The following is an 86,593-nucleotide window of genomic DNA, read 5'->3' as shown; positions in this document are numbered from 1 at the left end:
TCGCTGTCCACCGGCCTCAGCTCGACCAACAGCACCGTCACGTCGTTGTCGACTTCCACGTCGACCGGCTTGTCATCGGCCAACAGCTCGGTTTCGTCGCTCTCCACGTCGACCTCGACCGGTATCGGTTCGCTGTCCACCGGCCTCAGCTCGACCAACAGCACCATCACGTCGTTGTCGACTTCCACGTCGACCGGCTTGTCGTCGGCCAACAGTGCGATCTCGTCGCTGTCGACCTCGACCTCGACCGGTATCAGCTCGCTGTCCACTGGCCTCAGCTCGACCAACAGCACCGTCACGTCGTTGTCGACTTCCACGTCGACCGGCCTGTCGTCGGCCAATAGCTCGATCACCTCGCTGTCCACGTCGACTTCGACCGGCATCAGTTCACTGTCCACCGGCCTGAGCTCGACTGACAGCACCGTGACGTCGCTGTCGACTTCCACGTCAACCGGCCTCTCCTCGGCCAATAGCTCGATCACCTCGCTGTCCACGTCGACTTCGACCGGCATCAGCTCGCTGTCCACCGGCCTGAGCTCGACTGACAGCACCGTGACGTCGCTGTCGACTTCCACGTCAACCGGCCTCTCCTCGGCCAACAGCTCGATCACCTCGCTGTCCACGTCGACTTCGACCGGCATCAGTTCGCTCTCCACCGGCCTCAGCTCGACCGACAGCAACGTGGCCTCGCTGTCGACGTCCACGTCGACCGGCCTGTCGTCGGCCAACAGCTCGGTTTCGTCTCTGTCGACCTCGACCTCGACCGGCATCAGTTCGCTCTCCACCGGCCTCAGCTCGACCGATAGCACCGTGACGTCGCTGTCGACCTCCACGTCGACCGGCCTCTCGTCGGCCAACAGCTCGATTACCTCACTGTCCACGTCGACTTCGACCGGCATCAGCTCGCTCTCCACTGGCCTCAGCTCGACCGATAGCACCGTGACCTCGCTGTCGACTTCCACGTCGACCGGCCTGTCGTCGGCCAACAGCGCGATCTCGTCGCTGTCCACGTCGACTTCGACGGGCATCAGCTCGCTGTCCACCGGCCTGAGCTCGACCGACAGCACCGTCACTTCGCTGTCGACCTCCACGTCGACTGGCCTCTCGTCGGCCACCAGCTCGATCACCTCGCTGTCGACTTCGACTTCGACCGGCATCAGCTCGCTCTCTACCGGCCTTAGCTCGACCGATAGCACCGTGACCTCACTGTCGACCTCCACGTCGACCGGCCTGTCGTCGGCCAACAGCTCGATCACCTCGCTGTCGACTTCGACCTCGACCGGCATCGGCTCGCTGTCCACTGGCCTCAGCTCGACCGATAGCACCGTCACTTCGCTGTCGACCTCCACGTCGACCGGCCTCTCGTCGGCCAACAGCTCGATCACCTCGCTGTCGACTTCGACTTCGACCGGCATCAGCTCGCTCTCTACCGGCCTTAGCTCGACCGATAGCACCGTGACCTCACTGTCGACCTCCACGTCGACCGGCCTGTCGTCGGCCAACAGCTCGATCACCTCGCTGTCGACTTCGACCTCGACCGGCATCGGCTCGCTGTCCACTGGCCTCAGCTCGACCGATAGCACCGTCACTTCGCTGTCGACCTCCACGTCGACCGGCCTCTCGTCGGCCAACAGCTCGATCACCTCGCTGTCGACTTCGACTTCGACCGGCATCAGCTCGCTCTCTACCGGCCTTAGCTCGACCGATAGCACCGTGACCTCACTGTCGACCTCCACGTCGACCGGCCTGTCGTCGGCCAACAGCTCGATCACCTCGCTGTCGACTTCGACCTCGACCGGCATCGGCTCGCTGTCCACTGGCCTCAGCTCGACCGATAGCAGCGTGACGTCGCTGTCGACCTCCACGTCGACCGGCTTGTCGTCGGCCAACAGCTCGATCTCGTCGCTGTCGACCTCGACCTCGACCGGCATCAGCTCGTTGTCCACCGGCCTGAGCTCGACCGACAGCACCGTCACTTCGCTGTCGACTTCCACGTCGACCGGCTTGTCGTCGGCCAATAGCTCGATCACCTCACTCTCCACATCGACCTCGACCAGCATCAATTCGCTGTCCACCGGCCTCAGCTCGACCGACAGCAGCGTCACTTCGCTGTCGACCTCCACGTCGACCGGCCTGTCGTCGGCCAGCAGCTCGCTCACCTCGTTGTCCACATCGACCTCGACCGGTATCAGCTCGCTGTCCACCGGTCTCAGCTCGACCGACAGCACCGTGACCTCGCTGTCGACCTCCACGTCGACCGGCCTCTCGTCCGCTAACAGCTCGCTCACCTCGCTGTCCACGTCGACCTCGACCGGCATCAGCTCGCTCTCCACTGGCCTCAGCTCGACCGATAGCAGCGTCACTTCGCTGTCGACCTCCACGTCGACCGGCTTGTCGTCGGCCAACAGCTCGATCACATCGTTGTCTACCTCGACCTCGACCGGCCTCTCGTCGGCCAACAGCTCGATCAGTTCGCTGTCGACTTCGACGTCGACCGGCCTGTCTTCCGCCACCAGCTCGATCACGTCGCTGTCGACCTCGGCCTCGACCGGCATCAGCTCGCTGTCCACCGGCCTGTCGTCGACCGACAGTACGATCCTGTCGCTGTCCACGTCGACGTCGACCGGCATCGGCTCGTTGTCCACCGGACTCAGCACGACGAACAGCAACGTGGCCTCGCTGTCCACGTCGACCTCGACCGCGATCAACGCCTCGAAGACGCACTACTACAGCGTCAACGACAACGGCACGCAGCAGGCCAACTACAACAACGACGGCGCAACCGGCATCAACGCTCTCGCGGCAGGTACGAACGCCAGCGCGGCAGGCGCCAGCAGCGTCGCGGTCGGCGACGGCTCGAACGCGCAGACGGCAGGCGCGGTCGCGATCGGCCAGAACGCCTCGGCTACGGGCGGCAACGCCGTGTCGATCGGCGCCGGCAACACCGCGAGCGGCGACGGCGCAGTCGCGATCGGCGACCCGAGCATCGCGACGGGCACCGGCGCGGTGGCGCTGGGCGCGAACGACACGGCGACCGGCAACGGCGCGGTGGCGCTCGGCAACGCGAACACCGCGAACGGCGCGAGCGCGCTCGCCCTCGGCAATTCGAGCCAGGCCATCGCGGACAACACGATCGCGCTGGGCAACGCCGCCACCGCGAACGCCACGGGCGCACTGGCCTTCGGCGCGGGCGCTACCGCGAACCTTGCCAACTCCGTTGCGCTGGGCGCGGGCTCGATCACCGGCGCGGCAAACCCGACGTCGAGCACCACGATCGGCGGCGTCACGTACTTCTTCGCGGGCAGCTCGCCGACGAGCGTCGTCAGCGTGGGCGCGCCGGGCCAGGAACGCCAGGTCACGAACGTCGCTGCCGGCCAGGTTTCGGCCACTAGCACGGACGCGGTCAACGGCAGCCAGCTCAACGCGACGAATCAGGCGGTGAACAGCCTGTCGACGTCGACCGCGGCGAATGTCTCGTCGCTGTCGACCGGCATCAGCTCGCTGTCCACCAGCCTGAATGCGACCAACAGCAACGTGGCCTCGCTGTCCACCTCGACCTCGACCGCGATCAGTTCGTTGTCGACCGGCGTCGGCTCGCTGTCTACCGGCCTGAGCACGACGAACAGCAACGTGGCCTCGCTGTCCACGTCGACCTCGACCGGCATCAGCTCGCTGTCCACCGGCCTCAGCTCGACGAACAGCAACGTGGCCTCGCTGTCGAGCGGCGTGTCGAACATCAGCACCACGGTGAACCAGTTGTCGACGACGATCAACAACAACACCATTCGTTCGGCGAACAACAACGGGATCGCGGCCGACATGAACGGCACCGGCAGCGACGTGCCGAAGGTCACCGCCGGCTCGAACTCGGTGGCGATCGGCGCAAACTCGAACGACGGCGGCCGTTCAAACGTGGTGTCGGTCGGCAGCGACACGCAGCAGCGCCAGATCACGAACGTCGCGCCGGGTACGCAAGGCACGGATGCGGTCAACCTGAACCAGCTCAACACGGTTCAGTCGACGATGTCGACGGCGTTGTCGGGTCAGCAGGCGCAGATCAACTCGCTGGGTTCGCAACTGCAGCAGACCAACCAGATGGCGATCGAAGGTATCGCGGCCGTCGGCGCGATGGCATCGATCCCGCAACTGGATCGCGACGCCAACTTCGGGATGGGCGTCGGCACATCGACCTTCCTCGGCCAGAAGGCGATGGCGGTCAACATGCAGGCGCGCATCACGGAGAACCTGAAGGCGTCGATCAACGGCGGCTTCAGCGGCGGTCAGCGGGTGATCGGCGCCGGCATGCTGTATCAGTGGAAATAATCTGCGCCACCAACCGGACACGCTCCCGCGTTCCGGTTCGTCGCGCCGGCTGGTTGCCAGTCGGCGCGACGGGCTCTCCCAAAGAATGCATTGAGGATACATCCATGAACAAACTCACCTGTCTGGCCGCGCTTTCGGTCATGTCTCTCGTCGCGTGCTCGACGACGTCCGGCCCGACCTTCAGCGCATCCGAACTGCAGCCGCGCGACGGCGTGCGCACGTTCGAAGTGAGCTGTCACGGCGTGCTGTCGGGCCCGCAGACCTGCATGAAGGCCGCTCGCAAGATTTGCGGCGACCAGCCGGTACGTATCGTCGATTCCGCAAACGCGATACGCCAGAACGCCGATCCCGCATCGCTGGTGTTTCAATGCGGCGCCGCGCCCGCCCCGGTCGCTCCGCCGCCCTCCGAACCGGCGCCCGTGCCACCCGCCCCGCCCGTCACGATCGAGCACATCAACCTGTCGACGGATGCGCTGTTCGCGACTGCTCAGGCGACGCTGGCACCCGCCGCCCGTGCGTCCCTCGACACGCTTCTGAACGAGCGGACCGCCCGCACGTACTCCCTGGTAACGGTCACCGGTTACACCGACTCCGTCGGCGGTAATGCGTACAACCTGGCGTTGTCGAAACGACGTGCCGATGCCGTCGCCAATTATCTGAGGGCACACGGACAGAAGACGGCAGCGTGGTCGGTTTCAGGTCGTGGCAAGGCCGATCCGATCGCCGTCAACACAACGGCCCAAGGCCGCGCCCGCAACCGCCGCGTCGAAATTTCGCTGCGCGCCGACTGACGGATCGATCCGCGAAAGCGTGCGTCGACGATTCGATGTCGGCACGCGCATCGTGCGAGCAACCAACACGGGAGTGATTGCCCATGCTGGTCGCTCGCGTCTCTTGAACGACATGCCATCGTCCAGATTATTTTTCCCTACGTGACCTGTTCATTGCAGCATCCTTTCGGCAGATCAGGATTGAACAATCATGCGATCGATGCTGCGGGACAGTCGCGCGCTGCGCAGCCTGGAATTGTCTGTTTTCATGAAAAACTCATCGAGCCCCAAGATCAATCAACTGGCCTTAATGGATACGTTCGCTCGGATCGTAGAGACGGGAAGCTTCACCGACGCCGCCAGGCAATTGAACTCGAGCCAGCCCACCGTCAGTCGTCAGCTTCAGATTCTGGAAGCGCATCTTGGCGTACCGCTCATCAATCGAACCACGCACGGAATGGATGTAACCGAAACCGGCCGGCGATATTACGAGTACGTTCGATATCTGATCAACGACTTGATGGATTTTGAAGAACTGGTGAGAAGCGAAAAAAATATCGCTCACGGGGTCTTGCGTGTATCGGCTCCGAGTGGATTCGAAAAGAATATCATCACTCAAATCTCTGCCAGGTACCTCGAAGCCTGCCCCAGGGTCACGCTCGAGTGGCAAACCAATGAAAATCCGGTCAGGTTCTACGAGAACGCCATCGACTGCGCAATTTCCACTTCCGCCCCTGAAAGCTTCAACGCCGTCTTTGAAACCATCGGATATGTCAAGCGATTCATCGTCGCCACGCCTGAGTTCATCGAACGGCAATCGGGGAATTTCGCCCAGAGCGACCACATCGCCGCGCCTCCCTGGATCGCCTGCTCACCGCACTACCGTAACGAAATCGAATTGTTCGGAAAGGATGGAAAGGCAATCGATATCAAGATAAATCCGATATGTACCGTCGATCATCCGATCGCCGCCAAAAAACTGGCCAAGTCGCATATCGGCATCGCTCTCCTGCCCGAGCTGATGATATGCGACGCCCTCGAAAGCGGGGAGTTGATCAGGATTTTTCCGGACTTCGAGGGATGCCCCATTCCGTTAAATATCATCTACAAGGAAGGAAGCCAGAATCTCGCGAAAATGAAGGAATTCATTTCGATTGCGAAGCGGATCATCCATGACATGATTACCCCGATCGATTGATGCTACGCAAGCCTCGATGCCGGTGATATCGCTCGGGGCTTGCTGCCTGCGGTGACCTCGTTGCACCTTCGAAGCCGTGCGGATTCAACGCGTCGATGCAACACACTTGAAGCCGCATAGCAGCGAGGGCACTGTCAAGTTGTCGGAGAGAACTGAACGCTTCTGCACGAACGGCGGACACGCGCTCGTCGAGTTCGGTGCGGAGATCAGCGAGCAGCTCGATGTCATCCCCGAGCAGCGTCGTGTGATCCAGCACCCGCGCGTCAAATACGCGTGGCATAAATCGCCCCAAGGCGGGCACTGAACCGCCGAAGCTGACCGGCCGGGAAGCGGTCGCTCGGGATCGACCTTGACCGCACCAAGCTGAGCGGACATGCGGTCGGTCCCGATTTCAGCGCTTGCGCTCTGGCGTTATGCCGCTGGAACGGCCGCTCCCACCTGCTGGTACACCGCCGTCTCGAAGCCAATGAGTGTCTCGACGACGGGCATGTCAAAGAAGGGCAGCAGTTGCGTCATTAGCACAGCACCGATGCCCTTCGAGTGGTCGATCCAATAGTAGGAATTGAAGACGCCGGCCCAGTCGGCCGTGCCGTTGCCGCGCATGCCCGGCACGTCGTCGAGCGTGAGGTGGAAGCCCAGACCCCAGCCCTGCGGCACCGGTGCCGCGGGCACGTCGTTCGACAGTCCGGGCAGCGTGGACTTCATCAGCTCGGGTAGCTTGATCGGCCCGAGGTGGTTCTGCAGCGCCATCTGCACGGTTGCCGGTTCGAGGGTGCCGGCACCGTCGTTGAGCCATGCCTGCAAGAAGCGGCCATAGTCCTGCACCGTACCGTACGACCCGTGGCCGGCAGCGTCCCATTCGGAGGTCGGCGGCAGATCGAGGGCTGAAGGCGCGAGCGTGCCGTCGGCCTGGCGCTGCATCACGCGCATCAGCCGGCCGCGCTGTTCGGCGCTAGGGGTAAATGTCGAGTCGTTCATTCCCAGCGGCCCGTACACATGCTCCTTGAGGTAGCTGCCCAAACTCTGCCCCGACAGCTTCTCGACAATGAGCCCGAGCCAATCGGTGCTGGCGCCGTACTCCCAGGCGGTGCCTGGGTCGTTCACGAGTGGCGCTGAAAGACTGCGCTTCAGCCCCGTGAGAGGGTGGGGCTCACCCGTCAGCTCGTGGTAGCGCAACAGCTTTTCGTTGAGGAAGAAGTAGCCGAGGCCGGCCGTGTGGGTCATCAGTTGGCGCACGGTGGCCCTGCTGGCAGGAGGGCGCAAGCAGGGCTTGCCGCCGTCGAAACCTTCCAGCACTTGCAACTGACCGAATTCCGGCAGAATCGATTCGACGGTGGCATCGAGGCTCAGCAACCCCTTCTCGACAAACTGCAGAGCCGCCGTGGTGGCAACGGCCTTCGTCATCGAGGCGTTGCGGAACATCGTCTGGCGGCCAGCCTCACCGACGGCGTGATGGAACAGCGGCCCGCTGCGGTCAACTACCACTGCTGCAATGCCGTGAACAACGCCCTTCGACACAGCGTCGTCCAGCAGCGCCTTGATGGCAGAACCGTCAAAAGTCATGTTGTCTCCTACGTTCGTGATTAGGAATCCGTACGCGAAACCACTTCTGGTACGGAGAGGTGGCCTCGCCCGTTCCGACAGGTTTTCGACATTTTTTAGAGGAATGTCCGCGGCAGTCATGCTGCCGATTTGATCGCAGGAAGCGTCGCGAGGTACTCCTCATCCGGCGTGCGATCCGCCAGGCTCGAATGGGGCCGTTTGCGGTTATACAGCTCGATGTATTCGCCGATGGAGCACCTGGCGCCTTTTCCATCCATCGACATCAGCCACTACCTGATGCACCGGTACAACTGGATACGGCCACACCAGTTCCATGACGGACTGGCGCCGGCGGTTGCGGAAGAAAAACATGACGCAGTGTCCGGGATTAGTTGACCACTACACTTCGGCATGCTGATAGTACAGCGCAAAGAGATTCGCACCCGCCGGCAACGGCGTATAGTCCCCCGCGTCGATACTGATTGCCGAAGCCAATGTCGGGAAAGCAGCCGCCATCGCAAGCGCAGCCAGCTTCCAGGCGCGTGGGCCGCGGAACAAGCGCGCAACGCGAAGCGCTCGAATACCTGCCTGGTTTTTCTTCAAGTTCGCCTCCTAGATAACCGTCGGCCCCATGAGTTATCCGCTCATGAAAGTCTAGGATTCTTTATTATTTTATTTCGTCGTTCAGTGCAGACGTTGCGTCAACGCGTGCAAATATTCCCTGCACCGCGCGCTTTCCGATTGCACATGACGGAGGCGTCGCATCACGCCGGTTCCGATGCATTTCGACAGCTCATCCGGTAAACGCCGGGGCTGCATCCGAAGCGCATCATGTCCGAAAAGCCGCACATGACTGCCAGCTCCAGCAGATTGCGGTTCGTGTCGGCCGGATCCAGAAGCGCCCGTCTGCTCGCCTGCAGTCGATATTCCTGGATCAACCTGAGGTGTCTGGCTAGTCGCCGCCAGTGCGCCATAAAGCGTACGTCTCGATACGTTCAGTGCATGGACAAGCCGGTCCGGCGTCAGGTCGGGATCGCTATAGTGATGCGCGAGATAGATTTCAGCGTTCATCCGCAGGGACGCACTTCGCGCGCCGGCCCGGTTGAGCGAGTCGCCGGCCTCGCGGCGAACGACGGAATCGAGCCACATCAACGTCGCCTGCTCGAAACCGAACAGGCTTTCCGGGTCGTCCGGCACCTGCCCGTCCATCAGATACTGGATGGACTGCAACGCGAGGTGCGCATTGCCGACCGTGCGGCGTACTTGCGTATCCGCCCGATCGACGAACCACCGCCACATCGTGCGGCTCCTCGCGGCGCCCGGCGTTCGACCATATTCATACGAAAATACATAATCCAGATAACAGATTTTCACCCAAGGAATTTAAGAAACAAAAATATTGGGACATCAGCTATTTATTGCCCACCAAGCTCTCTTGATGTACTTTAACCAGACACCCACTGAATCGAGAATACCAGTCACGCAAATAAGTTATTTGAATATCAGTCATTCAAATAATAATTGATCGAAACCGGCCACTGGCCCCGCAAGCGTCTGACAAATGTCATGTTTCGCCCGGACACCAGGACTACCCAAGGCGCGACCGCATCGACACCGAACGAATATCGGAAGATGAACATGAACATTCTTATCTTGAGCTCCCGCCCGGATATCTCCAGCGCCATAGCCGCTCAATTTCAATACGACTCCGCGCGAATCTTCACCGTGCCGTCCCTGAGCAAATCAAGGCCGATACTCAGAAGGACAAAAATCGACTGCGTCATCGTGACCGACTGGGTCGCCGATGTCATGCTCGAGGACTTCCGGCACAGTCTGACGGAAGCAATCGAGTACAAGCCGATGCTCGTGCATGCGCGATCGATTTCAAACCATGGCGGCGGTCATTGCTACTGCGGCCTCGACGATTGCATTCCGACCCCGGGTGAAGTATCCGCAAGAACCGCATTTTCAGACATCCCCCCGGAAGTCGTCGCCCGAAACATCATCTCGACCCACTCCGACTGGCGAAAGAAACGCATGCCGCTGAAAGTGAACGGTTATCATTTCATGCCGGATTGCAATCGTGTCGACTACAACCAGACCACCATCCGCTTGCGTCAAAAGGAATTTGATCTGGCCTACCTGATCTTCAAATTCCACACGGAAGTCGTGACTCACGATGAAATTCTGGAATTTCTGTGGCCGAATGACAAGACAAAAACATTGCGCAATATCGTACCTCACATGTCGACGATCAGACGCAAATTGCATCTAAACGCGGATCACGGGTTGGTCATAAGGTCGATTTATGGAGAAGGATATCGGCTCGAGGATTCTTCAGAAATAAATCTGGAAGAAGCTGTTCACCTCGATTAATCCGGCAAGGAGCGTCAACAAGCACAACCTCGGATCTTCATGTCGAGCGTGAGAATCTGCTTCCGGTGATCGGGCTTACCGCAACAGGAAAGTCGCTGGCCCGTTACAAGGCCTTGGCCTATTCCCACCTTCTGCCAGTTACGAACTACGTCGGCATTGTCACGTTGCCGGACGGGTATCGCAGGATGTTGGATGAAGAAGACCCGAGCGCCAGATCACGACCAACCGTTTCCGGCGGCAGTCATCAGCCTGGCTGTGCGTCGGCATTCCCGTCTCCGACCGGGTCTGCGCGATACCGAAGAACTGTTGGTCGACACGGAGCATGTGTTCGTCGAGGCCAGCGCCAAGAACCGGGCGGCAAGCAGCCATCAGCCCACCCGTGAACGCGCGCGGCACATGCAAGGATTTCCGCCCCGAAGCCCACTCGGGCTTTCCTCGCGAGCGTCGGATCGCCCCGTCAGCATTTCGCCCTGAAGCCGCATCTGCCGCGCGCCTGCCTCCATCGCAAACACCTTGCCGCGCGTTTGTCGACATGGCGTGGCCTCGGCAGCATGGAGCAGCCGGCTGCTTTCACGCTCCTTGCGAACAGACTCCGTTAACGTGACAGCGTCCTGTTTTGCACTCTTCTTGCAGGTGAATTTTGGCAAGCCGAAAATAACGCACTACCATTTCTCGAATGACATCACGGAAATCGACGGCGCTTTACCTTTTCTTCAATTGCCTCTTATCAGGAATTAATGCACGAACTGGTCGATCCACTCATTCGAACAGGATTGGATAATGAGCGACTCACGCTGTGCCTTGGGACTAACACTCGACTTCACGCTCGGAGACGAATCGGGTTGCCGTCGCGTCCGTCCTGCACCGACAAGCCATTTCGCAGATCGACAGGGACCAAGCGCGCTCGTTCCAGGCATCGTCATGCAACCACTGTAACTCTATCGTGGTCAAATCGGCGCCCTCGCCCCGCACGACAGCCTCTCGCGATTCGTTTTTGCAGATTCCGAGGTGAATGTGGATCCAACTGCCGACGTTCGACCTATCGAGGCGAAACCTGTATGTCGAACGACGATCTCTCGAGCGTCCTCACATCATTCCATCGACTCATGAAGATATTGATTGTCGACGATCATCCGATCTTGCGGGCGGGTGTCGCGAAGCTGCTTCAGCAGGCTGGTGAAAACATGGTTGTCATACAGTCGAGCAGCGCGGACGAAGCCATGCGGTTGCTCGATCAGCACCTGGATCTTGATGTCGTGCTCCTTGACCTGACACTGAAAGGGATAGACGGTCGCGAGGCGATTGCCGAGTTCGGGAAAATTCGCCCCGAATTGCCGATCGTCGTCCTTTCCGCGTCAGAGAGCCTGCGGGACGTGCGGGACGCATTCGCACACGGCGCACTGGGTTACGTGCCCAAGACGTCGGGCTTGCAAACGCTGCTGGCGGCGATAAAAATGGCGCTGGATGGAGAGCGCTATGTTCCCTCCGTCATTCTTGATCATCAAGTTTTGCAAGACTCCAGCATGGTTCGCGGCCAGCCATCGGCGCGCATGACCGTATCGCTGACGCAACGCCAGATCGAAGTATTGCGCTATGTGGCCGATGGCGTGCCCAACAAGGTCATCGCGGACAAGATGAGCCTCTCCGAAAAAACCGTCAAGGCGCACATCACATCGATCTTCAGGGCATTGAACGTGATCAATCGCACTCAGGCTGCGGCTGCGGGCCGGAAGGCCGGGCTCATTTGACACCGCGAGATTGCAAACTGGCTGCTGCGTCCGACCGGCAAGCATCGGACCCGGTGCTTCGGGCTGTATATCGACGCGCGGCGTCGTGCTCGCCGACGGTGCGCCACGACAGCCAAGGCTCGCCGTACGCGTCATGAACACTGCGTCGAGTAACGGAAATATCGGCGTACGGCCAGGAAACCGATGCTCGCGATCAAGCGATTGCGTCCTCTTCATCCCGACATCCTGCGATACCCGCGCGTCAACGTGACAACGCCGCAGCGATTTCAGCACAATGGCATCGCCATTCGATCGTTGCCCCTAGAACGCCTCGTCAGCCGGCTCCATCAGGCTGGCCGGACTTGCCTGCACGAGTGCCAGTTGATAGTCGATCTCCGGATGCATCCGGGCGAAGTAGTATCGTGCGGTGGCCAGCTTCGTGCGGTAGAAATCGTCGTCATGCCCGCATTTTGCAAGCGCGACCCTCGCCATCTGAGCCCAAAGGTAGGCAAAGAGCAGGTGACCGATGACGCGCGTGTAATGCACGGCGGCGGCACCGGCAAATTCCGGATCGCGCCGTTGACCGTCGAGAATCGCCGACGTGCCCCGCCGCGCCTTGTCGATTGCCGCAAGCAAGGGGGTGGAAAATTCGTTCATGGCCGGCGCGGCTCGACTGTTTTCCACGAAGCCTTCGATATCCGCCAGGAGCAGGTCGAGACTGGCTCCGCCATCCACGGCGATTTTGCGATTCACGAGATCAAGCGCCTGGATCGCATTGGTGCCTTCATAGATCGAACTGATGCGTGCGTCCCGGACATATTGCTCGATTCCGGTTTCGACGATATAGCCATGCCCGCCGAACACCTGCATCCCCAGGTTCGTGCTTTCGAACGCGTTGTCGCTCACGAATGCCTTGGCAATCGGCGTCAACAGCGGGATCAACCGCGCGGCCGCGGCACGGCGCGTCTCGTCGGCATCCGATTGTTCGTGGTCGGCCAGCACGGCCAGCCAGGCCGTCAGCGCGCGGCCGCCCTCGGTGTATGCGCGCTGGGTCAACAGCATGCGCCGCACGTCCGGATGAACGATGATCGGATCCGCTGCCGCGGCTGGCAGCCTGGGACCTGACGCACTGCGCGACTGGAGCCGCTCCTTCGCGTATCCGGATGCCTGCTGGTACACGAACTCGCTGAGGCCGACCGTCTGGGTGGCAACGACGAGTCGCGACGCGTTCATCATCACGAACATCGCATTCAATCCTCGGCCGCGCTCCCCGACCAGCCAGCCACGTGCGCCATCGAAGTTCATCACGCATGTCGCGTTGCCGTGGATGCCCATCTTCTCCTCGAGCGCGCCGCACTGTACCGCGTTTCGCTCGATCGGCTCGCCACGGTCGTTCACCAGGAATTTCGGCACGAGAAACAACGAGATCCCCCTCGATCCGGCCGGTGCATCGGGTAGCCGCGCGAGAACGAGATGCAGAATGTTGTCGGTCAGATCCTGGTCGCCGCCCGAAATGAAGATCTTCGTTCCGGTGATGCGATAAGACCCGTCCGCTGCAAGTTCCGCACGGGTTCCGAGCAACCCGAGATCGGAGCCGCAATGCGCTTCGGTCAGGCACATCGTGCCCGACCATGCTCCCGACACGAGTTTCGGCAAGTACAACCGCTTGAGTTCCGCATTGCCGTGCTCGAACAGACAACTGCCCGCGCCATGTGACAATATCGGGTAGGCGCCCCACGCCTGGTTGCACGCACAAATCATCTCGGTGACGGCATTGCCGACCACATGCGGCAGCGCCTGCCCGCCGAACTCGGCCGGGCCGGTGAGCGCCGGCCACCCGCCCTCGACATATTGCCGATACGCTTCCGGGTACCCTGCCGGTGTCCTGACGCTACCGTTCGCGTCCCGTGTACACCCTTCCCGATCGCCGGGCAGGTTCAGGGGCTGCAACACGTCGCGGCTGAATTTTCCGGCCGCCTCGATGACCTGGTCGACGGTGCCGGCATCCAGGTCGCTGTGCCGCGGCATTGCCGAGAAGCGGCTTTAGACATTCAGCAGTTCATGCAGCAGGAATTGCATATCACGGACTGGCGGTCTGTACTTGATCATTCTTTTTCCCGGATCGTTATCGATGACATGCCGCGTTCACGGGCGCAATGCGCGGCGCAGCACTTTGCCGACAGGCGACTTCGGCAACGCGTCGACGAACTGGAACTGCCGAGGCACCTTGTATGCCGTCAGGTGCTCGCGCGCGAAGCGCTCCAGAACCTCTCCGGTGAGCCCGCTGTCGCGCGATACCACGAACACCTTGAGCGCTTCGCCGGTTTTTTCGTCCGGAACACCGATGCATGCGCATTCGACGACCTCGTGGTGCAGGCTGATGACGGCCTCGATCTCGTTCGGGTAGACGTTGAAACCCGACACCAGCACGACATCCTTCTTGCGATCGACAATGGACAGGAATCCGGATTGATCAAGAACGCCGATATCGCCGGTCCGAAGATAGCCGTCTGCAGTAAACGCATCGCGGGTTTCATCCGGCCGATTCCAGTAACCGCTCATGACCTGCGGGCCTTGGACGGTGATTTCGCCCGGGGCACCGATCGGCACCTCTCTGTCCGCACCGTCCAGCAGTTTGATATCGGTCGACGGGAACGGCACGCCGACGCTGTCCCTGCGCTCGAATGCTTGCGGCGGTGTACCGCACACGCTGGGGGATGCCTCGGTCAATCCGTACGCGCCGAGCAGATGACAACCGGTCAATTCCTGCCATCTCTTTGCCACGGTGCTCTCGATCTGCGCACCCGCGCCGATCGTTTGCCGCAGGCAACTGAAGTCGAGGGCCCGAAACGGTTCGTATTCGAGCAACGCATTGAACAAGGTGTTCACACCGAGCAGATACGCGAAGCGGTACTCCCGAAATTCGCGCACGAGGTGCGCCAGATCACGCGGGTTCGGTATGTACACGTTCTTGCGCATCGTCGCGATCGAGAAAAAGCAGCCTACCGCCAGCCCCATGATGTGGTAGATCGGCAGGACGGTCACCACGCACTCGTCACCTCGGGTGAAGCCGATCCCGAACCAATCGCACATGATCAGGGTGTTGGCGACGATGTTCCGATGCGTCAGGACGGCCGCCTTGCTTTTCCCGGTCGTACCGCCCGTGTACTGCAGGAACGCATTCATGTCCAGATCGACGACGGCGTCGACATGGGCTGACGCGCCACCTTTCAGAAGCGCGTCGACGAACCGGCTCCCCACGCGCGCAGCCTGCGGCTCGGCTGCCGCGACGGACGGCGCGGCATGCCGCCCGATCTTGCTCAGCAACGGCATTTCATCGGCCGCCGCGACGACGACCTTGTACGGTCGACCTTCGATGTCGACCGGCAGCACGTCGAGCGCCGATTCGACGGCGACCAGCAGGCTCGCGCCACTGTCCTTCAGGTTGAAAAGCACCTCGCGAGCCGTATAGAACGGATTCAGGTTCACCAGTGTCAGGCCGGCCCGCAGCGCACCGAACACGGTGACAGGATAGTGAAGCAGGTTCGGCAGCATGACCGCGACGCGATCGCCGACGTGCAGCCCCTCGACATTCACCAGATAGCTGGCAAATGCGCGACTCAGCGTATCCAGCTCCCGATAGCTCAGTGTCGAGCCATGACATACCACCGCGGTTTCGTCCGGACGCGCGTCGACGGCCCGAACGAGAAAATCCACGGCCGAACGATAGCCTTCCAGGTCGATTTCGAAAGGGACACCTTCCTGGTAGTGCCGCTGCCAAATCCTCTCCATGCTTCTCGTCCCCTGACTGAGTTCATTCACTCGGGCCGCGAACCGGCGGCAACCCGTGGCGACTGCCTGCCATCCGGATGTCGGGCCGGTCGCGTGCCCGATATGCCGATGCGTCGGCGCCCGGACCGGGCGCGCGAGCGCGCGTCAATCGAAATTCAATGCATCGCGCACGAAGTCGAGCCGGTCCTGACCGAAGAACATCTGCGTACCGACGAACATCGTCGGTGTGCCGAACAGCCCTCGAGCGACGGCTGCCTCGGTTTCCGCCTTCAGCCTTTCCTTGACGGCCGGATCCTGGACGATCCCGGCGATCAGTCGATAATCGAGATCGCCATCCTGCAGCACCTTCTGCAACGTATCCGGGTCGCCAAGATTCTGCGGCTGCGCCCACATCGCGCGGAATATCACGTCGACATATCGCTGGAACAACGCTTCGTCGCGCATCTGCAAGCCGGTCGCGCCGCGCATGAGCGTCAGCGTGTTGATGGGAAAATGCGGATTGTGTTCATAGCGGACGCCGTACTTGCGTGCGAACCGCTGGAGATCCTCCAGCATCCATGCCGACTTGGCGGGGATCATCGCCGGCGACGCATTGTTCGTCGCCTTGTGGATGGCCCCCAGCAGAACCGGCTTGAATACGAGTTCTGCCTGATGGTCGGCGGCAATCGCGGGAAGCTGGGTCCACGCGAGATAGGCGGTCGGGCTGCCGAAATCGAAGTAGAATTCGATGCGCTTTTCCATTGAAATACCTTTAGTCATGCTGATTTATTGAAGGGAAGATTCACCACGTTTCGCGCCACGGCCGCAGATCCAGCTCGTGCGTCCACGCATCGCGCGGCTGCGTATGCAGATACCAGTAGTTCTCGGCGATGTGGTCCGGGTTGAGGATTCCGTCTTCCGCCTTCGTGGCGTAACGCTCCGGGAAGTTCTCCCGAATGAATTCGGTATCGATCGCACCGTCTACCACGACATGTGCAACGTGAATGTTCTTCGGCCCCAACTCGCGCGCCATGCTCTGGGCGAGTGCACGTAGTGCGTGCTTTGCGCCGGCGAATGCCGCGAAATTGGCGGATCCGCGCATCGCGGCAGTAGCGCCGGTGAAGATGATCGTGCCCCGCGCCCTTCCGACCATCCGCTTCGCCACTTCGCGACCGAACAGAAAGCCGCCGAAACAGGCCATTTCCCAGATCTTGTAATACTTGCGCGCCGTTTCCTCGAGGATACTGCACGGGACGTTTGCACCGATGTTGAAGACCATGACCTCGATCTGACCGATCTCCTGTTCGATCCTCGACACGACATCGATCACGTCTTCCTCCTTGCGCGCATCGGATCCGAATCCGACCGCGACGCCCCCTTCGGCCTCGATCTGCCGGATCAACGGCTCGAGCTTGTCGGCCTGGCGACGCACCACGCAGGCAACCAGGCCTTCGCGCGCAAAGCGCCGGGCGATTGCGCCACCGGTAGCGTCTCCGGCTCCGATGATGAGTGCCGCACGTCGGCCCTTGGTGCTCTCGTTGCTCATCTCTTCCTCCTATAAATAAACGACCGTTCATTTATAGGGCGGGACATTTGCTTTGCATAGTCCTTGATTACCCTGATGCGAACGGTTGCCTGTGACGAGGCCGTCAAGCGGCCCGAAAAGGGCTTCACCCGCGTGCTACCATCGGCCGGCCTGCAGCCGAGTCAGCTCCTGCATACCCGGTCCGCCGGCATCCGCTCTGACGCTCCGACGCGCTGTGATCCGGGTCGCTCGGGACTTGAATGGGCGATGGGTGACGGCTATCCTGATCTTGAAATCCCTTACCACCAGTGGACCCCGGCGACCATGCGCTACTCAAGTACCCACAAGGAAGAAACCCGCCGGAAGTTGCTCGCGCAAAGCCGCGCCATCGCGAAGCGCGGCGGCTTCGCGACAACGGGTATCGATGCGTTGATGGCGTCGATCGGGCTGAGCGGGGGCGCCTTCTACAACCACTTCGCGTCGAAGCAGGCGCTCTTCGAGGCACTGGTCAGCGAAGAGGTCGAGCAGAGCGCGGAGATGCTGGCGGGTGACGATTCATCTCCCCCCGATCATGTCGCACGCTGCCTGCGAAACTACCTGAGTTCCGTTCATGCGCTGCATCCGGAGAATGGCTGCGTTTTGCCTACGCTCGGACCGGAGATCGCGCGTGCAGAGCCGGCCGTTCGGGAAGTCGTGGAGGCGGCGCTCAAGCGCACGCAAAAGAGCTGGAGCAGTCGCACCGGCGATTCCGACGCAGCATGGGCCCTCATTGCGCAATGCGTCGGTGCGCTGGTGCTCGCACGCTCGGTGGAATCGGAACGTACGCGCAAGGAAATTCTCGCGGCCAGCCGGCGGTTCCTCGCCGAGGCGTTGTCGATCGATTCGTTGCGCTGACCGACAGCCATTCGTACCGAATCGCAGCGGCTCGCCGCTCATCCGATCATGCTTCCGAGGCGTCCCTGAATCAGGCGAACGCTGTCGCTCATGATGCGGTCGATCAGTTCCCTGACGGTTGGAATATCGTGGATCAGGCCGGCGACCATCCCGCAGCTCCACGCGCCGGCGTCCAGTTCGCCCTCGACCATCACTTTCGGGTAAATGCCGGCAACCTGGTCGAGAATGTCCTCGAATTTCAGCGCATCGCCCCGCTCCCGCTCGATCTCGATCAGCCGATCGACTCCCGCGTTTCTCAGCACGCGTTCCGTGTTCTTCAGGCTGCGCATGACCAGCCGGGTATCGCGCTCCGTCGCGGCCACGATGGCCTGCTTCACGTTCTCGTGAACCGGCGCTTCCTTCGTCGCAACGAATCGCGTCCCCATATTGATGCCGTCGGCGCCCATCGCGAGCGCCGCAACGAGGCTGCGGGCGTCGGCCATGCCGCCCGACGCGACGAACGGAATCGCAAGTTCGTCCGCAGCGCGCGGCAGCAGAATCATGTTCGGCACGTCGTCCTCGCCCGGATGGCCCCCGCATTCGAAGCCGTCGACGCTCACCGCGTCGCAACCGATCTTTTCCGCCTTCAACGCGTGACGGACGGACGTGCACTTGTGAATCACCTTGATACCGGCCGCCTTGAATGCCGGCATGTACTGCTCCGGGCTGCGCCCGGCGGTTTCGACGATCCGGACGCCGCCCTCCGCAATCGCCGCGATGTACTCCGGATACGGCGGCGACGAAAGCGTCGGCAGGAACGTGACATTCACGCCGAACGGTTTGTCGGTCATGTCGCGACACCGCGCAATTTCCTTCGCCAGCAGCTCCGGCGTCTTTTGCGTCAGCGCCGTGATGAACCCGAGCCCGCCCGCATTCGACACGGCGGCCACGAGTTCGGCCAATCCGACGTAATGCATCCCGCCCTGGATGATCGGGTGTTCGATGCCGAACAGCTCGGTAATACGCGTCTTCATAGATGTCTCCACGATGCCGAAAGGTGCGGCAGCTTCAAGCGACGACCAGCAGGCCGGTCGCGCGCACGCCGCCGCCGGCCCATGTCGTCATGCAACGGATCCTTTCGCCCTGATTCACCCGTTCGAATCATGCGCAACTCACGGGCGACAGGTCGGACGCAGTCCGGGCATCCGCTTTAATGAACGATCGTTCTTTTATCGGACGTTATGCGAAAGCAATCGTCGTGTCAAGCCGGACAGTCACCGGATCCGTGCGAAATCCGGCGAGGGCATTGGCACGTTGCCGAGGGGGTATCGCAGGACGTCGGGATGAAGAAGACGAAGTCGCTTTAACGCGCTCATCGGCTTCCGGCGGCGCTCGTCCGACTGACCGTGCGCGGGCATGTCCGTTTCCAGCCGAATCAGCGCGACATCGAGGAACCGCTGTTCGAGCGCGGTGTGGTCGTGAGCTGCGAGACGAGCCGGATCTTCCTAACGTGGCGCGGATGCGCGCGACGCGTCCCGTTCCACGCGAAGATGCTCAAGCTCGCCCGCGACGCGCTCGACCACATCGCTCCACTGCCCAGGTTCCGATTGCCGGAACAGGCGCGCGCCCGGATACCACGGCGAATCGTCCCGGTCCGCGAGCCAGCGCCAGCAGCCGTCGAAGCGCGACAGGATCCAGACCGGCTTGCCCAGCGCACCCGCCACATGGGCCACCGACGTGTCGACGGTAATCACGAGATCCAGATGGGAGATGATCGCCGCCGTGTCCGCGAAGTCGCGCACGAGCGCCATCGGATCGGCGGGACGCAGCGGCGGCGGCAGCGTGTCGAGCTGCCGGCGGGTCGTCTCGCCCTTCTGCAGGCTCACGAAACTCACGCCCGGCATCCGCAGCAGCGGCAGATACGCGCTCGCCGGCAGCGAGCGCCGGCGGTCCGTCGCGTGCGCCTGCGGCTGGTCGGGCCGCGGATCGCCGGCCCAGACCAGCCCGACCTTCAGGCCCGCCGCGGGCACGCTGTCGCGCCACCGCTCGGCGAGCGCCGCGGGCACGTGCAGATACGGCGTCGTCGCGGGTATCGTGTCGAGCGTCGTTCCGCAGCGCAACGGCAGGCTCATGATCAGGCAGGCGTAGTCGTGCGCCGGAAGCGCCGCCGCTTCGTCGAGCGCGACGCAACGATCCACCCCGTCGACCGTCGCGATCAGGCGCGTCAACGCGGCCGGACACACCACGGTCAGCGTCGACACGCCACGCCGCTTGAGCAGCGGCAGATAGCGCGCGAACTGCACGACGTCGCCCAGCCCCTGCTCGGGCCAGACGACCAGCGATTTTCCGTCGAGAGGCTCGCCCTGCCACAGCGGCGCCGGCAGGCTCGCGAGCACGCCGCTCGCCGCGGCGTCGCCCCAGTGCGCGGACGGCTGCAGGCGCGCTTCGTAATGCCGCCATCCGTCTTCGTACCGCCCCATCGCCAGCAGCACCAGGCTCAGGTTGAAGACGGTCGGCGCGCGATCGTGATCGATCGTCAGCGCGTGTCTCAGCGCGGCGGCGGCCTCGTCGAGCCGGCCGGCGTCATGCAGCAGGCGGCCCAGGTTGTTCCACACCTCCGCGAACGACGGATCGTTTGCGAGCACGTCGCGGTAACACGCTTCGGCTTCGCCGTATCGCTGCTGCTCGAACAGCACGTTGCCGAGATTGCCTCGCGCGTCGCGATAGCCCGGTTGCAGCGAAACCGCGCGCCGCAGGCAATGCTCGGCCTCCGGCAGCCGCCCGCGCCGCTGCAGCAATGCGCCGAGAAGATTGAGCGTCGCGGCGTCGTCCGGCGCGTGCACGAGCGCCTCCCGATAGTGCCGCTCCGCTTCGTCGGGTCGCCCAAGCTCCTGAAGCAGCGTCGCCAGATCGGCATGCGTCGCGGCATCGCCGGGGCGGGCGATCACGGCATCGTGAAACGCGCGTTCGGCTTCCGCGCGGCGGCCCGTCGCGTGCAGCAGCAAGCCGAGCCTGCGCAGCACCGGACCATGGCCGGGATCCAGCGCCAATACGCGGCGATAGCAGGCCTCCGCTTCGTCGAAGCGCTTGCCGTCGTGCAGCAGCAGGCCGAGATTGCAGCAGGCGTCCACGCTGTCCGGGCGAATCCCGACGGCCCGTCGGTAACAATGCTCGGCCTCGCCCGCCCGACCTTCCGCTTCGAGAATGACGCCGAGATTGCTCAGCGCTTCCGCGTGATCGGGGTGCAGCGCAAGCACTGCGCGGTAGTGCCGCGCGGCGTCCGCCGCCAGTCCGGCGTGATGCGCGGCGACGCCGGCTGAAAATTCCGCGTTGGCCGCGGCGATGCGTTGCGCGTCATCGCCCGTGACGTTGGGTTGGCTCATGTTCGGCTTGATGGGTGGCGCTTCGCGACGACTGCCGGTTCATCCAGTCCGGAAGCCCGTTCCGGAACCCGCGCGGCCTGCCGGAAACCGGCGGTGGCCGGAATTTCGTGCCGGAACGACGGCGCTGCCGCCCTGCCGGGCGCGCAGCCGCCTCGCCCGGCCACAAAGGCAGGATGCCCGATCATTATCCCGGCACGGCGCAAAAATGCCATCCCCCGGCGCCATTGTTAAATAGCTTGAATGACCGCCAACGGAGCAACAATTTGCCGTACCATCCGCCCGTCATCCTGCCTGATGCCGACCAAGGTCGACCGACCTCGGGCCACGGCCATGGCTTGTTACCGTCGGGCGTCCGAAGCGGGCACCGATTTCATCCGAACACCAGGACCGATCATGTTCCAGTCCCCGGGAGATTCATTCGTCAGCGGTTCGCTGCTGGGCCTGTGCGTCGAGGTGCCGCTCGCCGCGCTCGTATCGCTGGCGATGCACGGCGTCGACTGGAACGGGCAACGCATCGCGATGCTCGTCGCCACGCCGGTCCTGATCGCCTGCATCGCCCTGCTCACCCGGCCGGTGGCATTCAGCACGGTCTGGAAGCACAAGCGCTCGCCGTTCGTGCTCGACGACAACGTGCGCGCGTCGATCTACGGCCGGCTCTGCGGAATCGCGCTCGGGCTGGTATTCGGCATCATGGTCGCGACGACGTTCTCCTGAGCCGGTCGATCCCGCTTGCCCGGCGCGCCCCGCGCCGGGTATGACACGCTGCTCATGCACGGGCGCTTGAGCAAGTGCGAATGCACCCGCCCACCTCACCCGGCGATCGTCCCGCCGATCCCGGTCACGCGGCCACCAGCGCGTTGAACGACGTATCCCAGAACGGCGCGACCGTGGCCGGCCCATCCAGCACGCCGATCCGCGCGAACACGTCCGCGACCTGCTGATGTTGCGCCACCACGTCGGGCGTTACCGGCAACAGCGCATAGTCCTCGCTGCGCTGGTCGAACATCGCGACGAGATCGGCCACCGGCACGCGCGTTTCGCGATTCTGCGCGAGCGCATAGTCGCGGAAGTGCCCGTTCGCCCACGCATACGCGCGCCGGAACCGCAGCAGCAGATCGCCCGTCGCCGCCCGACGGCGCGCGTCGTCGAGCGTGCGCGGGTTCGCATACACCGGAAAATTGCCCGACAGATAGCCCTTGCCCGTCTTCAGCACGCGGGCGCCGTAGCGATTGCGCGCAAGCTGGCCGTTGTAGCCGTAGATCGCCCACGCATCGATATCGCCGCGATCGTACGCCGACAGCCCGTCGGTCGGCGACAGGTTGATCGGCTGGATGTCGTCGAAACCCAGACCGGCCTCCACGAGCTGGCGATACAGGAAATAGTGCGACGTCGTCGCACGCACATAGCCGACCCGCTTGCCCTTCAGGTCCGCAATGCTGCGGATCGGCGTGTCCTTGCGCGCAAGCGTGACCTGGTTGTTCAGATCCTCGCGCACGCGCGAGATGAACCGGACACTGGCTTTCTGGCGTGCGGCGAACACCGCCGGAATTTCGCTGCCCGAACCGATATCGAGCGCATCCGCGTTGAGCGCCTCGATGTGCAGCACGCCGTTGTTCAGCTCGCGCCAGTCGATCCGGTAAGGCGTGTCGGCCAGCCCGGCCGCCTGCAGCAGCGCGCGCCAGCCGCCCTTGTAGGTTGCGACGCGCAGCGTCGTGCCCGCGAGATCGGCGCTGACCGGCGGCGCGGCGGCAAACGCGGCGTTCACGGCGAGCGGGGCCGCCACGGCCGCGGCGCCGGCGAGCAGCAGGCGGCGGCGTGCCGCCGAAATTGACGACATCGGATACTCCTGTCGGTCGATCGGGTGGAAGACGGAAACCGTCGCGTCAGTGCAGCGCGGGAAACCCGTGGCGCTCGGTCAGCAGCTCGAGGATGCGGCGTGCGTCGGTCACGAAGCGCACGTCGCCAAGGGTCTGTGCATCGTCCGGCGCCGGCTGGTCGCGGCCGAGCACGAGGACCGGCAGCCCCTGGTGCGCGTCGTCGAGTGCGTCGATCACCGCGTGCCGCGGCCGCTCGAAGCCGACGCGCTTCACATCGATGCGGCCGGCGCGATCGGGCGCGCTCGCCAGCAGCCCTTCGATCGACAATCCATGCGGGCAGACGAAGCGTTGCCCCGGATGCTTCGGATCGGTAAAGCCCGGTTCCAGCAGAAACAGCACATCGCGACTCATGTCAAACGGCTCCCGTGTTCGTTGTTCAGCCGGGACGCATGCGCGCGGCGCGCCCTCGTGCTCCCGGATCAGGCCGGCCCGCGGCCGGATGCCCGACTGTACCGTCACGCCTCGCACGGCCCTACCAACGTTTTGCGGAATCGATATTCGGGCGCGCGTAGCGCATCGTCCGCCTGCCGCACAGCGGGCGTTGCATAAAAACATCGCGCGATGCATCGCGGATCGTGCGCATATCGAACGAATTCATCGAACGATATGACCACGCCAACACGTTTCAGGCGTCCGGCGTTCGCCGGGCGTGCGATGCGTTCGCCGCAGCATGCGTGCCGGACGCGATCGCGCCGCCCGCGCAAGGCCCGCGGCAACGCACATTACAAATCGTCCGCGCGACGATTTACAAACCACGGATCGGCCGTTCGCCGGCGCGTCCGTCGTCAATAGCATCGTGATCCTCGCAGACGTACCCATAAAAAACAGAGGATAGTGATGATCAAAAAATCGGTAGTCCTGGGTTTGGTTTCGGTCGCTTCGGTCGGCGCGCACGCGCAGAGTTCGGTCACGTTGTACGGCGTCGTCGACGCCGGCTTCGCCTATACGAACAATCAGGGCGGCGCGAGCAACATCCAGCAGACGAGCGGCAAGCTGAGCGGCAGCCGCTGGGGCCTGAAAGGCTCCGAGGATCTCGGCGGCGGCGTGAAGGCCGTGTTCACGCTCGAAAGCGGCTTCAAGCCGAGCGACGGCACGCTCGGCCAGGGCGGCCGGCTGTTCGGCCGTTCCGCGTATGTCGGGATCGGCCAGACGGGCGTGGGCACGCTGACCTTCGGCCGCCAGTACGAGCCGATCACCGATCTCGTCGCGCAATACTCGGGGTCGGGCTTCTGGTCGCCCGCCACGCACGTCGGCGACAACGACAACATGAACCAGAGCTTCCGCATCAACAACGCGGTGAAGTTCCGCAGCGACACGATCGCCGGTTTCACGGCCGACCTGCTCTATGCGTTCAGCAACCAGGCGAACGGCGGCGCGGGCACGGGCTTCTCGAACAACAACGCATGGGGCGTATCGGCGAACTACGTGAACGGCCCGCTGTCGGTCGGCGGCGGCTATGTGCGGCTCAACCAGCCGAACGCGACGTCGAATACGAGCGGCGCGGTGGGCGGCGCAACCAGCACGACCGGCAACGACTACAGCGGCGGGTTCTTCTACGGGCTGAACGGCGGCGTGCGCAAGCAGCAGATCGGGGTCGTCGGCGCGAACTACGCGATCGGCCTGGCAACGCTCGGCTTCGCGTGGAGCCATACGCAGCTCGACTACGTCGACGGCTCGTCGCGCAAATTCAACAACTACGACGTCAACGCCCGCTACCAGATCACGCCGGCGGCGACGCTGATCGGCGTCTACACGTTCACCGACGGCCGCGCGAGCGGCCTGCCGGGCACCGGCGGCCAGACGCTGAAGCCGCGCTGGCACCAGTTCACGCTCGGGTTCGACTACGCGTTGTCGAAACGCACCGACCTCTACCTGTCCGGCATCTACCAGCTCGCGGGCGGCGATCCGAGCACGGCGACGGCAGGCGGCTATCGCGCGATCGCGTCGATCGCGAACATCGGCAGCGCATCGTCGACGAACCGCCAGGTCGCGCTCGTCAGCGGGCTGCGCGTGAAGTTCTGACCGCGCGCAACCGGCGCGGCGCGATAAGCAAAGCGGGAATCGTTGTTTGCCGCACCGCGCCCGGTTGCCGAGAATGTCCGTTTCCCCACGCGCGGCGCCTGCGCGCGATCCGCGCCGACCATGACCGACTCGCGTTTGCCTTCCCGTGTACCGCGCACGGCGCCGCACCGGCCCGCCGCGGGATGGGCAGGCGCGCGCGCCCGTCGTGACCGCGCGATGCGCGCATCTCCCGCAAGGAAGCCCTCATGAGCGACACTTCCCTCGCCGCGCAGGTCGCGCCGTCGCCGTTCGTCGACGTCCGCTCGCCGGCCGAATTCCCTGACAGCCCCGTGTCCCGCGTGCTCGCGCAGCCGCTGATGCTCGGGCTGTTCCTGCCGATCCAGGCCGGCGGCTGGAGCGCATCGACGCTGCCGCGCTCGACCGACTGGACCTTCGACTACAACGCCGAACTGGTCGCGCACGCCGAGGCGCTCGGCTTCGACCTCGTGTTCGCGCTGTCGCAATGGCTGCCCAAGGGCGGCTACGGCGGCGTGTTCGACGGCCAGGCGCTCGACTCGTTCATGACGCTGGCCGCGCTGACCGCGCGCACCGAACGGATCATCCTCGTCGCGACGAGCCACGTGCTCTACGGGCCGTGGCATCCGCTGCATTTCGCGAAGTTCACGGCGACGCTCGATCACATCTCGCGCGGACGCTGGGGCATCAACGTCGTGACCGGCCACCGCGCGATCGAGCACGAGATGTTCGGCTGGAACCGGATCGAGCACGACCGGCGCTACGAAATGGCCGCCGAGTTCCTCGATGCGGTCCAGCAGTTGTGGGCGCAACCGGACAATTTCAGCTACACGCCGGCGCTGTCGGGCTGGCGGCTGGGCGGCGCATTCGTGACGCCCAAGCCACGCTACGGCCGCCCGCTGCTGATCAACGCGACCGGCTCCGACGCAGGCATCGATTTCGCGGCGCGCTATTCGGACATCGTGTTCGTCACGAGCCCGGCCGGGCCCGACGTCGCGCTCGCGCTCGACGCGCTGCCCGCGCATACGGCCCGCGTGAAAGCGGCCGCCGCGGCGCGCGGCCGGACGATCCGCACGTTGCTCAATCCGCTCGTCATCTGTCGCGAAACGGCGGCCGAAGCGCGCGCCTACCGCGACGCGATCGTCGCGCATGCGGACGAAGGCAGCTTCCACCGCTTCGACAGCGACGCACACGCGTGGCGCGGCGGCTTCGAGCAGCGTTCGCAGGCCGCCGCCCGCGCGATCGGCGGCAATATCTCGATCACGGGCTCGCCCGACGAAGTTGCCGACACCCTCGTGCGGCTGCACCGCGCGGGCATCGACGGCGTCCAGTTGAGCTTCTACGACTTCAAGCCCGATCTCGCCTTCTTCGGCGAGCGCGTGCTGCCGCTGCTGCGCGAGGCCGGCCTGCGGCGCTGACCTCAGGCCGCGGCGGCGGCATGCGCGGCGGCGTCGCCGCGCCCGGGCCGCCGCAGCCCGAGATGCTCGCGCAGCGTACGGCCCGCATAGTCGCTGCGAAACAGCCCCCGGCGACGCAACTCGGGCAGCACCAGCGCGATGAAATCGTCGAGCCCGCCGGGGAGCGTCGGCGCCATCACGTTGTAGCCGTCCGCGCCGTATCGCACGAAGCGCTCCTCCAGCTGGTCGACGATCTGTTCCGGCGTGCCGACGAGCTGCCAGTGGCCGCGCGCGCCCGCGACACGCAGGTAGAGTTCGCGGATCGTCAGGTTCTCGCGACGCGCGAGTTCGATCGTCAACGCCTGCCGGCTCTTGCTCGCATTGGTTTCCGGCAGCGGCGGAATCGGGCCGTCGAGCGGATAGGCGGACAGGTCGAAGCCGCCCGTGAGGCCCGATACGAGCGCGAGCCCGACGGTCGGATCGATCAGCGACTGCAGCGCGTCGAACTTCTCCTTCGCCTCGCTTTCGGTGCGGCCCACGACGGGAAACACGCCGGGCATGATCTTCAGCGTGTCGGGATCGCGGCCGAACGCGGCGAGCTGGCCCTTGACGTCCGCATAGAACGCGACCGCGTCGTCGAGCGTCTGCTGCGCGGTGAAGATCACCTCGGCCGTGCGCGCGGCGAGCCGCGTGCCGGCCGGCGACGAACCGGCCTGCACGACGACCGGATGCCCCTGCGGCGGCCGTGCGACGTTCAACGGCCCGCGCACCTGGAAGAAGCGGCCGCGATGATCGAGCACATGGCGCTTTTGCGGATCGAAGAAACGGCCCGACTCGCGATCGCGCACGAACGCATCGTCGTCCCAGCTATCCCACAGGCCGCGCACCACGTCGGCGAACTCCTCCGCCCGTGCATAGCGTTCGGCGTGGTCGAAATGCGCGTCCCGGTTGAAGTTGCGCGCCTCGTGCGCGCTCGACGACGTAACGAGGTTCCAGCCCGCGCGGCCGCCGCTGATGTGGTCGAGCGACGCGAACTTGCGCGCGATGTGGAACGGCTCGTTGAAGCTCGTCGACGCGGTGCCGACGAGGCCGATCCGCTCGGTGACGGCCGCAAGCGCCGACAGCAGCGTCAGCGGCTCGAACTGCGCGACGTAGCTGTGCGCGGTGCGGCTCAGGAACGCGACGTCGTCGCCGCGCGTGCCCGCGCCGTCGGCAAGAAACACGAGATCGAACTTCGCGGCCTCGGCCGCCTGCGCCAGCCGCACATAGTGGCGAAAATCCACGCCCGCGTCGGCCTGCGAACCGGGATGGCGCCATGCGGCGATGTGATGGCCGGTCGGGTACAGGAATGCGCCGAGATGCAGGTGTCCGGTGCGGGTCGTCATCGGGAAGGTTCCAGGAAAGCGGGCCGGGCGCGCGGCGGACGATTGCCGCCGCAGCCGGCCCGGCGTCGCGGGTTCAGAACACGCGGCCTTCGGTCAGGTGCGTCGTCACGCCGTTCAGCTCGTAGTCGCCGATCACGCGCGCCTTGTGCAGCAGCGGGTTGTGGCTGAAGATCGTGCGCAGGTTGCGCCAGTGCCGGTCGAGGTTGTGCCCGCGCGCCGTCGCCGACGCGCCGCCCACTTCGAACAGCCGCTCGGCCGCATGCAGCGCGAGCTTGCTGACGATCAGCTGCGTGCGTGCCGTGGCGAGCGCGCTGTCGAGCACGAGCGCATCCGCATCGGCGGCGCCGGCCGCGATCGCGTCGGCGGAGCGGTCGAGCGCGCGTGCGTTTTCGCGCACGAGACCGTCGATCGCGTGACTGTGGGCGGACAGTTCGCCGACGATCTGCTGGATGAAATGATCGTCGCGCGCGGTCGGCGCCGGGCTGTGCAGCACCGGACGCCCGTGCTCGAGCACGTAGCGGCGCGCATCGGCCACCACGTTGCGCACGATCCCCGCGCCCGTCGCGACGAGATGCAGTTGCCGCAGCGCGCCGCAATGACGGCCGACGAGCGTCGACCCGTCGCGCGCGGCCACTTCATCCGCGAACACCTGCACGTCGTCGAGCAGCAGGCTGCCGCTCGCGGTCATGCGCTGCCCCATGCCGTCCCAGTCGTCGAGCACCTGTACGCCGCCGCGCGAGACCGGAATGATCACGGCGACCGCGCCGCCCTGCTCGTCCTCCACGTTGACCCGCGCGAAATCGGCAAATGCGGTGCCGGTCGAATAGTATTTGCGGCCCGACACGCGATAGTGCTCGCCGTCCCGGCGCAATACGGTGGTGTTTTCGCCCGGCCGCGACGTTCCCCGCTCGGTCGACGCACCGCCGAAGATCGCGCCGGCCAGCGCGCGTTCGAGCTGCACGTCGTTGAACGGCGTGCGCGGCGACAGCCGCAGCGTCTCGATCTGGTCGTAGTGGATCCGCAGCGCGTGCGCGAGATTCGAATCGGCGGCGGCCAGCGTCGCGATCGTGTCGAACAGGTCGACCAGCGTACTGCCCAGGCCGCCGCGTTCGACGGGAATCCGCAGCACGCCCAGCGCCGAACGCCGGAAGATCGCGAAACCCTCGAACGGCAGCTCGCGCCGCGCCTCGCGTTGCGCGGCATCCTGCCCGATCGCGCTTGCGAGATCGGGCAGCGCGGCGAGCGCGTCGCGCAACGCGTCGCGCGGATCGACGGCATCACGGGCAGTCATTCGGCAGGTCCTTGTTCGAGAGAATCGGGCGCGGCGATCGCGGAATTCGCGAGCCGCCCGTGCGCAGCATCGCGAAAGTATAGGGACGCCCCCGGTACGCGTGAAAAACCGATTTCAGCTTTGGTTATGCGTACGCCGGGAATGGTCGCGCAGCGTCGCTCAAGGTGGACTTGCCCCGTGCCGCGCGATCGCGCGTGTCGAACCCGAACCCGGGCCCGGCCGCGATCCGCGCGCGGCGTTCGCCTGCCGCGGCCGTCACGACTCCGGCGACGGGTCGGGCACGTGCACCGCGCCTTCCGGATACCGGATCTCGATCAGCCCGTTCCGGTCGCGAATGCGCATCGGCGGCACGACCTCCACGCTCGCGCGGTCGACACCGTCGCACACGGCCAGGTTCGTGTTGGTCCGGTAGTAGACGCGCCGGTCGTCGACCGCGAACGCCCAGGTCAGAAAGCGCAGGCTGCGGGCGTCGATTCCCGGCAACGGCTTGCGGTAGTTCTTCCCCCACAGCACGTGGCCGTCGGCGTCGATCAGCATGTCGTGGAAGACGGCGCGCGCCGTTTCGACATCGACGCGCCCCGGCGTGGTCACGATCTTGCCGTCGTACAGGATCTGCGCGCCGAGCCGCGCATAGCGGTAGCCGAGGCCGACCACCCCGGCCGGATCGTCGATGCCGCGCTTGCGCACGCCGGCGCAGAACAGGTGCTTCGCATCGCGCGCGTATGCGCCGCCGATATGCGTCAGGCTGGCCACGTCGGCCTTGACGACGGTCAGACGACTTGGGCCGCGATCGGGATCGTACGGGTCGCGCTCGAAGTAGTAAGCCTGCCGCGCATCGCGATACCAGTCGCCGCCCAGCGCCTCGAGCGTCGCGGCGTCGCCGTCGGCGACGATCCCTTCCTCGCCCGCGTCGTCGTCGCCGAACGCGGTGCCGGCCGCGTAGTAACGCAGCCCCGACGCATCGACGGCAAAGTGGTCGACCAGATGCCGGAAGCTGCCGAGATCGAAGGTGTTCAGCGCGCGATACCGGTGCCCGCTGCCGATGCGCGCCCACACGCGTTCGCCGTCGCTGTGGAACGGCCCGCCGAGCGGCGCGAGCGGCTCGTCGCGCGTATCGCGCCGGCGCCGCGCGTCGGCCTCCTGCCGGCGCCGGGCCTCCTCGGCGTCGTCGATCGCCTGCTGCTCCGGCGTGACCGTCGACGCGCCCTCATACTGCTGCATGTGGCGCGCATGCAGCGACCGCACGGACGCGATGCAGTACACCGCATGCGGGATCGAGCGCAGATACAGCGCCCAGTCCTCGTCGTCGCATCGATAGAACGCGTTCCCGGCCTCGCCGTCCCATCCGGCCGGGTCCGTGCGCGCCAGCAGCGCGGCCTTGACGTCCCGGAGCTTGCCGGGCACGACGAAGGAAAGGCTGTAGCCGGTGTCGGCGAGGATTTCGAGGCGCTCGTCCTCGAACAGGCTTCGCATCAGTATTTCGAGTGCTTGCAGGGTCATGGGGTCGTGCCGGCCCGGCGACGGGCCGTAGGAGAAACGGATGGGAGGCGGTCATTCTAACCATGCCGTCACGTATCCGAGCGGTAACGAACGTGCGATGAATCGCAATTTCACGGCACCTGGTTCCCGATCGGGAACGAATCGGGCTTTTTCGCTGACTCTCCAGCTCATTCGTATCCGTCCGGATACGAATTGACGCCCGTACCGACGAGTTGTGCAATACTGTTCCCGATCAGATACGAAGTCCGGAGGACGTCATGCAGGAGATCCTGCCCGTGGGCACGATCCAGGCGCTCGCCAACCTTATCCGCGCGGCCCGGCTCCAGCAGGGGTTCACGCGGGACGAACTCGCGAACGCCACCGGGCTGTCGCCGAAATTCATCAGCCAGGTGGAAGCCGGGAAACCGACCGCGCAAATCGGCAAGGTGCTGCTGCTGCTCGGCGAACTCGGCGTCAGCCTGCTCGCGCAATCGTCCATCGAGATTTCGGCGGAAAACGCGCTCAAGGCCGCGCAACGCCGCAGGAGCCGCCATGGCGGCTAGAACGCTGATCGCATCCGCGAACGGGCTGCGCATGGGCCGGCTGACCGACGACAAGGGCGTCTGGTCGTTCACCTACGACGCAGGATGGCTGGCGTCGTCATACGCGTATCCGCTGTCGCCCGCCTTCCCGCTGCGCCCCGGCACCTTCGCCGACAACTCGACCGAGCGCCCGGTCCAGTGGTTCTTCGACAACCTGCTGCCCGAAGAAGGCATGCGGACGTCGCTTGCGCGCGAGGCGAAGGTCGATGCGGCCGACGCGTGGGGGCTGCTCGCGTACTTCGGGCGCGAATCGGCCGGCGCGCTCACGCTGCTGGCCGAAGGCGAGCAGGAAGCGGCCGGCAGCCTGCAACCGCTCCCGCTCGACGAACTCGAACGCCGCATTCAGGCGATGCCCGAGCGGGCGCTGACGGCAACCGCCCCCAAGCGCATGTCGGCGGCCGGCGCGCAGCAGAAGCTGTTGCTGATCCTGCGCGGCAACGCTCCCGACTACGCGCTGTTCGAACCGGTGGGCAGCGAACCGTCGATGCATCTGCTGAAACCGGACATGCGCGCCGCCGGCTACCCGCATTCGGCGATCAACGAGTTCTTCTGCATGAAGCTCGCGAAGCGGATGGGGCTCGACGTTCCCGACGTGCATTTCCTGCGCGCGCCGTCCGCGTGCTACGTGATCGACCGCTTCGACCGCGACACCACCGCGCAGCCTGCCGGGCGTCTGCATACGATCGATGCGATGCAGTTGCTCAACTACGATCGCGGCTTCAAATACCAGCGCGCGAACGCGCAGGAGCTGGGCCGCGCGATCGGCCGGACCAGCACGCGCGCGCTGGCGCGCCTGTCGGTGTTCCGCTGGACCATTTTCAACGTACTGGTGGGCAATGCCGATGCGCACCTGAAAAACCTGTCGTTCTTCGTCGACGCGCGCGGCTACCGGCTCGCGCCGTTCTACGACATCGTCAGTACGGTCGTCTATCACACGCCCACGCACCGGCCCGATCATCGCGGCGATCACTGGCCGCACTGCGAACTGACGATGCCGCTCGGCGCGGCGACGCGATTTTCCGACATCGACACGGGCGCCCTGATCGCGTTCGGCCACGCGCTCGGGCTCAAGGAGAAAGCCGCCGACAACGAACTGGTGCGCTTTCTCGAACCGCTCGATCGCAGCGTCGCGCAGACGCTCGACGAAGTGCGCACGGTCGCCCGCCCCGACGCCGGGGAAACCCGCCTGCTGAACTCGATTGCCGCAATGCCGATCGCGGAAATGAGCCGCGCGCTCCGGAAAGCGCGCGGGTAAGCGTGGCGCGGATTGCACGCCGCGCGCCTGTAGCCGTGACGTGACGTGAAGCGCGAGGCGGCGACGCGCGTCGTCGGCCTCACGGCGCTGCCGCCGGCCGCTTCCGTTGACCCTAGCAATCCGCCTCGACCTCGCACACGATGTTGCCGTGACGCTGATGACACTGATTCACATCAGTGGTATCGGGATAAGTATTCTTATCACAATACACCGATCATCCAATCAAACTCGCATCGACAAGAACGCCCCGCACTCAACGGGGCGTGCACCGCTCAACGTCCGATCGGCAACCCCGTCGGTTCGATCCAGCCCAGCTTGTACGCGATCAGCAACGACAGGAACAGCGTGACCGACAGCCCGACGCGCGCGGCGAGCGACCACGCCATCCGCTTCGACTTGCCGCGATCGTGATTCATGAAATACAGCGCGAAGATCAGGCTCGCGATGATCATCGCGAATGCCACGGAAACCAGCAGAGTTTTCATTGGTGATGACCTTGAAGATCGGAATCGGCCTGAATCAGTTCGGCCAGTTTTTGCCGCTCGGCGGCGAGATCGCCGACACCCGACGCCGGCCAGTCCAGCGCGACGCCGTTGCCCAGCGAATCGCGCACGAGCGTCTGATAGCGCCGATCGTTGATCCGGCCGTGCTCCATCGTTTCCGAGATTTCCCGCCGGAACGGCAACGGGAAACCCGCGTACTCGCGAGACAGCGCCGCATATTGTCGCGCATCGATCTCTTTCGACGAAGGGATGATCGCCCAGATCGCCACGACCACGATGGCCGTGAACGGGATCGCCGTGTAGCGAAGGATGAACTTGAGTGGAGTCATGACGCGGTGGGCAGAAGTGATCGCGCGCGGGCTGCGCGACGGCGAAGCCGCCGGCACCCGGCGCCGCAGGGCACGGGAGGCATTGTACTGAAAGCCCCATCCGGCCGACAGAGTATGATAATGTCATTATCATGTCCATCACATGATGCATGAGACCCGGCAGCCGGCGGCGGCAGCGCATCCGCCGTCGTCCGGCGCCGGTCGACCTGTCCGCGCCCGCGATTCGCGGCGATCGAGCGAAGCCCCTATGCCAGCGCAGTACTTTCGAAACCTGACGGGAAAACACCGCAGCGCGACGGCGAACCGCCAGCTCGGGTTTTCGCTGGCGTTCGTCGCCGGCGCGGCCAACGCCGGCGGCTTCCTCGCGGTCAGGCAATACACGTCGCACATGAGCGGCATCGTCTCGGCGATCGCCGACCAGACGGCGCTCGGCGACGTGCGGCTCGCGCTGGCCGGCATCAGCTCGCTCGGTTCGTTCCTGATCGGCGCCAGCTGCTCGGCGATCCTCGTCAACTGGGGCCGCCGCCGCGGCCTGCAGAGCCAGTTCATGCTGCCGCTGCTGCTCGAGGCCGCCCTGCTGCTGCTGTTCGGGCTGCTCGGCAGCCACCTCGCGCTGTGGGAAACCTTCTTCGTGCCGGTAACGGTCACGCTGCTCTGCTTCATCATGGGGCTGCAGAACGCGACGATCACGAAGCTGTCGGGCGCGGAGATCCGCACGACGCACATGACCGGCATCGTGACCGATCTCGGCATCGAACTCGGGAAGCTGTTCTACTGGAATCGGTCGGCAGCCGACGTCGATGCGCTCGCGGTCATCGCCAACCGCTCGAAACTGCGGATTCACGCGACGATGCTCGCGTCGTTCTTCGTCGGCGGCCTGGCCGGCGCGATCGGCTTCAAGCATGCCGGCTACGTGTCGACCGTGCCGCTCGCCGCGGTGCTCGTCACGCTCGCGATCGTGCCGGTGGCCGACGACCTGCTCGCGTTGCTGCGCGGCAGGCGCTGAGCGCGCACCCGCGCAACGTTTCCGGCTGTGGCCCGGAAAGCGGATCGATTATAATTTGATTAACATACCGACCAGCCTCGCCCCGCAATGGAAACGAAAACCGCCCGCCTGACCGTCCTGATCGACCCCGCGAAAAAGGAAGCCTTCGAGATGCTCTGCGCGGAGCAGGATCTCACGCCGTCGCAAGTCGTGCGGCAACTGATCCGCGAGTATCTCGACCGGCACGGCGTGACGTACAAGACCCGAAGCGCGCTCGGCAAGCGCGTGAAGTAAGCGCGGCCGCCCGGGCCGCACCCGCGGCGCCGCTTACGCGCCGAACTCCCATCTCCCGTGCGATTGCGCACGCCAGACCAGCCGCCGCGGCTCGATGCCCTCGCCGGCCTTCATGCGCCGCGCGGTAGCCGCCAGCTTGAGTTCGCCGGCCCGTTCGCACGCGAGCGCGCGCTCGAGCAGGATGCGCAGCGACGGCAGCTTGCCGCCGCCCTTCCATGCGAACGCGATGAAGTTGTTGTCATCGCCGCACGGCACCAGCGCACAGGACGCACCGAACACCGAGCGCAACTGTTCGAGATGGTGCGGCAGCGCCGGATCGTCGTCCATGAAGTTGATCGCCAGCACGCCGGTTTCGCTCAGGCGCTCGTGGCACGCGCCGAGGAAGGCCGCCCCCGTGCACCGGCCCGGCGTGCCGTCGGCGACGAATGCATCGTGCAGGATCACGTCCGCCCGGACGTCCGCCCGCCTCACATGATCCGCGCCGTCGGCGCACAGCACCGTCAAACGCGAATCATCGGCAGGAATCCTGAACACGTCGCGCAGCGCGATCACGTCCGGATTGATCTCGACCGCGTCGATCGCCGCGCCGGGCAGGTGCCGGTGGCAATACTTCGCGAGCGAGCCGCCGCCCAGCCCGAGCATGCAGATATGCGCAGGCGCCGGCTGCAGCAGCAGGAAGCCCATCATCACGCGCGTATAGCCGAGCTCGAGCCTGACCGGGTCCCTGAGCGACATGTAACTCTGCGTGCCGAAATGATCGAAGTGCAGCGAGACGGCGTGCTGCGTCTCCAGCACGAAAGGCCGGCCGTCGTTCAGGGGCGTCGCCAGGAACCGGACGAACGCGTCGTAGGAAGTTCGATCGTCGATCATGCGCGGGCAGGCGATGGCGGGCGGCGCCAGGCGCGCGCTCAGACTTTCTTCAGGTAGCAGGCCTTCAGCATGAACCCGCCCATGTCGGTCTTGCAATCGACCTCGTGATCGCCGCCGACGAGCCGGATGCTCTTGACCTTGGTGCCCATCTTCAGCGTGATCGACGAACCCTTCACGCGCAGATCCTTGATCAGCACGACCGAATCGCCGTCCGACAGCACATTGCCGTTCGCGTCCTTGACGACGTCGCCCGCCGGCTCGTCGCCCGCTTCGGCGCCGGCGCCGGCCGACCACTCATGGCCGCAGTCCGCGCAGACGGTCAGCGTGCCGTCCGGGTAAGTGTTTTCCATCGCGCATTGCGGGCAGGCGGGGGCAGCGTTCATTGCAGCGTCCATTCGGGAGAAGTTCAGGTCGGTCAATCATGCCCGGCGAGCAGGCTGCGCGCGGGCCCGTGCGGCCCGGACAAGCCCGCCGCCACGGCGGCAGGCGGATATCGGCGCACACGACATTATAATGCAATACACATATTCTGGACGATGCATTATAATCGCAGAACCTGCAACGTTCAGCGAACATGAAGGCAGCTTCAATGAGGATGCCGGCGTGTTCGCACCGGATGGCGCCTTGCACACGCCGGGCCGGCGCGGCGCGATTCCGCTGCGAAGCGCCGGAGCCCGGTCTCCCGCTGTACCCAACCCGCGTCGCGAAGCCGCGTTTCGCGCCCGCCCGGGGCCCTGGCCGCCCGGCGCCGCGCCCCGGCCCCGACCACCTGTCCGGAGGCTTTCTCCCATCGTGGCAACCGTTGTGTACATTCAGCTCGGCCCCGCGTGGAACCGCAACCGTGGCAGCGCCGCACGCGAGGCGGCCGTCGACGCGGCACGCCGCTTCGAAAGCGACATCCGGCTGATCGCGAACGGGCACGACGGAAACGCGAAGGACAGCGCCGCGATCGCGTCGCTGCAGGTACACGGCGGCACGTCCGCGCAAGTGCTGGCCACCGGGCCCGATGAAGAGGCGGCGCTGCAGGCGCTGCTCCCCCTGCTGCAGGCCCGCTGATTCGCGCGCCGCGCGACGCCACGGCCTTGCACCGTCCACCCGTATCCCCACTCCACGAGGAAGCGATGAGCGACACCTTCACGTCAAACGCCCCCAACCTGTCGGCCTCCGCGATCTGGGCGCTCGAGCGCCTCGCCGACGTCCGCTACGGCCGCGACGCACCGGCGCTCGGCTGGTCGATCGCACGGGAACTCGTCAACGCGGGCTTCGTCAGCCATTCCGCGCACGGCCGCTCCGGCGCGTCGATCACGCCTGCGGGACGAACCTTCCTGAAAAGCCGCAAGTAGGCCGCGCGCGCGGCCGCACGGCCGGCGGCTTTGCTATCATTTCGCGCCGCCCCTCCGGAATCCGCGATGCCGCCCGTCTCGTCTCCCCCCGTGCTCGACACGCCGCGCCTCATCCTCGAAGGCCATCCGCTCGGCGACTTCGACGCGCTCGCCACGATGTGGACCGAGCCCGACGTCGTCGCGCACATCTTCAACGGCAAGCCGTCCGCGCCGCGCGATTCGTGGATGCGCATGCTCGCGTATCGCGGGCTCTGGCCGCTGCTCGGGTACGGGTATTGGGCGATTCGCGAGAAGGCGTCGGGCCGCTACGTCGGCGATATCGGGTTCGCCGATTTCCACCGGCTCATCGAGCCGTCGATTCGCGGCGTGCCGGAGGCTGGATGGGCGCTCGCGACGTGGGCGCACGGCAAGGGCTATGCGAGCGAGGCGCTCGCCGCCGCGCTCGCGTGGCTCGACGGGCAGCGGCGGTTCGAGCGCAGCGTGTGCCTGATCGCGCCCGCGAATGTGGCGTCGATCCGCGTGGCGCGGAAGGCCGGGTATGGCGAACCGGCGCCGATCCGGTTCAACGACACCGATTCGCTGCTGTTATCGCGCGCGAGCCGGTAGGCGGGCCGGCCGGTTATCGAAGGCGTGCGGCATCGGGTTGCGATGCCGGCGCATTGTCCCGCTCACTCGGCAACGGGTTCATAGAGGCTCGCGAAGAGCATGTCGTCCATCGGCCAGCAATTGCCGCACTCGTCACGCAAGATCCAGTCGCCGGGCTTCACCATGCGCCAGCCCTCCGGCGTGGCGACCGCCTGTCCGCCCTGCCGGCTCTCCACCCGCTCGTGATCGCCGTCGACGAACCAGCGGGTTGCATCGACATAACTGACGCGCTTTCGAAATTGCATACCGCCACCGAAACATTAAGCCGCGGCAGGTACTTTCAGAAACCTGTCCGCGCATGGAACATGTGCATCGCCGGGGGCAATGAAACGCATGCGGCCAAGGAAGGAAATCAGGACGCCACGGTATCGGCCGTGGACGACAGCGACTGCATCGCCAGCGCCTGTGCCGCCTGCTGCGCCTCGTGCAACGCCTGCCGGCCCTCGGCAACGAGGGTTTCCAGCGTTTCCCGCGCGGCGGTGGTGATCCGGAGATCGGTTTCCCGCATTCTCCCGATCGCCGCCCGGACCTCGTCCGGCTGATCGGGCACCAGCGCCATCAGGAAACTCGAACGGGTTTCCGCGGCGCGTACGGCCTCGCTCCAGTCGGCGCGGACGATCGCGGCCTCGATCGCGTTCGTGAGTGAATCGAGACTCCGGACGATTTGAAGCGGCGTCATTTCGCATTCCTATCAGAGATTCATGCCGTCTGCCCGATTGCGCCGGCAGGCCGGTGCGACATTGCCGCCGGCCCGTGCGCGCTCGACATCGGCAAGATGTGCCGAACGGGCAACGACGGACCATCGTGCGCCATCGGTCACCGCCCTCGCATGCGCGATCCGTTCCAGGACCGCGCGGCAACCGGCGAACGCGTCGGCCGCCATGCAATTGCAGCGATTGTATGAAACCCTGTACCATCCGGTACGTAATATTTTGTAATGATATGTCGAGTAATCTTTACCGGCTTCGCACCGACGAGCGCCCGGGACAGGCGTATGCGCAAGCCGTGCGCGGATGGTACCCGACGACACCTCGTCCCGCATCCTGTCCGGCGACGCGCCGGATCTCGCGCCGGGCCGTCGCATCAGGATCCCGCGCCATTCGCCAACACCGCGATCCGGCCTCGCCACCCGTACGCGTTGTACGCGGCGGCGCCGGTTTGCACGCCGCACCGGCACGCCGGGCGATGCAGATTTCAGCACATTCCAACGGAATGTTTCGCAGTATCATGCGCCTCTCTTCGGTTACCCCCTGTTCGGACCGGGCCTGACCGCTCGCCATTGTCCCGTTTTGCCCCCTCGTTCAGAGATGCCCATCCGAATCCTGCTCGTCGAAGACGACGTTCATCTGTCCGCGCTGATCGCAGACTATCTGCGCAAGCATCAGTACGAGGTGGACACCCTGTTCGACGGCACCGACGCCGTATCCACGATCGTCACGCACCGCCCCGACCTGGTGCTGCTCGACATCAACCTGCCGGGCAAGGACGGCTTCGAGATCTGCCGCGACGCCCGCCTGCAGTACGACGGCGTCATCATCATGATGACGGCCCGCAACGAGCAGTTCGACGAGTTGCTCGGCCTGGAATTCGGCGCGGACGACTTCCTCCACAAGCCGGTCGAGCCGCGCATCCTGCTCGCGCGGATCAAGGCCCAGCTGAGACGGCTCCGGATTCGGCCGGCCGACTGCGCGCCCGCATCGCCGCAGCGCTTCGAGTTCGGCAAGTTTTCGATCGATCGCGCGGACCGCAAGGTTCGCCTTCCGGACGGCAGCGCGCCGCGCCTGACGTCGACCGAATTCGACCTGCTGTGGGCCCTGGCGTGCCGCGCCGGCGAGGTGGTCACCCGCGAAGACCTGACGCTGCTGTTGCGCGGCATCGAGTTCGACGGCCTCGACCGTTCGATCGACTGCCGCATCTCGAAGCTGCGCCGCAAGCTGTGCGACGACGTCATGGAACCGAGGCGAATCAAGACGATCCGCTCCAAGGGCTATCAATTCAGCAAGCACGCGTGGGAGTGACGCACCGCCTCGCAGGCGGCCCGGCGCGGCGCACGGCCGCCCGCGTCGAGCGGCCGTCGCGCCGGAAGATGCTCGCCGCGGCCTAGCGCATGTTTCCCGTATGGCCGAGCGAATAGCGGCCCGGTTGCGGCCACACCGTGAGGCCGTGCGGCTCCATGCCGACGGGAATCGACCGGACCGCGCCGCTCGCGGTGTCGATCGCATAGACGACGTCGTCGAAGCGGCCCGACAGCCACAGCGTCTTGCCGTCGGCGCTCACGTTGCCCATGTCGGGGCTGCCGCCGCCGGGAATCGGCCAGGTCGCGACCACCTTGCGCGTCGCGAAATCGAGAACCGAGACGCTGCCCTTGCCGTGGCGCGGCCCGTGCACGAGGTTGGAGCCGCGATTCGCGATATAGAGCCGGGCGCCGTCGCGGCTCGGATACAACCCGTGGGTGCCGACGCCGGTCCGGATGAAGCCGGTCTTCGCGAAGCGGTCGCCGTCGACCAGGTACACGCCGTCGGCCATCATGTCGGCGACATAGAACACCTTGCCGTCCGGCGACACGCGAATGTCCTGCGGCATCCCCTTCCGGTCGAGTTCGAGGTAGCCGACCACCTTGCGGTTCACGAGATCGATCTTGGCGAGCTTGCCGCCGAACTCGCACGTGAAAAGCGCATACCGGCCGTCGATCGAGAAATCGGCGTGGTTGATCCCCTTGCATTGCGGGACATCGAGGCTCGATTTCAGCGCCATCGTGTGCGGATCGCGGAAGTCGAGCCGCGCATGCGCCTCGGCCACCACGATCGCATCCTGACCGTCGGGCGTGAAATACATGTTGTACGGGTCGTCGACGCTCACTTCCGGGCCGGGCTTGCCCGTCTTCGGATCGATCGGCGTCAGGCTGCCGTCGGTCCGCCCTTCCGCATTGTTCGCCACCCACAGCGTCTGCAGATCCCACGCGGGCACGACGTGCTGCGGGCTGCGGCCGACGGCGAACCGGTCGACGACCTTGTAGGTGGCCGGGTCGATCACGTAGACGTCGTTCGATCTCAGGTTCGGCACGTAGACGCGCGGCAACGCCCCCGCCACCGCCGCGCTCATGTGACCGGCCTGCGCTTCGCTGTACAGGTTGCCGGGGTCGACGACGGGCGGCATGCCGGGTACGGTCGCGACGGCGGACGCCGCGAGCGCGGCGCGGACACCGAAGCCGGCAAGCGCCGCGGCGGCGGCGAACGCGAAACGGGAGAAGCGGATGTGACGGTGACGGCGAAGGCGCAGCTGCATGACGGTGCCCCTGGGCGATGGCTTGAACGGAACGGCGCTGGAACGGTAAAAAGCGGAACGGCGGAACTGTCGCGCGACGTGGCAGCGGCGTCAGCGGGCGGCGACGGCCTTCCGGATGGCGTCCACGGTGCGCGACACGATGGCGTCGGTCCCCAGCCGGCCGAGTTCGGCGCTGGCGTGACGCGGATCGCCGCCGTACACGCCGTCGACGGCGCCGGGCTTCGCGGCGTTGTGCAGCGCGTCGGCCCTGACCATGCCCGGCGCGACCGCCAGCAGCAGCGACGTATCGGCGAGCCCCGCATGGGTGCCGATATCCGCGGCCGGTACGCCGTGCTCGCGCAGGATCTGCGCGTAACCGTCCGAACTGGTGCCGTAGTATTCGGCCGGCACGAACGCGCGCGCGCCGGTGCCGGCCCACGACTTGTTGAGTCGGGCGACCGACTGCCGGATGTCGTTCTGGTAGCCGCCGTGATCGCCGAGGAACACGATGTTCGTGAAACCGTGAACCCGGAAACTGTTGGCCGTGGACTCGAGGGTCTTTTCGAAGACGTCGTCAGTCACGGTGATGGTGCCCGGGAAGCGCATGTGCGACGTCGGCGGCGCATAGCCGCCTTCCGGCACGTACGCAATGACGGGCGCGACGATCGCGTTGCCGAGGCCTTCCGCGATCCGCTCGGACAGGACCTTGACCCGCGCGTTGTGCTTGCCGAGCGCGACGTACGGCCCGCTTTGCTCGGTCCCGCCGATCGGAATCAGGATGGTGGTCTTTCCGGCGCGTACGCTGTCGCGCAGTTCGGTCCAGGTCATGTCCTCGAGACGGACCGTTCCCGGCGCCTGCGCGAACGCGGCTTGCGCGAGGGTGAGCACGAGGGCGGCGAACACGGCGCGTGGCGGACATTTCATCGCGGATTCTCGACGGAAGAAGGGAACGGCGCTGCAATTCCTCGCACCATAAACGAACTCGCGCGACTTGTCGCTGACCGCAGCGCGGCGCCTTGCGCAAACGCGGATCCGAAAGCGCTTCGTCAGGATGGCCCCGCGCAGTGCGGCCGGTCGTTACGCGTCGGGAGGACGCCGGCGTGCCGCCCCGCGGCGCGTCAGACAACCCGCCCGTCGACGCGCATCACGCCCGCAGCACGGCCACTGCCTTGATTTCGACGACATAACCCGGCGCGCCGCCCAGCATGTGCGCGCCGACCGCCGTCCACGCCGGCTTCGGGTGGGCATCGAGGTAGCGGTCGCGCACCTGCATGAACAGCGCCAGGTCGCGCAGGTCGGTGTGAAAGCTCATCAGGTCGACCACGTCGGCGAACGATGCGCCGGCCGCTTCCAGCACGCGCTTCAGGTTTTCGAACGCCTGCACGATCTGCGCCTCGCGCGCCTCGACCAGGCGCATTCCGGCATCGCGGCCGATCTGGCCGGACACGTACAGCGTATCGCCGACCAGCAGGCCGGGCGCGTAGCCGATCGTCTCGTACACCGCTTCCATTCCCGCCGGAACGACGGCCTTGCGTTCATGCATGAGGGTCTCCGTGGCCGGCGCCGGTGCGCCGGCCGTCTGGTTGTCGATGAATGACGGCAGGCGGCGCGCCGCTCAACCCGTATCGCCGCCCGCGACCGGCAGGACGGTACCGGTGATGTAGCTCGCCTCGTCGGACGCGAGGAACAGGATCGGCGCGATCTGCTCGTCGAGGCTGCCGTAGCGCTTGAGGAACGTCGAGTCGGTCACCTGCCGCACGGCCTCGGCCATCCACGCCTGCTCCTGCTCGCTGTCGCCGGCCGCGTTGCGCGGCACGCGGCGCGGCGGCGCGCTGGTGCCGCCCGGCGCGGTCGCGACGACGCGGATGTTGTGTTCCGCGTATTCCATCGCGAGTGCCTGCGTCAGCGCATTGACGCCGCCTTTCGCGGCCGAGTACGGCACGCGGCGGATGCCGCGCGTCGCGTTCGACGACACGTTGACGATCGTGCCGCCGCCGCGCGCGAGCAGGTGCGGCAGCGCCGCGTGGCACGTGTAGAGCGTCGGCATCAGCGAGCGGCGGATTTCCGCGTCGATCTGCGCCGGTTCGAATTCCGCGAACGGCCGCATCCGGATCGCGCCGCCGACCCCGTTGATCAGGATGTCGATACCGCCGAACGTCTGCACCGCGCACGCGATCGCCGCATGCGCGCCTTCGTAGGTTTCGAGATCCGCGACGCATCCCGCCGTATCGCCGTGCGCCGCTTCGGCGGCCACGTCGGCGACGAAATCCGCGCGATCGACGAACAGCACCCTGCCGCCCTCGGCCGCCGCGCGCAGCGCGACGCCGCGACCGATGCCCTGCGCCGCGCCGGTGACGACGACGACCTTGCCCGAGAATCGTTGCATGGTCATGCCGCCTTTGCCGTGACGTTGGGCGTGAACTTCTCGTAGTGGAAGCTGTTCGGCTTCACGCCTTCGTCGTCGAAGTACCGGCGCACCGCGTCGACCATCGGCGGCGGGCCGCACAGGTACACGTCGACGTCGCCGTCGTTCAGCGCATCGGCCGGAATGTGCTGCGTGACCCAGCCCTTGCGCGGGTGGTTCGATTCCGCATCGGCCACGACCGTCGCGAAACTGAAGTTCGGCAGCTTCGCCGCATACGCTTCGATCGCATCGACCAGCACGAGATCGAGGTCGCGCGTTACGCCGTAGATCAGGTGCACCTTCTGCTGCGACCCGCCGCGCGCCAGCACCTCGAGCATCGACAGGAACGGCGCGAGGCCCGTGCCGCCCGCGAGGAACAGCAGCGGCCGCTGCACGTCGCGCAGATAGAAGCTGCCGAGCGGCCCGTGCAGTTCCAGCGTGTCGCCGGGCCGCGCCGATTCGAGCCACGTGCTCATCACGCCGCCGGGGATCTTCTTGATCAGGAAGCTCACCCTTGCGTCGGCCGGCGCGGACGAGAACGAATACGAGCGATGCTGGCCGCTCGCGGGCACGTCGATGTTCACGTACTGGCCCGGCAGAAACACGGGCGCGGCCGCGCCGACGTCGAGTTCGAGCACGACGGCCGCGTCGTTGTGCGGCTCGACCTTCGTCACCGTCGCGGCAAAACCGCTTTGCCCGGTCTTGCACGCGACCGACGACGTCGGCACCGCGATCACGCAATCGCTGTGCGGCACCATCTGGCAGGTCAGCACGAGGCCGCCGTCCTTCTCGTCCTCGGTGAGCGCGTCGTCGATGTAGTCGTCGCCGAGGTCGTAGCGGCCGCTTTCGGCGCGGCACTTGCAGGTGCCGCACACGCCGTCGGAACAATCCATCGGCAGGTTGATCTTCGCGCGGAACGCGGCGTCGAGGACTTTCTCGCCGGCCCGGCAGTCGATGAAGCGGGTCACCCCGTCCTCGAAATTCAGTGCAATCGTGTAGCTGGACATGGCATCGCCTCCACTTCCTTTCATGACAAGACGGACGGGCGTCAGACGTGATAGACGTCGAGCACCTGCCGGATGTAGTCGTTCTTCAAGACGATCTTCTTGGACGAGATCAGCAGCGCATCTCCCGCCTTGCGCAACGTGACGAACATCGTGCCGAAGAAGTGGTCGGTGACGCGGTAACGATGGTTCAGCGTGTGGAAGTTGTAGCGCACGTCCACTTCGTCGTCGCGCTCGGCCAGCACTTCCACATTCGTCACGTTGTGGCTCGTGCGCGGCTCGGGCGTCGACGCGCCGCTGCGCTCGGTCTTGATCCGGAACACGCGATCCTCGAGGCCGCCCCGGTCCGCGTAATACATCAGCGAGATCTGGCTTTGCGGATCGTCGGTCGGCCGGTCGTCGTCGTCCCACGCGGGCATCCAGTACGTGACATCTTCCGTGTAGCAGGTCAGCCAGTCGTCCCACTGGCGATCGTCGAGCAGGCGCGCTTCGCGGTACAGCGCGGCGCAGACAGTCCGGTAATCGACGCTCATGCCGCCACCTCGCCGCGTTCCTGCTTCAGCGCGTCGCGCATCACGTTCACCCAGTGTTCGTGCTGGCTCACGAACAGCCCTTCGTCCTCGCTGCGCTCGCCCGAGATGCGCGGGTTCAGCCCCATCCTCCTCGCGTTCTCGTCCGGGCCGTCGACCCACAGCGGCGCGCCGCGCGACAGGTCGTTCCACATCGCCGTGATGCCCGCGTAGCCGGCCTGGCAGGCCCGGAACTCCTCCAGGTCGTCGGCCGTGCCCATGCCCGTCACGTTGAAGAAATCCTCGTACTGGCGAATGCGCGTCGTGCGGTCGGCCTCGCTCTCGCCCTTCGGCGCGAAACAGAAGATCGTGACCTCGGTCCTGTCGACGCCGAGCGGCCGCACCACGCGGATCTGCGTGCTGAACTGGTCCATCAGGAACACGTTCGGGTACACGCACAGGTTGCGCGTCTGGTTGACGATGAAGTCGGCCTGCACCTCGCCCACGCGCGCCCTGATCTCGTCGCGATGCCGATACACCGGCCGCACCTCCGGGTTCATCGTCTGCGTCCACAGCAGGATGTGGCCGTTGTCGAACCCGTACACGCCCGCGACCGACTTGCTCCAGCTGTTCGCATCGACGGCCTTGGTGCCGTCCTCCTTGCGGCGGCCCATCGTCGCCGCGTAGTTCCAGTGCACGGTGCTGACGTGGTAGCCGTCGCACCCGTTCTCCATCTGCATCTTCCAGTTGCCTTCGTAGATGTAGGACGAGTTGCCGCGCAGCACCTCGAGCCCGTCCGGCGCCTGGTCGACGATCTGGTCGATGATCACGCGCGTCTCGCCGAGATAGTCCTCGAGCGGCTGCACGTCAGCGCTGAGACTGCCGAACAGGAAGCCGCGATAGCTCTCGAAGCGCGCGACCTTCTTCAGGTCGTGCGACCCGTGCGTGTTGAACTGCACCGGATACTCGGTCGTCTTCTCGTCCTTCACCTTCAGCAGCTTGCCGGTGTTCGAGAACGTCCAGCCGTGGAACGGGCACGTAAAGCTGCCCTTGTTGCCGTGCTTGCGGCGGCACAGCATCGCCCCCTTGTGGGCGCACGCATTGACGACCGCGTGCAGCTCGCCGGTCTTGTCGCGCGTGATGACGATCGGCTGGCGGCCGATCCACGTCGTGTAGTAGTCGTTGTTGCCGGGAATCTGGCTTTCGTGCGCGAGGTACACCCAGTTGCGCTCGAAGATGTGCTTCATCTCCAGTTCGTACAGTTCCTCGTGGGTGAAGATGTCGCGGCGGCAGCGGAATACGCCGGCCTCCTTGTCATCCTGCACGGCAGTGGCAAGCAGGTGATCCAGTTCGTTGGCTCGTTCGAGAATGGCGGACATGTTGGCTCCTCCCATGCGCGTGCCGCGTCCTGCAAGCACGCTCGCATCGGTATCGGTTGAATCTCGCGGAAACCCGGCCGGCGGCGGCGCAGCCGCGCCGTCGGGCGGTTACGCCGTCGCGGCCGCGCGCAGGCGGTGGACGATCTGGTTGTCCTTGCCCTGTACCAGCGGCGTCAGCACGACGTTGAACTCGATGTCCCGGTACGCATCGGCCTTCATGCCGAGCGCCGTGCCGCCGGTCCTGTCGACGACGGGCGGAATCAGCGCCTCGCGCGTCGCATACGCGAAGTCATCCCAGATCAGCGGATCGCCGTCGATGTTGAATTGCGTCGTCAGCTTGCGGTGATCGTCGCTGCCGACGAAGAAGTGCACGTGCGCGGGACGGTTGCCGTGGCGGCCGAGGTCGTTCAGCAACTGCTGCGTCGCGCCCTGCGGCGGGCAGCCGTAGCCGACCGGCATCAGCGTGTGGAATGCGTACCGGCCGTCCGCGCCGGTCCTCACCGCGCCGCGCAGGTTGAAGTCGGTCTGCGCGCCGGTCGGGTCGAAGTGCGAATAGAAGCCCTTCGAGTTCGCGTGCCAGCATTCGACCAGCGCGCCCGCGACGGGCTCGCCGTCGAGGCCGGTCACCGTGCCGTGGATCGCGAGCGGGCCCGCGTCGTCGTCCGCGTCGAGGTCGATTCTCGACACGCCGTCGCGCACCGGCGCGCCCGCCACATACAGCGGCCCCTCGATCGTGCGCGGCGTGCCGCCGGCAAGGCCGTTCGCCTCGTCCTCGGCATCCATGCGGATGTCGAGATACTTCTCGAGACCGAGGCCCGCCGCGAGCAGCGCCGCCTCGCCGTCCTGGCCGAGCCGGTTCAGGTAGTTGACGCCCGCCCACACCTCGTCGGGCGTGATGTCGAGATCGTCGATCGCCTTGAACAGGTCGCCGAGCAGGCGCAGCACGATCTGCTGCGTGCGCGCGTGGCCGCCGCTGCCGTCCGCGTTCGACGCGGCCCTCAGCAGGTCCTGGACTTCCCTGGTATCGAAAACCTTGACGCTCATGATGGTGTCTCCACGTGTATTGGGGGAATGACGGTCTTTGCCGGGTTCGCGCTATCGGGCGACTTTCGTCAGCCCGTCGCCGGTGAAGCATCTGGCTTTCGCTTCGTCGGGTTCGATGCCGGGACCGGAACCGGCCAGTACGGTCGGTACGGTCGGCTCGAAGGCGCTGTTTTCGCGCGGCCGCGTCGGGATCGCTTCGATGATCGGCAGCGGCCCGAACGGTTCGCTGCGCCCCGGCCGGTTCGCGACACGCGCGAACCGGTGTGCGGATGCCGCCGTGCCGAACGCGCCTTCACGCCTCGTGGCGACCGGCAGCGAGTGCGGACCGATCGCCGGCCGGTCGACGAGGCGGATTTCGATGCGTTCGAGGGTGACGGAAGACATGGAGCACGCCGTGAGGTGAAGTTCTTGAGCCGATTTATACGTGTCGGCCAGATGGAGCGTCCAATACTTTTAGGCAGTCAATTCAATACCACTCAGGTATTGAAAATAAGAGATAGCCGGTAAATATCGTCATTTTCCATACCCGACATGACAGGCAATAACGCCTGGAAGCCATGCCGGATCAGGGGGAACGGCAAACCGGCATGCGCCGGCCGCCGACGGTCGGGAGGGAGGCTGCAGCAGCGTCGATCAGCGCGTGAAAGCGCTGCCGCATCGGGTCGCATCAGGGTTTTCCTGATGGATCGCCGGGGGTGCCCGACGGGAATGGCGACGCGTCCGCCCGCTCGCAACGACGCAAAAACGCGGGCGCGCAGTCGTGGTCGTGGTCGTGGTCGGCGGTCAGCGGCCGGCTGCCGCGATCGACGCCTGCCATTGCGCGGCCACGCCGGCGTAGTCCTCGATCCGGAAAGCCGAGCCGTCCTTGACGTGGATCCAGCCGAGCGTGCGTTCGGCGAGCGGCTTGTCGTGGTCGTCCGTTGCGATCTTGACGATCGCATGCGAACGGATATGCACGAGACCGTCCGGATAGTCGGACGACGGATTCGCCAGCGTCGCCGTCACGAACGGGCCAAGATCCTGCAGCAGTCGCGCGGCCGGCGGATCGTCGGCCATCAGCAACGCACCGCCCTTCACGCGGTCGTCCACGCGAATGGCCGTGCTGTCCGGACGCCGCTGCGCGGCGGTCGGCCGCGACATCCACAGCACGTGGTCCGGGTTGAGGTAGACCACATCGGGGTCGCCCATCGCGTCGCGGGTTTCAATCCGGGGTATCGGCATGCAGGGTCTCCAGTCGGATACGGGGCGCCGCTCGCGGGTGCGGCGGCACCATGATGATGTCGCAATGTGTCGGCATTTCGGATGTCTTCCGACCAAAGGCGCGACCACCCGCGGCAGGATAACCGCGCCGCGCGCATGTTGCCGTGCTTGCCGGCGCGCCGATGCCGTCGATATCGCTGGTCGTCCGCCCCGACGTCACGCCGCCCGCGCCGCAATCCCGGGGCCCGGGGTTGCAGTCGGGGCACCCGCTCTTGCCGGGCGCGCCTGGTCGCCCATGTTCGGCGCCCGTAGTCTTCCGGTGGCCAGGCACGCCGGTCAATGGAGAATGACGGTGATTGCGCGCCTCGGGTCGGACGGCTTCCCGGAGCATGCGCGCGTGGCCGACGGCGGCCAATCGGCCGCACGACGCGTGCGGCGCGGCCCGGCGAACGGCATCACGACGCCGCGGCCGCCGCTTCCCGTTTCGCGTGAAGCCGCAACGCGAGCCACGCGATCCCGACCGCGCACGCACCGACCACGCCGCCGAAGGTGCCGATCCACGGCAGCCCGAAATTGCCCGCGATATGGTTGCCGAGCAATGCGCCGGCGCCGATGCCCACGTTGTACAGCCCGGAGAAGATCGACACCGCGAGGTCGGTCCCCTCCGGCGCCAGCTTCAGCACCCACGCCTGCATCGCGAGGCCGAAACAGACGATCGCCCCGCCCCAGACCAGCGTATGCACCGACAGCGTGACGATGTTCAGCGCGCACGGGAACAGGATCAGCAGGCACCCCGACAACGTGACGATCGACGCGAGCAGGAACTTGTCCGGCTCGCGCGGATAGATGCGGTTGAAGCAGATCGCGGCCGGCATGCCGGCAACGCCGAACAGGATCAGCACGTAGGTGATCCGGCTGCCGCTCGCATGGTTGACGCTCTGGACGAACGGCTCGATGTACGTGTACGACGTGAAGTGCGCGGTGACGACGAGCACGGTGATCGCGTACAGCGCCACCAGCGCGGGCTTGCGCAGGAACACGCCGATGCTGCCGAGCGACCCGGCGCCCTGGCTCGGCAGCATCGGCAACGTCGCGCGCAGCAGCAGCAGCGCGACGGTCGCCGCGCCCGCGATGATCAGGAACGTGACGCGCCAGCCGAACGCCTCGCCGATCACGCGCCCGAGCGGAATGCCGGCGACCATCGCGATCGACGTGCCCATCGCCAGCATGCCGAGCGCGCGGCTTTTCCGGTCGACCGGCGCGAGCCGCACGGCCAGCGGCACGGAGATCGACCAGAACACCGCGTGCGCGCACGCGATGCCCAGGCGGCCGGCCATCAGCACCTCGAAATTCCAGGCGACGCCCGTCACGACATGGCTGGCGATGAACACCAGCAGCGCGCCGGTCAGCAGCCTGCGGCGCTCGACGTGGCGCGTGACCAGCGTCAGCGGCAGCGACACGATCGCGACGGCCCACGCGTAGATCGTCAGCATCAGGCCGACGTCGGTCGGCTGCATGTGCAGGCTGTCGCCGATCGCGCTGAGCAGCGCGACGGGCACGAACTCGGTGGTGTTGAAGATGAAGGCGGCCAGCGCCAGGGCGATGACGCCCCGCCACGCGTGCCTGGAGCCGACGGCGTCCGGTGTTGCCATACCTGGGATCGACGAGACGAGGATTGGAGGCGCGTCCGGCGCGGAAAATCCCGCCCGGCGCTTCGCGGCGATTGTACCAGCGGCATATGACACGTCGTCGCACGCCGGCGAGGCGGGACATCGCGATGACATCGCCGTGCGCCGATAATGTGCCGACAGCCATTTTTCCGAACCTTTCGAGCCAGGAGCCCGACATGCGCATTGAAACGTCCTTTCTGTTCGACCTCGACGGCACGCTCGTCGACAGCGTCTACCAGCACGTGCTCGCGTGGAAGGAGGCGCTCGACGCCGAAGGCATCGAGTTGTCGGTCTGGCGTATCCATCGCAAGATCGGCATGAGCGGCGGCCTGTTCCTGAATCAGTTGCTGCGCGAAACCTCGGGCAGCCTCGACGCCGAACGCGTCGAACGCCTGGCCCGGCTGCATGCGGCCGCGTACCAGCGGCTGCGCGCGCAGGTCCGGCCGCTGCCGGGCGCGCGCGAACTGCTGGCCGCGCTGTCGGCCGCGGGCATCCGCTGGGCGATCGCCACCAGTGGGCGGATGGAGACGGCCGCCATCAATCTCGAGGCGCTCGGCGTCGATCCCGCGAAGCAGGTCGTCGTCACGCGCGACCAGGTCAAGTACGCGAAGCCCGACCCCGACCTGTTCCTGACCGCGGCCGCGCAATTGAACGTGCCGATCGAGCACACGGTCGTCGTCGGCGACAGCATCTGGGACATGCTCGCCGCCAGCCGCTGCCGCTCGCTCGGCGTCGGGCTGCTGTCGGGCGGATACGGCAGCGACGAACTGGAGCGCGCCGGCGCGCTGCGCGTGTACGACGATCCGGCGGACCTGCTGTGGCACCTCGACGAGATCGCCGCCCGGCCCTGACGCATCGGGAAGCGCCGCGTCGGACGCCTGCGGGGCTGCGGTTGCGACCGCGGCCGTCGCGGCGCGGACTCAGCCGGCCGGTGTGCTGCCACCGCCGTCGCGCGCGGTCGAGATCGCTTCGACCAGTTTCAGTTCGTCGTCGATCGACAGCGTCGTGTCGGTCACGTCCCCGCCGATCGGCGCGAGCGCGGCGCTCAACGCATCGATGTCGAGTTGCGTCGCCGATAACCCGAGCGACACGGTGCCGGGGCGCGCCTTGCGCGCGACGCGGTCGATCAGCGCGTCGTCCACCGGCCGCTCGCGCCACGCGGCGAGCGACGATTCGATGTGCGCGACCGCGCTGTCGAGCAGCGATCCGGACGAAACCCGGCCGGGATCGACTGCATGCGCGCGCAACTGTCCGTCGGCCGCGCACTCGACCGTCACGACGCCCGACAGCGCGATCACGCGCCGGTCGCGCAGCGTGCCGAGTTCGGCGAGCGCGCGGCGCAGCGCGTCGAGGTCGGGATAGGACAACACGATCAGCGTATTCATCGGCACCTCCATGACATCGGGCGACCGGGAACGGGCGCACCGCGCTCAATGCGCGAGCCCGAACGCGGCCTTCAGGCTCGCGACGATCATCTGCATCGCGATCGCCGCGAGAATCATCCCCATCAGGCGCTGCGTGACCGCCGTCACGCGCGCCGACAGGTAGTGGCCGATCAGCGGGGCCGCCAGCAGCGACACGGCCAGCAGCACGAGGAACGCGGCCAGCCCGAGCGCGAACGCGAGTTCCTGCCCGCTCGAGAACGCGCTGTGACCGAGCACGATCATCGTCGCGATGGTGCCGGGGCCGACCAGCAGCGGGATCGTCAGCGGATAGATCGCGATGCTGTCGGCCGACGCCGGATCGGCGCCTTCGTCGCCGCCCGGCGCATGCTGGCGGCTCGGCGAACCGTGCAGCATCGACAGCGCGATCAGCAGCACCAGCAGCCCGCCCGCGAGCCGGAAATCGTCGATCGTCAGGCCGAACACGTGGAGGATCGCGCCGCCGGCGACCGCCGACACGATGCAGCCGACCGTCACGCCGATCGCGGCGGTCAGCGCGACCTTGCGGCGCACGCCGTCCGCCGCGCCTTCCGTCAGCGACAGGAACACCGGGATGTTCGCGATCGGGTTCATGATCGCGAACAGCGCCGCGAACACCTTGATGGAAAAGGTCAGGTCGAAAGCCACGGGTTCCCTCCCGGATCGTTCATCGAATCACCGGCCGGTTTCGCCGCGTTGCCGCTGCGTTGCCGGTGCGCGGTGCACGCCATGCTGCTACGATCGACGCACCGCGTTCAGCGGCGCCGCTGAATGCCCGTTCCCGACCGACGGAGAGCCCGAGCGATGCAAGCCACCGACACCTTCATGGATCACGAGATTCGCGTCGACGCGACGCGCAACGCCAACGGCGCCTGGGTCGCGCAGGTGCGGATCTTCCGCGACGGCGCGCCGGTCGACCTGCCCGCCCCCGAACTCGTCACGCCCGAATGGCTCACCTGCGACGAAGCGCTGCGCGGCGGCATCGACCAGGGGCGCGTCATCCTCAAGACGCTCGACCGCTGACGGCAACGCGGGCCGGAACGCGCGGCCCGGCCGCCCGCGCGACTTCGGCCGTTGCGTCGCCGGTTCGTCACCGGCCCGGTACGCGCACCGCGAGGCGCGGCGCGAACCCGGCCCGGAAACGCGCACGACCGCCGCGATTCGTCTTTCCGCGTCGCTCGCATCGCGCCGACGGGCCGCCGTCATGCGGCCTCGATCTGCCGCTCGAATGCCGCTTCCGCCTTCAGGCCGTCGAGATCGCGGCCGATCGTCACGACCGCGAGCCGCGTGTCGCCGCGCCAGTAGGAAATCGTGCAGTCGTGCGCGCCGAGGTCGCCGTCGATCTCGACGCGATCCCATTGCTCCGCGTGCCCGACATAGTTGACCGTGAGGTCGTAGTGCTGGCTCCAGAAGAACGGCACCGCGTCGAACGGCCACTGCGGCCCGAGCATGTTGCGCGCCGCGACGATGCCCTGCCGCTCGGCGACGACCCAGTGCTCGACGCGAATGCGCTCGCCCGTCAGCGGGTCGGGCCAGCGCGCGATGTCGCCGGCCGCGTAGACATCGGGCGCGCTCGTGCGCAGGAACCGGTCGACCGTCACGCCGCGCTCGATCGCGAGGCCCGCGTCCTGCGCGAGCCCGACGTTCGGACGCACACCGATGCCGACCACCACCACGTCGGCCGGCAGCACGTCGCCGGTCGACAGCGTCACGCTGTCCGGCGCAATCCGCGCGGGCGTCGCCCCCAGATGGAACACGACGCCATGCGCTTCGTGCAGCGCCCTGATCGTGCCGCCGAGCGCCTCGCCGAGCACGCGCGCCATCGGCTGTGCATCGGGCGCGACGACCTGCACGTCGAGCCCGCGCGTGCGCAACGCGGCGGCCGCTTCGAGCCCGATGAAGCTCGCGCCGACCACGACGCAACGGCGCGCCGTCTTCAGCTTGCCGATCAACGCCTCGCAATCGGCGCGCGAGCGCAGCACGCATACGTGCGGCAGGTCGGCGCCGGGCACGCTCAACCGGTTCGGCTCGGCGCCCGTTGCTAGCAGCAGCGCGCCGTAGCCCACGCGGCTGCCGTCGGCGAGCTCGACTTCGTGCCGCGCGGGGTCGAGCCGTGCGACCCGCGTGCCGCACCGCACGTCGATGCCGTGGTCGGTATAGAACGACGGCGCGCGCAGCGGCAGCCAGTCGGCGTCGGCCGTGCCGGCGAGATAGTCCTTCGACAGGTTCGGCCGGTCGTAGGGCGGATCGCTGTCGGCGCTCAGCAGCGTGACCGGATGCGGATAGCCTTCCTGCCGCAGCGTCACGGCCGCAGCGATCGCGGCGGCCCCGCCGCCGACGATCACCACCGATGCGGGCAACCCGGCGGCGGCCGGTGCGGGCGGCGCGACGGCCGGCCGCGCATCGCGCACGACCGCGCGGCCGTCGCGCCGCTCGACGCGCCAGCACGGCAGCCCGTCGAGCGCCGGCGCCCGCAGCATCGCGCCGGTGCGCAGGCTGAATGCCGCGTGGTGCCACGGGCAGCGGATCGTGTCGCCGACCACCAGCCCGTCGGCCAGCGGCGCGCCGTAGTGCGTGCAGTGCGCGCCCACCGCGAACAGTTCGTCGGCGCGGCGCACGAGCAGCACCGCCGCATCGCCGACATGGCCCTCGATCATCGCGCCGTCGGCGATGTCGTCGAGCGCAACACCCTGCGCGAGATCGGGGCCTGCAGACGAGGAATCGCTTCCGGACATGACGTCGCTCCCGCAAAGTGAGGTAACGAAGCCATTATCGACGTCCGCCATGAAAAGAACAGGTACAGACGCCCCGCGGCGCACGCAAACGGCGACTGTAGCTTGTACGCGATCCACCGCAGGCGTAGAACGTCATCAACGCTGCGGCGCAACACGCGCCGCGTGCGGGCCCCGTGTTCATTCGTCCATGAGGAGCGCTCCCGATGGCCACCGTCCTGTGCGTGCTCTACCCCGATCCCGTCGACGGCTATCCGCCGCGCTACGTGCGCGACGCGATTCCGGTCGTCACGCAGTACGCGGACGGACAAACCGCGCCGACGCCGGCCGGCCCTCCCGGCTTCCGTCCCGGCGAGCTCGTCGGCTCGGTATCCGGCGCGCTCGGGCTGCGCGGCTACCTCGAAGCGCACGGTCACACGCTGATCGTGACGAGCGACAAGGACGGCCCCGATTCCGAATTCGAGCGCCGGCTGCCGGAAGCGGACGTGGTGATTTCGCAGCCGTTCTGGCCCGCGTACCTGAGCGCCGAGCGGATCGCCCGCGCACCGAAGCTGAAGCTCGCGCTGACGGCCGGCATCGGCTCCGATCACGTCGATCTCGACGCCGCGGCGCGCGCGCACGTCACCGTCGCCGAGGTCACGGGCTCGAACAGCATCAGCGTCGCCGAACACGTGGTGATGACGACGCTCGCGCTGGTGCGCAACTATCTGCCGTCGCACGCGATCGCGCGGCAGGGCGGCTGGAACATCGCCGATTGCGTATCGCGCAGCTACGACGTCGAGGGCATGCACTTCGGCACGGTCGGCGCGGGGCGCATCGGCCTCGCGGTGCTGCGCCGGCTCGAGCCGTTCGGCCTGCATCTGCATTACACGCAGCGGCACCGGCTCGACGCCGCGATCGAGCAGGAACTCGCGCTCACCTATCACGCCGATCCGGCGTCGCTCGCAAGCGCCGTCGATATCGTCAACCTGCAGATTCCGCTGTATTCGTCGACCGAGCACCTGTTCGACGCGGCGATGATCGCGCGGATGAAGCGCGGCGCGTACCTGATCAACACCGCGCGCGCGAAGCTGGTGGACCGCGACGCGGTCGTGCAGGCCCTGACGTCCGGGCATCTTGCCGGCTACGGCGGCGACGTGTGGTTTCCGCAGCCGGCGCCTCCCGACCATCCGTGGCGGACGATGCCGTTCAACGGCATGACGCCGCACATCTCGGGCACGTCGCTGTCCGCGCAGGCGCGCTATGCGGCCGGCACGCTGGAGATCCTGCAATGCTGGTTCGACGGCAAGCCGATCCGGAATGAATACCTGATCGTCGACGGCGGCGCGCTCGCGGGAACGGGCGCGCGGTCGTACCGGCTGAACTGACGCGATACGGTGCGCGGTTGCATGCGATCGCGTGCCGCGGCACGCGGCCGCGTGGTCAGCCGAGGCGGGAGGCGGCGCGCTTGCCGACAGCGATCGCAGCCTGCCCGATGGCGCGGCCCAATCAATCGTGCACGGGTACGTTCCTCGGTCGCGACCACCGGCCGGGCAGAATCGCGGCGGCATGTACTGCCCGGCATCACGGCGACGCGCCGGGGAAAAGCGCGTAGACGTCTCACCTACCCATCGTTTATCCCAGCCTGGGATCGATCAGGAATTTCTCGCCGGTCGCCTTGCGCTCGATCGCGCGCAGCACGTCGGGCTGCAGCACATCGGCCAGGCCGATGGTGCGTGTGTAGTGGCTGGCGAAGGTGGTGGTCAGTTCGTCGGTCACGCGCTGTCGAAGATGCTGCGCGGCGTCCGGGCCGATCCTGGGCAGGAAATTGAAGAGCAGCCACGCCGACACGCCCCAGGCATAGCCGAATGCGGCGCGATTCAGCACGGTCGGCGCCGTGTCGAGGCTGCCATAGATGTAGAGCTGCTTGAAAACGGCCGAGCCATAGCGGCTATAGGCGCCCGGCGTGCGCGCCGCGGCACGCTCCATGGCCTGCAGGATATCGCTGCCGAGTTGTCCGCCGCCGATCGCGTCAAACGCAAGGGTAGCGCCCGTCTCGGCCACGGCGTCGGTCAGGCGCGCGACGAAGTCCTCGTCCTTGCTGTTCAGCACATGGGTGGCGCCGATGCCCCGCAACAGGGCGACCTGCTCGTCGGAGCGCACGATATTGACCAGCGGGATGCCGTCGGCGAGGCAGATCCGCTGCAACATCTGGCCGAGATTGGAGGCGGCCGCCGTGTGGACGATAGCCTTGTGCCCCTCGCGGCGGGCGGTTTCAACGAAGCCCAACGCGGTGAGCGGATTGATGAACATCGACGCGCCGTCAGCGGCGCTGGCGTCGTCGGGCAGGACCATCACGTTATCCACGCCGATCTTGCGATAGTCGGCATACATGGCGCCGCCGTACATGCCGATGCGCTTGCCCTGCAGCGCGGCCGCGTTCTTGCCGGCCGCCACGACCGTACCCGCCCCCTCGTTGCCCACGGGCAGCGACTGGCCGATCCGGCCCGCGACACCTGACAGGCGCGTCGGAGGGACGGTCAGCGTGGTTCCTGGCCCGGTAGCGCTGCCGCCCGACTCGATACGGGAGATATCTGCCGGCCCCAATAGCAGGCCGATGTCACTGGGGTTGACTGGCGTCGCTTCGACGCGGACGATGACCTCGTCGTCACCCGGTTCCGCCAGTTCGACGTGTTCCAGAGACAACGTAAGCGTGCCGTTCTGATCGATCGTGGATCGCAATTCGCGTCCGGCCCAGGCCATGTTTCACCTCCGAAGGTTGAAGTTCGGGCGCGCGTCCTCGCGACGAAAGCCCGGAAAATGAATCGTCCATGACGTTCAGCTTCGAAGATGGTAGCAAGCCTGCCCGATGCTTGCCTTGTCGCGGTGGCGGGATTCCCTCGTCGTCGGCGGAGTTGGCGCGATCGGTTCCGTTTCATGACAAACCAACTCCCGGCTCGGCGCGAAGCTTGCCGCAGAATCCGTGCCCGGATCGGTCCGCGCTTCCTGAAGCGGATCGGTCGCCATCGCCTGTCAGGCGCTACACACCCGGGTCGACAGCGAACAGATGCTTGTCCTGTGCGATCTGCCCGACCGCGATCACCGATTGTTCGATCTCCGGCGACCACGGGCTGCTGTAGTTCAGCCGGATGAAGTTCCGGAAGCTGTCCGTGATCGAGAACATGTAGCCGGGACCGATCGTGATCCCCTGTTCCAGCGCGAGCTGGTACAGGCGCATCGCGTCGACCTGCGCGGGCAGCTCGACCCACAGCACGTATCCGCCCGCCGGACTCGAAATGCGCGTGCCCTCCGGGAAGAACCGCGACACCATCGCCCGCATCAGGTTCGCCTGCTGTGCATACGCCTTGCGCAGGCGTCGCAGGTGATGCTCGTAGCCGTCGCGTTCGAGAAACTCCGCGATCGCGAGCTGCGGCAACGACGGCGTCGCCAGCGTGTTCAGGAATTTCAGCTTCTCGACTTGTTCGCGATAGCGGCCCGGCAATGCCCAGCCGATCCGGTACGCGGCCGTCAGGCTCTTCGAGAACGACGAACAATGCAGCACGATGTCGTGGCGGTCGAACGACTTCAGCGTGCTCGGATGCGTGTTGCCGAAATACAGTTCGTTGTACACGCCGTTCTCGATGATCGGCATGTCCGCTCTCGTCGCGAACTCGACCAGCTCGCGCTTGCGCTCGTCCGGCATCTGGAACCCCATCGGGTTCTGGAAGTTCGGCATCACCATGCACGCGGCGATCGGCTGCGATTTCGCGATCGTCGCCAGCGCCGCGATGTCGATCCCGTATTCCGGATGCGTCGCCACCTCGATCGCCTTCATCCCCATCCGCTCGATCGCGTGCAGCATCGCGTAAAACGTCGGCGATTCCACCGCGATCGTGTCGCCCGGTTTCGCCACCGCCTGCAGGCACAGGTTGATCGCCTCCGTCGCGCCGACCGTCACGATGATCTCGTTCGGGTCCACCGACATCCCGTTTTCCAGGTAGCGCCGCGCGATCTGCCGGATCAGCCGCGGATGGCCCGGCGGCAACCCCTCCGTCACGCCCCACAGCGACTTGTCGCGGCCGGCCGCATACGCATAGCGGTTCAGCTTCTCGAACGGAAACAGGCTCGGGTCCGGATACGGCGAGCCGAGCGGCACCGCATCGTCGGTGCCGATCGAGCGCAGCGTCGACAGCACGAGCCGGCTCACGTCGACCGACGACGAGATCGCGATCGGCTTCGACGGCCGCAGCTCGCGCACCGGCGCATGCCCCTCGTCGTTCCGCAGGTTCACGAAATAGCCCGACTGCGGCCGGCTTTCCAGCAGCCCGCGGCTCTCCAGCAACAGGTACGCATGCAGCACCGTCGTGATGCTGATCCGGTGCTGCTGGCTCGCCTGCCGTACCGACGGCACGCGATCGCCGTGTCGGTATACGCGTTGCCGGATGAGTCTCTCTACGTCGTTCGCAAATTTCTCGTAGAGTTTCATCCGCCTCGCCCCGCCAGCGGTAAGCCGGCCCGGGACGCGCGGGCATCCCGGCCGCGCGCGCGGCGATGCGGGCCGGGTCCGTTACCGAAATTGAAGGCGGTTAGCAATGCGAATCCCATCGAGACAAGGATCGGCATGCTACTGCGTCGTTTCGACGAATGTAAGTGACAGTTTGACGGTGAAACCTCAAATCCGGCCGGCGTGGTGAACAGATTCGAACGTCGCGGCGCGGCCCCGCGCGCTCACGCGTTATCCACGTTGTCCGCGTAGTGGTCGATCGCAACCTTGCATTCGTCGAACACCACCGTCAGGCATGCGGCGTCGTTCGACTCGACCCACTTGCGGATCTGCAGGAACTGGCCGGTGCCGAGATCGGCGACGCGGGCCGGATCGGCGGTCGTCACGTCGACGGTCGCGATCGCGCGATTGCCGGGCAGCGGCGACAGCGTCGCCGCGATGTCGAAGCGACGGTACGATCGATCGATACGCATGCGGTGCTCCCTCGGCAAGTGGACAATGGCGCGCTCAATCGAGCGCCTGGCGGAACACCTTGCCGCCGAATCCCGTCACGACGTTGTCGACCGAGAACGGCGTGGCCTCCTTCGCCTCGACGACAACCGCGACGCTGCCGGGCGCGAGCCGCGCGGCCACGGCCTCGACGAACCGGCCGTCGAGCAGTGCGTTGCCGGCCGCGTCCGCGAGAACGCCGGCGCCCGCGCCGGCCGCCATGCCGGTGACCACGCCGAGCGGCCCCGCGAGGATCCCGAGCAGGCCGCCCGCGATCGCGCCGATCACGCCGCCCTTGAACACCCGCGACTCGGCGGCGAGCACCGCGAGTTTGCCGGCCGCATCCTTTTCGACGACGACGCCGTTCTCGATGTCGAATCCCTCATGCTTCTCCGACAGCGACTCGAAATCCGCCACGGCGCGATGGGCCGCGTCGACGCTGCCGAACACCGCGACGATCAGTTGCTTGCTCATGCGACACCTCTCTCGTATGGATCGACATGCACGGCCGCGTCGCGCGGCGCGCCGGCAACCCGGTTTCGATTCAGACGCCCGCTGCCGCTTCGCGCGCGCGGGCCGCATCGACATAGGCTTGCGCGGCCGCCCGCTGCAGCGCGACGACGCGCGGTGCAGCGGCGCGCGACGAATCCGCGTCACGTGCGTCACGGGCATGCCCGTACGCATCCGACGACGCCTGCTGCAGTTCGATCGCGTGTTTCGTTTCAACGGAATGCGTGCGCATCCGGCACCCTCCTGGCAAGAAACGGCATGTACGGCGACACGCATGCCGTTCGTTGGTCATCCGCGCACATGCGCGTCCTCCTGGACATCGTCGACATCGGCCGGAAAGCGATGCTGGCCGAAACTGAGAATCAGCACGCCCACCGCGAGCAGCACGATCCCGAACGTCGTCATCAGCATCCGCTCGGGGCTGTCGGTCGCGCCGCGCAGGATCAGGTCGCGCGCGAGCGACGTCATCGCGATGAACAACGGAAACCGCACGGGCAGCCGGCCGAGCCGCAGGTAGCGCACGTTCATCGCGAGCACTTCGAGATACAGGAACATCAGCAGCAGGTCGGTCAGCGACACCTCGCCCGCCTGCACCACCTTCCAGGCCTCCTGCGTCATCGCGAACGCGGTCGCGAGGCCGATCACGATCAGCCCGGCCAGTTCGGCCGCATGCAGGAAGTGACCGAAGCGGCGGCGGATGCGCTCGCCCGGCGAACAGGAAATGGTGGAGGTATTCAAGGTGACAGTCGGTGTGAGGATGCGTGAGCGGCGCCGGGCGGCGGAAAATCGGTGCAGGGCGCGACGTCGTGCACGGCATCGCGTGCATCCGGCGCGTGCGGGCCGGCCGCGCCGGTCGCCTGCTCGACCGCGGACAGCGTCCGGCGGCAGCACACGTGGAACGCGACGCCCGCATCGGTGCACGCGACGTCGTCGCGCCCGCAGCGCAGCAGCAGGCGGCAGCCGAGATAAGCTTCGAGGCAACCGATCCGGCCGCGCACCTGCGCTTCGCCCAGCTTCAGCTCGAGCGCCGCGCCGGACAGGCCGCCGTGCTCGACCACCGCGACATAGACACGCATCGCTTCCAGCAGGTTCATGATGACGCTCCTCGTCGGCGGGCACGGCGGAGCCTAATCTACTGCACGCGGCACGCACGCTCAAGAGCACAGCGCCGCACGCCGCAGGAGTACAGCCGCGCCGGCGCCGCCCGAAATCCGGCCCCGTTTGACGCATTCGGATGACAGATCGACGATACGTGTTCCAAAGACCCGCCGAAGCTGCTAGATTGCTTGCTCGACGACGTTACGCGGCGCGGGCAGGTCGCGCGCCGTGCGGCCGGCCGCCACTGCCGCGGCCCGTTGCGCGATGCCGCGCAACGTCCTTCATCCGCATGTCACAAAGAGAACAGTCGCATGACACCATTGAACCGTTCGCGTTCGCGCGCCGCGGCCCGCCCGCCCCGGCATGACTGACCGGCAGCCCGCGATGCAGACATCTCCCCCGCTCTCCCAGGCCGTTCACAGCCCGATCACGCGCAGCGCGATCTTTCTCGTGGCGACGATCAATCCCGGCGCCGATCACGCCGACACGATCCGTTCGTGGTGCGGCGACATCGCCGCGCTCGTGCGCTCGGTCGGCAAGCGCGTGCCGGCCGGCAACCTCTCGTGCGTGTGCGGCTTCGGCGCGGACGCATGGGATGCGCTGTTCGGCGCCCCGCGCCCCGCATCGCTGCACCCGTTCCGCGAATTCGGCGCGGGGCAGCGCGTCGCGGTCGCGACGCCGGGCGACATCCTGCTGCACATCCGCGCGGAAGCGATGGACCTGTGCTTCGAACTCGCGACGCAACTGCTCGGCGCGCTCGGCGACGCCGTCACGGTCGTCGACGAGGTGCACGGCTTCCGCAATTTCGACCAGCGCGCGATGATCGGCTTCGTCGACGGCACCGAGAACCCGGAAGGCCGCGAGGCGGTCGACTTCACGGTGATCGGCGAGGAAGACGCGGCATTCACGGGCGGCAGCTACGTGATCGTGCAGAAGTACCTGCACGACATGCCCGGCTGGAACGCGCTCGCGGTCGAGACGCAGGAGCGCATCATCGGCCGCACCAAGCTGTCCGACATCGAGCTCGCGCCGGACGTGAAGCCGTCGTGCTCGCACAGCTCGCTGACCACGCTCGACGAAGACGGCCAGGAAGTGAAGATCCTGCGCGACAACATGCCGTTCGGGCGCCCGGGCGCCGGCGAATTCGGCACTTATTTCATCGGCTATGCGCGCTCGCCCGCGCCGATCGAGCAGATGCTCGAGAACATGTTCGTCGGCCGCCCGCCCGGCAACTACGACCGCCTGCTCGACTACAGCCGCGCCGTCACCGGCTCGCTGTTCTTCGTGCCGTCGGCCGACCTGCTCGAGGCGCTCGCCGATCGCGCGGCGCCGGCCGCCGACGCGGCGCAGCCCGACGCCTCGCCGGCCGCGCCGCATCGCGACGGCTCGCTGAAGATCGGCTCGCTGAAAGGCATCCCGTCGTAATCCGGTGGGCAAGCGGCAACCCGGCGCGCAGCCACGCGCCGGGTGTGTCCGGAGCGGCCGCCAGTCGCCCGATGCGAGCGTTCCCGCCAAACGGGCGTGCAACCCCGCGCCGGGCAGCACCGCCGGGCGCAGGCCGGTCTGTGCGCCGCTCCGTCCGCGCGAATCAGCCAACGAGGATACAAAGCCGGTTCTTCGGCAGCGCGCCGCCCGGTCCGTTGCTGCAAGCCAGCAGCGTTTCATGGGTCCGCGGATGCGCGATGCCGCCGCGGAAGGTCTCGATGGCCTTGCGCTCGAGACGATCGACGGCATTCCCGACGAGGTTGTGCGCTTCCGGATAGATCGGACACATCCACTTGCAATCGGGCTTGCCGGCCCGGTGTGCAGCCAGCCTGGCGGTCAGGTCGCGGGTGATGCCGATATGGAACTTGCGGTACGCCGGTTTCGCGGCGAACGCATCCGACACCTGCCGCAAATGCCCGATGACGGCCTCGTGACTGATGACGCCCGTCTTCGGCATGTATGTGTCTTCGGGCGAGACGAGTGGCAATGCCATGGATGACCTCCACGCGTCGTGAGCCTTCGATAGACTGCGTTTATCCATGATTCGCCCGCCGAGGAACGCGGCCGGACGAATGTTCACAACAATGCGCGACTGGCGATGGCCCGTCGACCGGACAGGGCTACGGACATCGCATCGATCGCGACCCGCGCCGGACCGGCGCCAACGCGCGTCGATCGCGGATGCCGGGCCGCGCGTCCCTGCCCGGTCGCACCGGCGCCGCATCATGCATCGCGGCGCGCCGCCCGCCCGGCACGCGCGTTGCATGACAGTTGCGGCACCGCAAGGTGTCGTTTCCATCTGTGCCTCAGCGATGTCCATCGCGCCTGCTACTATGTATTTTCGCCCGCGATCGGCGCGCCTGGCGTCAGGCGCGGCGCGTCAGCCGATCGGCCAACCATGAAGCGTTTTCACCGACCACCTACGTGAGCCAGCCCAAGTCCATGAATAACCTGCATCGCGAACTCGCCCCGATCTCCGCCTCCGCCTGGGAACAAATCGAGGAGGAAGTGGCACGCACCTTCAAACGATCGGTGGCCGGCCGCCGTGTCGTCGACGTCGACGGCCCCGAAGGCCCCGAGTTGTCGGCCGTCGGCACCGGGCACCTGCTGGACGTCGCCGCGCCGACCGAGCACGTGAATGCGCGGTTGCGGGAAGTCCGCACGATCGTCGAGCTGACGGTGCCGTTCGAGTTGAGCCGCGATGCGATCGACAGCGTCGAGCGCGGTGCGCGCGACGCCGACTGGCAACCGGCGAAGGAAGCCGCGCAGCGGCTCGCGTTCGCCGAGGACAACGCGATTTTCGACGGCTATCGCGCGGCCGGCATCGTCGGCATCCGCGAAGGCACGTCGAACCGCAAGCTCACGCTGCCGGCGGACGTCGGCGCGTATCCCGATGCGATCAGCGACGCGCTCGAGGCGCTGCGGCTCGCGGGCGTCGACGGCCCGTACTCGGTGGTGCTCGGCTCGGACGCCTATACGGCGCTGAGCGAGGCGCGCGACCAGGGCTATCCGGTCCTCGGCCACATCAAGCGGATCGTCAGCGGCGAGATCATCTGGGCGCCGGCGCTCAGCGGCGGCTGCGTGCTGTCCACGCGCGGCGGCGATTACGAACTGCATCTCGGAGAAGACGTATCGATCGGCTACACGAGCCATACCGACCGGGCCGTCCGCCTGTACCTGCGCGAAACGTTCACGTTCCTGATGCTGACGAGCGAGGCATCGGTGGCCGTCGCGCCGCAGGGCACATCGGCGGCCTGAGCGCGGTTGCCCGCGCGCGATGCCCGCCCGGCACCGCGCGCAACCGGCCGCACCGCCGGCCGCATGTTCGTCGCCGATCGAACCCATTCTGCATGGAGTGTGTGATGAGCGATACGAATGAGGCATTGCAGGCGCTGCAAGCGTCGGTCGACACGCTGAAGAAAGCGGTCGACGCGAACGCGGGCAGCCAGGCCGGCGACACCGCCGTGCTGTTCACCGTCCTGTCGCTGGTCCTGGCCGAACTGCCGCCCGACACGCGCAACCTGATCGAGGATTCGTTCTCCGTGTGGGCCAACGGCCTGCCAAATCCGGCGCTGTCGGCCGACGTGAAGCAGATCGCCCGCCAACGGCTCGCGATGACGCTCCCGGCGTAACCGCCGCTCGCCGCGGTCACGCCGGATGCGGTGCGGATCGTGCAACCCGCCCTCTCCTTCGACCGCCGCGCACGCACCGGCTGCGGCGCGTGCACGGCCGGACCTGAGCGCCCGGCATACGCCGCGGGCGCCCGCGCCCGCATGGCGGCACGTCCGTCGCCTATCTCCCTCCGCACCGGCCATCCGCCGGCAAGCGGCGCCCTGCGCGCCGGTGTCGCACCGCCCGCCGCCCGCATCGCGCGCCTCCCCGCTTCCCGCCGCCGCACGCTGCGCGCGCCGCACATGCCCGCGCCACCGCGTCCGCTCGCATCTGTACTCCCCGTCATTCGGGCGCGCGCCCGCGCCGGAGTGCAATTCGCGGCCGGCCCGGCGCGGAACTGTGTCTTGGATGGCCCGCGTCGATTCGCTATTTTGAACGCAGTCGCAGCGATGTCGCGGGCAGCTCGCGGCACGCCGGCCCGCCGCCCCGGCCACGACCTTGCGCCACGCCGGCGCGCGATGCGCGACCGCACGGATGCGGCCCGTGCGCCGCCGCGCCGCGCGTCGTGCATGCGCGGTCCGGGCGCGCGAGCGCCGCACCGCATCGGGACGTCCCCCTTCGACCCACCCTCACAGTCAGGAGCCAGACCACCATGCCCGCACTTTGCGATATCTGCCATGCCCGGCCTGCCGTCGCGCGCGCAACCGTGATGCAGGACGGCGAGCGCAAGACGATCTCGATCTGCGATTACCATTTCCGTCAACTGATGCGGCATCAGAGCATGCTGAATCCGTTCGATTCGCTGCTGGGGGGTGGCGGCCCGTCGTCGCTGTTCGGCGGGCTCGGCGACGAATCGCCGCTCGCCGCCGAGATTCCTCGCGAATCGGTCGACCCGACCGACGCGTTCAGCGAACAGACGCTGGAACTGCTGCAGCGCGCGGCCGAAAAGGCGCACGAATTGCACCGCAGCGAACTCGATTCCGAACACCTGCTCTACGCGCTCGCCGACACCGACGTGTGCGCGGCGCTGCTGAAGGAACTGAAGCTGTCGCCGCAGGACATCCGGTCGTATATCGACGCGCATGCGCACACCGGCACGGCCGACCCCGACGCGCCGCTCGACAAGCTGTCGATCTCGCCGCGCGTGAAGAAGGCCGTGCAGTACGCGTTCCAGGCGTCGCGCGATCTCGGCCACTCCTATATCGGCCCCGAGCACCTGCTGATCGGGCTCGCGTCGGTGCCGGACAGCGTCGCCGGCACGCTGCTGAAGAAATACGGCGTGACGCCCGAAGCGCTGCGCCAGAAGGTCGTGAAGGTGGTCGGCAAAGGCGCCGAGGACGGCCGCGTGGATGCGCCGACCGGCACCCCGAACCTCGACAAGTTCGGCCGCGACCTCACCGCGATCGCGCGCCAGGGCAAGCTCGACCCGGTGCTCGGCCGCGCGCAGGAAATCGAGAGCACGATCGAGGTGCTCGCGCGCCGCAAGAAGAACAACCCGGTGCTGATCGGCGAGCCGGGCGTCGGCAAGACGGCGATCGTCGAGGGGCTCGCGCAGCGGATCGTCAACGGCGACGTGCCCGAGGTGCTGCGCGACAAGCGGCTCGTCGAGGTCAACATCAACTCGATGGTGGCCGGCGCGAAGTATCGCGGCGAATTCGAGGAGCGCGCGAAGCAGCTGATCGACGAGGTGACGGCGAAGCAGGACGAGCTGATCCTGTTCATCGACGAGCTGCACACGATCGTCGGCGCGGGCCAGGGCGGCGGCGAAGGCGGCCTGGACATCGCCAACGTGCTGAAGCCCGCGCTCGCGCGCGGCGAGCTGAGCCTGATCGGCGCGACCACGCTCAACGAATACCAGAAGTACATCGAGAAGGACGCCGCGCTCGAGCGGCGCTTCCAGCCCGTGTTCGTGCCGGAGCCGAGCGTCGAGCAGACCATCGTGATCCTGCGCGGGCTGCGCGACAGCCTCGAGGCGCATCACCAGGTGACGTTCGCCGACGACGCATTCGTCGCGGCCGCCGAATTCGCCGACCGCTACATCACGTCGCGCTTCCTGCCCGACAAGGCGATCGACCTGATCGACCAGGCCGCCGCGCGCGTGCGGATCGGCGCGACGTCGCGCCCGGTCGACATCCAGGAAGGCGAGGCGCAGATCGCGCAACTGAAGCGCGAACAGGACTACGCGACCTCGCGCAAGCGCTTCGACGAAGCGAAGCAGTTCGAGGAGCAGATCAACGCGAAGCAGAAGTCGGTCGACGAGATGATGGAGGCGTGGCAGCGCAAGACGGGCTCGGAAACGCTCGAGGTGACCGTCGAATCGGTGGCCGAGGTCGTGTCGCGGCTGACCGGCATTCCCGTGTCCGAACTCACGCAGGAAGAACGCCAGAAGCTGCTGCAGATGGAAGAACAGCTGCGCGAGCGCGTGGTCGGCCAGAGCGACGCGGTGGTCGCGGTCAGCGACGCGGTGCGGCTGTCGCGCGCGGGGCTCGGCCAGACCCACCGGCCGATCGCGACGTTCCTGTTCCTCGGGCCGACCGGCGTCGGCAAGACCGAGCTCGCGAAGGCGCTGGCCGAGACCGTGTTCGGCGACGAGCAGGCGATCATCCGCATCGACATGTCCGAGTACATGGAGCGGCACGCGGTCGCGCGGCTGATCGGCGCGCCGCCGGGCTACGTCGGCTACGACGAAGGCGGCCAGCTCACCGAGCGCGTGCGGCGCCGCCCGTACAGCGTGATCCTGCTCGACGAGATCGAGAAGGCGCATCCGGACGTCTACAACGTGCTGCTGCAGGTGTTCGACGACGGCCGCCTGACCGACGGCAAGGGCCGCGTGGTCGACTTCAGCAACACGATCATCATCGCGACGAGCAACCTCGGCGCCGCGATCATCATGGACAACCTCACGCAGCCGGAAGCCGCGCGCAAGACCGACAAGGCGATCCGCGAGGAACTGATGCAGGTGCTGAAGGGCCATTTCCGTCCCGAGTTCCTGAACCGGATCGACGAGGTGATCGTCTTCCACGCGCTGTCGAAGGAGAACATCCGCGCGATCGTGAAGATCCAGCTCGACCGCGTGGTGCGCACGGCCGCCGCGCAGGACATCGCGCTCACGATGGGCGACGCGCTCGTCGAGCACCTGACCGAGGCCGGCTACCAGCCCGAGTTCGGCGCGCGCGAGCTGAAGCGCCAGATCCGCCAGACCATCGAGACCCGGCTCGCGAAGGAGATCCTCGCCGACCGGCTGAAGTCGGGCGACCGGTGCGAGATCGACTACGACAAGGCCGGCGACGACGTGACGTTCAACACGCTCGCCGCGCCCGACGCGAAGGAAACCCGGGAAGCGAAGCAGGACGCCGACGGCAAGCGCAAGCCGAACGGCAAGGCGGCCGGCGCAGCCGGCGACGCGAAGGCGGACGACGTGCCCGCCGCCGCGCCGCCCGCCGCGAAGCCGTCCGGCAAGAAATCGTCGGGCGCGAAGAAAGACGCGCACTGACGCCCGCATGCCCCGTTCTGCGGGGCGTGCACGACCGGCTCCGCCCACCGGGCGGAGCCGCCCCACGCCGCGATACGGCACAAACCGAGCCGCCCGCGACGGGCCAGGCTGATGGAGAATCACATGACAAATCGACGCGAAGTGCCAGGCATCAGGAAGTACGACGGGCCCGCCGGCGGTTGGGGCGCGCTTCGCGCGACAGCCGACGCGGTGCGCACGCAGATGGAAACCATCGAGGCGCCGATCGTGCTGATGCGGACCAACCAGCCGGACGGCTTCGACTGCCCCGGCTGCGCATGGCCCGACAAGGAACACAAGTCGACGTTCCAGTTCTGCGAGAACGGCGCGAAGGCCGTCACGTGGGAAGCGACGACCAAGCGCGTGACGCCCGAGTTCTTCGCGGCGAACACCGTGTCGTCGCTGCTGCGCATGTCGGACTACGAGCTGGAGAACATGGGCCGGCTCACGCATCCGCTCGTCTACGATCGCGCCACCGACACGTTCCGCGCGATCGAGTGGGACGCCGCGTTCGCGCGCATCGGCGAGGTGCTGCGCGCGCTGCCGCCCGAGCAGGTCGAGTTCTACACGTCGGGGCGCGCCTCGAACGAAGCCGCGTACCTGTACCAGCTGTTCGCGCGCGAGCTCGGCACCAACAACTTCCCCGACTGCTCGAACATGTGCCACGAGCCGACCAGCGTCGGCCTGCCGCAGTCGATCGGCATCGGCAAGGGCACCGTGTCGCTGGACGATTTCGAGCACTGCGAACTGATCATCTCGATCGGCCACAACCCCGGCACCAACCACCCGCGGATGATGGGCACGCTGCACGAGTGCTCGCGGCGCAACGTGCCGATCATCGTGTTCAACCCGCTGCGCGAGCGCGCGCTCGAACGCTTCGCGGATCCGCAGGACATGATCGAGATGGCGTCGTTCGGCTCGACGCGCATCGCGTCGACGTACTACCAGGTCGACGCGGGCGGCGACGCCGCCGCGCTGAAGGGCATCATGAAGGCGCTGCTGCAGCTCGAGGCCGAGCGCGGCGACGTGCTCGACCGCGACTTCATCGCGCAGCACACCAACGGCTTCGACACGTTCTCGGCGGACCTGGAAGCGACGTCGTGGAACGACATCGAGCGCGCGAGCGGCCTGAGCCAGGCGCAGCTCGAACAGGTCGCGCTCGCGTACGCGAAGTCGAACGCGACCATCGTGACCTACGGGATGGGCGTCACGCAGCACAACAAGGGCACGGCCACCGTGCGCCTGATCGCCGACCTGCTGCTGATGCGCGGCAACATCGGCAAGCCCGGCGCCGGCGTGTGCCCGCTGCGCGGCCATTCGAACGTGCAGGGCAACCGCACGGTCGGCATCACCGAGAAGCCGTCGGCCGAGTTCCTGAAGAAGATCGAGGACGTGTGCGGCTTCACGCCGCCCGCGCATCACGGTCACGACGCCGTGCAGGCGATGCAGGCGATGATCGACGGCACCGCGAAGGCGCTGCTGTGCCTCGGCGGCAACTTTGCGGTCGCGCTGCCCGATCCCGAGCTGTCGTTCCCCGCGATGGAGAAACTCGACCTGAGCGTGCATCTCGGCACGAAGCTGAACCGCTCGCACCTGCTGGTCGGCAAGGAAACCTTCATCCTGCCCGTGCTCGGCCGCACCGAGCTCGACATGCAGGCAAGCGGCCGGCAGTCGATCACCGTCGAGGATTCGATGTCGATGGTCCACGCGTCGGCCGGCAAGCTCAAGCCGGCGTCCGACCAGTTGCGCTCGGAGCCCGCGATCGTCGCGGGGATCGCACATGCGACGCTGCCGGGCAGCAAGGTCGCGTGGCTCGACCTGGTCGACGACTACGACCGCATTCGCGACCTGATCGATCGCACGGTCGCCGGCTTCGAGGCGTTCAACGAGCGCATCCGCACGCCGGGCGGCTTCCGCCTGCCGCTGCCGCCCACCGAGCGCGTGTGGCCCACGGCGACCGGCAAGGCGATGTTCTCGGTGTACAAGGGCGTGAAGGAAGACGCCGACGTGCTCGGCGGCGAGCAGGTGCTGCGCCTGATCACGCTGCGCAGCCACGACCAGTACAACACGACGATCTACGGGCTCGACGACCGCTACCGCGGCGTGTTCGGGCGGCGCGACGTGCTGTTCATGAACGCCGCCGATCTCGCGAAGTACGGGCTCGAGCACGGCGACCTCGTCGACATCGAGACGATCTCCGCATCCGGACGGAAGCTGCGTCTCGAGAAGATCACCGCGATCGAGTACGACATCGCGCCGGGATCGGTCGGCGCGTATTACCCGGAAGCGAACGTGCTGGTGCCGCTCGACTACATCGACAAGGAAAGCGGCACGCCGTCGTACAAGTCGGTGCCGGTGCGCGTCGCGCGCTCGGCAGTGGTCTGATCCGGCGGGCGCGCGGGCGCGGCGCAATGCGCGCCGCGCCCGCCGCCGGCTGACGACGCCGCACCGCGTGCGGCCCGGCCGCGTTCGCACGCGACGCGGCCGGCCGCGCGTCATTGCGCTTCATTGCGCGTCATTGCGCCTGACGCACGCCGTCGGAACGCCCCCTTGCCGAGCAGCAGAACGACCAGCAGCGCCGTCGCGGCCGCCGCAGCCGCCAGCACGAACAGCTGAAACCCGAACGCACTCTCGTACGCGCGCAGCAGCGTGGCGCGCGCCGTCTCGGGCACGCCGGCCATCGCGTTCCGCAGATCGCTCATCGCGAGCCGGTTCGCCACCTCGACGAGACGGCCGCCGGGCGCGAGCCCCGCCACGCCGTCGCGGGCGGACGTCGCCAGCGCCGCGCCGATCCGCGCCGACAGCATCACGCTCACCGCCGCGAGCGCCAGCCCGTCTCCCGCCAAGCGCACCGCGTTGAAGATGCCGGCCGCCATCCCGGCCCGCTCCTTCGGCACCACGCTCACCGCGAGACCGTCCATCAGCCCCCAGGGCAGGCCGATCCCCGCGCCGATCACCAGCATCGCGAACAGCCGCCCGTCATGGGCGCCGTCGTGCACGCTGACGCCGAGCCACGCGAGGCCCGCCGCCGCAATGACGAGCCCGATCCCGGACAGCACGCCGACGTTGATCCAGCGCGCGAGCTGCCCCGCCAGGAACGGCACCACCAGCAGCGGCGCGGACAGCGCAATCATCATCCGGCCGGCCTCCAGCGCGCCGTGGCCCTCCACGCCGATGAAGCGCGCCGGCAGCACGATGAGCAGGACGACGTAGGTATAGGCCGGCGCCACCGCCAGCACCTGCACGCCGACGAAGCGCACGTTCGCGAACAGCGACAGGTCGAGCAGCGGCTTGTCCCGCCGCCGTTCGACGAACACGAATACGCCCAGCAGCACGGCGGCGCCCGCGAGCGCCGACAGCACCGACGCATGGCCCCAGCCCTTCTCGGGCACGAGCACGATGCCGTAGGTGAACACCGCGAGGCCGGCCGTGAAACTGAGCGCGCCTGGCCAGTCCAGGCCGGTGGCGGCCGGATCGCGCGATTCGCTCGCGTACAGCGCGACCATCACCGACACCAGCGCGGCGATCGCCGCCGGCAGCAGGAATACCCAGTGCCAGCCCGCGCTGTCGATCAGCACGCCCGCCAGGAACGGCCCGAACGCCGCGCCCGCGCCAAAGGTCGTGCCGATCAGGCTGAACACGCGCGTGCGGGCATGGCCGTCGAACGCCTGCGTCAGCGCCGCCATCGCGCCGGCGAACGCGGCCGCGGCCCCCAGCCCCTGGATCAGGCGCAGGATGTCGAGCCACAGCACCGACGGCATGAACGGAATCGCCGCCGTGACCAGCGCGAACACGAGCATGCCGCCCAGCCAGGTCCGCTTGCGTCCGTAGGTGTCCGCCAGGCTTCCCGCGGCCGGCGTCGCGCTGCCGTAGGTGACGAGGTATGCGTTGATGATCCAGGTCAGCTCGGCCGTGCTGCCGCCCAGCGCGTGATTGATCGACGGAACGGCGACCGCGGGGCCGGCGATGCTCAGCGGAATGACCGCCGCCGTCAGGCAGCCGGTCAGGATCAACGGCACGCGGCGGGCGGCGACATGCGTCGTGGCGGCCGGAGTGGCCGGGGTGGTCGTGGTCGTCATCGGACGGCTCCTGCAAGTCACGGGGACCATCCGCGCCCGCCCGGCATCGAGAATCGCGCGGCGGCGGTTGCATGATGGCGCTGGCGATTGATTCTAGCGAGGAACCATTCGACGATAATCAGCGGAGAATTCAGGACTAAGATGACGGATCTGTCATGAATTGAGGTATCGAATGGACAGCATCAACGGCATGACGGTCTTCGTGCAGGTGGCCGACGCGCGCAGCTTCGCGACGGCCGGGCGCCAGCTCGGCATCTCGGCGTCGGCGGTCAGCAAGGCCATCGCCCGGCTGGAAGAAAAGCTCGGCGTCCGGCTGTTCCAGCGCAGCACCCGAAGCGTCAGCGTGACGGCGGAAGGCGCGCTGTTCCTCGATCGCTGCCGCCGGATCCTCGCCGAGGTCGCCGCCGCGGAGAACGAACTGGCCAGCACCCGCGCCAGCCCGCAAGGACGCCTGCGCGTCAGCCTGCCGCTCGTCAGCGGACTGATGCTGCCCGTGCTGTCGGCCTTCGCCGAACGCCATCCGCGGATCGAACTCGATCTGGATTTCAGCGACCGCCTGGTGGACGTGGTCGACGAGGGTTTCGACGCGGTGGTGCGGACCGGCGAGCTGAGCGATTCCCGGCTGATGAGCCGGCGCCTGGGCGCGAGCCGCTTCCTGTGCGTCGGCTCGCCCGCGTATTTCCGGCGGCATGCGCCCCCCGACGCGCCGGAGCAGCTCGCGCAGCATGCCTGCCTGCTGCACCGCTTCCCCACCACCGGCCTGCTGGAGAAGTGGCCGTTGCGCCGGCAGCCCGGCGACCCCGGCTTCCTGCCGCCGGCCAGCATGACGAGCAATCACGTCGAGACCCTGCTGCACATGGCCGTCGACGGTCACGGCATCGCGTGCCTGCCGGATTTCGCGGTGCAGCGCGCCGTCGACGACGGCACGCTGACGACGGTGCTCGACGCCTGGACGAACGCATCGAGCACGTTCTGGGTGTTGTGGCCGTCCAGTCGCCAGCTGCTGCCCAGGGTGCGGGCCTTCGTCGACTTCATGGCCGGGCACCTGTTTCCGGCGACGCCGTGATCGCGGCGAACGTCAGGCGGGGTGCGGCCGGGACGCGGCGTCGGCGGCGGTCGGTGCGATCCGGCGCGTACGGCGGCAGTGCGCGCAGTCGCGCCGATGCCCACCGCGCAGCCACCTGACCGGACGCCGCGCTCGATCGCATCGACGGCCTGCCCGTTTCGCCGCGAACGTGGGGATGCCCGGCACGGAAAGCCGGCCCGCGGCACGCGCCGTCACGACCGTGACGCCGGCGCCAGGTCCCCGCGCCGGCGTGCACGCCGTTCAGCGCGCCGCCGTCGGCGGCATCGTCGCGCCCGCCTGCCGGCGCCGGTACGCGCTGTCGCGCGTCGCGAGCCAGTAGTACAGCGGCGACGTGAGCGCGAGCCCCACGAGCCACGACAGGTCCGCGCCGCCGAGATGCGCGGGAATCGGGCCCGCGTACATCGGCGTGTTCATGAACGGAATCTGCACGAGGATGCCGATCGCATACGCGAGCAGCGCCTGCGGATTGAAGCGGCCGTAGATCCCGCCGTCGGCCATGAAGATCGACTTGATGTCGTACTTGCCCTTGTGGATCACGTAGAAGTCGATCAGGTTGATCGCCGTCCACGGCACCAGCACGACCAGCAGCGCCAGCACGAGATCGACGAGGTTGCCGACGAAGTTCGTCGACGCGCCGATCGCCGCGTAGCAGCACGCGACGAAGATCACGACCGACACCGCGGCGCGCGCCTTCGCGGTCGGAATCCACTTGTACGCGAAGGTCTGCACCGACGTGATCACCGCCAGCACCGCGCCGTACAGGTTCAACGCGTTGTGGCTGATCACGCTCAGCAGGAACAGCACGAGCATCAGCGGGCCGAGCGGGCCCGTCGCCTGCTTGACCGCGTCCATCGTGTCCACGCCGGCCGGCACCGCGAGCACCGCGACCGCGCCGAAGATGAACGCGAGCGTCGAGCCGATCGTGCAGCCGAGATAGGTCGCCCAGAACGTCGACGCCACGCCGACGTTTTCCGGCAGATAGCGCGAATAGTCCGACACGTACGGCGCGAACGCGATCTGCCACAACGCCGACAGCGACACCGTCGCGAGCCAGCCCGCGAAGTCGAAGCCGCCGCGCGTCAGGAAATCGTCGGTCGTCACGTGCGCGAGGATCATCCAGAAGCCGACCAGGATCCCGATGCCGAGCACCCATGTGCCGATGCGGTTCAGGATGTGGATGAAGCGGTAGCCGACGATGCCGATCAGCCCCGAGCCCACCGCGCCGATCACGATGCCGACGGGCACCGGCACCGACGACGCGATGCCGTGCACCGACTTGCCGGCGAGCACGATGTTCGACGCGAAGAAGCCGACGTACATCACCGCCGCGATCACCGTGACGAGCAGCGCGCCCCACGAGCCGAACTGCGCGCGGCTCTGGATCATCTGCGGAATGCCCATCTGCGGCCCCTGCGCGGAATGCAGCGCCATCAGCACGCCGCCGACCGCCTGGCCGACGACGATCGCGACGATGCCCCACATCAGGTTCAGGTGGAACATCTGCACGCCGAGCGCGCCGGTCACGATCGGCAGCGGCGCGATGTTGCCGCCGAACCAGAGCGTGAACAGGTCGCGCACCTTGCCGTGGCGCTCCGCGGGCGGCACGTAGCCGATCGTGTGCTTCTCTATCATCGGGGACGCGTTGCGGTCCACGTTCGTCATGGTGATGTCTCCTGTCCTGCGCGGCGATGCGCGCGTGCCGTGTCGGCCGGCGCGCGTCGGGGTGCGCGCCGGCAATCGGGTCCGGATACGCGATCGACGCCCCGCCGCGCGCCTGCGCGGCGGTGTCGAACGAAGCGGACGATGCGCTGGACGGGAATGGATGCCATGTCCCGCCGGCGCGTGCGCGGCCGCTTCGCGATCGTTGCGATCGTCGTGATCCAGGTTGGAGACGATGGTGCGCCACGTGCATCGGGGCCGGAAAATACTAAAAATATTTCCGGGACATACGAAAAAGCTCTGCAGCCGACATTCCGGCACCGCGGGTCTTTCGGGTAAGGTGCCAGGGTCCGTTTCCATAGGGAAACAGACCCTGACCATGGACAGATTGCGCCCGCGGCGGCACGCCGGGGCCATGCATCAGAGGTGCGTGTGGCTCACTACACTTTGCGGCAACTGAAATATTTCGTGACGACGGTGGAATCCGGCAGCGTCGCCGAGGCATCGCGCCAGCTCTTCATCGCGCAGCCGTCGATCTCCAGCGCGATCAAGGGGCTGGAGGAAAGCTTCGGCGTGAAGCTGTTCATTCGCCATCACGCGCAGGGCGTGTCGCTGACGCCGGGCGGCACGCGCTTCTACCGCAAAGCGCAGGAGTTGCTGCGCATCGCGCACGAATTCGAACAGAACGCGCTCGCCGACAACGACGTGATCACCGGGCAGATCGACATCGGCTGCTTCGAGACGGTCGCGCCGCTTTATCTGCCGCAACTGATCGCGGGTTTTCGCGAGCGCTACCCGGGCGTGAACATCCGGCTGCGCGACGGCGACCAGCAGGAACTCGTGCAGGGCCTGACGTCCGGCACGTTCGATCTCGCGCTCATGTACGACCACGATCTCGACGGCACGATCGAGACCGAGCCGCTGATGCCGCCGCAGCAGCCGTACGTGCTGCTGCCGGAGAACCACCGGTTCGCGGGCCAGACGCACGTGTCGTTGCGCGACCTCTGCGTCGAGCCGATGATCCTGCTCGACGTGCAGCCGAGCCGCACCTATTTCGTCAGCCTGTTTCACGAACTCGGGCTGACGCCGAACATCGTGTTCGGGTCGCCTTCGATCGAGATGGTGCGCGGGATGGTCGGTCAGGGGTTCGGGTTTTCGCTGCTCGTGACGCGCCCGCATTCCGACTACACGTACGACGGCCAGCGGGTCGTGACGATCGGCCTCAGCGAAACGGTGAGCCCGTCGGGACTCGTGAGCGCGCGCCTGAAGCGCGGTCAACTTACGAAGCAGGCGCAGTCGTTCGTCGATTTCTGCCGCGAACGGCTCGCGCGGATCGTCGCGGAAACGGCGCGATAAGAAGCGGAAACACGCACGCACCGCGGGAGGCAGTGCGTGCGTGTCGGCGGCGACGGTTTCAGGCGGCCGACGAAAGATGCGCGGCCAGCCGGCCCAGCATCGCGTCGCAGCCGTGAAGCTGGTCGAGCGTGACGAACTCGTCGGGCTTGTGCCCCTGGTCCATGCTGCCGGGCCCGCACACCACGGCCGGAATGCCGGCCTGCCCGAACAACCCGCCCTCGGTGCCGAACGACACCGTCCCGAACGCATCGGAGCCGCTCAGCATCGCGAGCAGGCGTGCGGCCTCGCTGTCCGGCGCGGTCGCGAGCCCCGGATACGCGCCCAGCGGCTGCAGCCGGATGTCGGTATCGGGCCCTACCGCACGCATGCCGGGCAACAGTTCGGATTCCGCATAATCTTGCAGCGTTCTCGGCACGTCGTGCGCATCGAAATCCGGCAGCGCACGCACCTCGAAGTCGAACTCGCATTCGGCCGGCACGATGTTCAGCGCGCGGCCGCCCTTGATCAGCCCCGTCTGCACGGTCGAGAACGGCGGATCGAAACGGCCGTCGCGCCGTTCGGGCCGCGCGAGCGCCGCGCCGATCTCGCCGAGCCGGCCGATCAGCTTCGCCGCATAGTCGATCGCGTTGACGCCCGACGGCGCGTACGCCGAATGGCACGCGGCCCCCTTCACGTGGCAGCGCATCGCGAGCTTGCCCTTGTGACCGAGCACCGGTTTCAGTTCGGTCGGCTCGCCGATCAGGCACAGGCGCGGACGGTGCTCGCGCGCGGCCAGTGCGTCCAGCATCGGCCGCACGCCGAGACAGCCGACCTCCTCGTCGTACGAGAACGCGAGATGCACGGGCATGCCCAGCGGCCGTGCGACGAACGCCGGCACGGCCGCGAGCACCGACGCGATGAAGCCCTTCATGTCGGCCGTGCCGCGGCCGTACAGGCGGCCGTCGCGCTCGGTCAGCCGGAACGGCTCGACCGTCCACGCCTGCCCGTCGACCGGCACCACGTCGGTATGGCCCGACAGCGCGATGCCGCCGCGATCGCGCGGCCCGATCGTCGCGTAGAGGCTCGCCTTGGTGCGCTCCGCGTTGTGGAAGAGTTCGCTCTCGACGCCGAAGCCCGCGAGATAGTCGCGGATGAAACCGATCATCTCGAGATTCGAATCGCGGCTGACCGTCGCAAACCCGATCAGCCGTTCGAGCAACGCGCGGCTCGACGTGTCATTCATCGCCCGGCACTCCGTAGCTCGGCGCGGCGGTCGGATTCAGCGCGCGTGTCTGGTAGTCCTGCATCTGCGGCCGATACGCACGCCACAGTGCATCGAGCTGCCCGACCGGATCGGCATCGGCCCAGTCGACGCGCAGGTCGACGATCGGCCAGGTCACGTCGCCGGCCACCTTCAGCGCGGCCGAATGCACCGGCCCCGCCTCGCCGCCGGCCGCCATCGCCGCACGCATCGCGGCCAGCAGCCTGTCGGCGAGCAGGCCGGGCGCCTGCTCGAACGTGCGCACCATCGCGTCGATCACGTCCGGCGCGGCCAGCAGGTTGCCGGCCGCCACGCACTGTTCGCCGCGCACCGCGCGATGCGTGCCGAGCGCTTCCTTGCCGGTGAAGCACGCCGTCTGCCCCTGCCCGTCGATCACCGTGACCTGCCGGTACTGGCTCCAGCCGTTCGCGCTGAGCGCGCGGTCGAGCGCCGCGGCCGGCCCGAGCTGCTCGTGCTCGATCAGGTCGAGGATCTGCGGGCCGAGCGCCGGCAGCGTGATGTTCTGCGTCGCGACGGCGCCCACGCCCGCGCGCACCCACGGGCAGCGCGCGCCCACCGCGATGCTCGACGAGCTGATCGCGATGCCGAGCTGGCCTGTTTCCGGGCAACGCCCGGCGATCGAGAAAGTCATGTCGCCTCCTGCGCGCGGTTCGGCTGCCAGTTGTCCGGGATCACCGCGATCACGTCGATCTCCATCAACCACTGCGGCTGGCCGAGCGCGGATACGACGAGCCCCGTCGAGATCGGATACACGCCCTTCAGCCACTTGCCGACTTCCTGGTACACCGGCTCGCGATAACGCGGGTCGATCAGGTAGGTCGTCGTCTTCACGATGTGCGTGAGGTCGCTGCCGGCTTCCTCCAGCAACTGTTCGACGTTCTTCATCGCCTGCTCGGCCTGTGCGCGCGGATCGCCGAGGCCGATCAGGCAGCCGTCGAAATCGGTGCCGACCTGGCCGCGCACGTAGACGGTGTTGCCGGCCCGCACGGCCTGGCACAGGTCGTTGTCGAGCGTCTGGTTCGGGTAGGTATCCTTCGTGTTGAACATGCGGATACGGGTATGGGTGGGTTGGCTCATCGAAATCCTTCAGTCGTCAATGGTCACGCCGCCGCACCGGACGCGAACGCGAACGCGGTGCGGCAGGCTGGCGGCATGGGTCCGGTCCGGTCAGTTCACCGCGTCGGCAAGCGGCTGCGCGTCGGCGTGCGACGCGGCGCCGTCCTGCTCCGGGCGCGAGATCGAGCGGCGCTGCGATGCGTCGTGGTAGTCGAGGTAGGTGCGCTGCGTCGCGATGTGATCGGCGATGTGCCGCGCGTCGTGCCACACGCCCCAGATGAAGCTGGAGCCACGCCGCGACAGCCACGGCAGCCCGAGGAAATAGATGCCCGGCTCCTTCGACACGCCGCGCTGGTGCTGCGGCTTGCCGGTGTCGGTGAACGCATCGACCTTCAGCCAGCCGTAATCGACCGCATAACCCGTCGCCCAGATGATCGACGTGACGCCCGCGCCGGCGAGGTCGAGCGCGAGGATCGGGTGCGCGACGCAGTCGGGGTTCGGCAGGATGCGGCGGGCTTCGGGTTCGTCCGGCAGGTCGAGGCCGTTGCGCGCCGCATAGGCGTCGGCCGCGTCGAGCAGCGACAGGTAGTTCTCGTCGCCGCGCGCGAGATTGATCGCGAGATCGCGCTCGAATGTGACCGCCCCGCCATCGAACGACTTCGTCAGCCCCACGAGCGTCACACCCTGGTTCGCGAGCTTGCGGAAATCGACCGTATGGCCGCCGCGCGCGCCGCTCACCGCGATCGTCACGTGTTCGCGGCCGGGCGTCGCCACTTCCTTGTCCCATTCGCCGAGCACGCCGAGCCACCAGCAGAAGTCACGGCCGCGATACGCGCGCGGCGGGCGATCGTGCGGGCCGACCGACAGGTAGACCTGGCGGCCCGCGCGCTGCAGTTCGTCGGCGATCTGCACGCCCGACGAACCCGCGCCGACCACCAGCACCGCGCCCTCCGGGAGCTGGCCCGGGTTGCGATAGTCGGCGGAATGGAGCTGCACGAGGCGCGCGTCGTCCGGCGCGATCGGCGGAATCACCGGGCGCTGGAACGGACCGGTCGCGACGACCACGCGGTTCGCCTCGATCGTGCCGCCGGACGTCTCGACGATAAAACCCGGCTTGCCCGTATTGCGCACGACCCGCTTCACCTCGACGCCGGTGCGGATCGGCGCGTTGAACTTGCGCGCATACGCTTCGAAGTAGTCCGCGACCTGGTCTTTCGACGCGAATGCGTCGGGATCGAGGCCGTCGAATTCGAGCCCCGGGAAGCGGTCGTGCCACGCGGGGCCGTTCGCGACCAGCGAATCCCAGCGCCCCGTGCGCCAGCGTTCGGCGATGCGGCTGCGCTCCAGCACGAGATGCGGCACGCCCAGCTTGCCCAGGTGCTCGCTCATGGCCACGCCGGCCTGACCGGCACCGACGACGAGCGTATCGATTGAGGTTGTTTCGACTGCCACGGCTGTCTCCTTCTGAGGTGCGGCTCGGTGCGACGCGTGTGCTGTCGCATGAGTTGGAATGGAGACATTCTGCTGACGCACCGCCGGCGGCGAAATGATGATTTTTGTTGGTGTTGATGAGCAAAAAGCTGGGGGTGGCGCGGGCGGCGAACGTCACGGGACGACGCCCCCGTGTTGCAGTGGCGCCCGCCCGGATGGCGGGCGCCAGCTTCGACCGGTCGCACCGGCTACGCGTGGGCCCATGGGCCGGCGCCCTGCCGATACTCGATCACGCCGCCGTTGATCCGCACCCGCAGGTTGCCGTCCGGCAACTGCACCCAGTTCTGCATGTCGAGGCTCAGCATCAGCGCGGCGAAGAAATCCCGCAGTTGTTGCGACTGGCTGGCCTGCCAGAGATCGATGCGCCCGAGGCAGGTACGCAGGTCGCCGCTCTGCTGCATGATCGTCTCGACCTGCCCGGCCACGTTCGCCGACGGGTCGTACACCTGCGTGCCGTCGGCGCTGACGATCGACAGATGGATCGCGCGCACCGACGCCGGCTGGCCCGGCACCTGCTCGACGAGCGCGATGCAGCTCGTCATCGCGCCGAAATCGATTTCCGTCGCATCTCCCCAGATGCGCTCGCCAACCGCCAGCGGCGCGGGACCTTGTACGTTCTGAATGTCGTAGGGCATGGGTTCCTCACTTGACTCGATGGGACTGCCGGTGACGGGGCCGCGACGTGCTCGAAATGAAGAACGTGCGCCGGCCCTGCCGCTCACATCCCGCATCGCGCCTGACGGCCCGGCGGGTCGTGTCGATCGATTGCCTGTCGCTGCGTGCGGTCGTACGCTACGCGCCCTTCTTGTCCAGCAGCGCCTGATACCGCTGCAGGCTCTCGTCGATCTTGTCGAGCGCGACGCTCGCGGCCTCCCCTTCGATCGCCTCCGCGGCACCCGCGACGATCGCCGCGGTCGCGACGAACAGGTCCGTCAACAGCAGGCCCACCGCATCCATCGCCATCCCGGGCACGTTCTCGTCGACGGTCTTCTGCGCCAGATCCTTCATCAGCACGCTCTTGCCCGCGATCGCCAGCGACGTCGTCGCCTCGAAGTAGTTGGCCGCCGCCTGCGCGACCATCCCGCCCGCCTGCGTGATCATCATGTTCGGGCCGACGGCGATCTGCGTCGTCGCGTAGGACGCAGCCTCCGCGTTGATCGCCTGCACGGTCTGCAGCGCCGAGCCGCCGGCCCCGGCCGGATCGGCGACCTGGTTCGGTGCCTTCAGCGCATCGGTGAGCCTGCGCAGCCGGTTGACCGGCCACGCGCGCGCGCCGGCCTTCGACGTCACGACCTGCGGCGCGACCTCGGCGGGTGTTGCGGCGTCGGCCGGCGTGGTTGCTCCTGCCGCGGCGTCCGCTGCATCGTGCGGCGCCTGCGGCGCACCGTCGCCGCGTCCGCCCAAAAGGCCTTTCATGTTCATGATTCAGGTATCCCGAGAGTCGTCGCATCAATGCGTGGAACCCGTCTGCGGCCCGGCCGTCGGGGCTTGCGCCGCGCCGCCCGATGCCGGCTTCGGCGACGCTTCGACGGACAGGATCATCGCCACCGCCTTCGACACGACGGCGTTCGAAATCTGGTTCAGCGCCGCCTGCTGCTGCGTCATGTTCTGCGCCGAGATGCCGACGGCCTGGCTGAACATCTGGTAGAGCGTGCCCAGTGCCTGGGCCGGCGATCCCGCGACGACGCTGACATTGGTCTGCGTCACCGCGTCGGTAACCTGCTCATTGACTTTGTCTGCCACGAGGCCTCCTCGGATCTCGGCTCCGGCATGCGATTGAAGGAACGGCGGGCCGGCAGGCCATCGACGCCGCGCATGCCGTTAGGAACGCTGTACGGATGCGTTCGTGAACGCGCTCACGCGAGTTCCTCGCGCAATTTCCTGCGCAGCAGCTCGACACGCTTTCTGGCCAGCGGCTCGTTGATCCCGAGCGTCGCCGCGATGTGCAGATAGGGGCGGTCCTCCTCGAACTTCAGCGTGAACAGCATCTGCTGCTGCGACGGGAGCGTGGCCAGCACCTGTTCGAGACGCAGCAGCTGTTGCCGGAGCAGCAGTTGCTGCTCCACCGACGGCGCATGGCCGGCCAGCTCGACGGTGTGATCGTCGTCCCAGCCCGGGTCGAACTCGAGCATGCCGCTTTCGCGCAGACGACGGCGCGCGCCGTCGAGGAACGCGTGGTTCAGCGCCAGAAAGAGAAAGCCGGCGAGGTTCCGGACGCGCTCGGGCGAACGTTGCAGGTAAATGTGGACCTTGAGCGCGGTATCGGAGAGCAGTTCGTCGGCACGGTGAATATCGCCCTTGCACAGCAGGCGCGCGCGGCGCCGCAGTTTCCCCTGCATTTCCCGCCACGTGTGATCGAGCTGTTGCGCCGGTGACTCAGGCGTCGAAACAGCGTGCTGGTTCGAGGTTGTCATCCCGTGCCTTCCTTTTTCTGGAAAACACAGAATCGATTCGATGCCGAGAATGGCGCTGTTACCCGCGTAACACCGTTATCAAGATAATCGGACCGTGTAAATTTTCTTGATTATTATTGACGGAAATTTTAATTCCCTCGCGTCTCCTCATCCGTCGTTTCGGGCGCGCCGTCGAGCGTGACGATTGGCATTCGATGAAAAATGGTGACTGCCGCCTCGATGCGCCTACGCCTTCATGCTGCCGCCGATGTCGGTCGACCAAACGTCCCTGGCGCCGAAGCAAAGCCATATCGGGACCACTTTCCCATTACCTGGTTATTTTCATCATTCATTTTTCACGCAGTGCCAAAGGCAACGTTTTTCGCTAGGTGGCCGCATCGTCAAACAACCTTGCACGGAAAACATGCCTGCCCTTATCAACGGTCGAACGCTGTGCAATATACCGATACTCGCCGATCTTCCGGCGAGCCTGCTCGCCCACATCGAGCGGCATCTCTCGCCCTGGCCCGAACACGGCAATCGCCTGTTGTTCTTCAAGGGCGATCCGGGCGATTTCGTCGCCTTCGTGCACTGCGGCCGGGTCTACAAGACGCTGCACGAACCCGGCGGACGCGAACTCATTCTCGGCCACTCGTTGCCGGGCGAACTCATCGGAGAAAACACGCTGGTTCGCGCCCACCGGCGCAGCTTCACCGCGCAGTTGAGCCCCGATTGCCGCGTGTCGCTGCTGCATCGCCAGTACTTCGCGCCGCTGTTGGCCAACGCGGATTTCATGGAGCGCATCCACGAGCAGCTGTGCCGGAACGTCCACCAGTTGAGCGACTTCATCGAATCGGCGTGCCTGTACCGGCTCGAAGCAAGGCTCGCGCGCCATCTGCTGAACCGCATGCAAGGGAACGATCTGGAAGTGCGGCTACCGGAGAACCAGAGCATCCTCGCGGCCATGCTCAACGTCAGCCGGCCGCGACTGAACAGCAGCCTGCAGAAGATGCAGCGCGACGGCCTGATCCGGCTTCACGAGCACGGCGTGACGATCGAGAAACCCGAGCAGCTCCGGACCATCGTCAACGCCAATTGACGCGCCGCGCCACGGCGGCAGGCGGGCGCGCGCGCCGGGTTGCGCGGCGCGCGGTGAAGATCAGCCGCGCCAGTGGCCGATGGCGTTCATCAACTGCGCGACGGCGCTCAGCTGCGACGCAAAGTTGTCGTTCGCCGAGCGCGCCGCGGCAGCCGCCGCCACCGGAGAGCCGGCATAGAGCTGCATGATGCCGACGGTCGTGGCGGCGAGGTTGGACATCGCCTGGTTCGCCTGCATCTGCACCGCGTTGTGAAGCAGGATCGAGGACGCATGGCTGTTCGACTGCATGAGCGTGCCCAAGGCCACGGCGGGCGCTTCGCCCACCACCTTGACGTTGGCTTGCGTGACCGCATCGGTCACCGCGGCGGAAACCTGTTCCGGCATGTCGTTGCTCCTGGTTTGCCCGCCGCTGCGGTGCAGTCACGGCGAAAGCATGAATGGGTCGGTCGGCGGCGTGCGCCGGGCGATAGTAGCGGTGCGGCCGGGCGCTCGCCGTCGCGAACGCCGGCATGTCGACAGGCGCCGGGCGGCCGCCGCGGGGATCGGGGCCGCCGCCCGGCGTCGACGCCGGGTTACGCGTCAGACCAGCGCCTTGCCGAGCGCGAGCACATCGGCCAGCACGGACAGCACACCGTTCGAGCCGATTTCCGTCGCGGCGGCGCCGGCGCTCGCCGGCCCGAGCGTGTAGAGCTGCATCGTGCCCACGTTCGTCGAGGTCGGCAGTTGTACCGCGGCCTGCGACTGCTGCTGCACGGCGTTCTCGAACAGCACGCTGAGCGAATGGCTCTGGGCCTGGTACAGCGAGCCCGTCGCCATCGCGGGCGCTTCGCCCACCACCTTGACGTTGGTCTGCGTGACGGCGTCGGTGATCGCGGCATTGACCGCACACGTCTTGCAGTTGCAGGGGTCTTTCGGATCCGTCGGGTCCGTCGGGGCGCCCGTGTTCGTATCATTTGACATCGTATTTCTCCAGGTTTGCGAACGGACGCCGCATCGAATCGGCGCTACCCGTCCTGTCGTTTGCTCCGGAACACCGCGCGGCACCGCTGTTCAGGCGCCGGCGGCCGTGCTGCGGTTCGGCGGCGGCATCGGCGGCCCGTGCCGCTTGCGCCGCCGCTCAACCACGGCGTTGCGACCGCGCCTTACGGGCGCATCGCCTTCCCGATCGCGATCACGTCGGCCAGAATGGAGATGATCCCGTTCGCGCCGATTTCCGTGGCGGCCGCCCCCGCGCTTTCCGGTCCGATCGTGTAGAGCTGCATCGTCCCCACGTTCGTCGACGTCTGCGACTGGATCGCGGCCTGCGACTGCTGCTGCACCGCGTTCTCGAACAGGATGCTGAGCGAATGGCTCTGGGCCTGGTACAGCGAGCCCATCGCCATTGCCGGCGCCTCGGCGACCACCTTGACGTTGACCTGCGTGACGGCATCGGTAATCGCGGGATTGACCTGGCACACCTGACACGTATCACTCATTTTTTGCTCCTTGATTCACGTAGTTGAGAGATCGCACGCAGGGGCCGGCCGGTTTCGCGTCCAGTTGCCTGACTTCGGCCGCCTGACTTCAACCGCATGCCCCGCGTGCTACTCCATGGACGCTGGCCCGGGGGTATCGTGAACAGAAGTGGTGGTGGTGCCGCTGGCAGCCGGTTCGTGCAGTTCGGCCGGACAGGCGCCGATGCGTTGCAGCCGCGCGTCTATCGCGTCGAGCCGCACGGCGAGCCGTTCGGCGAGCGGATCGACGTACTGCCGGAAGCAGGCTTCGATTTCCTGCCGGATGAGGCCTGTCAGTTGTTCGCCGATCACCGCCAGCGCCTCGCGGGTACTGTCCTGGATGTCGGCCGCGCCGGATGTCTGCGCGTCGCCCGGCGGCGCGTGCGCGTCGAGTACGCCGGACACCTTCTGCTGTTCCGATGCCAGCATGCCGAGGGTCGTCTCGTTCTGCGCGTCGATCGTCTGCAGGATGCCGCGCATCTTCTCGTACGCCTTCTGCTGGTTGAGCTGCAGAAAATGCTTGACCTGCTCGCGCGCCTCCTGCCGGGTCTTCAATCGCGGCAATGGCGGGTTCGCGGCGCTCGCCTGCGCGGCCGTGCCGGCGGCCGGCGCCGGCCGAGTCCCGTGACTACCCGGCAGCCGCTCGAGCAGCGCCCGTTCTTCGCCCGGCTCCAGGGGCCGTCCCAATCGCTTCTCCGCGAACTGCCGCAGCAAGGGGTCGAGTGCGTCGTTGCTCATGGCTCACACCTCCTCGATGGCCGCCCGCGGTGCCGGAGCGTGCGGTTCGGGTGCGGATGGACGCAGCGCCGAGGCGCCTCGGCCGGCGGACTGCATTGGATATCGCATGGTGTTCTCCGGGAAATGGAAATGCGGCGGCCCTGCCGGAAATTCCGGCAGCGCCGCTGCAGGGACGAACCGTGCGACGGGTCTGTGAAGTCAGTCGGCGCCGGCATCGGGCGTTCCGCCGCAGATGTCGGGAATGGCCTCGAGGGGCGAGCGCATTGCATCGCGCGTCAATCCCGCGCGGATGGCGGCCATGCGAACGCGTTCGGATCGCCGGGCGGCCATTCCTCGATGCCTTTCCACCCGCGCATCACGTCTTCCTGCGGCTTCTTGTTGCCTTTCCGATATCCGACCTGCAACGATTGGATCGACGGACGAACCCTGATTCCAGGTGCGCTATTCATGCAATCGACCGACGGATACCTTGCGATCGCCGGCTGTCGCATGTACGGGTGAATGTTCGCGAAGGACAAGAAAGGTTGCCTCGCGAGATCCGGGCGACGCGATCCCGGGCGGGGGGCGTCAGGGCCATTCGACGTTTCCCCTGCCCCCGGTCCCCGACAATTCTTGACTGTTCCCGCACCGCCGAACTGGTACGATGCCGGTCGACTCGGTGTGGACGGCAGCCTGGAGACGTTCAACCGTCCCCCTTTTTATGCCCCCAACCGGCCAATCGCGTCGCCCCGTCCAGGCGACACGGTGCCCCGACCGCACCGCGTCCCCCGTCGAACCCCGCAACAC

The 86,593-nt window shown here is 66.8% G+C and carries 85 protein-coding genes and 3 pseudogenes; 30 read left to right on the top strand and 58 right to left on the bottom strand.

Features of this window, described 5'->3' with window-relative positions; genetic code table 11:
* On the bottom strand, positions 1 to 1,544 hold a 1,544-nt coding region (locus GQ56_RS47250), incomplete at its 3' end, for a hypothetical protein (RefSeq protein WP_407638603.1).
* A gap of 40 nt (positions 1,545 to 1,584) precedes the next feature.
* Between GQ56_RS47250 and GQ56_RS47245 the strand changes: the two are divergent.
* From GQ56_RS47245 to GQ56_RS41835, 4 genes and pseudogenes are all read left to right on the top strand, one after another.
* A pseudogene (locus tag GQ56_RS47245) lies at positions 1,585 to 4,323 on the top strand (YadA family autotransporter adhesin); the annotation flags it as partial.
* A gap of 104 nt (positions 4,324 to 4,427) precedes the next feature.
* Positions 4,428 to 5,114 (top strand): OmpA family protein, encoded by a 687-nt coding sequence (locus GQ56_RS0124860; RefSeq protein ID WP_031401214.1) that lies wholly within the window; start codon positions 4,428 to 4,430, stop codon positions 5,112 to 5,114.
* Between the two features lie 190 nt (positions 5,115 to 5,304).
* A complete protein-coding gene (locus GQ56_RS0124855; RefSeq protein WP_081894967.1) occupies positions 5,305 to 6,291 on the top strand; it encodes a LysR family transcriptional regulator in 987 nt (328 codons plus the stop codon).
* A 151-nt stretch (positions 6,292 to 6,442) separates the two neighbouring features.
* A pseudogene (locus tag GQ56_RS41835) lies at positions 6,443 to 6,565 on the top strand (IS66 family transposase zinc-finger binding domain-containing protein); the annotation flags it as partial.
* A gap of 137 nt (positions 6,566 to 6,702) precedes the next feature.
* Here GQ56_RS41835 and GQ56_RS0124845 read toward each other — a convergent pair.
* From GQ56_RS0124845 to GQ56_RS41820, 4 genes are all read right to left on the bottom strand, one after another.
* Entirely contained in the window at positions 6,703 to 7,854 is a 1,152-nt protein-coding gene (locus tag GQ56_RS0124845) for a serine hydrolase domain-containing protein (protein ID WP_031401211.1), read from the bottom strand.
* A gap of 116 nt (positions 7,855 to 7,970) precedes the next feature.
* Entirely contained in the window at positions 7,971 to 8,111 is a 141-nt protein-coding gene (locus GQ56_RS47240) for an integrase core domain-containing protein (RefSeq protein WP_160257577.1), read from the bottom strand.
* A 121-nt stretch (positions 8,112 to 8,232) separates the two neighbouring features.
* Positions 8,233 to 8,436, bottom strand: a complete 204-nt coding sequence (locus tag GQ56_RS46655) for a hypothetical protein (RefSeq protein ID WP_235212756.1) — start codon at positions 8,434 to 8,436, stop codon at positions 8,233 to 8,235.
* Positions 8,437 to 8,517: 81 nt separating this feature from the next.
* Positions 8,518 to 9,132, bottom strand: a complete 615-nt coding sequence (locus GQ56_RS41820; RefSeq protein WP_235212755.1) for a hypothetical protein — start codon at positions 9,130 to 9,132, stop codon at positions 8,518 to 8,520.
* A gap of 339 nt (positions 9,133 to 9,471) precedes the next feature.
* Between GQ56_RS41820 and GQ56_RS40230 the strand changes: the two genes are divergently transcribed.
* The 3 genes from GQ56_RS40230 (at position 9,472) to GQ56_RS0124820 (ending at position 11,957) form a co-directional block, all read left to right on the top strand.
* A complete protein-coding gene (locus GQ56_RS40230) occupies positions 9,472 to 10,209 on the top strand; it encodes a winged helix-turn-helix domain-containing protein (protein ID WP_161788575.1) in 738 nt (245 codons plus the stop codon).
* 192 nt (positions 10,210 to 10,401) lie between these two features.
* A complete protein-coding gene (locus GQ56_RS47235; protein ID WP_152601844.1) occupies positions 10,402 to 10,683 on the top strand; it encodes a hypothetical protein in 282 nt (93 codons plus the stop codon).
* Positions 10,684 to 11,267: 584 nt separating this feature from the next.
* Positions 11,268 to 11,957, top strand: a complete 690-nt coding sequence (locus GQ56_RS0124820; protein ID WP_235212754.1) for a response regulator — start codon at positions 11,268 to 11,270, stop codon at positions 11,955 to 11,957.
* A gap of 300 nt (positions 11,958 to 12,257) precedes the next feature.
* On the opposite strand, the pseudogene GQ56_RS39540 reads toward GQ56_RS0124820, so the two are convergent.
* The 4 genes and pseudogenes from GQ56_RS39540 to GQ56_RS0124800 all read right to left on the bottom strand — a co-directional run bounded on the left by GQ56_RS39540 (position 12,258) and on the right by GQ56_RS0124800 (position 17,253).
* Positions 12,258 to 14,045, bottom strand: a pseudogene (locus GQ56_RS39540) (acyl-CoA dehydrogenase C-terminal domain-containing protein).
* A gap of 36 nt (positions 14,046 to 14,081) precedes the next feature.
* Positions 14,082 to 15,728 carry an AMP-binding protein gene (locus GQ56_RS0124810; RefSeq protein ID WP_031401207.1) on the bottom strand — a complete coding sequence of 549 codons (1,647 nt, stop codon included), beginning with the start codon at positions 15,726 to 15,728 and terminating at the stop codon, positions 14,082 to 14,084.
* Between the two features lie 144 nt (positions 15,729 to 15,872).
* On the bottom strand, positions 15,873 to 16,469 hold the full coding sequence (locus GQ56_RS0124805; protein WP_031401206.1) for a 2-hydroxychromene-2-carboxylate isomerase: 597 nt from the start codon (positions 16,467 to 16,469) through the stop codon (positions 15,873 to 15,875).
* Positions 16,470 to 16,509: 40 nt separating this feature from the next.
* Positions 16,510 to 17,253, bottom strand: a complete 744-nt coding sequence (locus GQ56_RS0124800) for an SDR family oxidoreductase (RefSeq protein WP_031401205.1) — start codon at positions 17,251 to 17,253, stop codon at positions 16,510 to 16,512.
* Positions 17,254 to 17,316: 63 nt separating this feature from the next.
* Here GQ56_RS0124800 and GQ56_RS0124795 point away from each other — a divergent pair, with 63 nt between their 5' ends.
* Positions 17,317 to 18,126, top strand: a complete 810-nt coding sequence (locus GQ56_RS0124795; protein ID WP_235212753.1) for a TetR/AcrR family transcriptional regulator — start codon at positions 17,317 to 17,319, stop codon at positions 18,124 to 18,126.
* 38 nt (positions 18,127 to 18,164) lie between these two features.
* Here GQ56_RS0124795 and GQ56_RS0124790 read toward each other — a convergent pair whose 3' ends face one another.
* Together GQ56_RS0124790 and GQ56_RS0124780 are read right to left on the bottom strand one after the other, a co-directional pair.
* Positions 18,165 to 19,139: an NAD(P)H-dependent flavin oxidoreductase gene (locus GQ56_RS0124790; protein WP_031401203.1), complete on the bottom strand. Its 975-nt coding sequence runs from the start codon at positions 19,137 to 19,139 to the stop codon at positions 18,165 to 18,167.
* Positions 19,140 to 19,610: 471 nt separating this feature from the next.
* A complete protein-coding gene (locus GQ56_RS0124780) occupies positions 19,611 to 21,488 on the bottom strand; it encodes a tetratricopeptide repeat protein (protein WP_052007325.1) in 1,878 nt (625 codons plus the stop codon).
* A gap of 393 nt (positions 21,489 to 21,881) precedes the next feature.
* Between GQ56_RS0124780 and GQ56_RS0124775 the strand changes: the two genes are divergently transcribed.
* The gene (locus GQ56_RS0124775; protein WP_031401201.1) at positions 21,882 to 22,202 is read left to right on the top strand and encodes a hypothetical protein; all 321 of its coding nucleotides are present in this window, start codon (positions 21,882 to 21,884) and stop codon (positions 22,200 to 22,202) included.
* 124 nt (positions 22,203 to 22,326) lie between these two features.
* Here GQ56_RS0124775 and GQ56_RS0124770 read toward each other — a convergent pair whose 3' ends face one another.
* Both GQ56_RS0124770 and GQ56_RS0124765 read right to left on the bottom strand, forming a co-directional pair.
* Positions 22,327 to 23,325, bottom strand: coding sequence for an ABC transporter substrate-binding protein (locus GQ56_RS0124770; protein ID WP_031401200.1), 999 nt, complete (start codon positions 23,323 to 23,325; stop codon positions 22,327 to 22,329).
* Between the two features lie 46 nt (positions 23,326 to 23,371).
* Complete coding sequence (locus GQ56_RS0124765) at positions 23,372 to 23,716, bottom strand: DUF3088 domain-containing protein (protein WP_031401199.1); 345 nt, start codon at positions 23,714 to 23,716, stop codon at positions 23,372 to 23,374.
* A 486-nt stretch (positions 23,717 to 24,202) separates the two neighbouring features.
* On the opposite strand from GQ56_RS0124765, the gene GQ56_RS0124755 reads away from it, so the two are divergent.
* Both GQ56_RS0124755 and GQ56_RS0124750 read left to right on the top strand, forming a co-directional pair.
* Positions 24,203 to 25,387 carry a porin gene (locus GQ56_RS0124755; protein ID WP_031401198.1) on the top strand — a complete coding sequence of 395 codons (1,185 nt, stop codon included), beginning with the start codon at positions 24,203 to 24,205 and terminating at the stop codon, positions 25,385 to 25,387.
* 245 nt (positions 25,388 to 25,632) lie between these two features.
* Complete coding sequence (locus tag GQ56_RS0124750) at positions 25,633 to 26,820, top strand: LLM class flavin-dependent oxidoreductase (RefSeq protein WP_031401197.1); 1,188 nt, start codon at positions 25,633 to 25,635, stop codon at positions 26,818 to 26,820.
* A gap of 2 nt (positions 26,821 to 26,822) precedes the next feature.
* Here GQ56_RS0124750 and GQ56_RS0124745 read toward each other — a convergent pair whose 3' ends face one another.
* From GQ56_RS0124745 to GQ56_RS40225, 3 genes are all read right to left on the bottom strand, one after another.
* Entirely contained in the window at positions 26,823 to 28,184 is a 1,362-nt protein-coding gene (locus tag GQ56_RS0124745; protein WP_031401196.1) for an LLM class flavin-dependent oxidoreductase, read from the bottom strand.
* Positions 28,185 to 28,257: 73 nt separating this feature from the next.
* Positions 28,258 to 29,475 (bottom strand): acyl-CoA dehydrogenase family protein, encoded by a 1,218-nt coding sequence (locus tag GQ56_RS0124740; RefSeq protein ID WP_031401195.1) that lies wholly within the window; start codon positions 29,473 to 29,475, stop codon positions 28,258 to 28,260.
* A gap of 255 nt (positions 29,476 to 29,730) precedes the next feature.
* Positions 29,731 to 30,975, bottom strand: a complete 1,245-nt coding sequence (locus GQ56_RS40225) for a hypothetical protein (protein ID WP_031401194.1) — start codon at positions 30,973 to 30,975, stop codon at positions 29,731 to 29,733.
* A gap of 257 nt (positions 30,976 to 31,232) precedes the next feature.
* Here GQ56_RS40225 and GQ56_RS0124730 point away from each other — a divergent pair, with 257 nt between their 5' ends.
* Positions 31,233 to 31,517, top strand: coding sequence for a helix-turn-helix domain-containing protein (locus GQ56_RS0124730; RefSeq protein ID WP_031401193.1), 285 nt, complete (start codon positions 31,233 to 31,235; stop codon positions 31,515 to 31,517).
* On the top strand, positions 31,507 to 32,811 hold the full coding sequence (locus GQ56_RS0124725; protein WP_031401192.1) for a HipA domain-containing protein: 1,305 nt from the start codon (positions 31,507 to 31,509) through the stop codon (positions 32,809 to 32,811). Before GQ56_RS0124730 ends, GQ56_RS0124725 begins: the two co-directional genes overlap by 11 nt.
* Positions 32,812 to 33,083: 272 nt before the next feature.
* Here GQ56_RS0124725 and GQ56_RS0124720 read toward each other — a convergent pair whose 3' ends face one another.
* Together GQ56_RS0124720 and GQ56_RS0124715 are read right to left on the bottom strand one after the other, a co-directional pair.
* Entirely contained in the window at positions 33,084 to 33,296 is a 213-nt protein-coding gene (locus tag GQ56_RS0124720) for a twin transmembrane helix small protein (RefSeq protein WP_006489184.1), read from the bottom strand.
* On the bottom strand, positions 33,293 to 33,643 hold the full coding sequence (locus GQ56_RS0124715) for a hypothetical protein (protein ID WP_031401191.1): 351 nt from the start codon (positions 33,641 to 33,643) through the stop codon (positions 33,293 to 33,295). The genes GQ56_RS0124720 and GQ56_RS0124715 overlap by 4 nt, the downstream gene beginning before the upstream one ends.
* A gap of 247 nt (positions 33,644 to 33,890) precedes the next feature.
* Here GQ56_RS0124715 and GQ56_RS0124710 point away from each other — a divergent pair, with 247 nt between their 5' ends.
* Together GQ56_RS0124710 and GQ56_RS0124705 are read left to right on the top strand one after the other, a co-directional pair.
* A complete protein-coding gene (locus GQ56_RS0124710; protein WP_031401190.1) occupies positions 33,891 to 34,649 on the top strand; it encodes a YoaK family protein in 759 nt (252 codons plus the stop codon).
* A gap of 87 nt (positions 34,650 to 34,736) precedes the next feature.
* A complete protein-coding gene (locus tag GQ56_RS0124705; protein ID WP_031401189.1) occupies positions 34,737 to 34,922 on the top strand; it encodes a ribbon-helix-helix protein, CopG family in 186 nt (61 codons plus the stop codon).
* A 33-nt stretch (positions 34,923 to 34,955) separates the two neighbouring features.
* Here GQ56_RS0124705 and GQ56_RS0124700 read toward each other — a convergent pair whose 3' ends face one another.
* Together GQ56_RS0124700 and GQ56_RS0124695 are read right to left on the bottom strand one after the other, a co-directional pair.
* A complete protein-coding gene (locus tag GQ56_RS0124700; protein WP_031401188.1) occupies positions 34,956 to 35,792 on the bottom strand; it encodes a class I SAM-dependent methyltransferase in 837 nt (278 codons plus the stop codon).
* Positions 35,793 to 35,830: 38 nt separating this feature from the next.
* Positions 35,831 to 36,175, bottom strand: a complete 345-nt coding sequence (locus GQ56_RS0124695; RefSeq protein ID WP_031401187.1) for a zinc ribbon domain-containing protein YjdM — start codon at positions 36,173 to 36,175, stop codon at positions 35,831 to 35,833.
* 409 nt (positions 36,176 to 36,584) lie between these two features.
* Here GQ56_RS0124695 and GQ56_RS0124690 point away from each other — a divergent pair, with 409 nt between their 5' ends.
* From GQ56_RS0124690 to GQ56_RS0124680, 3 genes are all read left to right on the top strand, one after another.
* Positions 36,585 to 36,848: an HPr family phosphocarrier protein gene (locus GQ56_RS0124690; protein ID WP_031401186.1), complete on the top strand. Its 264-nt coding sequence runs from the start codon at positions 36,585 to 36,587 to the stop codon at positions 36,846 to 36,848.
* Positions 36,849 to 36,913: 65 nt separating this feature from the next.
* Positions 36,914 to 37,135 carry a hypothetical protein gene (locus GQ56_RS0124685; protein ID WP_031401185.1) on the top strand — a complete coding sequence of 74 codons (222 nt, stop codon included), beginning with the start codon at positions 36,914 to 36,916 and terminating at the stop codon, positions 37,133 to 37,135.
* A 66-nt stretch (positions 37,136 to 37,201) separates the two neighbouring features.
* The gene (locus GQ56_RS0124680; protein ID WP_031401184.1) at positions 37,202 to 37,741 is read left to right on the top strand and encodes a GNAT family N-acetyltransferase; all 540 of its coding nucleotides are present in this window, start codon (positions 37,202 to 37,204) and stop codon (positions 37,739 to 37,741) included.
* 62 nt (positions 37,742 to 37,803) lie between these two features.
* Here the strand turns inward: GQ56_RS0124680 and GQ56_RS0124675 are convergent, their stop codons facing one another.
* Positions 37,804 to 38,025: a hypothetical protein gene (locus tag GQ56_RS0124675; protein ID WP_031401183.1), complete on the bottom strand. Its 222-nt coding sequence runs from the start codon at positions 38,023 to 38,025 to the stop codon at positions 37,804 to 37,806.
* Between the two features lie 107 nt (positions 38,026 to 38,132).
* A complete protein-coding gene (locus tag GQ56_RS0124670; RefSeq protein ID WP_052007324.1) occupies positions 38,133 to 38,459 on the bottom strand; it encodes a hypothetical protein in 327 nt (108 codons plus the stop codon).
* A gap of 628 nt (positions 38,460 to 39,087) precedes the next feature.
* Here GQ56_RS0124670 and GQ56_RS0124660 point away from each other — a divergent pair.
* Positions 39,088 to 39,798: a response regulator gene (locus GQ56_RS0124660; protein ID WP_031401180.1), complete on the top strand. Its 711-nt coding sequence runs from the start codon at positions 39,088 to 39,090 to the stop codon at positions 39,796 to 39,798.
* Positions 39,799 to 39,880: 82 nt separating this feature from the next.
* Here the strand turns inward: GQ56_RS0124660 and GQ56_RS0124650 are convergent, their stop codons facing one another.
* The 11 genes from GQ56_RS0124650 to GQ56_RS0124600 form a co-directional block, all read right to left on the bottom strand.
* Positions 39,881 to 41,065, bottom strand: coding sequence for a YncE family protein (locus GQ56_RS0124650; protein ID WP_031401179.1), 1,185 nt, complete (start codon positions 41,063 to 41,065; stop codon positions 39,881 to 39,883).
* 90 nt (positions 41,066 to 41,155) lie between these two features.
* Positions 41,156 to 41,968 (bottom strand): creatininase family protein, encoded by an 813-nt coding sequence (locus GQ56_RS0124645; protein WP_031401178.1) that lies wholly within the window; start codon positions 41,966 to 41,968, stop codon positions 41,156 to 41,158.
* 220 nt (positions 41,969 to 42,188) lie between these two features.
* Positions 42,189 to 42,587, bottom strand: a complete 399-nt coding sequence (locus GQ56_RS0124640) for a RidA family protein (RefSeq protein WP_031401177.1) — start codon at positions 42,585 to 42,587, stop codon at positions 42,189 to 42,191.
* 72 nt (positions 42,588 to 42,659) lie between these two features.
* Positions 42,660 to 43,436: a benzoate diol dehydrogenase BenD gene (gene benD / locus GQ56_RS0124635; protein ID WP_031401176.1), complete on the bottom strand. Its 777-nt coding sequence runs from the start codon at positions 43,434 to 43,436 to the stop codon at positions 42,660 to 42,662.
* Positions 43,433 to 44,455, bottom strand: coding sequence for a benzoate 1,2-dioxygenase electron transfer component BenC (benC, locus tag GQ56_RS0124630; RefSeq protein ID WP_031401175.1), 1,023 nt, complete (start codon positions 44,453 to 44,455; stop codon positions 43,433 to 43,435). The genes benD and benC overlap by 4 nt, the downstream gene beginning before the upstream one ends.
* A gap of 41 nt (positions 44,456 to 44,496) precedes the next feature.
* Entirely contained in the window at positions 44,497 to 44,985 is a 489-nt protein-coding gene (gene benB / locus GQ56_RS0124625; RefSeq protein ID WP_031401174.1) for a benzoate 1,2-dioxygenase small subunit, read from the bottom strand.
* Positions 44,982 to 46,340 (bottom strand): Rieske 2Fe-2S domain-containing protein, encoded by a 1,359-nt coding sequence (locus tag GQ56_RS0124620; protein WP_031401173.1) that lies wholly within the window; start codon positions 46,338 to 46,340, stop codon positions 44,982 to 44,984. Before GQ56_RS0124620 ends, benB begins: the two co-directional genes overlap by 4 nt.
* A gap of 108 nt (positions 46,341 to 46,448) precedes the next feature.
* Positions 46,449 to 47,384 (bottom strand): catechol 1,2-dioxygenase, encoded by a 936-nt coding sequence (catA, locus tag GQ56_RS0124615; protein WP_031401172.1) that lies wholly within the window; start codon positions 47,382 to 47,384, stop codon positions 46,449 to 46,451.
* Positions 47,385 to 47,435: 51 nt separating this feature from the next.
* Complete coding sequence (locus GQ56_RS0124610; RefSeq protein WP_031401171.1) at positions 47,436 to 47,768, bottom strand: hypothetical protein; 333 nt, start codon at positions 47,766 to 47,768, stop codon at positions 47,436 to 47,438.
* A 399-nt stretch (positions 47,769 to 48,167) separates the two neighbouring features.
* Complete coding sequence (locus tag GQ56_RS0124605; RefSeq protein ID WP_152601843.1) at positions 48,168 to 48,605, bottom strand: hypothetical protein; 438 nt, start codon at positions 48,603 to 48,605, stop codon at positions 48,168 to 48,170.
* 434 nt (positions 48,606 to 49,039) lie between these two features.
* Positions 49,040 to 50,236 (bottom strand): sugar transporter, encoded by a 1,197-nt coding sequence (locus GQ56_RS0124600; protein WP_031401169.1) that lies wholly within the window; start codon positions 50,234 to 50,236, stop codon positions 49,040 to 49,042.
* A gap of 194 nt (positions 50,237 to 50,430) precedes the next feature.
* On the opposite strand from GQ56_RS0124600, the gene GQ56_RS0124595 reads away from it, so the two are divergent.
* Entirely contained in the window at positions 50,431 to 51,105 is a 675-nt protein-coding gene (locus GQ56_RS0124595) for an HAD family hydrolase (protein ID WP_031401168.1), read from the top strand.
* Between the two features lie 69 nt (positions 51,106 to 51,174).
* Here the strand turns inward: GQ56_RS0124595 and GQ56_RS0124590 are convergent, their stop codons facing one another.
* Both GQ56_RS0124590 and GQ56_RS0124585 read right to left on the bottom strand, forming a co-directional pair.
* On the bottom strand, positions 51,175 to 51,639 hold the full coding sequence (locus GQ56_RS0124590; protein ID WP_031401167.1) for a DUF1269 domain-containing protein: 465 nt from the start codon (positions 51,637 to 51,639) through the stop codon (positions 51,175 to 51,177).
* Positions 51,640 to 51,684: 45 nt separating this feature from the next.
* Positions 51,685 to 52,323: a MarC family protein gene (locus GQ56_RS0124585; RefSeq protein WP_031401166.1), complete on the bottom strand. Its 639-nt coding sequence runs from the start codon at positions 52,321 to 52,323 to the stop codon at positions 51,685 to 51,687.
* Positions 52,324 to 52,479: 156 nt separating this feature from the next.
* Between GQ56_RS0124585 and GQ56_RS0124580 the strand changes: the two genes are divergently transcribed.
* Positions 52,480 to 52,698, top strand: a complete 219-nt coding sequence (locus GQ56_RS0124580) for a DUF6566 family protein (RefSeq protein WP_031401165.1) — start codon at positions 52,480 to 52,482, stop codon at positions 52,696 to 52,698.
* A 179-nt stretch (positions 52,699 to 52,877) separates the two neighbouring features.
* Here the strand turns inward: GQ56_RS0124580 and GQ56_RS0124575 are convergent, their stop codons facing one another.
* Positions 52,878 to 54,410: an FAD-dependent oxidoreductase gene (locus GQ56_RS0124575; protein ID WP_031401164.1), complete on the bottom strand. Its 1,533-nt coding sequence runs from the start codon at positions 54,408 to 54,410 to the stop codon at positions 52,878 to 52,880.
* Between the two features lie 203 nt (positions 54,411 to 54,613).
* On the opposite strand from GQ56_RS0124575, the gene GQ56_RS0124570 reads away from it, so the two are divergent.
* Positions 54,614 to 55,774: an NAD-dependent formate dehydrogenase gene (locus tag GQ56_RS0124570; protein WP_031401163.1), complete on the top strand. Its 1,161-nt coding sequence runs from the start codon at positions 54,614 to 54,616 to the stop codon at positions 55,772 to 55,774.
* Positions 55,775 to 56,021: 247 nt separating this feature from the next.
* Here GQ56_RS0124570 and GQ56_RS0124565 read toward each other — a convergent pair whose 3' ends face one another.
* The 7 genes from GQ56_RS0124565 to GQ56_RS39530 form a co-directional block, all read right to left on the bottom strand.
* Complete coding sequence (locus GQ56_RS0124565; RefSeq protein ID WP_031401162.1) at positions 56,022 to 57,149, bottom strand: zinc-binding dehydrogenase; 1,128 nt, start codon at positions 57,147 to 57,149, stop codon at positions 56,022 to 56,024.
* A 277-nt stretch (positions 57,150 to 57,426) separates the two neighbouring features.
* Complete coding sequence (locus GQ56_RS0124560; RefSeq protein ID WP_052007323.1) at positions 57,427 to 58,872, bottom strand: aminotransferase-like domain-containing protein; 1,446 nt, start codon at positions 58,870 to 58,872, stop codon at positions 57,427 to 57,429.
* Positions 58,873 to 59,114: 242 nt separating this feature from the next.
* Entirely contained in the window at positions 59,115 to 59,363 is a 249-nt protein-coding gene (locus tag GQ56_RS0124555; RefSeq protein ID WP_031401160.1) for a hypothetical protein, read from the bottom strand.
* Between the two features lie 34 nt (positions 59,364 to 59,397).
* A complete protein-coding gene (locus GQ56_RS0124550) occupies positions 59,398 to 59,853 on the bottom strand; it encodes a DUF1269 domain-containing protein (RefSeq protein WP_031401159.1) in 456 nt (151 codons plus the stop codon).
* 70 nt (positions 59,854 to 59,923) lie between these two features.
* Positions 59,924 to 60,121 (bottom strand): hypothetical protein, encoded by a 198-nt coding sequence (locus tag GQ56_RS0124545; RefSeq protein WP_031401158.1) that lies wholly within the window; start codon positions 60,119 to 60,121, stop codon positions 59,924 to 59,926.
* 56 nt (positions 60,122 to 60,177) lie between these two features.
* The gene (locus GQ56_RS0124540; RefSeq protein ID WP_031401215.1) at positions 60,178 to 60,627 is read right to left on the bottom strand and encodes a phosphate-starvation-inducible protein PsiE; all 450 of its coding nucleotides are present in this window, start codon (positions 60,625 to 60,627) and stop codon (positions 60,178 to 60,180) included.
* The gene (locus GQ56_RS39530; RefSeq protein WP_152601842.1) at positions 60,624 to 60,983 is read right to left on the bottom strand and encodes a LysR family transcriptional regulator; all 360 of its coding nucleotides are present in this window, start codon (positions 60,981 to 60,983) and stop codon (positions 60,624 to 60,626) included. The genes GQ56_RS0124540 and GQ56_RS39530 overlap by 4 nt, the downstream gene beginning before the upstream one ends.
* Before the next feature lie 367 nt (positions 60,984 to 61,350).
* Between GQ56_RS39530 and GQ56_RS0124525 the strand changes: the two genes are divergently transcribed.
* Positions 61,351 to 62,412, top strand: a complete 1,062-nt coding sequence (locus GQ56_RS0124525; protein ID WP_031401157.1) for a Dyp-type peroxidase — start codon at positions 61,351 to 61,353, stop codon at positions 62,410 to 62,412.
* A gap of 163 nt (positions 62,413 to 62,575) precedes the next feature.
* On the opposite strand, the gene GQ56_RS46645 is transcribed toward GQ56_RS0124525, so the two are convergent.
* Positions 62,576 to 63,292 (bottom strand): hypothetical protein, encoded by a 717-nt coding sequence (locus GQ56_RS46645; RefSeq protein WP_235212752.1) that lies wholly within the window; start codon positions 63,290 to 63,292, stop codon positions 62,576 to 62,578.
* A gap of 122 nt (positions 63,293 to 63,414) precedes the next feature.
* Between GQ56_RS46645 and GQ56_RS0124515 the strand changes: the two genes are divergently transcribed.
* From GQ56_RS0124515 to GQ56_RS0124500, 4 genes are all read left to right on the top strand, one after another.
* The gene (locus tag GQ56_RS0124515) at positions 63,415 to 64,230 is read left to right on the top strand and encodes a family 1 encapsulin nanocompartment shell protein (RefSeq protein ID WP_031401155.1); all 816 of its coding nucleotides are present in this window, start codon (positions 63,415 to 63,417) and stop codon (positions 64,228 to 64,230) included.
* Between the two features lie 104 nt (positions 64,231 to 64,334).
* A complete protein-coding gene (locus GQ56_RS0124510) occupies positions 64,335 to 64,604 on the top strand; it encodes a hypothetical protein (RefSeq protein WP_031401154.1) in 270 nt (89 codons plus the stop codon).
* Between the two features lie 632 nt (positions 64,605 to 65,236).
* The gene (locus tag GQ56_RS0124505) at positions 65,237 to 68,077 is read left to right on the top strand and encodes an ATP-dependent Clp protease ATP-binding subunit (RefSeq protein ID WP_031401153.1); all 2,841 of its coding nucleotides are present in this window, start codon (positions 65,237 to 65,239) and stop codon (positions 68,075 to 68,077) included.
* A 123-nt stretch (positions 68,078 to 68,200) separates the two neighbouring features.
* Positions 68,201 to 70,480, top strand: coding sequence for an FdhF/YdeP family oxidoreductase (locus GQ56_RS0124500; protein ID WP_031401152.1), 2,280 nt, complete (start codon positions 68,201 to 68,203; stop codon positions 70,478 to 70,480).
* Positions 70,481 to 70,590: 110 nt separating this feature from the next.
* Here GQ56_RS0124500 and GQ56_RS0124495 read toward each other — a convergent pair whose 3' ends face one another.
* Positions 70,591 to 72,174 carry an MFS transporter gene (locus tag GQ56_RS0124495; RefSeq protein ID WP_081894964.1) on the bottom strand — a complete coding sequence of 528 codons (1,584 nt, stop codon included), beginning with the start codon at positions 72,172 to 72,174 and terminating at the stop codon, positions 70,591 to 70,593.
* Between the two features lie 172 nt (positions 72,175 to 72,346).
* Here GQ56_RS0124495 and GQ56_RS0124490 point away from each other — a divergent pair, with 172 nt between their 5' ends.
* A complete protein-coding gene (locus GQ56_RS0124490; RefSeq protein ID WP_031401150.1) occupies positions 72,347 to 73,240 on the top strand; it encodes a LysR family transcriptional regulator in 894 nt (297 codons plus the stop codon).
* A gap of 261 nt (positions 73,241 to 73,501) precedes the next feature.
* On the opposite strand, the gene GQ56_RS0124485 is transcribed toward GQ56_RS0124490, so the two are convergent.
* A complete protein-coding gene (locus GQ56_RS0124485) occupies positions 73,502 to 74,923 on the bottom strand; it encodes a purine-cytosine permease family protein (RefSeq protein WP_031401149.1) in 1,422 nt (473 codons plus the stop codon).
* 429 nt (positions 74,924 to 75,352) lie between these two features.
* Here GQ56_RS0124485 and GQ56_RS0124480 point away from each other — a divergent pair, with 429 nt between their 5' ends.
* A complete protein-coding gene (locus GQ56_RS0124480; protein ID WP_031401148.1) occupies positions 75,353 to 76,276 on the top strand; it encodes a LysR substrate-binding domain-containing protein in 924 nt (307 codons plus the stop codon).
* A 58-nt stretch (positions 76,277 to 76,334) separates the two neighbouring features.
* Here the strand turns inward: GQ56_RS0124480 and argE are convergent, their stop codons facing one another.
* The 8 genes from argE to GQ56_RS0124440 form a co-directional block, all read right to left on the bottom strand.
* Entirely contained in the window at positions 76,335 to 77,498 is a 1,164-nt protein-coding gene (gene argE, locus GQ56_RS0124475) for an acetylornithine deacetylase (RefSeq protein ID WP_031401147.1), read from the bottom strand.
* A complete protein-coding gene (locus GQ56_RS0124470; protein ID WP_031401146.1) occupies positions 77,491 to 78,168 on the bottom strand; it encodes a DUF1028 domain-containing protein in 678 nt (225 codons plus the stop codon). Before GQ56_RS0124470 ends, argE begins: the two co-directional genes overlap by 8 nt.
* Positions 78,165 to 78,614: a RidA family protein gene (locus GQ56_RS0124465; protein ID WP_031401145.1), complete on the bottom strand. Its 450-nt coding sequence runs from the start codon at positions 78,612 to 78,614 to the stop codon at positions 78,165 to 78,167. Before GQ56_RS0124465 ends, GQ56_RS0124470 begins: the two co-directional genes overlap by 4 nt.
* Positions 78,615 to 78,704: 90 nt before the next feature.
* Positions 78,705 to 80,045, bottom strand: a complete 1,341-nt coding sequence (locus GQ56_RS0124460; protein ID WP_031401144.1) for a flavin-containing monooxygenase — start codon at positions 80,043 to 80,045, stop codon at positions 78,705 to 78,707.
* A 227-nt stretch (positions 80,046 to 80,272) separates the two neighbouring features.
* Positions 80,273 to 80,719 (bottom strand): hypothetical protein, encoded by a 447-nt coding sequence (locus GQ56_RS0124455; RefSeq protein ID WP_031401143.1) that lies wholly within the window; start codon positions 80,717 to 80,719, stop codon positions 80,273 to 80,275.
* Between the two features lie 157 nt (positions 80,720 to 80,876).
* Complete coding sequence (locus GQ56_RS0124450) at positions 80,877 to 81,500, bottom strand: hypothetical protein (protein WP_235212751.1); 624 nt, start codon at positions 81,498 to 81,500, stop codon at positions 80,877 to 80,879.
* Between the two features lie 33 nt (positions 81,501 to 81,533).
* Entirely contained in the window at positions 81,534 to 81,827 is a 294-nt protein-coding gene (locus GQ56_RS0124445) for a RebB family R body protein (RefSeq protein WP_031401141.1), read from the bottom strand.
* 113 nt (positions 81,828 to 81,940) lie between these two features.
* A complete protein-coding gene (locus tag GQ56_RS0124440) occupies positions 81,941 to 82,498 on the bottom strand; it encodes an RNA polymerase sigma factor (RefSeq protein ID WP_031401140.1) in 558 nt (185 codons plus the stop codon).
* Between the two features lie 235 nt (positions 82,499 to 82,733).
* Here GQ56_RS0124440 and GQ56_RS0124435 point away from each other — a divergent pair, with 235 nt between their 5' ends.
* A complete protein-coding gene (locus GQ56_RS0124435; RefSeq protein WP_235212750.1) occupies positions 82,734 to 83,576 on the top strand; it encodes a Crp/Fnr family transcriptional regulator in 843 nt (280 codons plus the stop codon).
* A gap of 60 nt (positions 83,577 to 83,636) precedes the next feature.
* On the opposite strand, the gene GQ56_RS0124430 is transcribed toward GQ56_RS0124435, so the two are convergent.
* The 4 genes from GQ56_RS0124430 to GQ56_RS0124415 form a co-directional block, all read right to left on the bottom strand.
* Positions 83,637 to 83,960 carry a RebB family R body protein gene (locus GQ56_RS0124430; protein ID WP_031401138.1) on the bottom strand — a complete coding sequence of 108 codons (324 nt, stop codon included), beginning with the start codon at positions 83,958 to 83,960 and terminating at the stop codon, positions 83,637 to 83,639.
* A 195-nt stretch (positions 83,961 to 84,155) separates the two neighbouring features.
* On the bottom strand, positions 84,156 to 84,536 hold the full coding sequence (locus tag GQ56_RS39525; protein WP_034200351.1) for a RebB family R body protein: 381 nt from the start codon (positions 84,534 to 84,536) through the stop codon (positions 84,156 to 84,158).
* A 182-nt stretch (positions 84,537 to 84,718) separates the two neighbouring features.
* Positions 84,719 to 85,051 carry a RebB family R body protein gene (locus GQ56_RS0124420; RefSeq protein ID WP_031401136.1) on the bottom strand — a complete coding sequence of 111 codons (333 nt, stop codon included), beginning with the start codon at positions 85,049 to 85,051 and terminating at the stop codon, positions 84,719 to 84,721.
* Positions 85,052 to 85,159: 108 nt separating this feature from the next.
* Positions 85,160 to 85,807 (bottom strand): hypothetical protein, encoded by a 648-nt coding sequence (locus GQ56_RS0124415; protein WP_031401135.1) that lies wholly within the window; start codon positions 85,805 to 85,807, stop codon positions 85,160 to 85,162.
* Positions 85,808 to 86,593: the final 786 nt, after the last annotated feature.

The organism is Burkholderia paludis (assembly GCF_000732615.1).
Taxonomy (GTDB): Bacteria; Pseudomonadota; Gammaproteobacteria; order Burkholderiales; family Burkholderiaceae; genus Burkholderia; species Burkholderia paludis.
This window is presented reverse-complemented; position numbering and strand designations above follow the sequence as displayed.

Coding starts and splice junctions, on each gene's coding strand:
- GQ56_RS0124820 (WP_235212754.1), top strand. CDS start 11,268: ATGTCGAACGACGATCTCTCGAGCGTCCTCACATCATTCCATCGACTC.
- GQ56_RS0124435 (WP_235212750.1), top strand. CDS start 82,734: ATGCTGCCGCCGATGTCGGTCGACCAAACGTCCCTGGCGCCGAAGCAA.
- GQ56_RS0124675 (WP_031401183.1), bottom strand. CDS start 38,025: ATGCAATTTCGAAAGCGCGTCAGTTATGTCGATGCAACCCGCTGGTTC.
- GQ56_RS0124670 (WP_052007324.1), bottom strand. CDS start 38,459: ATGACGCCGCTTCAAATCGTCCGGAGTCTCGATTCACTCACGAACGCG.
- GQ56_RS0124680 (WP_031401184.1), top strand. CDS start 37,202: ATGCCGCCCGTCTCGTCTCCCCCCGTGCTCGACACGCCGCGCCTCATC.
- GQ56_RS0124505 (WP_031401153.1), top strand. CDS start 65,237: ATGCCCGCACTTTGCGATATCTGCCATGCCCGGCCTGCCGTCGCGCGC.
- GQ56_RS0124660 (WP_031401180.1), top strand. CDS start 39,088: ATGCCCATCCGAATCCTGCTCGTCGAAGACGACGTTCATCTGTCCGCG.
- GQ56_RS0124855 (WP_081894967.1), top strand. CDS start 5,305: ATGCGATCGATGCTGCGGGACAGTCGCGCGCTGCGCAGCCTGGAATTG.
- GQ56_RS0124695 (WP_031401187.1), bottom strand. CDS start 36,175: ATGAACGCTGCCCCCGCCTGCCCGCAATGCGCGATGGAAAACACTTAC.
- GQ56_RS0124470 (WP_031401146.1), bottom strand. CDS start 78,168: ATGACTTTCTCGATCGCCGGGCGTTGCCCGGAAACAGGCCAGCTCGGC.
- GQ56_RS46645 (WP_235212752.1), bottom strand. CDS start 63,292: ATGGACATCGCTGAGGCACAGATGGAAACGACACCTTGCGGTGCCGCA.
- GQ56_RS0124545 (WP_031401158.1), bottom strand. CDS start 60,121: ATGCGCACGCATTCCGTTGAAACGAAACACGCGATCGAACTGCAGCAG.
- GQ56_RS0124765 (WP_031401199.1), bottom strand. CDS start 23,716: ATGAGTCGCGATGTGCTGTTTCTGCTGGAACCGGGCTTTACCGATCCG.
- GQ56_RS0124500 (WP_031401152.1), top strand. CDS start 68,201: ATGACAAATCGACGCGAAGTGCCAGGCATCAGGAAGTACGACGGGCCC.
- GQ56_RS40225 (WP_031401194.1), bottom strand. CDS start 30,975: ATGACCCTGCAAGCACTCGAAATACTGATGCGAAGCCTGTTCGAGGAC.
- benB (WP_031401174.1), bottom strand. CDS start 44,985: ATGAGCGTCGATTACCGGACTGTCTGCGCCGCGCTGTACCGCGAAGCG.
- GQ56_RS47240 (WP_160257577.1), bottom strand. CDS start 8,111: ATGGATGGAAAAGGCGCCAGGTGCTCCATCGGCGAATACATCGAGCTG.
- GQ56_RS0124620 (WP_031401173.1), bottom strand. CDS start 46,340: ATGTCCGCCATTCTCGAACGAGCCAACGAACTGGATCACCTGCTTGCC.
- GQ56_RS0124700 (WP_031401188.1), bottom strand. CDS start 35,792: ATGATCGACGATCGAACTTCCTACGACGCGTTCGTCCGGTTCCTGGCG.
- GQ56_RS0124465 (WP_031401145.1), bottom strand. CDS start 78,614: ATGAGCCAACCCACCCATACCCGTATCCGCATGTTCAACACGAAGGAT.
- GQ56_RS0124590 (WP_031401167.1), bottom strand. CDS start 51,639: ATGAATACGCTGATCGTGTTGTCCTATCCCGACCTCGACGCGCTGCGC.
- GQ56_RS0124805 (WP_031401206.1), bottom strand. CDS start 16,469: ATGGAAAAGCGCATCGAATTCTACTTCGATTTCGGCAGCCCGACCGCC.
- GQ56_RS0124420 (WP_031401136.1), bottom strand. CDS start 85,051: ATGAGTGATACGTGTCAGGTGTGCCAGGTCAATCCCGCGATTACCGAT.
- GQ56_RS0124595 (WP_031401168.1), top strand. CDS start 50,431: ATGCGCATTGAAACGTCCTTTCTGTTCGACCTCGACGGCACGCTCGTC.
- GQ56_RS0124525 (WP_031401157.1), top strand. CDS start 61,351: ATGACTGACCGGCAGCCCGCGATGCAGACATCTCCCCCGCTCTCCCAG.
- GQ56_RS0124440 (WP_031401140.1), bottom strand. CDS start 82,498: ATGACAACCTCGAACCAGCACGCTGTTTCGACGCCTGAGTCACCGGCG.
- GQ56_RS0124790 (WP_031401203.1), bottom strand. CDS start 19,139: ATGAAGACGCGTATTACCGAGCTGTTCGGCATCGAACACCCGATCATC.
- GQ56_RS0124560 (WP_052007323.1), bottom strand. CDS start 58,872: ATGAAACTCTACGAGAAATTTGCGAACGACGTAGAGAGACTCATCCGG.
- GQ56_RS0124685 (WP_031401185.1), top strand. CDS start 36,914: ATGAGCGACACCTTCACGTCAAACGCCCCCAACCTGTCGGCCTCCGCG.
- argE (WP_031401147.1), bottom strand. CDS start 77,498: ATGAATGACACGTCGAGCCGCGCGTTGCTCGAACGGCTGATCGGGTTT.
- GQ56_RS0124555 (WP_031401160.1), bottom strand. CDS start 59,363: ATGCGTATCGATCGATCGTACCGTCGCTTCGACATCGCGGCGACGCTG.
- GQ56_RS0124860 (WP_031401214.1), top strand. CDS start 4,428: ATGAACAAACTCACCTGTCTGGCCGCGCTTTCGGTCATGTCTCTCGTC.
- GQ56_RS0124770 (WP_031401200.1), bottom strand. CDS start 23,325: ATGTCGTCAATTTCGGCGGCACGCCGCCGCCTGCTGCTCGCCGGCGCC.
- GQ56_RS0124455 (WP_031401143.1), bottom strand. CDS start 80,719: ATGCCCTACGACATTCAGAACGTACAAGGTCCCGCGCCGCTGGCGGTT.
- GQ56_RS39530 (WP_152601842.1), bottom strand. CDS start 60,983: ATGAACCTGCTGGAAGCGATGCGTGTCTATGTCGCGGTGGTCGAGCAC.
- GQ56_RS0124450 (WP_235212751.1), bottom strand. CDS start 81,500: ATGAAAGGCCTTTTGGGCGGACGCGGCGACGGTGCGCCGCAGGCGCCG.
- GQ56_RS0124775 (WP_031401201.1), top strand. CDS start 21,882: ATGTTCCAGTCCCCGGGAGATTCATTCGTCAGCGGTTCGCTGCTGGGC.
- GQ56_RS40230 (WP_161788575.1), top strand. CDS start 9,472: ATGAACATTCTTATCTTGAGCTCCCGCCCGGATATCTCCAGCGCCATA.
- GQ56_RS0124755 (WP_031401198.1), top strand. CDS start 24,203: ATGATCAAAAAATCGGTAGTCCTGGGTTTGGTTTCGGTCGCTTCGGTC.
- GQ56_RS0124600 (WP_031401169.1), bottom strand. CDS start 50,236: ATGGCAACACCGGACGCCGTCGGCTCCAGGCACGCGTGGCGGGGCGTC.
- benD (WP_031401176.1), bottom strand. CDS start 43,436: ATGACCATGCAACGATTCTCGGGCAAGGTCGTCGTCGTCACCGGCGCG.
- GQ56_RS0124745 (WP_031401196.1), bottom strand. CDS start 28,184: ATGACGACCCGCACCGGACACCTGCATCTCGGCGCATTCCTGTACCCG.
- GQ56_RS0124565 (WP_031401162.1), bottom strand. CDS start 57,149: ATGGCCTGGGCCGGACGCGAATTGCGATCCACGATCGATCAGAACGGC.
- catA (WP_031401172.1), bottom strand. CDS start 47,384: ATGAGCGTCAAGGTTTTCGATACCAGGGAAGTCCAGGACCTGCTGAGG.
- GQ56_RS0124810 (WP_031401207.1), bottom strand. CDS start 15,728: ATGGAGAGGATTTGGCAGCGGCACTACCAGGAAGGTGTCCCTTTCGAA.
- GQ56_RS0124710 (WP_031401190.1), top strand. CDS start 33,891: ATGCCAGCGCAGTACTTTCGAAACCTGACGGGAAAACACCGCAGCGCG.
- GQ56_RS0124715 (WP_031401191.1), bottom strand. CDS start 33,643: ATGACTCCACTCAAGTTCATCCTTCGCTACACGGCGATCCCGTTCACG.
- GQ56_RS0124570 (WP_031401163.1), top strand. CDS start 54,614: ATGGCCACCGTCCTGTGCGTGCTCTACCCCGATCCCGTCGACGGCTAT.
- GQ56_RS0124640 (WP_031401177.1), bottom strand. CDS start 42,587: ATGCATGAACGCAAGGCCGTCGTTCCGGCGGGAATGGAAGCGGTGTAC.
- GQ56_RS0124415 (WP_031401135.1), bottom strand. CDS start 85,807: ATGAGCAACGACGCACTCGACCCCTTGCTGCGGCAGTTCGCGGAGAAG.
- GQ56_RS0124430 (WP_031401138.1), bottom strand. CDS start 83,960: ATGCCGGAACAGGTTTCCGCCGCGGTGACCGATGCGGTCACGCAAGCC.
- GQ56_RS0124490 (WP_031401150.1), top strand. CDS start 72,347: ATGGACAGCATCAACGGCATGACGGTCTTCGTGCAGGTGGCCGACGCG.
- GQ56_RS39525 (WP_034200351.1), bottom strand. CDS start 84,536: ATGTCAAATGATACGAACACGGGCGCCCCGACGGACCCGACGGATCCG.
- GQ56_RS0124495 (WP_081894964.1), bottom strand. CDS start 72,174: ATGACGACCACGACCACCCCGGCCACTCCGGCCGCCACGACGCATGTC.
- GQ56_RS0124725 (WP_031401192.1), top strand. CDS start 31,507: ATGGCGGCTAGAACGCTGATCGCATCCGCGAACGGGCTGCGCATGGGC.
- GQ56_RS47235 (WP_152601844.1), top strand. CDS start 10,402: ATGAAGAAGACCCGAGCGCCAGATCACGACCAACCGTTTCCGGCGGCA.
- GQ56_RS0124515 (WP_031401155.1), top strand. CDS start 63,415: ATGAATAACCTGCATCGCGAACTCGCCCCGATCTCCGCCTCCGCCTGG.
- GQ56_RS0124845 (WP_031401211.1), bottom strand. CDS start 7,854: ATGACTTTTGACGGTTCTGCCATCAAGGCGCTGCTGGACGACGCTGTG.
- GQ56_RS0124730 (WP_031401193.1), top strand. CDS start 31,233: ATGCAGGAGATCCTGCCCGTGGGCACGATCCAGGCGCTCGCCAACCTT.
- GQ56_RS0124650 (WP_031401179.1), bottom strand. CDS start 41,065: ATGCAGCTGCGCCTTCGCCGTCACCGTCACATCCGCTTCTCCCGTTTC.
- GQ56_RS0124605 (WP_152601843.1), bottom strand. CDS start 48,605: ATGCCGATACCCCGGATTGAAACCCGCGACGCGATGGGCGACCCCGAT.
- GQ56_RS0124485 (WP_031401149.1), bottom strand. CDS start 74,923: ATGACGAACGTGGACCGCAACGCGTCCCCGATGATAGAGAAGCACACG.
- GQ56_RS41820 (WP_235212755.1), bottom strand. CDS start 9,132: ATGTGGCGGTGGTTCGTCGATCGGGCGGATACGCAAGTACGCCGCACG.
- GQ56_RS0124720 (WP_006489184.1), bottom strand. CDS start 33,296: ATGAAAACTCTGCTGGTTTCCGTGGCATTCGCGATGATCATCGCGAGC.
- GQ56_RS0124645 (WP_031401178.1), bottom strand. CDS start 41,968: ATGAAATGTCCGCCACGCGCCGTGTTCGCCGCCCTCGTGCTCACCCTC.
- GQ56_RS0124580 (WP_031401165.1), top strand. CDS start 52,480: ATGCAAGCCACCGACACCTTCATGGATCACGAGATTCGCGTCGACGCG.
- GQ56_RS0124750 (WP_031401197.1), top strand. CDS start 25,633: ATGAGCGACACTTCCCTCGCCGCGCAGGTCGCGCCGTCGCCGTTCGTC.
- GQ56_RS0124800 (WP_031401205.1), bottom strand. CDS start 17,253: ATGAGCAACGAGAGCACCAAGGGCCGACGTGCGGCACTCATCATCGGA.
- GQ56_RS0124705 (WP_031401189.1), top strand. CDS start 34,737: ATGGAAACGAAAACCGCCCGCCTGACCGTCCTGATCGACCCCGCGAAA.
- benC (WP_031401175.1), bottom strand. CDS start 44,455: ATGTCCAGCTACACGATTGCACTGAATTTCGAGGACGGGGTGACCCGC.
- GQ56_RS0124610 (WP_031401171.1), bottom strand. CDS start 47,768: ATGTCTTCCGTCACCCTCGAACGCATCGAAATCCGCCTCGTCGACCGG.
- GQ56_RS0124740 (WP_031401195.1), bottom strand. CDS start 29,475: ATGACTGCCCGTGATGCCGTCGATCCGCGCGACGCGTTGCGCGACGCG.
- GQ56_RS0124780 (WP_052007325.1), bottom strand. CDS start 21,488: ATGAGCCAACCCAACGTCACGGGCGATGACGCGCAACGCATCGCCGCG.
- GQ56_RS0124575 (WP_031401164.1), bottom strand. CDS start 54,410: ATGTCCGGAAGCGATTCCTCGTCTGCAGGCCCCGATCTCGCGCAGGGT.
- GQ56_RS0124550 (WP_031401159.1), bottom strand. CDS start 59,853: ATGAGCAAGCAACTGATCGTCGCGGTGTTCGGCAGCGTCGACGCGGCC.
- GQ56_RS0124510 (WP_031401154.1), top strand. CDS start 64,335: ATGAGCGATACGAATGAGGCATTGCAGGCGCTGCAAGCGTCGGTCGAC.